Origin of the sequence: Streptomyces sp. L-9-10 (assembly GCF_004151105.1) — a bacterium.
GTDB lineage: Bacteria > Actinomycetota > Actinomycetes > Streptomycetales > Streptomycetaceae > Streptomyces.
In genome coordinates, this window is record NZ_PHRF01000095.1 from 114,474 (window position 1) to 228,231 (window position 113,758).

Genomic DNA, 113,758 nt, shown 5'->3' on the forward strand with positions numbered 1-113,758 from the left:
CCTCAAGTAAGCGGAGGAAAGAGACACCATGGACATCGTTCTGGATCCGCCCCACGGCGCGGGCCCCGTACGACTGGGCGCGAGCCTCGATGAGGCCGTCGCGGCGGTTTCCTCCTGGGGGCCGCACGATGTGGACGAGGACGAGGACGACTCCTCGAAGACCATCTACACGTCCTGCCAGGAGATCCCGGTCAACATCCTCCTGGAAGGCACCGGTGGTGACGTGGTCACCGCGATCGAGCTGTGGTGGCCGGGCGAAGGACGCCGGACCGATGTCCGTGTGCTCCTCGACGGCGACGATGTCTTCACGACCCCCGCGGAGGACCTTTTCCGCAGGGCGGTGGAGCGCGGCTGGACCGTCGACCGGACCGAGGCCGAATATCCGTTCATTCCGGGGGTCTCGCTCGGCTTCGGCCGTCAGACCTCTCAGGAGGTCCCGCGTACCGCGGACGGTCTTCCCGTCCACGTCACCTCGGTACTGGTCGGCGACGCGCGTTACTACGACAACCGCCTCAAGAACCGCGCCTGATCGGGCGCGTGCGGGCGCATAGGGTCTCTCCTCATGGGAACTCTCGTGCGTACGCGCCTGGTCGCGGGTGGTGCGGCGCTGCTGACCGTGGCGGCCGGGCTCGGGATCCGGGGTGCCGGAGGCGGGGACGGGGGCGGGGGCGTCGTCAAGTACGGCGGGGACGCGCTCTACACCGTGCTCGTGTACACGCTGGTCGTGCTGGTCGCTCCGCGAGCGCGGCCCCTCGTCGCCGGGGGTGTCGCGCTCGGGTTCAGCTGGGCCGTCGAGCTGCTTCAGCTCACCGGTCTCCCGGCCGAGCTGGCCGCGCGGAGTGTGCTCGCGCGGCTCGTGCTCGGTTCGACCTTCAACGCCCCTGACCTGCTGTGGTACGCGGTCGGTGCGCTGGTCGCGGGGCTCGGGCACGCCGGGGTGGCACGGTGGCGGCGGGGCGCGGGATCCCCGCGGGGCGTTCCGGGGACGCGGGGCGCTCCGGGTACACAGGGCGTTCCGGATGTTCGGCGCGGCGTAGCTGGCGGTCGATCGCCCGGTCCTTGAGGTGCCAGATCAGCGGCGGCAGACCCAGCAGAACAAACAGGGCGATAAGGGCGAGAACTGTCAGGAAAGTGTCCATGCCCCCACTGTCGCCGGTTCCCGGCACGGAAAGCAGTGGCAGGACTGTCATCAACCATCGAATTACTGCCACACTGGATCCATGCTGACCAATGTGGCCGCCGTCCTGCTGGACGGAGTACATCCCTTCGAGCTCGGCGTCCTCTGCGAGGTGTTCGGCCTCGACCGGAGCGACGAGGGCCTCCCCGTGCACGATTTCGCGGTGGTGTCGGCCGAGGGGCCCGAGCTGCGGACCCACGCGGGGTTCACGATCGGCTCGCTGCACGGACTGGACCGGCTCGAAGAGGCCGATCTGATCGCCGTACCGGCCGGTGACTCGTACATCGGCCGCGCGTACCCGCCCGAGCTGCTCGCCGCGCTGCGCCGCGCCGTGGACCGGGGCTCGCGGGTGCTGAGCGTGTGTTCCGGGGTCTTCGTGCTCGGCGCCGCCGGACTGCTGGACGGGCGCCGGTGCGCCGGGCACTGGCGGCACGCGGCGGAGCTGGCCCGCACCTATCCGCGCGCCGTCGTCGAGCCGGATGTGCTGTACGTGGACGAGGGGCCGGTGATCACCTCGGCCGGCACCGCCGCCGGGATCGACGCCTGCCTCCATCTCGTACGGAAGGAGCACGGCCCCGAGGTCGCCAACGCGATCGCGCGCCGCATGGTCGTACCGCCGCACCGCGACGGCGGCCAGGCCCAGTTCATCGAGCGCCCACTGCCCCGCAGCCGCTGTGACACGGTCGGTGACGTCCTCGGCTGGATGGAGCGGCATCTGGACCGCGAGATGACCGTCGAGCAGCTGGCCGAGCGCGCCCATATGTCGCCGCGCACGTTCGCCCGCCGCTTCCAGCAGGAGACGGGGACCACCCCGTACCGCTGGCTGCTGCGCCAACGGGTGCTGCTGGCACAGGAGTTGCTGGAGGCGACGGACGAGACGGTGGACAGCGTCGCCGGCCGGGCCGGGTTCGGGACCGCGGCGGGGCTGCGCCATCACTTCCTGCGGACGCTCGGGACGACCCCGAACACATACCGCCGTACGTTCCGGGGCCCCTCGCACGCCGCGTGAGGCCCCGGTCCCGTGCCGTACGTACCGCCGTACCGTACGCACGGACGTCTTCGGCGGACATCTTCGGATGGTGTACGGACGACCTCAGATGCCGCAGCTCGGCGCCGACCAGAAGCGGCTCGGCCGGTGGTCGACATGGGTGTGGTCGTTGTGGTCCGGGTAGCCGGGGCCGAGGATCCCGTTGAAGCCGTGGTTACGGGCCGTCTGCGCCAGCGTGCAGAGCGAGTGCGGTCCCGCGCCGAGGTCGGCGGAGTCCCCGTAGAGATGGCGGCTGCCCGCCGCGCCGCCGACCGCGGCGTTGCACGCCTGTGAGCGGAAGCCGCTGGTGACCCGGAGGGGCTGGTCGCCCAGCGCGTGGCGCAGCGCCTCCAGCTTCCACATCGTGCGCAGGGCGTTGGACTTGGCGGTGGCCGCGTCCACCGCGCCGCCCGCCCATGTGCTGTTGCAGGTGTTCAGCTCGGCGTAGCTGAAGTGGACCGGGGTGCAGTCGTCGTCCTGGAGCGCGTAGAGCTTGCTGAAGGTCGCGGGGCCCGCGACCCCGTCGGCCGCCAGCCCGTACGCGGACTGGAAGCGCTTCACCGCGGCGGTGGTCGCCGGTCCGTACGCGCCGTCGATGGCGAGCACGGCGCCGGTCCCCGGATAGCCGGCCACCCGGATCTGGAGCTGGGTGACATCGGCGCCCGAGGCGCCCTGGGAGAGGGTGCGGGACCACGTGTAGCAGCCGTCGGCGTGTGCCGTACCGGCCGTGGCGAGCGCTCCCGCCCAGGCGAAGGACATGGCCATGACAAGACTGAGGAACAGTCGGGCGGTGCGTCTGAGCATCGGATCTCCTTGTACCGGGGCCGAGTTGTACGCAGAGATTGGCGTACGGGTCGACGCGCGTCAACCGGTCCCCCACAAGGCGGAACAGAACTGGAAGAGCCCCGATCCGGATGTAGAGATTCCGCGAACGAACCAACCGGGATCACGGCCCAGCGGGTGTACGTGTCGAGCTCGCCGTATCCCCCCTGCTGGCGGCTCGTGATCGAGGAGGTCCGCACCCCCATGAGGCTGCCCCGCATACGTCGCGCGAACCGCACGGAACCCCCGCCCGACAGCGACGACACCCCGGCCGGCCACCGGAAGCGGCGCCGTCGGCTTGTCGACTTCCCCCGGAGCGGCCGGCGCGGCCCGCGGCGCTGGGTGCCCTCCTGGAAGCTCGTCTCCTGTCTGTTCCTGCTCCCCGCCGGCGCGCTCACCGGACTGTTCGTCGCCGTCTACCTGAACGTCGAGATCCCGGACGAACACGACTCCGCGCGCCGGCAGGCCACCGTCTACTACTGGGCGGACGGCAGCCGGATGGTGAGTGTGGGCGATGTGAACCGGCAGGACATCACGCTCGCGCAGGTGCCGAAGTCCGTCCGGAACGCCGTCATCGCGGCGGAGAACGCGGACTTCTACACCGACCCGGGCGTCTCGGTGACGGGCATCGCCCGCGCCGCCGTGAACATCGTCACGGGCGGGGAGACCCAGGGCGGTTCCACGATCACCCAGCAGTATGTGAAGAACACCTATCTGAGCCAGGACCAGACCCTCACGCGCAAGGTCAAGGAGCTGTTCCTCTCCCTGAAGGTCAGCAACCGGAAGCCCAAGTCCGAGATCCTCCAGGGCTATCTGAACACCTCGTGGTTCGGCCGCGACTCGTACGGCGTCCAGGCCGCCTCGTACGCGTACTACGGCGTCCCCGCCAAGGATCTGAACCCCGGTCAGGCCGCGCTGCTCGCCACGCTCCTCAAGGGCGCGGACAGTTTCGACCCCGCCCTCAGCCCCGCGAACCACAAGCGGGCCGTGGACCGGTGGAGCTGGATCCTGGACCGTCAGGTCGAGACCGGCTCGATGAGCGCCGCGGAACGCGCGAAGTACACCTCGTTCCCCGAGCCGAAGCCGCCCGTCAAGCCGACCAGCCAGGCCGGACAGATCGGCTATCTCGTCGACCTCACCAACAAGTACATCAAGAGCCGCTCGGGGATCACCGACAAGGACCTCGCCGGTGGCGGCTACCGCGTCCACACCACCTTCGAGAAGGACAAGGTGCGCGCGCTGGCCATGGCCGTCGAGAAGGTACGCGCGGACCGCCTGGACCCGAAGAAGCGCGCGGCCGACCGGCATGTGCAGGTCGGCGCGGCCTCCATACGGCCCAAGGACGGGGCGATCGTCGCGGTGTACGGCGGCTCCGACGCCATCGAGCACTTCAGCAACAACGCGGACACCTCGGGCGTGCCCGCGGGCTCGGCGTTCAAGCCCTTCGTGTACGCCGCCGCGATGGAGGACTCCTTCTCCCGGAAGCGGCAGGCCGCGCGGGCCGCCGACCGCGAGAAGAGGCGGCCCCTGCCCACGGAGACGTCAGCGCCGATGACATTCGTGGACCTCACCCAGCCGTTGGTGGACTCGGACAACACCCCGTTCGTGCAGACCGGCAAGGCCATCGGGCTGAAGACGGTCAAGGAGCTGGCGGTCGCGTCGGGGCTGCGCGAGGAGAGCATGGCGAAGCTGGAGCCGACGTTCTCGATCGGCACCTCGACCCCCAGCGCCGTCCGGCTGGCCAGCGCCTATACGACCTTCCTCAACGAGGGCCGGGCGACCGAGCCGTACTCGGTGACCAGGATCGAGCGCGACGGCGTCGCGGTCGACGGCTTCGAGAAGCCCGTGGCACGGCGCGCGATGGAGCAGCACGTGGCCGCCACCGTCGGCGTGGCGCTCCAGCAGGTGGGCTGGAACGCCCTCGGTTCGCCGAAGGACCGGAAGATCTATCTCCCGGTCCTGGCCGGCAAGACCGGTCCCAACGACCGCATGAAATCAGCCTGGTTCATCGGTGCCACCCAGGAACTGAGCACCTCGGTCACGATGTTCCGTACGAAGCCGGATGTCCCGAACCTGCTTCCCATGCAGGGCGTGGGCGGCCCCGACTCCGAGCGGGGCAGCGCGTTCCCGCCGCTGATCTGGAGCGAGTACCACCACGCGGTGGTACCCCCGCCGTCGCTCTCGGAGTCGGCGCTCTCGAAGTCGCCGCCCTCGGAGCCGGCGTCCCCTCAGGGGTTGGGAACGGTCTCGTAGCGCGGGGTGTTCTCCGCCATCTGCCGGAGCGCGTCCTTGCGGTCGCGCTTCGACAGACGGTCGATGTACAGATACCCGTAGAGGTGGTCCGTCTCGTGCTGGAGGCAGCGGGCGAAGTAGCCCGTGCCGCGCACCTTGACGGGGTTGCCCTGAGCGTCCTGGCCGCGCACCACCGCGTAGTCGGGGCGCGGGAGCGCCGCGTACGCCGTCGGTACGGAGAGGCAGCCCTCGTTGGAGTCGTCGAGATGGCGCTCGGCGGGCGGCAGTTCCTCCAGCACCGGGTTGCAGATGGCGCCGACGTGCCGTACGCCGTCGTCGTCCGGGCAGTCGTAGACGAAGACCTTCAGGTCCACACCGATCTGGTTGGCGGCCAGGCCCACGCCCTCGGCGGTGTGCTGGCTGGCGAACATGTCGTCGATCAGCGCGGCGAGCTCGTCACCGAACTCCGTGACGTCCCGGCACTCCTTGTGGAGCACCGGATTCCCGACGACGGTGATCGGGCGGGACGTGCCGCGTTCGCGGTGCGCCAGCTCGCGCGCCTCGGCGTCCTCCGTGTCCACGACGAACCCGTCCCCCGGCTCCGCCACCGAGGTCCCACTGTCGATCCGCTGGTCCGTCTCCTGCTGCGCCATGTCCGCAGTACGCCTTCCTCGGTACCCGATGCTGCCTGCACGATCCGTGCGATGTGCCCATACAGCCTAAGGGCAGCTCTCGGGGAGTCCCAGCATGTTCCCGGCACCGGCAGACCTCCCGGCCGTCAGCAGACCTCTTCGAGATCGCGCCACTCGCGGGTGTCCGGGCTGTCGGCGACCCAGCCGTCCAGCAGGCCCCGTACCAGCGCGGCCGGGGCCGCGATCCCGCACTCGCGCTCGGGGGCCCACAGCTCGCCGGCCGTGCGGTGGCCCAGCGGTCCCGGATGGCCCGGCTCGCTGTGGTCGTGCGGGTCGAGATGCTCGCCGTCGCCCTCGGCGCTCGGCATCGTGGACTCCGAGCAGGCCCGGCAGAGGAGCCGTACGGACGACGACCAGTCCTCGGCGGCGAATCCGGCGTCGGCGGCCAGCCGCTCCAGGGCGTCCCTGTCCTCCTCGGTCGCCGCTTCCAGCAGCACCACCCACGTGGGCACGGGCGAGGGGGCCCACAGCTCGATCTCGTCGAAGACCGGATAGGCACGGGTGGCGCCGTCGGGGCTCGACGCCGTCGTGCGCTCACCGTTCGGTACGCCGTCGTGCAGGACGACCTCGCCCCAGCGCCTGCCCGACGACGGCAGCGGGATCGAGAGCACTTCTATTCTGGCCGGGTCGAGACGGCGGCCCCAGACGACCTCGGCCTCGCCCTCCGGCGAGAGCCTGACGGCCGCGCTGCCCAGTTCCATGCCCTCGGGCTCGCCGTTCGCCTCGACGGTGTGCGGATTGCCCGGCACCCGCAGTCCGTACGCCTGCCAGGCACGGCGGGCCAGCGGCCAGTCCTGGAGGGCGGTGGCGGCGATCCCGACGTTCCACCAGTCCGGCGCGCCGGTCTCCTTGTCCAGCAGGGCCACGGCGCGCAGCCCGGCGGCCCGCGCCTGCTCCCAGTCGTGCCGGAACTTGTGCAGCAGCGCCAGATTGAACCAGGACTCGGAGAGCCAGGGCTCCAGATCCGCCGCGCGCGTCAGCAGCGCTCCCGCGTCCTCGTACCGGCCGTCACCGATCAGCGTGAACGCGCGGTCGGTGGCCTGCCGCCACGAGGCGGAGGGCCGATGCCGTACCTTCCCGAAGATCCTCACGATTCCCGCCTGCCGGTCGTTCGGGTCAGTGCCCCCGGACACCACAACTTGCTCTTCTTCGCATCCAACCATGCTCGGTCGGACGCCCGCTCATTACCCATGGGTTACCCCGTCGGACCGGGGTCCCGGCCGCCCCCGGGAGAGCACCCGCGCCAGGGATTCCACCACCTCGGGCTGGTAGTCGTACGCCGTCCCGAGCCGGAGCCGCTCCAGCGCGCCGAGCGGTCCGCTCGCAGTGGCACATTCCCCGGCCAGATCGTCGTACGCATTGACGGCCCGGACGATCCGGGCGGACATCGGCTGCTCCCGGTACGGGTCCGCCTGCCGCTCCACCACCACCGCGACGGCGGCGGGCACCCCGGTCTGGCGGACCACCGCGCCGCCGAGCAGGGCGATCCGCCGCTGTTCCGCGACGGGCAGCAGGGCGGTGGCGCCGTCGGGCACCGGATCGACGAGGGACAGCTGGCCGATGTCGTGCATCAGGGCGGCGTACTCCAGAACGGTCAGTTCGGGGCCGGAGAGCCCCAGCTCGCGGCCGACGGCCAGGCTCAGTTCCGCGACCCTGCGGGCATGGCCCTGGGGGGTGTACCCGGCGATCTCGGTGGCGCGGGCGAGGGAGGCGATCGTCTGCCGGTAGGTCGTGCGCACGGCCGCGTACCGCCGCATGGACAGCTGGGTCAGCAGCAGCGGCACACAGAACACCGGCAGCGCCCACAGTCCGGCGACGGCGACCCCGAGCGCGATCACCGCTCCGGTGGCACAGACGGCGGAGCCGATGTGCAGCAGCGCGCGCAACTCGTCGCGGAGCAGGGGCCCGAAGGGATGGCGGGTGCGGGCCCACACGACGAGCGCGGCCAGTACGGCGTCGCAGAGCGCGGTGAGCCCCAGCAGCAGGAGCAGGAGTATCGCGTAGCCGGGACCGACGCCGAACCGTTCCCGCAGTTCAGCCGAGTCGTAGAGCGGCTGGAAGCAGAAGGCGGCGAAGCCGACGGTGAGAACGCGTCTCACGATGTGGTCGAGCGCGGGCCCGCGCCCCCGGGCGACATGCGGTACGGCCCCGGCGAGCGCGGCGGTGAGGACGACGGTAACGGTCTGGAGCACACCGTGGCCGACCGGCTGTCCGGCGTTCTCGCCGAGCAGCGCGTACGCGAGGGCCCCGGCGGCGGAGATCGGCGCGGGCTCCCGCTCGCCGGGCAGCGCGCCCCAGCGCGCCAGTTCACCGACGGCGATGAGTACGCCGAAGGCCAGCGCGATACGGGGGTCGGCGAGGCCGTGCCAGAGCGTGGAGACGAGCCCGGCGGCGGTCAGCAGCGCCGCCGCGCCGTACACCACGACGACGGTGCGGGAGACGGGGCGGCGTCCGGCGGCCGGCGCCCCGACCGCGGCCGAGGTCATCTTCCGCCGCTCCCGCCGCTCAGGCCGGTCCCACCGCTCCGGCCGGTCCCACCGCTCCGGCCGGTCCTGGCGGTACGGCCGGTCCCGGCGGTACGGCCGCCAGGTGGGCCGGCGGGTGGGCCGGCAGGTGGGCCGGCGGCGGGCGTCCGGCCAACGCCGCTGGTCCGGGCAGGAGGGACGTTTCCGCGCCCGGCCGTGGCAGGGACCGGAAGGGCGGTCGGGACAGGGGGCGGGACCTCGTCCGCCGTGACCGTCGTCTGCCAGCCGTGCCGGTCCAAGGCCCGTGCCAGCGCCCGCACCATCCGCGGATCGAACTGCGTCCCCGCGCACCGCTCCAGCTCCGCCAGCGCGGTGGATACCGGCCGCCCCCGCCGGTAGGAACGGGTGGAGGTCATCGCGTCGAAGGCGTCGGCCACGGCCACCACCCGGGCGAACTCGGGGATCCGCGTCCCGGCGAGTCCGTACGGATAGCCGGTGCCGTCGAGCCGTTCGTGGTGGTGCAGGATCGCGGACCGCGCCTCGCCCAGGAATCCGATGCCGCGCACCATCTCGTGCCCGTACTCGGGGTGCAGTTCGATCACCCTGCGCTCCTCCGGTGTCAGCGGGCCGTCCTTGCGCAGCACCCGGGTCGGGACCCCGAGCTTGCCGACATCGTGCAGGATCCCGGCGAACCGGAGTACTTCGATCCGTTCCTGCTCCATGCCCAGCTCATGGGCGATCAGCACCGAGGCGTGCCCCACCCGCTCGCTGTGTCCGCGGGTGTACCGGTCCTTGATGTCCACGGCCTGCACGAGTGCCCGGATGGTGGCCTGGTGGGCGGCGCGCTCGCGGTGGTACTGGGCGAAGACCCAGCAGGAGATGTACATCGGCAGCAGCACGAAGAGCGCGGAGAGCGGCCCGAAGGGACTGCGCCACAGGACGGCCATCATCAGCCCGGCGAGCCCGTGCGCGCCGAGCGGGGCGAGCGAGCGCGGCAGCAGCCCGCGCCAGGCGGTGCGCAGCGGCAGCCGCTCGGCGGTGACCAGGATGCCGCCGTCCAGCGCGGAGAGCACCAGACAGAAGGCGAGGGCCGCGGCTCCGGCGGGCAGCAGCACGTACGGGAAGTCGGGCGTCGTCAGCCCGTACCCCCCGCCGCCGAGCGCGACGGGACCGCCGAAGAACACCTGCGCCCACGCCGCCGCCCAGGTCGCGACGGTGAGCTGGGCCGCGCGCCAGATCCGCCGCGGGCTCCTCGGGCGCCGCTCGATCCGGCCGAGCAGCGCGCCCGGCACGGCGACCAGCGCGGCGGCGGCGGGCGGGAGCAGGAGGGCGGCGGCGAGCAGCACGGGAAAGAACGTCCCGGCGACGACCGGTGCGGAACCGTTCACCGAATGTCCCGGACGGCGGCAGCGGGCGGGCAGCTCACAGAAGGCGTACACCGCCGCCAGCAGCGCCATCGCCCTCCAGGGCATGTCCGGGCGCAGCGCGGGACGGACACAGAGGGCCGCGCAGAGCGCGATACCCAGGATGTAGACGCGCGCCGCCACCGGAATGGCCCTCACGGCGTATTCCCCTCTTCTCGGCCCGGCCCAAACAGAGGGTCAGGTTAGCGAGTTGGGGGGCGATCATCCGGTGTTTACCGCCGATTAGCACCTTCGGGTGACAGCAGTGCTATACACGGACAAACGGTGGGTACGCGCGCGCGAGAGTCCTGCGCGGGGTGCGCGAAGGCACGCGGGCTGCGCGGGGCGGGGAACGCGCGCGGGATGGACGCGAACACGCGTGAAGGCGCACCGCGCCGTGCGCGATACGCCCTCTCGTCGGTCCGCCTGTTCTATTCCTTGGCGACGCCCGGAAGATCCGCTCCGGCCGTCGACACATCGTGCTCGGGCACGGCCTGGCCCGACCTGATCAGATCGATCCGCCCCATCACCTTGGAGCGCAGATCGGCCGGTACGTCGTCCTGCCCGCAGCACCGCTTGACCAGCTTCTTCACAGCCTGCTCAAGGCCGTACTTCTCCAGGCACGGGGAGCACTCCTCGAAGTGCACCTCGAACTTGGTGCAGTCGCTGTCGGGCATCTCGCGGTCGAGGAACTCGTAGAGATGATCGAGGACCTCGGCGCAATCCGTCTCATGCGGCTCTCCGCAGCTCATGAGTCCGAACCTTTCCGATCGTCCAACGACTCTCCGACACCCGCCGGGACGAGCCCACGGTCACGGGCGTAGTCCTCCAGCATGCCGCGCAGCTGGCGGCGGCCCCGGTGCAGTCGTGACATGACCGTACCGATGGGGGTTCCCATGATGTCCGCGATCTCCTTGTACGCAAAGCCCTCTACGTCCGCGAGATACACGGCGATGCGGAACTCCTCGGGAATCGCCTGGAGCGCGGCCTTCACGTCGGAGTCCGGGAGATGGTCGAGCGCCTGCGACTCCGCGGAGCGCAGACCGGTCGACATGTGCGACTCCGCGCGCGCCAGCTGCCAGTCCTCGATCTCCTCGGCGGCACTGCGCTGGGGCTCGCGCTGCTTCTTCCGGTACGAGTTGATGAATGTGTTCGTGAGGATGCGGTACATCCACGCCTTGAGGTTGGTTCCCTCACGGAACTGGTGGAAGGAGCCGTACGCCTTGGCATAGGTCTCCTGCACCAGGTCCTCGGCATCGGCCGGATTGCGTGTCATACGCAGGGCGGCCGAGTACATCTGGTCCAGGTAGCCGAGAGCGTCCCTCTCGAAGCGGGCATTGCGCTCGGCGGTGGTCTCTTCGATGTGGCCGTCGTCGGTCGCTCCGTCGGTCCCAGTGACCGGACCCACCTCCTCCAACGATGTGGCGGGACCGAATGCGGACCCACTCGAATCGGAGAATAGTCGACCTTGATGTGCCGGGGCCTGCCGGTCCGCCCCACCGGCCGCCCGAACGGAAGCGGTCTTCGCCGCGGAAAGCACCGTCCACTCCAGGTCAGTGGCGTCTGAGCGGCGCGGGCAGATGGTCGAACCCATACGACGGACTCCCTTTCGTGCTCTGTCTACCGATGCCCTTGACAACAGCGACCTCGCGCCGGGCATTCCCCAGAGGTTTCAACGGGCCGCGGCCGGGACAGCGAGCCAGGCGGCGACGCCCTCGGTGAGGATGTCCAGGGCCTCGTCCTGGGAGAGGGGCGCCCTCTTGGGCACGGCGAACCCATGGTCGCCGTACGGCACCTCCAGCAGCTCGTACACGCTCCCCGGGGCGCCCCCCGGCAGTTCGGCGTACTCGTCGGGCCTGCCGAAGGGGTCGTTCCCGCCCTGTACGACCAGGGTGGGCACGCCCGCTTCCAGCAGCTCGGCGGCGCGGGACTTCTCCGGCCTGCCCGGCGGGTGCAGCGGGAAGCTCAGGGCCAGTACGGCGTGTGCGCCCAGCTCGCGCGCCGTGCGGCAGGCCACGCGCGCCCCGGCGCTGCGCCCGCCCGCGACGACCGGCAGGCCCGGCTTCTCCAGCGCGGGCCAGAGCGCGCGCCAGCCGGTGTCGAGGGTCTTCGGCGCGGGCGCCGGCTTCTTGCCGGCCACCCGCCAGGGCTGCTCCACCAGGGCGACGGTGATCCCGAGCGGGGGCAGCGCGGCGGCCAGGGCCCGGAGATCGCGCGCCTCGATCCCGCCGCCCGCGCCATGTCCGAGGGCGAGGACGCGGCGGGGCCGCTTCGCGGGATGCCAGGTGATGCGGGCGTCCCCGGCGGGGGTCTCGACGGTCTGCTGGTCCGGCTCGGCTGCCGTGTCGCTTGTCACACAGACATCCTCCGTCACACGGCCGCCCTGGCGCGCGGAGGCGGGCGCGACTGCCGCCTCGGAGGCGGTCACGCCACCGGGTCGTCACGCCGGAAGCCGGGAGTCAGAAGTCAGAAGAGCGTGCTCTCCTCCGGCGCGGGCAGCTCCTCCAGCAGCTCGGGACCGTTGTTGCGGACGTTGCTGACGGCCGTCGTGACCGGGTACGCCCGCATCAGCCCGGCCGGCGGCGGGGCGAGCAGCCCCCGCAGCTCCTCGGGGTCCGTACGGGCCGGGTCGAGCCAGGCGTCCCAGCGGTCCGGCGTCAGCATCAGCGGCATCCGGGGATGGATCTCAGCCAGCGATCCGGGGCCCTCGGCCGGGGCCACCGCCAGCGGGGTCGCCTCCGCCTCGGTGGTGATCACCGAGCAGGTCACCCACCAGGCCGACGGATGGTCGTCCGGCAGCGTGCGGTCCCGCCAGAACTCGTACAGTCCGGCCATCGCCATGACCGAGCCGTCGGCCGGGGTGACGAAGTACGGCTGCTTGCGGGGCCGCTTCTTCCTGCCCTGCTCCTCCAGCTGCCGCTCGTCGGATCCGGTGACCCACTCGTAGTAGCCGTCGGCCGGGATGATGCAGCGCCGCGAGACGAAGGGCCGCCGGAACGACGGCTTCTCGTGGACGGTCTCGGCACGCGCGTTGATCATCCGTGCCCCGCCCTCGGGCGTCTTGGCCCAGGACGGGACGAGCCCCCACTTGAGTTTCCGCAGCTGGCGGACAGGACCGGGGTCCGCCGCCTCCTTCACGGGGCGTTCCAGAACCGCGTAGACCTCTTTGGTCGGAGCCACGTTCCAGTCGGGGGCGAGGGTCTCCTCGGGCTCCCACTTCTCGATGCCGAAGACTCCCTGAAGGTCCTCGGGCCGACGGCTCGCCGCGTACCTGCCGCACATCCTCAACCGCTCCTCTGGCCTGCGATGGCGCCAGGTTACGCCGAACAGGTGGGGCTTCGCGGGCGCCTCGGCGGACCCGTGGCCCCGGGGACGACTCACCACTTTCCGGCTCACGGGTTTCCGGCTCACAGCTTTCCGGCGGAACCGGTGTGAGGCACGGCGGCGTTTTCCTCCGTAGGACACCTCGGTGCCACACTGCCACGACACCACCGCACCGCACCGCCCCGCCCCACGCACGACCCACGCACGACGCCACCGAGCTGAGGAGCCGCCCGAGCAATGGCCAGCATCGACTCCGCCTCCATCGGCGATCTGTGGGATCGCGTCTTCGGTACCCAACCCGCCCCGGAGCAGTGGCTGGTGGTCGTGACGGCGGTCGTCGCGCTCGCCGCCGTCGTACCGCGTCCGCTCTGGCGGCTCTCCCGCAACGCGATAACCATCGCGCACGAGGGCGGCCACGGGCTGATAGCCCTGGTCACCGGACGCCGGCTCGACGGCATCCGGCTGCACTCGGACACCTCGGGCCTGACCGTCAGCCGGGGCAGGCCGACCGGCCCCGGCATGATCCTCACCGCGGCCGCGGGCTACACCGCCCCGCCGCTGCTCGGTCTCGGCGGCGCCTGGCTGCTCTCCGCGCACCACATCACGCTGCTGCTGTGGCTGGCGACGGCTCTTCTGCTCGCGATGCTGGTGATGATCCGCAACGCGTACGGCGCGCTCACTGTGATCGTCACCGGGGCGGCCTTCCTGCTCATCTCCTGGCTGACCGAACCGGACGTCCAGGCGGCGTTCGCGTACGCCGCGGTCTGGTTTCTGCTCCTCGGGGGCGTACGCCCCGCCTTCGAGCTCCAGTCGAAGCGCCGGCACGGCGGCGCCGGGGACTCCGACGCGGACCAGCTGGCCCGGCTGACGCACACCGCGCCCGCGATGTGGCTGTTCCTCTTCCACGCCGTCTCGCTCTGTTCCCTGATCGGCGGCGGGCGCTGGCTGTTGGGCCTGTGAGACCGACAATTCGGCCTCTCATCCTCCAGCCCTCTTATCACCCTCTGATTACGCCCTGGTTTCTCCGTATTTGATCAGGATCGAGGTCCCTCAAGAACCACTAAAGTATTGGCCATGACCGAAAGCTCCGTGCAGCCCGCCCTCTGGCCCGCCCCCTACGCAAACGGGGCCGTCGAAGCGACGGTCACCGTGCCCGGATCCAAATCGGTCACCAACCGCGGTCTGGTCCTCGCCGCGCTGGCCGCCGAGCCCGGCTGGCTGCGCCGCCCGCTGCGCTCCCGCGACACCCTCCTGATGGCCGACGCGCTGCGGGCCATGGGCGTCGGCATCGAGGAGACCGTGTCGTCGTCCAGTTCCGCCGCCGCTGCCGTGCCGGGTCCGAGCGGCGAGGCGTGGCGGGTGATCCCCTCGGGGCTGCACGGCCCGGCCACCGTCGACGTCGGCAACGCCGGTACGGTGATGCGCTTCCTGCCGCCCGTCGCGACGCTCGCCGACGGCGCCGTCCGCTTCGACGGCGACCCCCGCTCGTACCAGCGTCCGCTGCACAGCGTCATCAACGCCCTGCGCGCGCTGGGCGCCCGTATCGACGACGACGGACGCGGCTCGCTCCCGCTGACCGTGCACGGCGGCGGCGCCCTGGAGGGCGGCGCGGTGGAGATCGACGCCTCCGCGTCCTCCCAGTTCGTCTCGGCGCTGCTGCTCTCGGGCGCGGGCTTCAACCAGGGCGTGGAGGTACGGCACGTGGGCTCCGTACTGCCCTCGCTGCCGCACATCAGGATGACGGTCGACATGCTGCGCGGGGTCGGCGCCCAGGTCGACGAGCCCGAGACCGGTGGTGAGCCGAATGTCTGGCGGGTCTCGGCGGGCGCGCTGCTCGGCCGCGATCTGACCGTGGAGCCCGATCTCTCCAACGCCCAGCCGTTCCTGGCCGCCGCGCTGGTCACCGGTGGCCGGGTGACCGTCCCCGACTGGCCCGAGCGGACCACCCAGCCGGGTGACGCGCTGCGCGAGATCTTCACCGGGATGGGCGGTTCCTGCGAGTTCGCCGAGACGGCCGAGGGCACCAGCCTCACCTTCACGGGCACCGGCCGGATCCATGGAGTCGATCTCGATCTGAGCGAGGTCGGGGAGCTGACCCCCGGCATCGCGGCGGTCGCCGCGCTCGCCGACTCGCCCTCCACCCTGCGGGGCGTGGCGCATCTGCGGCTCCACGAGACGGACCGGCTGGCCGCGCTCACCAAGGAGATCAACGAACTGGGCGGGGACGTCACGGAGACCGCGGACGGACTGCACATCCGCCCGCGCCCGCTGCACGGCGGGGTGTTCCACACGTACGACGACCACCGCATGGCCACGGCGGGTTCGATCATCGGCCTCGCCGTCCGGGGCGTGGAGATCGAGAACGTCGCGACGACCGCCAAGACCCTGCCGGACTTCCCTCGGATGTGGACGGACATGCTCGCGGGAGCGGGAGCCTGACGCGATGCGCCGCTACGGCAAGAACCCCGACGAGGACGACATCCGCCACCGCCCCAACCCCAAGGGCAACCGGCCGCGTACGAACATCCGGCCCAAGCACGAGGACGCGTCGGAGGGCATGGTCCTGACCGTCGACCGGGGCCGGCTGACCTGTCTCGTCGAGGACCGTGTCGTCCTGGCGATGAAGGCGCGCGAACTGGGCCGCAAGGCCGCCGTGGTGGGCGACCAGGTCTTCCTGGTGGGCGATCTGTCGGGCAGGAAGGACACGCTGGCGCGCATCGTACGGATCGAGAAGCGCCGCTCGGTGCTCCGGCGGACGGCGGACGACGACGATCCGTACGAGCGGGTGGTCGTCGCCAACGCCGACCAGCTGGCCGTGGTCACCGCGCTCGCCGACCCCGAGCCGCGCCCCCGGCTGATCGACCGCTGTCTGGTCGCGGCGTACGACGGAGGACTCGAACCGCTGCTCGTGCTGACGAAGTCCGATCTGGCGTCACCGGACGAACTCCTGGAGACCTACCGGGCCCTGGGCATCCGTCATGTCGTCACCCGACGCGACGAACTGGCCAGCGGCCACGCGGCGGACCTCGTACGCGAATATCTCGACGGCCGGGTCACCGCCTTCGTGGGCCACTCGGGTGTCGGCAAGACGACGCTGGTCAACGCGCTGGTCCCGGACGACCGTCACCGGATCACCGGAGACGTCAACGCGGTCACCGGACGCGGCCGGCACACCACCACCTCGGCGCTGGCGCTGCCGCTGGCGAAGGGGGACGGCTGGGTGATCGACACCCCCGGCATCCGGTCCTTCGGACTCCACCATGTCGATCCGTCCCGGGTCATCCTCGCCTTCCCCGATCTGGTGCCGGGGACGGAGGGCTGCCCGCGCGCGTGCAGCCACGACGAACCGGAGTGCGCGCTGGACGCCTGGGTGGCCGAGGGGCACGCCGATCCGGCCCGGCTCTACTCGCTCCGCCGTCTTCTCGCCACGCGGGAGCGGCGCGAAGGTGACTGACTCGCACACGTTTGCCGCCCGCCGGCCCCGGTAAGGGGCATAATCACGCCAGACACCAGGCGGTACCGGGCGGTCACCGACGCGGGGAGGCTCTTACACCATGGCGTGGCTGCTGGTTGTGGTCGCCGGGATTCTGGAAACCGGCTTTGCCGTCTGCCTGAAGCTCTCCCACGGGTTCACCAGGCTCTGGCCGACCATCGCGTTCGCGGCCTTCGCGCTCGGAAGCTTCGGTCTGCTGACGCTCTCGCTGAAGAAGCTCGACGTCGGGCCCGCGTACGCGGTGTGGACGGGCATCGGCGCGGCGGGCACCGCGATCTACGGAATGGTCTTCCTCGGCGATGTGGTGTCCGTACTGAAGCTTGTCTCGATCTCACTGGTGGTCATCGGGGTCATCGGGCTCCAGCTCTCGGGCTCGGCGCACTGAGCGGTGCGCGCGGGGGGACGCGGAGCGGTGCGGTGACGGCCGTGCGGACCAGCGGGCCCACGGACTCGGCGCCGGGCGCGATGAGATGGGCGAGCGCGAGGCGGACGGCCAGCTCACAGCGGTAGAGCAACTCGTCGCGGTCGTACGTGCGTTGCCCGTGATCACGCTGATCTGGATCGCGTCGGCCCTGATCATGGCGGCCCTGATCATGGCGGCCCGGATCTCGCTGTCCCGGCTCGCGCTGGTCCTGGCGCAGCGCCGCCGCCGATCTGTCCCGTACCAGCGCCACCAGATCCGCGGTCCCCGGCGGCCCGGCGTCCGCGCGGCGCTGCGCCGGAACGGCGGACGTGGCGGTGGTCTCGCGCACGGCCGGCGGAGCGGGGAACCACTCCCCCCAGCAGCCGGTGAGCAGCGCGCGCAGCAGCGGTCTGGCGCGCGCCTCGCCGACCGTCCACTCGGCGACGGCCACCAGCCGGTCCGCGGCGGCGGCCCGCTCGCCCAACAGCCGCTCCACACCGCGCAGATAGCGATCGGTCTCCCGCCGCATCAGCGCGCGGGCGAGACCGTCCTTGCCGCCGAACTCGTTGTAGAGGGTCTGCCGGGACACCCCGGCGCCCGACGCCACATCGACCATTCTGATCGCGGACCAGGGCCGCTCGGCGAGCGCCGCGAGAGCGGAGCGGAGCAGGGCTTCACGCGCTGTAGGCATCGTCGCCTCCGGGGCCGTGCGGCTCTGTGCACAGAGTTGACGGGCCCTCGCTCACTGTCAAGGCTGCCCGCGGGCCTTCTCGCCGACCGGGCCCCGTGGCCGGGCGTCCCGCACGATGGATACTGTGACGACCATGCCCGATTACCACGATGACCTGCGTCTCGCCCATGTGCTCGCGGACGCCGCCGACGCCGCGACGATGGACCGGTTCAAGGCTCTGGACCTCAAGGTCGAGACCAAACCGGACATGACTCCGGTGAGTGAGGCCGACAAGGCGGCCGAGGAGCTGATCCGTGGCAATCTCCAGCGGGCGAGGCCGCGTGACGCGATCCTGGGCGAGGAGTACGGCGTCGAGGGCACGGGCCCGCGCCGCTGGGTCATCGACCCCATCGACGGCACCAAGAACTATGTCCGCGGGGTGCCCGTCTGGGCCACGCTGATCTCCCTGATGGTGGCCGCGGAGGGCGGATACGAACCGGTCGTCGGCGTGGTGTCCGCGCCCGCGCTCGCCCGGCGGTGGTGGGCGGCGAAGGGCGGCGGCGCGTATACGGGCCGGAGCCTCTCGTCCGCGACGCGGCTCCGGGTCTCGGACGTCTCCCGCGTCCAGGACGCGTCGTTCGCGTACTCGTCACTGACCGGCTGGGAGGAGCAGGGGCGGCTGGACGGCTTCCTCGACCTGACCCGGGCGTGCTGGCGCACCCGCGGCTATGGCGACTTCTGGCCGTACATGATGGTCGCCGAGGGCTCGGTGGACATCTGCGCGGAGCCGGAACTGTCCCTCTGGGACATGGCGGCGCCGGCGATCGTCGTCCAGGAGGCGGGCGGCCACTTCACCGGCCTCGACGGCAGCCCCGGCCCCCACAGCGGCAACGCGGCGGCGTCGAACGGCATCCTCCACGAAGAACTCCTGGGCTATCTCAACCAGCGCTATTGATTTTTTCGCGCGCCCCGGGTTCCGCGTCGGGCGCCCCCTTGTTCACTCCGCGCAACAGTGTCACTCTAAGAGTTCCCCCACTTGTGAACTTGTGAATCGTTTCTCCAGGGTCTTCCCGATCCGCTCGGCCCCCAAGGGACCTGGGAAAACGGTTCACCGAGGAGGTGACTCCATCCATGCTCGTCCGTGACGCCATGAGTTCGGTGGTCCTGACCATCGGGCCCACGCATACGCTTCGCCAGGCGGCCCGGCTGATGTCGGCACGCCGCGTCGGCGCCGCAGTCGTCCTCGATCCCGACCACTGCGGCATCGGCATCCTCACCGAGCGCGACATCCTCAACTCGCTCGGTGCGGGCGAGAGCCCCGATTCCGAGACCGCCTGCACCCACACCACCACGTCCGTCGTCTTCGCCTCGCCCGCCTGGACGCTGGAGGAAGCGGCCGCCGCCATGTCCAGCGGCGGGTTCCGCCACCTGATCGTGCTCGATGAGCACGAACCGGTCGGCATCGTCTCCGTACGCGACATCATCCGCTGCTGGGCTCCGGCCCGGCGGGACGCGGCGGTACTGGCCGGGGCCTGAGGTCCCGGGACGGCGTCAGGGGCCGGATCCCGCAGGACCCGGCCCCTGACGTCTCGGCGCGAGAGGCTGTCAGCCGCGAAGGGCCTGGACCGCGGCCTCCAGTCGCTTGCCGAAGTCACCGTCCGCCTGGCGGAAGTTGTTCACCGCGCGCTCGGCGATGTCGTCGCGCGAGACCTGGGAGATGAACCCGGCGAGGTTGTCGATCAGCCGGCCCTTCTCGTCCTCGGACATCAGCCGGTACAGGTTGCCCGCCTGCACGAAGTCAGTGTCCTCGGCGTGGCTCGGGGCCTCGTGGTTGCCGGTGCCGCCGGCGACCGGGACGGACTGCCACAGCGGCTTGTCCGTCTGGAAGGAGCCGCCGAAGCTGTTCGGCTCGTAGTTCTTGGCGCCCTTGTGACGGCCGTCGTACAGGAAGCCGTCACGGCTGTTCGTCCGCGCCTCGGTGGCGTGCGGGCGGTTCACCGGCAGGTGGTCGGCGTTGATGCCGACGCGGTAGCGGTGGGCGTCGCCGTACGCGAACAGACGGCCCTGGAGCATCTTGTCCGGGGAGGGACCGATGCCCGGCACGAAGTGGGCCGGCGAGAAGATGGACTGCTCGACCTCCGCGAAGATGTTCTCCGGGTTGCGGTTGAGCTCCAGCTTGCCGATCTCGATCGGCGGGTAGTCCTCGTGCGGCCAGACCTTGGTCAGGTCGAACGGGTTGAAGCGGTACGCGGCCGCCTCGGCGGCCGGCATGACCTGGATCTGCACCGTCCAGGACGGGAAGTCACCGCGCTCGATGGCCTCGCGCAGGTCGCGCTGGTGGCTGTCCGGATCCTGGCCCGCGAGCACCGCGGCCTCTTCCGAGGTGAGGTTCTTGATGCCCTGGTCGGTCTTGAAGTGGTACTTGACCCAGAAGACCTCGCCGGCCTCGTTGTTCCACTGGTACGTGTGCGAGCCGTACCCGTTCATGTGACGGAGCGTGGCCGGGATACCGCGGTCACCGAACAGCCAGGTCACCTGGTGGGTGGACTCGGGCGACAGACCCCAGAAGTCCCAGACGTTGTCCGCCTCCTGCGAGCCGGTGTACGGGTCGCGCTTCTGGGTGTGGATGAAGTCGGGGAACTTGATGGCGTCCTTGATGAAGAACACCGGGGTGTTGTTGCCGACGAGGTCGTAATTGCCCTCTTCGGTGTAGAACTTGAGCGCGAAGCCGCGCGGGTCGCGCACCGCGTCCGCCGAGCCCAGGTTGCCGGCGACGGTGGAGAAGCGCAGGAACGTCTCCGTCTGCTTGCCGACCTCGGAGAGGAACTTCGCCCGCGTCCACTGCGAGACGTCGCGGGTCAGCGTGAACGTGCCGTACGCGCCGGCGCCGCGCGCGTGCACGATGCGCTCCGGGATGCGCTCACGGTTGAAGTGCGCGAGCTTCTCCAGCAGAGCCTGGTCCTGGACCAGAACGGGACCACCGACGCCCGCGGTCTCGCTGTTCTGGTTGTCGGCGACCGGAGCCCCGGCCTCCGTGGTGAGCGGTCCCTGCGTCACGTGCGCCTCCTGCGTCATTACTGCGTGATCCTGTCCCTTGGCGGGTGCCGGTTCCGATCCTACGATGGACTTTGTCTAAGTCAAGCAGCTATCCAAAGTCACACACGTTCGGGACCTGGGTCCCTTCACTGTTAGGCTGGTCCCATGAGTGACCTGTTGGAACGACTTCGCGAACGCGGCTGGCGCATGACGGCCCAGCGGCGCGTGGTGGCCGAGGTCCTCGACGGGGACCATGTGCATCTGACCGCCGACGAGGTGCACGCGCGCGCCGTCGCCAGACTTCCGGAGATCTCCCGGGCCACCGTCTACAACACCTTGGGCGAGATGGTGACGCTCGGTGAAGTGATCGAGGTGTCCACGGACCGCCGGGCCAAGCGGTACGACCCGAACGCGCACCGGCCGCACCACCACCTGGTCTGCGCGCACTGCGGCGCCATACGCGATGTCCATCCGTCGGGCGATCCGCTGGCCGATCTGCCGGACGGGGAGCGCTTCGGGTTCACGATCTCGGGTGTCGAAGTGACGTACCGGGGCACCTGCCCGAACTGCGCGTCCGCGTAACCCCCAAACGCCTCTCATTACGTCGTCGCTTCACGAAGGGCCCGGCAGCTCACCGCCGCCGGGCCCTTCGTCGTATCGCTCGCCGTCGTACCATTCGCCGCGGCCGAGCCGGAGGCGCGAACGCCGGAGGCCCGGATCTCTTTCGAGATCCGGGCCTCCGGTTTCAGTAGCGGGGACAGGATTTGAACCTGCGACCTCTGGGTTATGAGCCCAGCGAGCTACCGAGCTGCTCCACCCCGCGGCGATGAACGCAACATTACGTCACGCCACCGACCAGAGCAAATCCCTTACCGCGCGCCCCGCATCCTCACGCGGTGAGTTCTTGGTGGAGCGCCTCGCGCAGCCGGGCCGCGCGCTCCGCGACCTCGGCGGGGCCCAGTTCGACGGCGCGCGCGCACCACCGCTGGCCCTCGGTCAGCTCGCCCCGGCGCGCGGCGAGCAGCGCCAGGCGCAGGGCGGCCCGGCCGTGCCCGGCCTGCGCGGCCCTGGTCCACCACAGCGCCGCCTCCCGCTCGCCGCCCTCGCGGGCGAGCAGCAGCCCGAGGTTGAAGGCGCCGTTGCGGCTGCCCGCCTCCGCCGCCTCCCGGTACCAGCGGGCCGCGTCGGCGATGTCCCCGCGGCCGGCGGCGAGCATGCCGACCCGCACCTGGGCGCGCCGGTGGCCCTGCTCGGCCGCGCGCTCGTACCACTGCTCGCACTCGGTCTTCACGCCGTGCGGCTCACCGAGCGCGGGCGCCGCGGGCGGCGGGCGGCGCGAGTCGAGGACCGTGGCCAGCCGGAAGGCCGCCTCGGCGCTGCCGCCGCCGGCGGCGCAGCGCAGATGGCGCTCGGCCGACCGCTCGTCGCCGTCCCTGAGGCAGGCGATACCGACCTGGAGAGCCGCTTCCGTATGACCGGCCGCCGCCGCGCGCTCGTACCAGCGCAGGGCCGCGCCGTCCTCGTCGCGTCCCGCGTGGAGGATGCCGAGGTTGAACGCGGCGTCCACGCTGCCCGCCTCGGCGGCCTTGGAGAACCAGGGCTCGGCGCCGGTCGGGTCGTCGGCCTGGAGCAGCAGGACGGCAAGGGCGTTGGCGGCCTCGCGATGGCCCGCGTAGGCGGCGCGGCGGTACCACTGCTCGGCCTGGACAGTACGGTCCTGGGCGGCGCAGAGCAGCCCCAGGTTGTATGCCCCGTTGACATCGCCCGCGTCCATGGCGGCGCGGTACCAGCGCTCGGCGGTCTGCTGTTCGCCGCGCGCGGCGTGCAGCGCGCCGAGGGCGTTGGCCGCGTTCCCGTCGCCCTCCTGCGCGGCGCGCAGCCACCAGATGGCGGCGCTCTCCTCGTCGCCCGCGTCGCGCAGCAGAAAGCCGAGGGCGCAGGCGGCCCGCGCCTCGCCGTCCTTGGCGGAGGTCAGATACCAGCGGCCGGCCTCTTTCAGCTCGCCCCGCTTCTCCAGGATCGCGCCGAGGTACAGCGCGGCCCGGCGGTGGCCGCGGGCGGCGGCCTGCCGGTACCACTGCGCGGCCTCGGTGATGAGTGACGGCCCGTCGACAGCTCCCCCCGCGGTGCCGGTGGCTCCCGGGCCGGTGCCGGTGTCCTCGCGCGGGCCCGCGCCGGTGCCCGGACGGCGTCGGCCGCCCGAGGTCGGGGGGCCGGTACCGCTGCGGTAGACCGCGTCGGCGCCCGGGGGCACCGCCTCGCCCGCCCGTACCTCCAGGGCGCGGGCGAGACGGTACGCAGCCTCGCGGTGCCCCTGCTCGGCGGCGGCGCGCAGCCAGCGCTCGGCCCCGACGTCGCTGCGGTGCTCCAGCAGATCGGCGAGGGCGTACGCGCCCAGCGCGTGGCCCTGCTCGGCGGACTGGCGCAGCCAGTACTCGGCGGCGGGCTCGTCGCCCAGCTCGCGGTAGTGCCGTCCCAGCGCGTGGGCGGCGGCGGCGGATCCTGCGACGGCGGCGACCCGCCACCAGCCGGCCGCCTCGTCGACATAGCCCCGCTGGTGGAGCAGGACGCCCAGGTTGTTGGCGGCGGCGCGTTCGCCCTCGGCGGTCGCGGCACGCAGATAGGGCTCGGCGGCGTCGAGATCACCGCGGCGCAGCAGCATGGCGCCGAGGACGCTCATCGACGCGGTGTCGCCCGCGTCGGCGGCGCGCCGGTGGCGCTGCTCGGTCTCGGCGTCGACAGCGGACTCGGCGGATCCCGCCGCGCCGCTCTCGGCCCGGACGTCATCCTCTACGTATCGCTGCACATACCGCCCTGTCTCCAACAGAGTTGTCCTATCCCCCATATTTTCCATCGTCGCACCACTGACCACCCGCGTACAGCCGGTATACGGCGGCCGGTGGTCACTTCAGCGTTTTGTCGACATGCCCACAGAGAGACAAGTCAAACACGCTCACGGTCAACTCGCGGGACCTGAGACACAGTTGGCACTCGTGGCGCGGCGCGCATGGCGAGGGCCCGGATCCTTGTAAGGATCCGGGCCCTCGACTTCGCGTAGCGGGGACAGGATTTGAACCTGCGACCTCTGGGTTATGAGCCCAGCGAGCTACCGAGCTGCTCCACCCCGCGTCGTTGTGTCCCAACCGTACCACGGGGTGGAGTGCCTTCCGCTCAGCCGCTGTTGTCACCGCCGGTGCCGCTGTCTCCGCCGTTTCCGCTGGTCGAGCCGGATCCGGCGTCGGCGTCGGCGGCCCGCTGCAGGGCGTCCTGGAGCGCCTCCTGGGCCTTGCCGTACGCCGTCCAGTCCTGCTTCGCCAGCGCCGCCTCACCGTCCTCGTACGCCTTCTGGGCGTCCGCGATGGCCTGTTGCAGCGCCTTGTCGCCGGTGGCCGGCGGCTTGGTGGGCTCGCCCGGTGGCGGCGGGGTCGTGGGCGGCGGTGAACTCTCCGCCCCGAACACCGCGTTGAGCGCCTCGGGGAGGCTGTCCTTGAAGACGGGCTTGCCGCCGTAGGAGACCGCCACCTTCTTCAGCAGCGGATAGTTCGCGCTGCCACCGCGCGCGTACACCGGCTCGATGTACAGGAAGCCTCCGTCGAGCGGGACCGTCAGGAGGTTGCCGTACTCGATGTCCGAGTCGGTGCCTCTCAGGTTCCTGACGAACTCGGCGACCTCCGGCACACCGTTCAGCTCACTCTGTACCTGCTGCGGGCCCTGCACGGTGGACGTCACTCTCAGGACTCTGATCTTGCCGAAGTCCGAACTGGTCGCATCGGCGTCCACCGCCATGAACGCCCCCAGGTTGGGACGTCCGTTGGGCGTGAAGGTGGTGGTCAGCGAGAACTTCTGCTGGTCCTCGCCGGGCATCTTCAGGCTCAGGTAGTACGGCGGGACGGAGTTGCTGTCCTTGTTGGTCGGATCGTCCGGCACCTGCCACGCGTCACTGCCGCTGTAGAACTGCGCGGGGTCCGTGACGTGGTAGCGGGTGAGCAGCTCGCGCTGCACCTTGAACATGTCCTGCGGGTAGCGCAGATGGGACAGCAGGTCGGGCTTGATGTCGGCCTTCGGCTGCACCGTGCCGGGGAAGGCCTTCATCCAGGTCTTGAGCACCGGGTCCTTGGTGTCCCACTCGTACAGCTTGACCGTGCCGTCGTAGGCGTCGACGGTGGCCTTCACCGAGTTCCGGATGTAGTTGACCTGGTTCTGCTGCGCGACCACCGCGCGCTGGCTGTCGGTCAGCGAGTCGGCCGTGGTGTCGCCGAGCGTCGTACGGGACGCGTACGGATAGCCGTTCGTCGTGGTGTACGCGTCGACGATCCACTGGATACGGCCGCCGACCACGGCGGGATAGGCGTCCCCGTCGATGGTCAGCCAGGGCGCGACGGCCTCGACGCGCTCCTTGGGCGTGCGGTTGTAGAGAATCCGCGAGCCGTCGCCGATGGCGCCGGAGTAGAGCATCTGGGGCTCGCTGAAGGCCACGGCGTACGCCGCGCGGTTCAGCGGGTTGGAGAGATCGACTCCGCTCTTGCCCTTGTAGCTCGTCGTCCGCTCGCCGTTCTTCTCGTAGTCCAGCTCCTTCTGGGGGCCGCCCACGATCGAGTACTGCTCGGTCTTCTCGCCGTAGTAGACGCGCTGCTCGTATGTGCCGAGCTGGCCGGTCGTCGGCAGGCCGGACTCGGTGAAGTCCGGGGCGCCGATGGTGCCGTCGTTCTCGTCCGTCACCGTGTTCGTGCCCTTGGACGCGATCACGCCGTACCCATGGGTGTACGTGAAGTGATCGTTGATCCAGTTGCGCTTGGGGATACCGGTGATGTTCAGCTCGCGCAGACCGACGACCGTGTCCTGCGGCTTTCCGTCGGGGCCGGTGTACCGGTCGACGTCCAGCGTGGCGGGGAACTGGTAGTACTTACGCTCCTGCTGGAGCTGCTGGAACGCGGGCGAGACCACATTGGGGTCGACCAGCCGGTAACTGGCGGCGGTGTCGGCCGCCTTGCGCTGCTCGGCCTTCTTGTCCGGGTCGCCCTTGCCGCCGTAGTCCTGCACATCGGCGCTGTCGATGCCGTACGCCTGACGCGTGGCGTCGATGTTCTTCTTGATGTACGGCGATTCCTTGGCCTGCTCGTTCGGCTGGACCTGGAACTTCTGCACGATCGCCGGGTAGAGGCCGCCGATGAGGATCGCCGACAGCACCATCAGACCGAAACCGATCACCGGCAGCTGCCACGTACGGCGCCAGAGCGTCGCGAAGAACAGCAGGGCGCAGATGACGGCGATGCAGAAGAGGATCGTCTTCGCCGGAAGGTAGGCGTTGGCGTCGACGAACCGCAGGCCCGTCCAGTTGCCCGCCGCCTTGAAGTCGCTGGACTTCACGGCGAGCCCGTACCGGTCGAGCCAGTACGCCACGGCCTTCAGCGAGACGAAGACACCGAGCAGCACCGACAGATGGCCGGTGGCGGCGGCGGTGGCCCGCGCGCCGGGGCTGGTGATCCGCAGCCCGCCGTACAGGTAGTGGGTCAGCGCGGCGGCGATCAGCGACAGCACCGTGGCCGCGAAGCCGAAGGCCAGCATGAAGCGGTACCAGGGAAGATCGAACGCGTAGAACGACACGTCCATCTTGAACTGGGGATCCTTCTGGCCGAAGGCCACCCCGTTCACCCACATCAGCCACGTACGCCACTGTCCCGCGGCGGAGGCCCCGGAGATCAGCCCGACGAGCGCGGTGATCGCGAGGAGCACCCACTTCTTGTACGGGGCGATCCCCATCCGGTACCGGTCGAGGTTCTGCTGCTCCATCGACATCGCGCTGAGCGGCGGCCGCAGCCGGTGCGCCAGCCAGATGTTGAGGCCGACGGCGCCGGCCATCAGCAGCCCGAAGACCGCGAACAGGCCGATCTTGGTCCAGAGCGTGGTGGTGAACACCGAGGAGTACTTCACCGAGCGGTACCAGAGCCAGTCGGTCCAGAACCCGGCGAACATGACGAAGAGCATGGCCAGTACGGCCAGCACGCCCAAGGTCATGAGCAGGGTCCGGACCCGCCGAGAGGGCCGGCCCACTCTCATCCGTGGCCCGGCTGGGCCTCCGCCGCGGTCCGGCATCTGGAAAGCCAACGTGCGCACCTCTAAGTTCGCGGTCGTGTGATTCAGCGTGTGAAAAGCGGGCCCCGCGATCGTAGAGCCCACTCATGCAACTTACTGAGGCTTTACCTAGTTCCCGTACCCGGGTCCGAAGGAGGCAGGATGTTGGCCATGTCCAACGTCTCTCCCTCAGGTACACCCATGGCCGCGAGCCCGCTGACCCGCGCGGTGCTCGAAATCGACGAGTACGCCTCCGGGCTCGGCTGGGACCAGCCGGCCAGGCTCTTCGCGCTCGTCGACACCGCGCGGCTGCGCACCGACGAACCGGAGCTCGCGGCTCAGCTGGGTCTCGACGACGCCGGGTCCGTCGCGCCCCTCACCCCTGTCGAGCAGGACGAGATCCCGTCCGGCACCCCGCTGGACGAGTTCCTCGGCACCATCGCGTGGCCCGGGGCGGTGGCGGGCTGCGCGATGACGGTCGAGCGGCTGATGCTGCCGCCGTCCGCGGAGGCGTCCGTACCGGAGGGCCTCGACGAGGCGGGACTCGCCTCGTGGGTCTCCGCCCACCCGGAGCGCCAGGAGGTACGGATGACCGTCGCCGTGCTGCGTGACGGCGCCAGGGAATCGGCGCTGCGGCTGCGCGAGAAGGACTCTCCGAACGAGGTCCTCACCGGCTCGGGGCTGGTCCCGGGGCTGGCCGAGGCCCTCGCCGCCACGTTCGAGTCGTAACCGATTCGAGTCGTAACCGACTCCTTATCCGGGCGCTCGGTCCAGGCGCTCGATCCGGGCTCTCGTCCCCAGGGGCACGGCCGGTCAGCTCGCCGAACAGCTCGGCAGGCCGGCCGTGTCCCCGGCGCGGATCTTGTCCAGGGACTTCGTGGCGTCCGCGATGGTCTTCACCCTGATCAGCGTCAGGCCGCTGGGGATGTCGGAGACCGCCGCCGCGCAGTTCTGGTCCGGTGTGAGGAAGTACTCGGCGCCCGCGGCGCGCGCGCCGACGAGCTTCATCTCGATGCCACCGATCGGGCCGACCGCGCCCTTGTCGTCGATCGTGCCCGTACCGGCGACGAACTTGCCGCCCGTCAGTGGGCCGGGGGTGAGCTTGTCGACGAGGCCGAGGGAGAACATCAGCCCGGCGCTCGGTCCGCCCACGTCGGCCAGCTTGATGTCCATCGTGAACGGGAACGTGTGGGCGGTCCCGGCCTGGATGCCGACGATCGCCCGGCCGCCGTCAGGGGACTTCGCCGTGGTGATCGTGACCTTCTCGCCGCCCTCGGGCTCCTTGCGCGCCTTCTCGGCCGCCTTCGCCTCGTCGGCGGGGACGATGGTGAAGGAGACGTCCTCGCCCGGCTGGTGCTTGGTGACGAGCTTCGCGACGTCCTGCGGCTCGTTGACCGCCGTACCGTCCACGGCCTTGATCACATCACCGGCGTGCAGTGTGCCCTCGGAGGGGCTGCCCTTGACCACGGAGGAGACGATGATCCGCGACGACACCGGGATGTTCAGCTCACGCAACGCGGCGACCTTGGCGCTCTCCTGGGACTGGCTGAACTCTTCGGCGTTCTCCTGTGTGGACTGCTCTTCCGTCTTGCCGTCCGGGTACAGGGTGTCGTGCGGCACCACCACGTTGTCGTGGGCCAGCCAGCCGTAGACCGCTTCGACGATGTTCATGTTGTAATCCGCGCCGGTGACCCTGACCGTCGTCATATTGAGATGACCCGAGGTCGGATACGTCTTGCGGCCGGAGATCTGGAGTACGGGCTCACCGCCCGCGTCGCCGAGTGTGTTCACCGTCGGCCCGGGGCTCATCTCCGAATACGGGACTTTGATCAGCACGCCTGCGCAGAGCAGCGCGATGAGGACGAGGGTGGAGGCGAGCATCGTCGCGGTGCGGCGTGGCATGGAACGACAGTACGGGAAGGGTCTGTCAGTGCACCCCTGGGGCCGGTCCGTCCGGGGCGGGGCCCTGGGGCCGGTCCGTACGGGGCGGCGGGCGGCGGGGCCGCGCGACGACGACGTACGGACCGCGACGACGTCAGACAGCGTCGGACCCGGCGGAAACCGAGCCGGAGGGTGCCTTCTCCATCGCGTCACGGAACCGGGCGTAGCCGTTGAGCTCGGCTATGTCCCCGATCGTGCGGTCCCTGGAGACCCAGCTTCCCCATATACCCGCGCCTATGGCGGCGAAGAGTGGAATCAAGAGCCAGACAAGTGCGGCCATTTCGTTCTCCCGACCTCAAGTGAGCGTCTGTGACTGACCGATCAGCAGATAACCATCTGCTGATTCAACGCTGCTGGTCGGGGTGCGGTTACGCAAATCGGGCCCTAGGGGTACTGACCGGGTTTCAGACGACACCGGTCGAGCAAAGCGCGCGTGCGGTCCTGCCTCAGGCGCCGACCCATTCCTCCGTGCCGTCCGAGAATTTCTGGTGCTTCCAGATCGGGACCTCGTGTTTCAGGTCGTCGATCAGCTTCCGGCAGGCCTCGAACGCCTCCCCCCGGTGCTGGCAGGAGACCGCCACGACGACCGCCAGATCTCCGACCGCCAGATCACCCACACGGTGGACAGCGGCCAGCGCGCGCACGGGATAGTCGGCGACGACCTTCTCGGCGACGCGTCGCAGCTCCGCCTCGGCCGTGGGATGACTGGAATAGCCGAGGCTGTCCACGTCGGCGCCGCCGTCGTGGTCGCGGACCGTGCCGACGAAGAGCGCGGTGCCGCCGGCCGCGTCGTCGCCGACCGCGCGGAAGACCTCGTCGACGGTCAGCGGGGTGTCGCGTATCGCCAGCAGCCGGATCGGGTGCCGCGCCGCCTGCTCGCCCGGGTGGGAATGCGTGCTCGCCATGAACCCATCGTGCCGTACGGCACCGACATCGTGGAACGGGCGGCGCGGAACGGGCGGCGCGGAACAGTGCTAGAGCCTGCGCCGCGCCTTGCGGGCCCGCCGTACCAGCGCGGCCGTACCGAGCAGCGCGACCGTCGCGCCCGCCGCGCCCGCCGCGGTGGCGTCCTTGCGGCCGAGCCGGCGGCCCGCCACCGTGTGGCGGCCCTCCACCTCCTCCAGGAGCGCGGCGAGGACCTCCTCGTTGGTCCAGCGGGGTCGCCAGCCCGCGTCGTGCAGCCTGCTGACGCTGACCACCCAGGGATGCATGGTGTAGGCGAGGTCGCCGGCGGGCGAGGGGGTCAGGCCGATCCTGTGCAGCCGGGCCGCGGCTCCCAGGGCGACCGCCGACGGCAGTTCCATCCGGCGGATACCGCTGAGTTCCTCGACCTCCTCCTGCTCCAGCCAGCCGTCGCAGCCGACCGCGAACTCGCCGTCGGCCTTCTCCAGCGCGGCGTACTCCAGCGCGCTGACCAGATCGTCGACGTGGCAGAACTGCCAGGTGGGACGGGATCCCGCGACGACGAGCAGCCGCGGCGACTCGAAGTAGCGGGTGAGGGCGGTGTCCGTACCGCCGACCAGGACGGCGGGGCGTACGACCGTCACGTTGAGGCCGGGGTGCGCGCGGGGCGCGCGGCGGCCGAGACGCTCGATCTCCAGCAGATCGCCGACGCCGGTCGCCTCGGCGGTCGCGCGCAGCTCCGCGTCCTCGGAGAGCGGGATGTCGTTGTCGGGCAGCGCGCCGTAGACCATGGCCGAGGTGCAGAGCACGACCCGGTGCACCCCCGCTGCGGCGGCCGCCGTGAGCACGGTCTGCGTGCCGCGCACGTTGTACGCCGTACGGGCGGTCGCGTCGGTCTCCAGGTCGAGATCGAGCGCCAGATGTACCACCACGTCCGCCCCGCGCAACTTCTCCGCGATGGCCGGGTCACGGACGTCGAGGACGTGCCACTGCGCCTCGGAGACCTCGCCTCTGCGCTCGTCGATGGCGATGACCTGCTTGATCTCGTCCGACGCGGCCAGGCGGCGGGTGAGCAGGTCACCCACCCCGGAGGCGGCGCCCGTGACCGCGACCACGGGGCCTCGGGACGGGGGCGTGGTTGAGCGGTTTCGCGCTGCGCGAACCTGCGGATCTGGGGAACTCACCGGGCGTCTCCAGCGGTTGTCTTCAATACGTACGTGAATGACGCGTACGTACCAGGTGATGTCCATCCTGCCGCAGGCCCTGGTCCGGCGGAGCACCGAGCCCGGAAGCCGCCCGGGTGTCGAAATGGTATGGGGCTCTCGGAGGCGGGAGACACAGCAGGTCGAGGGCAGGGTCCGGGGCAGTGCGGCCGGGCGCGGCCCGCGGCCCGCCGAGCCAGCCTCACTCGCCCGCTGCCGCTTAGGCTGGGTGGTGTAGCCGGGCAGCCGCCGCCGGCAGCAAGCCGGTGGCCCTACGAGCCGAGGAACCCCGTGAGTGACACCCCATTCGGATTCGGCCTTCCGCCGGAGGAGCCGGAGGACGGCGACGGCAAGAAGAAGGACCCCGCCGGAGGTGGTCAGGGTGCCGGTGGCGGTCCCGTGAACCCCTTCGCGGGGTTCGGTCTGCCGGGCGGCGCGGGCGGTGCGGACAATCCGTTCGCCGCGATGTTCGGCTCGCTCAACCCCAACGACCTGGGCGCGGCCTTCCAGCAGCTCGGCCAGATGCTGAGCTACGAGGGCGGTCCCGTGAACTGGGACATGGCCAAGCAGATCGCCCGCCAGACGGTCGCCCAGGGCACGCCGGACGGCACGAAGGACGCGAGCGTCGGGCCCTCCGAGCGTGCCGCGGTCGAGGAGGCCGTACGGCTCGCCGACATCTGGCTGGACGGCGTGACGTCCCTGCCCTCCGGATCGAACACGGCGGTGGCGTGGAGCCGCGCCGAGTGGGTCGAGGCGACGCTGCCCGCGTGGCAGCAGCTCGTCGATCCGGTGGCGGAGCGGGTCGGTACGGCCATGGGCGAGGTGCTGCCCGAGGAGATGCAGTCCGTGGCGGGTCCGCTGATCGGCATGATGCGCTCCATGGGCGGCGCCATGTTCGGACAGCAGATCGGACAGGCAGTGGGCGTGCTGGCGGGAGAAGTGGTCGGTTCCACCGACATCGGGCTCCCGCTCGGCCCCGCGAACAGGGCCGCGCTGCTGCCGCTGAACATCGCGGCGTTCAGCAAGGACCTCGGGGTCCCCAAGGACGAGATCCGGCTGTACCTGGCCCTGCGCGAGGCCGCCCATCAGCGGCTCTTCGCCCACGTGCCCTGGCTGCGTTCGCACATGTTCGGCGCGGTCGAGGGCTATGCCCGCGGGATCAAGGTGGACACGACCAAGCTGGAGGACGTGGTCGGCCAGTTCGACCCGACCCATCCCGAGGAACTTCAGGAAGCGCTCCAGCAGGGCATGTTCCAGCCCGAGGACACGCCCGAGCAGAAGGCCGCGCTGGCCCGTCTCGAAACGGCGCTCGCGCTGGTCGAGGGCTGGGTGGACGCGGTGGTGCACGAGGCCGCTAAGTCCAGGCTCACGGGCGCCGACGCGCTGCGCGAGACGCTGCGCAGGCGGCGCGCCTCCGGTGGTCCGGCGGAGCAGACCTTCGCCACCCTCATCGGTCTCCAGCTGCGCCCGCGCCGGCTGCGGGACGCCTCGCGGCTGTGGGCCTCGCTCACGGACGCGCGGGGCGTCGACGGCCGCGACCGTCTGTGGGAGCACCCGGACATGCTGCCGACGGCCTCCGACCTCGATGACCCGGACGGCTTCGTCCACCACGAGCAGCTGGACTTCTCCGAGCTGGACAAGATGCTCGGCGAGGCGGCGGACGGCAAGCCGAACCTCCGCAAGGACGACGGTGACAAGGCCGGGCCGGACGAGGACAAGGGCGACAGCGACAAGGGTGACGGCGACAGGTGAGCCTGCACGACGACGCGGTCCTCGTACTGAAGGGTTACGAGGACCAGCCGGAGCTGGGCGGGCTCTATCTGGACCATCTGGCCGCTCATCCCGACGCGATGTGGAAGTCCTGCGGGGCCGGGCATCTGACGGCCAGCGCGCTGGTGATCGATCCGGAGCGCGGCCGGGTGCTGCTGACCCTGCACAAGAAGCTCGGCATGTGGCTCCAGATGGGCGGCCACTGCGAACCGGGTGACACCTCGCTGGAGCGGGCGGCGCTGCGGGAGGCCACGGAGGAGTCCGGGATCGAGGGGCTGACGCTGCTGGCGGGCGGCCCCGTACAGCTGGACCGGCACGCGATCCCGGCCCCGTGCCACTGGCATCTCGATGTCCAGTACGCGGCGCTGGCGCCTTCCGGTGCGGTCGAGGCGATCAGCGAGGAGTCGCTGGACCTGCGGTGGTTCTCCTACGAGGAGGCCGCGACGGTGGCCGACGGCTCGGTCGTACGACTGGTGGAGCGCAGCCGCGCCGCGCTGCGCCGACGAGAGCGGGACGCCGACTGAGAAGGGGCGGCCACCTGCGGGCCGCCCTCTTCCGCCGGTCCGGGGCCAGGACGCGACCAATCCGGTCCCGTCCTGGCCCCGGGCCCGCTGTCACCCGCGTCGGCAGGTCAACGGGTCAACGGCTCCAGACATTGTTCTGGTTCTGGCCGTGGGCGCCCTGCTGGCCGACCCCGAACTGAGCCCCGAGCCCCTGCCCGATCGCCGCGTGCTGCGGCGGCATGACCTCGCTGGGCTGGACCAGCGCGTAGCCCTGGCCGAGGAAGCTCAGCTCCCAGCCCTCGCCGGTGTTGCCGCGCCGCCGCAGGACTCCCGAGGAGTGCGTCTGCGCCTGCATCTGCACCCGCAGCCCGGAGGACCAGGCGACGACCGCGTCGGCGTCCGCGTTCACGTACTTCTCGGGCGTGACCCGCATCATCAGCGGCTGGCCCGAGGTCATCAGCGCGACCTTGCCCCGGCCGGAGATGTTCAGCTGGTACTTGCCGGAGCCGGAGATCCCGTACTGGCTGTCCACCGCGATGACTTCGGTGTGCAGCGTGGAGTCGAGCGCCAGCACATAGGCGCTGTCCACCGTCATCCCGTCGTGGTCGACGTCCACCACATGGATGTACTGGGCGAGATTGGCCAGATAGACCGTGCCCTGCCCGGAGCAGCGCATCAGTTCCAGCCCCTCACCGGTGCGCGCGCGGGACCGGCGCTGGCTCTGCGACTGGTACTCCCCGTCGAAGTCGATCAGCCCCTGGTAGGCGACCATCGCGCCCTTGCGGGCGAGGACGTCGTCCTGGCCGGTGAGCGCGACCCGCAGCAGCTGCGGGTTCTGTACCGCGTAGCGGTCCTGGGACTGCTGCTCGGTGTAGGCGAAAAGCGGACTCTGCATGGTGTGTTCTCCCCCCTCAGCCCTGGACCCGGAGGCGGTCTGTGCTGTCCTCGCTGGGCTGTACGACCACGATTCCCGAGCCGGAGAAGGCCATCTGGTAGGCCTCCCCGCTGCCGCGCCCGATCAGCGCCGATGCCTTGAAGCTGCGCTTGCCCTTCACCTTCAGGGCCGGTGACCATGCGACCAGGGCGTCCGGGTCCACATAGGTCTCGTCCTCGCCACGGCCGCAGTCGACGACGATCGGGGTGCCGCGCGAGGTCAGGGCGACCCAGCCCGTCCCGGAGATCTGTACGTTCCACAGCCCCTGGCCGGCGAACTTGGCCAGCCCCTTCACGCGCTCGACGCCCCACTTGAGGTGCGCGTCGAAGGCGAGCAGATTGGTGCCGTTGACCGAGAGCGCGTCGTTGTCGAGGTTGATGACGACGACATCCGCGCCGTAGTCGGCGAGATAGAGCAGACCGTCACCCACGCACTTCATGAGGGGCGTGCCCTCGCCGGTCGCCCACTGGGAGGCGATCTGGCGGATGGCGGGCGAGTTCGGCTCGTACTGGATGAAGCCTTCATAGGCGACCATCGAGCCGGTGCGTGCGAACAGGTCCTGGCCCGAGGCCATCGCGACCTTGAGCATGGCGCGGCCGTGGTTCTCCATCCGGGCCGCGACGGGGGTGGGGGCATAGCCCGCGAGCTGCTGGTTCATTGTCCGGGCTCCCTCAGACCTCGTACGGCTGGACGACGATGAAGTTGCCGGGCGCTCCCCGGAACTGGAGGTTCACGGTCTCCCCGCTGTGGCCGGGATACGCGTTGCGGCGCAGCCTGACCTGGCTGGAGATGATCACCTGGGACGCGGCCGACCAGGCGACGACGGCGTTGCAGTCGGCGAAGGTGGTGGGCGTGACGGGCAGGACCACCGGGGTGCCATGGGTCTTCACGACCACGGTGCCCGTGCCCTGGAACAGCATGGTGAACAGCGCGCCGCCGGGAATGCCGTGGCCCTCGATACGGCGGACCTCGTACTGGAGGCTCTCGTCGAAGGCGAGGACGTTCTCGGCGGAGACGCAGATGCCGTCGCCCTGGAGCTCGACGGGATGCAGATGCGCGCCCTCTTCGGCGAGGAAGACCTGTCCCTTGCCGGTGCAGCGCATCAACTGCATCTCCTGGCCGGTGGCGTTGCCGACGATACGGCCGGCGAAACCGGCGCCCTTGTAGCCGAAGTCGACCTTGCCCTGGTACATCACCATGCTGCCCTGGCGGGCGAGGACAGGACTGCCTCCCTCACCGAGATCGACGCGCATCAGCTGGCCGTTCTGCGGGGTCCAGCGCTGGCCCGTGGGCAGTTCCCTGTACGGCTGGAGGGCCGCCTGGAGACCGGCGCCACCGGGTGGCACGCCCTGCGGGACGCCTTGCGGGACGCCTTGCGGGACGCCCTGGGGCGGTCCCGGCGGCTGCTGACCGTAGGGCGCGGGAGCGGCCTGGCCAAAGGGCGCCGGGGCCGGCTGGCCATACGGGGCGGGCGCAGGTGCGGGCTGACCGTACGGGGCAGGCGCGGAAGCGGGCTGGCCGTACGGGGCCGGCGCGGGCGCGGGCGGAGGGACCGTACCGCCCGGCGGGTTCACCGGCGCCACGATGGTCGGCGCCGTATGCACGGGCTGCGGCGCCGGGGCGGGCGCGGGCGCCGGAGCGGGCGGTCCTGCCGGTGCGCCGAAGGCGGGAGGCGGGGTGCTCTGCGCGGGCGGGGCGAAGGCGGGCGGCGCGCCGCCGATGACCGGCTCGGGCGCGGCCGGTTCCTCCTCGGCGACCTCCCCGCCGAAGTTCTTCAGCAGCGCGTCGAGACCGCCGTCGAAGCCCTGGCCGACGGCGGCGAACCGCCATACGTCCTTGAGATAGAAGTCGCCGAGCATCACGGCGCGCTCGGTGGTGAACTCCGAGCCGGTGAAGGCGTATCGGACGACTTCCTCACCGCCCGCGACGATACGGATGTACCCCGGGCCGACCTGGGACATCTGTCCGGCACCGTCGAGGGCGGCGGTGAACGAGAGCTTGTGGATATTCACCGGAATGCGGTCCAGGGTCACCCGGAACGACTCTGTGTCGCCCGCCTGCGCGCCCAGCAACTGAAGGGATTCTTCCGGGGACTTCGGCTGATTGAAGAAGATGAAGTAACGGTCGTCCGAAAGCTGCTCATTGGCGTCGAGGCCGAAGCAGCTGATGTCGAAGCTCAGCCCGGGGCCGGCGATCTGCACACCTACGTACAGATCCGTCCCCGCCGTGAGATCACTGATCTTGGCCTTGTGGCCGCGCTGGAATTCCCTGGCCATACGTAACGACCGTCCCCCATCCGGAAGGTGATTGCGTCGCGTCAGGCTAACGGCTGAGGGCGACAATCGGCCAAGCCGGTACACACTCGGTACAGGATCGCCGAATGGGACGGAAGTCCCGGCGGCCTCCGGCCGTCATTCCCCGCGCGCGACGGGCAGATAGGGCAGCCGCTCCGCCGCGACCACGCCTTCGAGATACCCCCTGGCCCGCTCGGTACGGGGGTAGGTCTCCAGCAGACGCCAGAAACGCGGGCCGTGTCCCGGCACGAGCAGATGCGCCAGCTCGTGGACGAGTACGTAGTCGACGACGTACTCCGGCATGCCCTGCAGCCGGTGCGACAGCCGGATGCTGCCCTCGGCGGGGGTGCAGGAACCCCAGCGGGTGTTCTGGTTGGTGACCCATCGGACCGACGCGGGCCTGGCACGTCCGCCGAAGTACTGGTCCGACAGCCGCTCGGCCCGCTCCGTCAGCTCGCTGTCGCCGAGGACGCGCTTGCTCTCCTGCGCGGCGAGCTTGTCGAGCATCACCGACACCCAGCGCCGCTCCTCCGCCTCCGACATCCGGGCGGGGATGAGCACGATGGTCCGGTCGCCCTCCCGGTAGGCCGAGACCGTTCTGCTGCGGCGGGTGCTCCTGCGGACCTCGACAGCGCTGGTCCCCGGGGCGCGGAGCGGGCGACCCGGCGCGCGCCGCTCGTCACTTCCGGCGCTGTTCGATGGGGTCTCCCCCGCGAGGCGAGGGGAGGGATCGGCGGACACCCCATGACGTTACCCGCTGTGTGTGGAGGAAGTCCCGCCTCCGCGAGCGTTCTCCCTTGATCCACTTCCGGCACGGCGGGATTTGAACGACTAATGCCGGCCGCTGTGGATAACTTTCCGCGCCGTCGGGCGGCGTCTTGCATTCTGAGAACACGAAATCCGGGGGTCCGGGACATTCCGGAGTGATCACAGCCGGAGTGATCACGCTGCAGAGCACGAGAGAAGACCGGGGCAGGACCGAGGGAAGCAAGACCGAGGGAAGACGAACGGGGAGGCCGATATGCATCCGACGGTGAAGCCCGCGCTGCGTCGCGCGTGGCGGGAGCGGCAGACCGTGCAGTTCGGGATCACCCCCGCGCACGCGGTGCTGGTGGGACCGGTCGATACGGCCACGGGCAGCTTTCTGGAGCTGCTGGACGGGACACGCGGGCTGCCGCTGCTGCGGGAGGAGGCCCGCGCGATGGGACTGCCGGACGGCCTGGCCGATTCGCTGGTGAAACGGCTGACGAGGGCGGGGCTGATCGACGATGCGGACGCGGGCGGCGGCGCGGCCGACGCGCTGCGGAAGCGGACAGCGGTGCTGGACCGGATGCGGCCCGATCTGGCATCGCTCTCCGTCATCCATCCGGAGCCGGGGGCGGGTGCGCGACGGCTGGCGGCGCGCCGCACGATGCGGGTCCAGGTCCGCGGCGCCGGGCGCGTGGGGGCGGCCGTCGCGGCGCTGCTCGCGGCCTCCGGGATCGGGCGGGTCGATGTGCTGGACGGCGGGTGCGCCCAGGCGTGGGATGTGTCACCCGGCGGGCTGCCCCCGGGGTCGGTGGGTGAGCGCAGGGACACGGCGGCCCGGCAGTTGGTACGGAAGTCCGCGCCCGGACGCGCGCCGCGGGCGGCGGAGTTCGCGGAGTCGGGCGGCGAGGGCGAGCCGGGGCTCTCGCTGGTGATCGTCGCTCCGCGGGACGGGCTCGCGGCCTACGCCCCCGATCCGGCGCCGGCCGAGCCCTGGATCTCCACCGGAACTCCCCATCTCTACGCGGGAGTGATCGAGGCCACGGGTGTGGTCGGACCGCTGGTGCTGCCGGGCGGCACGGCCTGTGCGGGCTGTGTCGCCGGGGAGCGGGCGGACCGCGATCCTGGATGGCCGAGGATGCTGGCCCAGTGGCGCTCCGGGCGCGGCGCCGGCGCCGGCGCCGTTCCCGCCTGTGATCTGGGGCTGGCCACCGCGGTGGCGGGTCTCGCGGCAGCCCATGCCCTGTCGTTCCTGGACGGGGAGCTGCCGGCCAGTACGGGTGCGCGGTGGGAGGCGTCGCTGCCGCTGCTCGACTGGCGGTCGGAGCGGATCGCGCCGCATCCGGAGTGCCCCTGCGGGGCGGCGGGCCGAAGAGAGGAAGAGCACATGGCCGGGACGGGGGCGTCGCACGACACAATGGCGGGGTAACCGCCGTACGCGGCATGGCTGTCTGGGATTAGGAGGGGCTCAATGTCTGATCTTCCCCGGAAGGCGGTCACCCGTACCGCGAAACTGGCCACGCTGCCGCTGGGCTTCGCGGGCCGGGCCACCTGGGGGCTCGGCAAACGGATCGGCGGGAAGTCCGCGGAGATCGTCGCGCGGGAGCTGCAGCAGCGCACGGCCGACCAGCTCTTCAAGGTGCTCGGGGAGCTGAAGGGCGGAGCGATGAAGTTCGGGCAGGCGCTGTCCGTCTTCGAGTCCGCGCTGCCGGAGGAGATCGCGGGGCCCTACCGGGCGGCGCTCACCAAGCTCCAGGAAGCGGCGCCGCCCATGCCCACCCGTACGGTGCACGCGGTGCTGGCGGAGCGGCTGGGCGAGGAGTGGCGTGAGCTGTTCCTGGAGTTCGAGGACAAGCCGTCGGCCGCCGCCTCGATCGGACAGGTGCACCGGGCGGTGTGGCACGACGGACGCGAGGTCGCGGTCAAGGTGCAGTACCCCGGGGCGGGTGAAGCGCTGCTGTCGGATCTGACGCAGCTGAGCCGGTTCGCCAGGCTGCTGGGGCCGCTCGTCCCCGGGATGGACATCAAGCCGTTGATCACCGAGTTGCGCGACCGGGTGTCCGAGGAGCTGGACTACGCCCTGGAGGCCGAGGCGCAGCGGGAGCACGCCGCGGAGTTCGCGGACGATCCGGATGTGGTGGTGCCCGATGTGGTGCACCAGGGCGATCAGGTGCTGGTCACGGAGTGGATCGACGGGACACCGCTGGCGGAGGTGATCTCCGACGGCACGCCCGGGGAGCGCGACCGGGCGGGGCAGTTGCTGGCGCGGTTCCTCTTCTCGGGCCCCGCGCGTACGGGCCTGCTGCACGCGGATCCGCATCCGGGGAACTTCCGGCTGCTGCCCGCGGCGGACGCCGGAGAGGAGGACGACGGCTCGGGCGGTGAACTGCGGCTCGGGGTACTGGACTTCGGCACAGTGGACCGGCTTCCCGGCGGACTGCCCGACACGATCGGTGAGGCGCTGCGGATGGCGCTGGAGGGCGACGCCCAGGGGGTGTACGACCTGCTGCGGGGCGAGGGATTCGTCAAGGAGTCCATCGATCTCGACCCGGACGGGGTACTGGAGTACCTGCTGCCGATCATCGAGCCCGCGGTGGTCGAGGAGTTCACCTTCACCCGCGGCTGGATGCGCACGCAGGCGGCGCGGATCGCCGACCCGCGGTCGCCCGCCAACCAGTTGGGCAAGCAGCTGAATCTGCCGCCGTCGTATCTGCTGATCCACCGCGTGACGCTGAGCACCATCGGCGTGCTCTGCCAGCTGGGCGCGACGGTACGGCTCCGGGGCGAGCTGGAAGCCTGGCTGCCCGGGTTCCTGCCGGAGCCGGAGGACGGGGAAGAGGTGCTGTCACCACCGGTCGGCGTCGAGCCTGCCCTCGATCGCTCTGATGTGGACGCGTGAGCGGTCGGACGTGTGAGCGGTCGCCGCGGAAGGAGCGGCGGCCGTCGTGCCCGGCGGTGGCCCCGCCCGGTTCCGGGTGGAGAACAACGCACCGCGGGGGCCGGTCCGTCGGGACCGGCCCCCGCGCAGTGACAGCTACTGGCGCTGGCTGAAGGTGTTGCCTACTGCATGACGGCCATGGCGAGCGCGCGGCGAGCGCGCATCGATACGCGCTCGGCGCGGCGCTGCATCCGCCGAGCGGCGACCAGGCGCACGGCCCGGCGTTCCGCGTCGGCTTCCCGCATGCGCTCGTTCATATGCGCGCGTGCCAGGGCTTCTGGAATGAGTTGCATCTCACGGGTCCTGTTCTGACGCGAGTCGTTCGCGCCCATGGTGGTGACGACTGGGGTGGCGGAGCCGCATGGCTCGCTCGGGGAAGAGGTCATCGGAGCCTGCTTCTGGGGATCGTGCGTGAGGGGGCGGTCGATGGTTCCGGTGACGTTCATGCCGAGACCGGGTTCTTGCGCGGACGGCCACGAGGCCGCTTGCGGGCAACCACGACGCCCTGGACGAAGAGCTCCCCACCCCAGACACCCCACGGCTCGCGCCGCTCCTTGGCGCCGGCGAGGCAGGCCTCGATCAGCGGGCAGGTGCGGCAGAGCGCCTTGGCGTACTCGACATCGGCCGGGGACTCGGCGAAGAAGACCTCCGGGTCGTAGGCACGGCAGGGAACGGGTACGCCGAGGTTCTCGATGGCGTCGTCGAGCGCGGTGAGCGCGGTGAGCGGGGTGAGCGGGGTCAAGGCGGAGTCCTCCGTGGGGACGGGCGGGGCGATCGATTCGGAAGGCGGTACGGACGGGGCGTGCGCTTCGAGTTGCACGGGAGTCGTTCCTCGTCTGGTCGGTCCGGCCTGTTGGCCGGGTGTCGGCTGGTACCGGGTGTTGCGTGTCCCGAGGCCCCTTCGCTCTGTCTCTCCCGTTCGGGACAAACAGAAGGGCCGCGGATCCCGGGTGGGGTTCCGCGGCCCTGAAGGCGCCGGCCTGATGGTGGATCAGGCTGGATCACTCCAGGGTTCGAGCCCACGGAAGGCCCACATCGTGTGGTGCTGCGTCTGCTTCTTCGTTTCGGCACCGGTCGCCGCAAAGGCATAGGCCTTGGCCTCTGCCGCTGCTACTCCTGCTTCCAGTGCCTCGATCGGTCGCTCATTGCGCTCCAGGACATTGCCGACGCGCTCCCGGACGGGAAGAGCCGACAGACCTGCGGGACGAACGGCGGAGGCGCCGGACAGACCACTGGCGATGAGTTCCGAACGGGAGAAGCCGAGCGGGCAGACGGAGACGACCGAGGGATCGGTCATTTTGGCGGTGCTGATGAAGCTTGCGTTGATGCTGATCACTGGAATCGCCTCCTCTCGGCGTCTCAAGGACCGGCCCGAAGGCCCGTCACACGTATGCGGACAAGTAGAGCACGGTAACAGGGCTTCGGAGAAGCCGTTGTTTCCGTGGTTAAGAACCTATGGGGATTCCTGGGGCGGGCGCAAACTATTTTTGGGTCGAGTTTGCCTCAGCTGTCCCGATCGGCTTCCGCGCACTCTTCACCTGCGCAGATGGCCAGTACATCGGCTCCGAACCGGTCCAGCTTGCGGCTGCCGACACCCGCGATCCCGGCCAGTTCACCCGAGCTCCCGGGCACGGCCTCGGCGATGGCCATCAGTGTCTTGTCGGTGAACACGCAGTAGGCGGGCTGGCTCAGCCGTTGTGCCTGGTCGGCGCGCCAGTCGCGCAGCCGCTCGTAGAGCGCCTCGTCCATGTCCGAGGGGCAGTCCTCGCAGCGCATCAGCTTCATCTCGCCGGCGTCCGTCAGCGTCTTGCCGCACACCCGGCACAGCACCGGTCCGCGCCGCTTGCGCCGGGCTACGCCCGCACGCTCCACGGGACCGCCCGCCTCCGCTCCCGCGCCCCTGGCACCGGGGGCCACGGAGCCCGGACGAAGCCCGTTGAGGAAGCGGGTGGGCCGCCGGGAGGCCCGGCCGCCGGGAGAGCGGGAGAGGGCCCAGGAGAGGGAGAGATGCGACCGCGCCCGGGTGACACCGACATAGAGGAGCCTGCGCTCCTCCTCGATCTGCTCGTCGGTCTTGGCGTAGGTGATCGGCATCATGCCCTCGGTCAGACCGACCAGGAACACGGCGTCCCACTCCAGGCCCTTCGCCGCGTGCAGCGAGGCGAGCGTGACGCCCTGCACGGTCGGCGCGTGCTGCGCGGCGGCGCGCTCGTCCAGCTCGGCCACCAGATCGGCGAGCGTCGCCGACGGCTTGGCCCGTACGAAGTCCTCGGCGAGCCGGACGAGGGCGGCCAGCGACTCCCAGCGGTCACGGACGGCGCCCGAGCCCGCCGGGGGTTCGGTGGTCCAGCCCTTCGTGGAGAGCACCGCCCGCACCTGCGACGGCAGCTCGACCACATCGTCGAGCAGGGAGTCATTGCCCCCGAAGCGGGCCGCGCCACGCAGCGCGGCGCCCGCTTCGCGTACTTCCTGGCGCTCGAAGAACCGCTCGGCGCCGCGCAGCTGATAGGGCACGCCCGCGTCGGCGAGGGCCTGTTCGTAGACCTCCGACTGGGCGTTGATCCGGTACAGCACGGCGATCTCGCCGGCCGGCACGCCAGCGGCGATCAGATCGCGGATGCGGCGGGCGGTGCCCTCGGCCTCGGCGGGTTCGTCCGCGTACTCCGTGCGGACCGGCTCGGGGCCCGGCTCGCGCTGCGAGATCAGTTCGAGACGGTGCTCGGCGGCCCGGCCGCGCGCCTGGTTGAGCAGACCGTTGGCGAGATGGACCACCTGCGGGGTGGAGCGGTAGTCACGGACGAGCTTCACGACGGTGGCGCCCGGATGCCGGGTGCGGAAGTTCAGCAGATGGTCGGGGGTGGCGCCGGTGAAGGAGTAGATGGTCTGACTGGCGTCACCGACCACGCAGAGGCTCTTCCGGTCCCCCAGCCACAGATCGAGCAAGCGCTGCTGGAGCGGGCTGACGTCCTGGTACTCGTCCACCACGAAGTGCTGGTACTGACGGCGGATCTGGTCGGCGATGTCGTGACGGTCCTGGAGAATGCCGACGGTGAGCAGCAGGACATCCTCGAAGTCGATCACCGAGCGGTCGCGCTTCAGCTGCTCGTACATCCCGTAGATCTGGCCGATCTCCGCCGCGTCGCGCGGGGCTTCGCGGGAGGACTTGGCCACGGCGGCCGGATAGTCGGCCGGCACGGTCTGGGTGACCTTCGCCCACTCGATCTCGGCGGTGACATCGCGCAGTTCATTGCGGTCGAGCCGGATCCGGCAGCGGGCCGAGGACTCGGCGACCAGCTGCACCTTGCGGTCGAGCAGCCGGGGCAGCTCGCCGCCGACCGCTTTGGGCCAGAAGAACTGGAGCTGGCGCAGCGCGGCCGAGTGGAACGTACGCGCCTGCACACCGCCCGCGCCGAGCTGGCGCAGCCGGCCCCGCATCTCGCCCGCCGCGCGGTTGGTGAACGTGACGGCCAGCACGCTGCCGGGCTGGAGGATGCCCGCGCGCACGCCGTACGCGATCCGGTGGGTGATCGCGCGCGTCTTGCCCGTGCCGGCCCCGGCCAGCACGCACACCGGACCGTGCAGGGCCGTCGCCACCTCGCGCTGCTCGGGGTCGAGCCCGTCGAGCACCGCGTCGGCGTCGCGCGGCGGGGTCACGATCTGGCCGGCGTCGGATTCCCGCGGGAACAGTGGGGAGTGCGTTGCTGCTGTCACCCCGCCATGCTGCCAGGTCTCCCGGGACGGGTGCGGCGGCTGTCCACAGGGGTGCCGCACCGGTCGTACCGATCCGTTCGTAGGACCGGGCCTGTGGACGGCCGTGCGCCCTGCGGAACGGTCGGGGAGTCGGGGAGCCGGGAGTCGGGAAGCCGGGGAATGGTGGCCGGGTTACGCGCGTTCGAGAGAATGCGGGCGACGCAATCAGCGAGATGTCCGAGATATCGAGACAGAGGAGCCGAGAGACATGCCGGGCACTGTGACGATGTACAGCACCACGTGGTGCGGATACTGCCGTCGGCTCAAGGGCCAGATGGACCGCGAGGGCATCGCGTACACCGAGATCAACATCGAGCAGGACCCGGAGTCGGCGGCCTTCGTCGAGAAGGCGAACGGCGGCAACCAGACGGTCCCGACGGTTCAGGTGCTTCCCTCGGGCGGAGGCTCTGAGGTCGTGATGACCAACCCAAGCCTTGCCCAGGTGAAGCAGGCTCTCGGCGTCTGATGTCGGACGAGTGAGAAGAGTTCGGTCCCCAGGGGCTTGGCCTGGGGACCGAACTCCATTCCGCGCCGCCGGCCGCGGTCACGCGCTCCGAGGGCCTGCCGCCACGGGGGGCTGTTCGCCCGTCCGCTCCGGGTCGTACCCGGTGAAGGGCCGGTCGAAGAGCCAGTTGTAGAGCATCTCCCGGCAGATTTCCGGCTGGAACGCCGGTACCTGATGTCCGGAGTCGGGGATGGCGACCTGCGTCAGGTTCCCGACATTGCGGACGAATCCCTTCGGGTCTCCCTGCGCCTGGGTCCAGATCAGCCGGGGGGCGCCGCGCCACTCCGCTTGCTCGCCCCTCTGCTTCATCAGGTCGTCCAGGATCTCCTCGGTGCTGCGGTACCCGCAGGCGGTGTCGAAGTTCCCGGTGTAGAGCAGGGTTTTGTAGTTCTTCTCGATGAGCTGGGCGTACAGCCCCGAGGCATCCGCCATGTTGTCGTCCACCAGCTTTTCGGTCACCTTCCCCTTGTCGTCCGCGGTCTGCCAGGTGGCGCTCGCGGGAAGGCGCAGGGACGCTTTCACGGCCGGGCTGTTGAGATAGGCGCTCAGCGCTCCCATGGGCAGATCGTCCCAGCGCCGTACGTCGTAGACGTCGAAGTTCCCGCCGTACGCCACGGTCCTGTCCACCAGGGCGTTGCCGAGCCGGTTGGCCTCCTTCATGTCCCCTCCGGCGAGGACCTTCCGGAATTCGGTGTAGGACACCTCCAGTGATTCCTTCTGGTCCATACCGACGAACCCGGTCGTGTAGGCGTAGTCGATCAGGACCCGCAGCGACAGCTCGGGCTTGATCCAGCCGTTGCCTACGGCGACGCCCTTCAGGTTGAGGTGCGGTGCGTCCGTGTCGGCGCTGTTCTGTTTGTCGATCTCCAGGGCGATCGCCGGGACGTACTTTCCGGCGTAGCTCTCACCGCAGACATATAGCGGGCACTTGACGTACTCCGGGTGCAGGCGGAAGAACTCCTGGAGCCCCTGCCAGAACATGTGGCTGAGGGTGTCTTCGTCCTGAACGTACTCCTCCGGCTTGTCGGAGTAGCTGTATCCGGTGCCGATGGGCTGGTCCCAGTAGACGACGTGCGCCTCCTGGTTCCAGGTGGTGGAGGTCACCGACACCGTCCCGGCGGCGTCGTCGGCGATGGACAGCGGCCCGTTCTCCAGGAACAGCCCCAGCAGCGAGGAGGCGCCGGGCCCGCCGTTGAGCCAGATCACCAGGGGCGTCTTTGCGATCAGGTCCTGCTGCTGCTCCGCCGGGACATGGGGGCTGCAGGTCTGGCTCTCGAAGAACCAGTAGAAGAGGTGGTTCTTCTTCTGCTGCTTGTGATCAATGCTGTCGACGTCCGCGTACCCGGCGTAGGAACGCACCTTCTTGGTGCCGTTCTCGATGAAGAATTCGATGCGCCGGGTATTGGAGATGTTGGCCGGAATCGAGTCAATGGGGTCTGGGGGCATGGTTCACCATCCGTTCGGGAGCGGGAGCGGGAGCGGATCAGGGCGCCAGGGGACGGCGTCGGCGGGACTGGGTGTGATAGGAGCCGGTGAACAGTCCGTTCGTGCGTTCCACCTGCTCCAAGGTGCCGATACGCTGCCCCTGGAGCATTTGCAGTGCCGGGAACCGATTCTCTTCGAACAGCAGGATGTTCAGCGACCCGCCGTACTTGAAGTTCCCGATCCTCTCGCCCTTTTTCACCGTGACCGGACCATTGAGATTCCTGAACTTGTTCAGGTAGTTCACCGATGCGATCGAGTTGAGGCCGACGGTCACCATCCCGACGTAGCCCTCGACCGGATCACTTTCCGTGCTCTCCGGATACTGCGTCTTGATGATCACGTATCCCCGGCGGAAGTGATCGAACATCTCGTAGTCGTAGCCGTAGCCGACGTCCCCCTTGTCGAGCAGTTCGGGGAAGTCCCGCATCCCGTAGTAGGAGCCGGCGATGTCATCACGGGCCTCGACCAGTTCGCCCCCCACCGGGGCGTGGTACCAGTGGTAGCTGTCGGGCATGAGGATGCACGACACCGCTGTACCGTCGAGGAACGATCGGGCGTACCGGGACCCGGCGAGCAGCTGCTTGACGTTCATGGTCACGGACTTGACCGGGATGGGCGTGTCCTCTTTCAGGTCATCGACGATCATGTTGATGACGCAGTCGGCCGGGGCGACCACCACCGAGTTGTCGTCCTCCGCCGCGATCGGCCGCTTGCCGTCGGCGATTTCCCGGACGAAGAACTCATTGAAGGTCGACCAGGGGCCGGGCTTGTAGTCCTTCATCTTGTCACCCAGGTCCTGGGTCCAGGATTTGATGAGGTTCTTGTTCCGCTGGCTGTCCGGCTCGTCCATCTGCATGCCTTGCAGGTGCGTGAAGTCGGAAAGCATCTTGTGCCCGGGTCCGCAGGTCACGAAGACCATGCCGTAGGAGTTCTCGTAGTTGATCCAGCTGAACTTCTCGATGTAGTTCAGCCCCGTATGGACCCCCGGCAGCCACTCGTACCACTCCGCGAAGAAGTCGCACAGGAACGCGATGTCCTTGCCCTCCAGTCACACCGCAGATCCAGCGGAGTGCCGTCCGGATACGGCACCACATTCGCGGTCGCCGCGTCGTACATGGTCTTGAAGCCTTCGAAGTCTTCCGCGTACCACCGCTTGATTTTCTCGATGAACTCGGGGAGGTCCTTCGAAAACGTGTCGTTGCCGTCGGTCCGTGCCACTTTTCTTTCTCCTTCAGGAACGGGGGCATTGAATCCGCTTCCGGACACAGAGAAGTGAGGTCCGGGGCACGCGGATGTCCCGGAGGCCATTCGGTCACCGAACAGATCCGAGCCTAAGCGGAACGTGATCTTCGAAATGCCGCTGAAGGGGGCGCGATTGAGGTGAAACCGGGAGCGTGGAGGCGCGCATGAGCCGACGGATCGTTTCCTTCAAGGGGTGTTGGTATGGGGTGTTGGGCCGCGCAGGTGGTGTCCGCGCGTTCGCTCCCGATCCCGTGCCCTCGCGTGCGGGCGGGCTGTTAGACAAGGTCCGCCGCCCGGCCCTGGGCGGCGGTACGGGCGGATACGTGGAGGTTGTCGGATGGGTGTGTCACGGCGTGCGGTGCTGCTTGCCGGTGCGGGAACGGCTGCCGCGACAGCTGCCGTTACGGCGGCGGGTACGGCCCTGGCGGCGGGCGGTTCCGTCGCGGATGCCGTCGTCGGAGCGGGGCGTTCCGCGCGGGCGGAGGACATCGGCCGGGACGACGACCTGTCGGACCGCTATCCCGACGAGCGCGGCTGGGTCAACGACCGCATCCGGAGGATCAGAGCACTCCCGTACGAGCCGACGCCGATGCTGGAGATGGAACTGCCGAGGCATCTGCGCGGATCGCGGCTGCTGGTGAAGAACGAGTCGGTGCATCCCTCGGGCAGTCACAAGCACCGGCTGGCCGAGGCGCTGTTCCTCAACGCCCTGGCCAACGGGTGGCTGGTGAGCGACAGCCCGGTCGTGGAGGCGTCCAGCGGATCGACGGCCATCTCCGAAGCATGGTTCAGCAGGCTGCTCGGCATCAAGTTCGTCGCCGTCGTGCCCTCAGGGACCACGACGGAGAAGAAGCAGGCGATCCTCGACCTTGGCGGCGAGATCGTCGAGGCGACCGGCGCGACCATCTCCGAGCGGGCCCAGGAGGAAGCGCGCGTCCGCCACGGCCATTTCATGGACCAGTTCACCTACGCCGAGCGCGCTTACGACTGGCGCGGCGACCACGGGATGGCCAGCGAGATCCTCGGCGAGTCGGACCCCGACTGGTTCGTCATGGGCGCCGGGACCGGTGGGACGGCCGCCTCGCTGGCCCGCTACGCGCGGTACACCGGCCACCGGGTGCGGGTGTGTGTCACCGACCCCGAGAACTCCGCGTTCTTCCCCGGCTGGCGGGACAACGACCGTACGGCGACGGCGAAGGGCTCCCGTATCGAGGGGATCGGCCGGCCCAAGGTCGAGCCTTCCTTCCTCTTCCCCCTGGTCAACCGCATGATCCGGGTCCCGGACGCCGTCTCGATCGCCACCATGCGGGTGGCCGAGGAGCGGCTCGGCATCGCCCCCGGGGGCTCCACCGGCACCGGACTGTACGGCGCCCTGAAGGTCCTGCGCGGACTGCACCGGCGCCGTGAGAGGGGCACCGTCGTCACGGTGCTCTGCGACTCCGGCGAGCGCTACCTCGACACCTACTACAGCGACGAATGGCTCGACCAGCAGGGAATCGACTTCCGGCCCTGGGTGGACACCGTCGAGCGCTTCTTCGAGACCGGCCGCTGGACGCCGCCCAGGTCCTGGCGGAAGCCCCCCACTCCGCGTGGCCTCATGTGGAACATGTGACGGGCTGAGGCGCGCGCCCATGGCGGCGACGCCGTCGGGGCCGGCAGGGACGAGTGCGATGCCGGTCCCGCCGGCCTCGGTGCTCAGGGCTCCGACGGGTGCTCGGGGCTACAGCGGGTGCTCAGGGCTCCGGCGGGTGCTCCGGGGCTCCGGCAGGTGCTCGGGAGGCGGCCGCTCAGGGACGGGGCAGCGGCTTCGGCAGAGGCTTGCCGTACCAGAGCTCCACCAGGCGCGCGGCGATCGAGATGCCCGCCGGGGGAAGGATCTCGCCCGTCTCGATCGCCGTCCGCAGGTCCTCCCGGGAGAACCAGCGCGCCTCCTCGATCTCCTCGCCGTCCACCGTGATCTCGGACGACGTGGCACGGGCCATGAAGCCCAGCATCAGGCTCGACGGGAACGGCCACGGCTGGCTGGCGATGTACTCGACCTCGCCGACGGTGACGCCCGCCTCCTCGAAGACCTCGCGGGCCACGGACGTCTCGATCGACTCGCCGGGCTCCACGAAGCCGGCCAGCGTGGAGAAGCGGCCCTCGGGCCAGTGGACCTGGCGGCCCAGCAGCGCGCGGTCCTCCTCGTCGGTGACGAGCATGATCACCGCGGGGTCGGTACGCGGGTAGTGCTCGGCGCCACAGGCCTGGCAGCGGCGGATATGGCCGGCCGCCGCGATCACGGTGCGCTCGCCGCAGCGGGAGCAGAAGCGGTGCAGCCGCTGCCAGTTCTCCAGCGCCACGGCGTGCACCATCAGGCCCGCGTCGCGCGCGGAGAGCAGCATCCCGGCCTCGCGCAGCCCCGCGGGCCGCGCCGACTGGTCCATGCGTCCCGGGAACGAGTCCTTCTGGAGCGCGAAATAGCGGACGCCGTCCGCGTCCGTACCGAGGAAGTAGCGGTGGGTCTCGGTGAGGGGCGCCTCGAAGGCCGGGGTCATGACCAGTTCGGTACGCCCGTCAGGGGTGTCGTCGATCAGCACCTGGCCGCCCGACACCACGAAGACGCGGGTCGTCGGATGGCTCCAGGCTGCCGCCAGCCATGCCTCGTCGAGACGGTGGTGCGCCGCGCGGTCGATACCGCTGGGGGCGGTGAGGCCGATGGGTCGGTGTGCGATGGCGTCACCGTTGATGGTGCTCACAGGTACTTCCAACTCCCCCGGATGGATTGGGTTTCTGGTCAGCGGAGTATGTGGCGGGACCGACGGGACCGGGCGGGGCGCTCAACGCGCGGGTCCTGTCCCGGGCCCGGGGGCGGCAAGCTCGGGCCCGGGGCCGGCGAGCTCGCTCCAGAGGTGGGCGGTCGTCTCCACACCTTTGAGGAGCAGGTCGAGCTCGACCTTCTCGTTCGGCGCGTGCCAGCCGTCAGACGGTACGGAGATCCCCAGGAACAGCACCGGGGCACCGAGCACGTCCTGGAGGTCGGCGGCCGGTCCCGAGCCGCCCTCCCTGGTGAAGCGGATCTTCTGCCCGAAGGCGCGGCCCATGGCCCGTACGACCGACTGGAGCGCGGGATGGTCCAGCGGGGTCAGACAGGGGCGCGTGGCCGCGCCGAAGCTGATCCTGTGCCGGATGCCGGCCGGGATCCTGGCCTCGGCCCAGTCGCGTACGGACCGCTCGATACGGTCCGGGTCCTGGCCCGCGACCAGCCGGAACGAGAGTTTCAGCTGGGCGGAGGACGGGATGATCGTCTTGCCGCCCGGCCCCTGGTAGCCCCCGCCGATGCCGTTGACCTCGGCGGTCGGGCGGGCCCAGACCCGCTCCAGCGTGGAGAAGCCCGCCTCGCCGAGGGTGCCGTGCGACATCGCCGTACGCAGCCACTCCTCCTCGTCGAAAGGCAGCTCCGCGATCAGGGCGCGCTCGGCCTCGGTGAGTTCGGCCACACCGTCGTAGAAGCCGGGGACCGTGACGCGCTCGTGCTCGTCGTGCAGGGCCGCGACGAGCCGGGCGGCGACGGTGGCCGGGTTCGGGACCGCTCCGCCGAAGGAACCGGAGTGGATGTCCTGGTCGGGGCCGTACAGCTCGATCTCGCAGTCGGCGAGCCCGCGCATGCCGGTGCAGACGGTGGGGGTGTCCGCCGACCACATGCCCGTGTCCGAGACGATCACGACATCGGCGGCGAGGCGGCCGGCCCGCTCCTCGGCCAGCGCGCGGAAGTGCGGGGAGCCCGATTCCTCCTCGCCCTCGACGAGGAGCTTGAGGTGGACGGCGGGTGTGGTGCGGCCGGTGGCGGCGAGATGCGCCCGTACGCCCAGTGTGTGGAAGAACACCTGCCCCTTGTCGTCGGCGGCGCCGCGCGCGTACATACGGCCGTCCCGTACGACCGGCTCGAAGGGGTCGGTGTGCCAGCCGTCCCCGGAGGCGGCGGGCTGGACGTCGTGGTGGCCGTAGACCAGCACGGTCGGGGCGTCCGGGTCCTCGGAGGGCCACTCCGCGAAGACGGCGGGGGCGCCCGGGGTGTCCCAGATCTCGGTGACCGGAAACCCGGTCTCCTTGAGCTTCGCGGCGAGCCAGTCGGCACTGCGCCGCACGTCAGCGTCGTGGTCGGGGTCGGCGGACACGGAGGGGATGCGCAGCCAGTCGGCGAGGTCGGCGAGGAAGGCGGCGCGGTGGGTCTGGATGTACGTACGGACGACGCTGTCCGGGGTGTCGCTCATGATGTCGAGCCTAACGGGCTCAGACTGCCCTCCCGTCTGCCGGTTGTGAGGATCGCTCGTCCGTGGGTGTGTCCCGGGTCTCGTGCGTGCGCCCCGGGTCGGGCCCGTCCATGCCGCTTGAGACCTCTGCCCCGGTTTCGGCTTCGGCTTCGGTGAGGAGCCGCTCCAGCTCCGGGCGGCCGGGGAGACGGCCGGGACGGACGACCTCCCCGGTCCGCACATACAGGAACGTCGCCATGACCGCGGTCGGCGGGAGGCCGTGCCGCTCGGCCCAGGCCAGCCGGTAGACGGCGAGCTGGAGGGGGTCCGCCGTCCCCGCACGGCCGGTCTTCCAGTCGACGATCTCGTACGTGAAGGTCTCCGCGCCGGTCGCGGGGTCGGTGTGGACATGGCGGTAGACGGCGTCGATACGGCCCCTGATCACCCGGCCCGCGAGGGTGAACTGGAACGGTTCCTCCACGCGGTACGGCGTGCGCCGGGCGTACGGCGTGAGCTCGAACGCCTCCTTGAGCGCGGCCAGATCACGTTCGTCCACGATCTCCGGCTCGTCGTCCTCGCCGCCGGGCAGCTCGTCGGGGCCGAGCATCGGGAGCGGCAGTTCCTCGAACCGCGACTCCACCCAGGCGTGGAACCGCGTGCCCCTGCGGGCGGCGGGCCGTGGCGGACGCGGCATGGGCCGGGCCAGTTCCTGGGCGAAGCCGTCGGGGTCGGCGGCGAGCCGCAGCAGCTGGGAGGCGGAGAGCGACGGCGGTACGGGGACGTCGCGGACGGTGGCGCGGGCACGGCTCAGCTCACCGGCGAGGGCGTCGAGATCGCGGTCCCAGGAGGCGAGGGTGCGGCTCTCTTCCGGGGTGAGGCGCGGGTGGCCGGAACGGGTCTGCCCGGCCTGCCGGGGACCGGGAACTGCGGCCGTGGAGCGGGCACCGGAGGCGCCGGGAGCGTCGGCAGCGGGGGCGGGAACAGAGGCGGGGGCGGGGGCGGTCGTCCAGGCGTCCCAGTCGGACAGATCGGCATCGGACAGGTCGGCATCGAGTAGACCGGCATCGGACAGCTCCCCGTCGGGCAGTTCCCCGCCCGACGGGTCGGCATCGCCCGACAGTTCGGCGTCGGTGTCGGCATCGGCGTCGAAGGGGTCCTCGTCCTGCGACTCGCCGTCGAACGGTTCGGCATGATCCGGAACATATAGCTCCGGTTCGTCCGGCTCCGGTTCGTATGCGTACAGCTCCGCGTCGGCCGGCTCATCGCGCTCGGCCGCCCCCACCGCCTCCGCCGACTCGGCCCGCCCGCCCCCGTCGCTCCCCAGCTCCTCCAGATACGACAGCACCGTGTCCGCCGCCGCGCGCCTGCGGGTCAGCGACGGTCCGTCCAGCGGCAGCGGCCAGGCGTGGGAGACGCCCTCCGTCCGCAGGGCCGGGTTGTCCTCCGACTCCTCCGGTTCGTCCGCCCATGCCTCGATCTCGCCGAAGCCCTCCACGCAGTGGTCGTAAAGGGCGTGCAGGAAATCGGACGGTCCCCTCGGCCGCTTCTGCGTGGGCCCCCACCAGTGGCCCGAGCCGAGCAGCAGCGAGCGCGGGCGGGTGAACGTGACATAGCCGAGGCGCAGTTCCTCGGTGTGCTGGTGCGCCTTCATGGCCTCTTTGAAGGACTTGAGGCCCTTCGCGTCCCAGGACATGATCTCCGGCAGGGTCGGCGCGTCCCCGCGCAGCGCGTGCGGGAGGACCTTCGGCTGGGACGTCCAGGACTCGCGCGCCTTGCCGTTGGGGAACTGTCCGGCGACCAGCCCCGGCACGGCGACGACATCCCACTCCAGCCCCTTGGACTTGTGGGCGGTGAGGACCTTCACCGTGTTCTCGCCGCCGGGCAGCGCGTTGTCCAGGCCCTTCTCGTACTGCGCGGCCGTACGCAGGAACGCCAGGAAGGCCAGCAGCCCGGCCTCGCCGTCGAGCGCCGCGAACGACGCGGCGATGTCGAGGAAGTTGCCCAGCGTCTCGCGGCGGCGGGCGGCCAGTGCGTGCGGGGAGGCGGAGAGCTCGACTTCCAGTCCGGTCGTGGCCAGGACGCGGTGCAGGACGTCCATCAGGGGGTCCGCGAGCGACCGGCGCAGCTCGCGCAGCTCTGTGGCGAGCCGGGCGAACCGGACCCGGGCGGCGGGGGAGAAGGGCAGTCCGTCCTCCGGCGCGCCCGCCTGTTCCAGGAAGGTGTCCAGGGCGTCGGCGAGCGAGATCACCTCCGCGGGGTCGGTGCCCTCGACCGCCGCGGCCAGCCGCGCGTCGGGGTCGTCGTCCCCGTCGGCGCCCGTACCCCGGTGGACCAGCAGCCGGGCCCGGCGGCCGAGCAGCGCCAGATCGCGCGGTCCGATGCGCCAGCGCGGTCCGGTGAGCAGCCGTACGAGGGAGGCGTTGGCGCCGGGGTCCTGAAGGACCTCGCACATCGCCACCAGGTCGGCCACCTCGGGGAGATGGAGCAGCCCCGAGAGTCCGACGACCTCGACGGGCACATCGCGGGCCACCAGGGCGCCCTGGATCTCCGGGAAGTCCCCGGCCGTTCGGCACAGCACGGCGATCTCGGCGGGTTCCTTGCCCGTGCGCACCAGATGGGCGATCGAGTCCGCGAGCCAGTCGATCTCCTCCGCGTGCGTACGCAGCAGCGCGCAGCGCACCCCGCCGTCGCGCTCGGCGCCGGGCGCGGGGCGCAGCGCCTCCACGCCCTCGTGCATCGCGCGCAGCGGTCGCGCCAGGCCGTTGGCGAGGTCCAGCAGACGGCCGCCGCTGCGGCGGTTCTCACTGAGGGAGAAGCGGGCGGCCGGGCGGCCGTCGGCGTACGGGAAGTGGGCCGGGAAGTCGTCCAGGTTGGCGACTGAGGCGCCGCGCCAGCCGTAGATCGCCTGGCAGGGGTCACCGACGGCGGTGACCGCGTGTCCCGTGCCGCCGCCGAAGAGCCCGGAGAGCAGGAGCCGCTGCGCGACCGACGTGTCCTGGTACTCGTCGAGCAGGACGACCCGGAACTCGTCCCGGAGCAGGGCCCCGACCTCGGGTCTGGTGGTGGCGAGCTGGGCGGACAGGGCGATCTGGTCGCCGAAGTCGAGGAGATCGCGGGCGCTCTTGGCGGCGCGGTAGCGCCCGACCAGTTCGAGGAGTTCGCCACGGGCGACAGCGGTCTCCGGGACGTTGCGCAGCTCGGCGTTGCTGAGCCGCGCGCCCTCCAGGGTGCGCAGCAGGTCGGTGTCGTACGCGCCGAGCCGCGCGGGCCCGACCAGGTGCTCGGCCAGCTCGGCGTCGAGCGCGAGCAGATCGCTGACCAGCGCGGGAAGTGTCTTGGTCAGCGCCGGATACGGTCCCGGCGCGTCCCGCAGCACTCGGGCGGCGAGCTGGAAGCGGGTGGCGTCCGCGAGCAGCCGGGCGGTCGGCTCCAGACCGATGCGCAGACCGTGGTCGGTGAGCAGCCGCCCCGCGAAGGCGTGGTACGTGGAGATGCTGGGCTCGCCGGGAGGGTTCTCGGGGTCGATGGCGTCGGGGTCGGTGACTCCGGCCCGTACGAGCGCCGTGCGCACTCGCTCGGCCAGCTCGCCCGCCGCCTTGTTGGTGAACGTCAGCCCCAGGACCTGTTCGGGGGCGACCTGTCCGCTGCCCACCAGCCACACCACCCGGGCGGCCATCACCGTCGTCTTGCCGGAACCGGCTCCGGCCACGATGACCTGCGGGGCGGGCGGCGCCGTAATGCAGGCCGTCTGCTCCGGGGTGAAGGGAATCCCGAGAAGCTCCTTGAGCTGCTCGGGATCGGTGAGATGTACGGACACCTCAGGGAGGCTATCCGGCACCACTGACAGCGGGGTGGGGTGGCCTCGCGGGCGCGGCCTCAGATGACGCGGCCGACCCTTATGACGAGGACGCCGATGGTCTCACTGTCCACCTCGTAGAGCACACGCCAGTCACCGACCGGCAGACGTCAGCGCCTGGGCGTCTTCTGCTTCCAGTTGGGCCATGAACTCGTCATGCGTAATCCTCGGCCCGGTGGGCTCGGCCTTGCGCGCCTCAAGTTCCGCGATATCGACTTCGTCGCGGATGCGACGCGGCTCTTCCAGTTCCTCTACCGACACCAGAGCAGCCGCAGGCCGGCCGTATTCGCTGATCACGATCTCCGCGTGGCCGTACCGCACTCGGGCGACGAGTCGCCCGAGCTGATTGCGGGCTTCGACAAGGGGAGATGTCTCCATGCGAAAACCGTACAGACCAGCAGGTGAGCCCAACCTCAGAACGGGCAGACCTCAGAGATATTCGCCCATACGAGTTAGCTTGTCGCCTTATCCTCAATGCACGACCTGCTGCCCCTCCGGTTGCGCGCTGCACGACGCGCGGAACGCGCAGTGGCCGCAGTGCTGGCCGGTCGTGGGGGTGAAGCGTTCGTCGAGTACGCGGCCCGCCGCCGTGGTCAGGAGCTCACCGACCCACTCCCCTCCCAGCGGCTCCTGGGCCTGGACCTTGGGGAGATCCTCGCCGCCCTCCTTCTTGGGCGCGGCCTGGCGCAGCTGTACGAGTTCCGCGCCGCCCGGCTCCGGGCGGCGGCCGTCGAAGACCTCGTCCAGCGCGCCTTCGCGCACCGCCAGCTGGTAGACGGCGAGCTGGGGGTGGTGGGCGACCTCGTCCTTGGTCGGGGCCCGCTTTCCGGTCTTGAAGTCGACGACATAGGCGCGGCCTTCCGCGTCCTTCTCGACGCGGTCCATGGAGCCCCGGATACGTACCTCGTACGTGCCCGCTTCGAGGGTGACGTCGAATCCGTGCTCCGTGGCGGCGGGCGTACGGCCGCGGTCCATGACGTGCCAGCGCAGGAAGCGTTCGAGCGCGACCCTCGCCTGTGCCTTCTCCTGCTGGGACTTCCAGGGGGCGTCGAAGGCGAGCGCGTCCCATACGGAGTCCAGCCGCTCCATCAGGACGTCGAGATCGGCGGGGGTACGGCCGGAGGCCACCTCGTCGGCCAGGACATGGACGACGTTTCCGAACCCCTGGGCGGCCGTGGCGGGCGCGTCGGCCTTCACCTCGCGCCCCAGGAACCACTGGAGTGCGCAGGTGTTCGCCAGTTGGTCGAGGGCGCTGCCGGAGAGCGCGACGGGCTGGTCACGGTCGCGCAGCGGGACCGTGCTGTGCGTCGGCTCGTACAGACCCCACCAGCGGTGCGGATGCGCGGCCGGGACGAGCGCCTGGCCGTCCTCGTCGCTGAGCGCCGCGAGCCGGGCGAGCCGGCGGGCGGCGGCGTCACGGAGCGCCGGGGACGCCTCCGGGTCGACGGTGGTGGCGCGCAGTTCGGCGACGAGCGCGGCGACGGCGAGCGGGCGGCGGGGGCGGCCGGTGATGTCCCTGGGATCCACGCCGAGTTCGGTGAGGAAGCGCGAGGGCTGGTCGCCGTCGTCGGCAGGGGCCTTGACGGCGGTCACGACCAGCCGGTCGCGGGCGCGGGTCGCGGCCACGTAGAACAGCCTGCGCTCCTCCGTGAGAAGCGCGCCGGGGGACAACGGCTCGGCCAGTCCGTCGCGGCCGATCCTGTCCGCCTCCAGGAGGGAACCGCGCCGCCGCAGGTCGGGCCAGAGCCCCTCCTGCACCCCGGCGACGACGACAAGGCGCCATTCGAGCCCCTTCGAGCGGTGCGCCGTCATCAGCCGTACGGCGTCGGGGCGTACGGCCCTACGGCTGAGCGTGTCGGCGGCGATGTCCTGGGCGTCGAGCTCCTCCAGGAAGTTCAGCGCGCCCCTGCCGCCGGTGCGCTCCTCCGCGCGCGCGGCGGCGTCGAAGAGGGCGCATACGGCGTCGAGATCGCGGTCGGCGTTACGGCCGCCCGCGCCGCCGCGCAACGCGGAGCGTTCGAGCCTGCCCGGCCAAGGGGTGCCGTCCCACAGCTCCCAGAGGGCTTCCTCCGCGGTGCCGCCGCCTTCGAGCAGCTCACGCGCCTTGCGCAGCAGCGCGCCGAGCCGCTGTGCGCCTCGGGCGTACGCCGGGTCGTGCGCCACCAGCCGCTCGGGCTCGGCGAGCGCCCGCGCGAGCAGGGCATCCGACGCGGCGGGGAGCCGGTTGCCGCCGGCCCGCTCCTCGTCGCGCAGCGCCCGCCCGAGCCGGCGCAGATCGGCGGCGTCCATACCGCCGAGGGGGGAGGCGAGGAGATCGAGGGCGGTCTCGACGTCGAGCCAGGAGGTGACGGGAGCGGCGGGCTCGGCGGAGACGGGCTCGGCAGACGCGGCCTCGGTGGAGACGGGCTCGGCGGACGCAGGCTCGGTGGAGACGGGCCCGACAGAGGCAGGCTCGGCGGAGACGGGCTCGGCGGACGCAGGCTCGGTGGAGACGGGCTCGGCCCCGGCGGCCCGTGGGTCGGGCGCGGCCTCCTCCCGTACGTCCTCCCGCGACGGTCGGCGGATCGCCGCCTCCGCCACCGCGCGCAGCGCCGTCAGCAGCGGCGCCACCGCCGGTTCATGGCGAAGGGGAAGATCGTCGCCGTCGATCTCCAGAGGGACGCCCGCCGAGGTCAGGGCGCGCCTGATCGACGGGATCGTACGGCCGCCCGCGCGTACCAGCACCGCCATGTCCCGCCACGGAACGCCGTCCTCCAGATGCGCGCGGCGCAGGATGTCCGCGATGTTGTCCAGCTCTGTCGACGGCGTCGGGAACGTGTACGCCTCGACGGAACCGCCCGTACGCACCGCCGCCGGCTCGCGGTGCGTCCGTACCTTCTCGGCGGGCAGCCGGGGAAGCGGCATACGGCGGGTCAGCAGCCGGGTCGCCGTCAGCAGGTGATCACCGGAGCGCCGGGAGGTGGTGAGGACCTCCACCGGCGCCGGCCGTCCGTCCCGCCGGGGGAAGGCGTACGGGAAGTCGAGGATGCCGTTCACATCGGCGCCCCGGAAGGCGTAGATCGACTGGTCCGGATCGCCGAACGCGACCAGCGTGCGCCCCCGGCCCGCCAGCGCGCGCAACAGCCGGACCTGCGCCGGGTCGGTGTCCTGGTACTCGTCGACGAACACCGCGTCGTACCGCTCCATCAGCCGCGCCCCGACCTCCGGGCGCCCCGCGAGCAGCACCGCCCGGTGGACCAGCTCCGCGTAGTCGAGCACCCCCTGCATGTCCAGGTTGTCCAGATACTCGGCGAGGAAGGCCGCGGCCGCCGACCAGTCGGGACGGCCCGTGCGCCGCGCGAACGCGGCCAGCGCGTCGGGGCCGAGGCCCAGTTCCCGGCTGCGGGCGAGCACGGCCCGTACCTCGTCGGCGAAGCCGCGCGTGGTGAGGCACGCCCGCAGCTCGTCCGGCCACCGGACGCGTCCGCGCCCCGCCCGCTCCAGATCGAGCTGGCCCGCGAGGAGATCGCGTACGGCGACGTCCTGCTCGGGACCGGAGAGCAGCCGTAGAGGTTCGGTGAAGAGTTCGGCCTCCTGGTGGGCGCGGATCAGGGCGTAGCAGAAGGAGTGGAAGGTGGTCGCCTGCGGACCGCGTCTGCCGCCGAGCCGGACCGCCATCCGGTCGCGCAGTTCCACGGCGGCTTTGCGGCTGAAGGTCAGCACCAGGATCCGTTCGGGGTCGGCGCCCCGGCCGACCCGTGCGGCGACCGACTCCACGAGCGTGGTGGTCTTGCCCGTACCGGGACCGGCCAGCACAAGCAACGGTCCGGTCTCGTGGTCAACCACCCCGCGCTGCGCTGCGTCCAGCCAAGGAGGGTCCACCGGGACCGGCGGGGTACGCACCAGTCGGTACGCGCCCGTGGGCCGCTGCCGTACCCGACGGTGCGGGGTACGTCCGGTGGAAGAGGAGGAGCTCACGTGGTTCGCCGGTCCTGGAGAAGGTGCTGGTGGTGACGGTGCCGGAGGCGCTGACGGTGACCCGTGCCCCGGCCGGGGCACGGGTGGCGCGTGCCGGTGACGCTACGCCGCCGGGCGCCCGGGACGCATGCGCTCCGTTCCGCCCGCGGCGGCCGGCCCGGCGACGCGTTCCGCTCCGTCGTCCTCACGCGCGGCCGCGGGGGCGGCGCACCACCCCTCGCCCGCCCGAATGGCGGAAGCTGTCATATGTGAGCCCCCTCGCCCTCGTCCGCGCCGTCGGCGCCGTCCCATCGCGCCCGCTTCATATCCAGGCGCGGCATATGCCCTTCCGCGCTCCGCGCGGCCTCGCGCAGGGGCGTGCCCTCCTCGCGGTAGTGGTCCAGCGCCCTCAGCTCGTGTCCCGGCAGCAGCACTCCGTCGGACCTGACCACACGCCACCACGGCACGGCGTTGCCGTAGAGCGCCATCGCCCGGCCGACCTGGCGCGGTCCGCCCTCACCGAGCCATTCCGCGACATCGCCATAGGTCATGACCCGGCCGGGCGGGATCAGCTCGGCCACGTCCAGCACACGCTCCGCGTAATCGGGCAGCCGCGCCGTCTCGTCGGCCGTCCCGCCCGCCGCCCCGCCTTCGCTCCTCATCCCATCCATCCTGCCGCACCCCACCGACAGCCCCATCCGCCCCGGCGGTCCGGCCGCGGCCGCTCATCGGAGCGTGCACGCGCGGTCACCGTATGTACGTACGCACACAAAGAGACGCATCTCGCGCGCCCGAGGTCCCCGCAATGCACCCTGATGCCCCCGTCTGTCGGCGGCTCGTGCCACCATCATCCCGGCGGTGACTGGTGATACGAGATCAAGAAGAGACGGATTCGACAGAGGAGCGGGACGTGCGGCCTCCGGCGGCGACGCCCACCTCTGGCGCTGAGTCGCGCCCGGACGCGGACTACACCGGCACCACCCCGGGTACCGGCCCCGCCGGCGAGCCCGGTGGCGGCGACACGGGCGCCGGCCGCGCCGACCGTGTCTCCGGCGACGAGCCGCTGCTCTCGGCCCGTGTCCACCGCCCCTCCGATCTGCTGCGTCTGCTCATCGGCGTCCTCGCCATCGCGCTCGTCCTCGGGCTCTCCGCCTTCGCCCACGGCACGACCTCCGGTCTGGAACAGGACATCAGCAAGGGCACGGGCCAGGCCCCCGACCTGATGGTCAAGGTCGCCGGTCTGGTGTCGAGCATCGCCGTGCTGCTCGTCCCGGTCGCCTTCGCGATCGAACGGCTGATCAAACGCGACGGACTGCGGATCGCCGACGGGGTGCTCGCCGCCGTCCTGGCACACGGCGTCACCCTCGCCATCGACCTGTGGGTCGCCAGAGCCGCCCCGGAGTCGATCCAGGACGCGCTGACCCGCCCCCAGGCGGGCACCGGGCTCACCGACCCCGTCCATGGCTATCTGGCGCCCGTCATCGCGTATATGACGGCCGTCGGGATGGCACGCAGACCCCGGTGGCGGGTCGTGCTGTGGGTGGTGCTGCTGCTCGACGCCTTCGCGATGCTGGTCGCGGGCTACACCACACCGTTCTCGATCATCCTGACCGTACTGATCGGCTGGAGCGTGGCGTACGGCACGCTCTACACGGTCGGCTCGCCCAACGTACGTCCCACCGGGCAGACCCTGATGGCGGGTCTGCGCCATGTCGGCTTCCGTCCGGTCAGCGCGATGCGCGCCGAGGACGCCGCCGACTCCGCCGAGCAGGGCGACCGGGGCCGTCGCTATCTGGTCTCCCTGGAGGACGGCCCGCCGCTCGATGTCACCGTCGTCGACCGCGAACAGCAGGCCCAGGGCTTCTTCTACCGGGTCTGGCGCCAGCTGACGCTGCGCTCCATCACCACCCGCAGGTCCATCCCCTCCCTGCGCCAGGCGCTCGAACAGGAAGCGCTGCTCGCGTACGCGGCCATCGCCGCCGGGGCCAACGCCCCCAAGCTGATCGCCACCTCGGAGCTGGGCCCCGACGCCGTCATGCTCGTGTACGAGCACCTGGGCGGCCGGTCCCTGGACTCGCTGCCGGACGAGGAGATCACCGACGAGCTGGTACGGGGTGCCTGGCGGCAGGTCAAGGCGCTCCAGTCGCGCCGGATCGCGCACCGCAGGCTCACCGGCGACGCGCTGCTGGTGGACCGCTCCGGCAAGGTGATCCTCACCGAGCTGCGCGGCGGCGAGATCGCCGCGGGCGATCTGGTGCTGCGGATGGACACCGCCCAGCTGCTCACCACGATGGGTCTGCGGGTGGGCGCGGAGCGCTCGGTGGCCGCGGCGGTCGAGGTCCTCGGTCCCGACGCCATCGCCGACTGTCTGCCGCTGCTCCAGCCGATCGCGCTCAGCCGCTCCACGCGCGCGACGCTGCGCCGGCTCGCCCGCGAGCGGTCGCAGCGCGAGCGCGAGGCGGTACTCGAAGCGTCCGAGGCGAACAAACGCGCCAAGGTGGCGGAGGCCGCCGCCGTGGACGGTGACCGCAAGGCCGTACGAAGATCCCTGCGCGCGGAGAAGCAGGCGGAGAAGCGGGCCATAGACGAGGCTCTCGACGAGGCGCGCGAGGAGGATCTGCTCTCCCAGATGCGCAAGCAGGTGCTGCGGATCAGGCCGCAGGCGCCGGTCGAGCCGGTCCGGCTGGAGCGGATCAAGCCCCGTACGCTGCTCAGTTTCATCGCCGGGGCCGTCGCCGCGTACTTCCTGCTCACCACCATCACGCAGGTGGACTTCGGCTCGGTGATCAGCCAGGCGCACTGGGGCTGGGTGGCCGCGGCCGTGGCGTTCTCGGCGCTCAGCTATGTCGCGGCGGCGATGAGCCTGCTGGGCTTCGTACCGGAACGGGTGCCCTTCCGGCGTACGGTCGTCGCGCAGGTCGCCGGTTCCTTCGTCAAGATCGTCACGCCCGCCGCGGTCGGTGGTGTGGCGCTGAACACGCGCTTCCTCCAGCGCGCGGGGGTGCGCCCGGGGCTCGCCGTCGCCAGTGTCGGCGCGTCGCAGCTCTTCGGGCTCGGGGCGCACATCCTGCTGCTGCTGTCCTTCGGCTATCTCACCGGTACGGAGAAGTCGGCGTCGCTCACCCCGTCCAGGACGGTGATCGCGGGTCTGCTGACGGTCGCCGTGCTGGTGCTGGTCGTGACCGCGATCCCGTTCCTGCGGAAGTTCCTCGTCACGCGGCTGCGCTCGCTGTTCGCCGGGGTGGTGCCCCGCATGCTCGACGTACTCCAGCGGCCGATGAAGCTGCTCACCGGCATCGGCGGGATGCTGCTGCTGACGGGTGTGTTCGTGATGTGCCTGGACGCCTCGATCCGGGCGTTCGACAACGGCAACCAGCAGCTCAGCTACGCGAGCATCGCGGTGGTCTTCCTGGCGGGCAACGCGCTGGGCTCGGCCGCGCCGACGCCGGGCGGTGTGGGCGCGGTCGAGGGCGCGCTGACGCTGGGTCTGCTGGCGGTCGGACTGCCGAAGGAGGTCGCCGCGCCGGCCGTGCTGCTCTACCGCCTGCTCACACTGTGGCTGCCGGTGCTGCCCGGCTGGCTGAGCTTCAGTCACCTCACGCGCAAGGGAGCGCTCTAGACCGGGCCGGGCCGGGAACGACATCCCGCCGGGGCCACGCCGTCGGCCGCCCGGCCGGCCCGCCGCGCCACCCGCATGGACCGCGGCCCCGAGCGGCCCATGCCGCCGGGGCGCACGATGGGTCCATGTCACACTCCCCCGCCCCCGCCGCCTCCGTCCCGTCCGCCCCGGCCGCTCTCGCCGCGCGGCGCGCCCCGGCCCTGGCCGCCGTCACCGCCGCCGCCCTGCTGGCCGCCACGGGATGCTCGGGCACCAGCGGGACCTCCGCGCCGGGCAGCTCGCACGGCGGGAACACCCGGAGTACGGACAGACCCAAGGACCTGGCGACCCAGCGGCTGGTGTGGAAGGCGTGCAAGGCCCCGTCGGTCGCGGAGGGCGGCGGTACGGCACCCTCCCCGCTGCCCGGCGGCGCCCGGTGGGAGTGCTCCTTCATGAAGGCGCCCCTCGACTACGCCAAGCCGGACGGCGACACGATCGATCTGGCGCTGATCCGGGCCAAGGCCCGCGACACGAAGCAGCGCATCGGCTCGCTCATCTTCAACTTCGGCGGCCCCGGCGGCTCCGGCATCACCGGACTGCCGTCCTTCGCGCAGGACTACGAGAAGCTCCGCGCCCGCTACGACCTGGTCAGCTTCGACCCGCGCGGGGTCGGCGACAGCGACGGTGTGAAGTGCGAGAACGACAGACAGCTCGACGCGTACTTCGCCCAGGACTCCACCCCCGACACCCCGGCCGAGGTGAAGACCTTCACCAACGGGCTCGCCACCTTCGCCGCCGCCTGCGAGAAGCACTCCGGCAGCTCGCTCCCGTATGTCGGTACGACCAACGCCGCCCGCGACATGGAGCTGATGCGCAAGGTCCTCGGCGACAGCAAGCTCCACTACTTCGGCATCTCCTACGGCACCGAACTGGGCGGTGTCTACGCCCATCTCTATCCGAAGTCCGTCGGCCGGGCCGTCTTCGACGCCGTCGTCGACCCGACCCAGAACTCCGAACAGGGCTCGCTCGGCCAGGCGAAGGGCTTCCAGCTCGCCCTGGACAACTTCGCGAAGGACTGCATCGCGCGCGGCGACGCCTGCGTACTGCCCGGCTCCACGCCGAAGGAGATCGAGGGGTTCATCACCAAGCTGCTCGCACGGCTGGACAAGCGGCCGATCGCCGGTATCGGCGACCGCAAGCTGACACAGACCCAGGCCACCAACGGCATCGCCCAGGCGCTCTACTCGAAGGACTTCTGGCCGTATCTGGAGCAGGGTCTCGACGAGGCCGACGGCGGCAGCGGCGCCCTGCTGCTCGCGCTCTCCGACTCGATGAACGGCCGTGACCAGTACGGCAGATACAGCAACCTCCAGGCCGCCAACGTGGCCATCAACTGCGCCGACTCCAAGGAGCGCTACACGGTGGCGCAGACCGAGGCGAAGCTGCCCGAGTTCCGCAAGGCGTCTCCGGTCTTCGGGGAGTTCCTGGGCTGGGGGATGATGAGCTGCACCAAGTGGCCGGTGCCGGGGCAGTGGTCCACCCCCGACGTCAGCGCGAAGGGCTCGGCGCCGATCCTGATCGTCGGCAACACGGGTGACCCGGCGACCCCGTACGCGGGCGCGAGGGCGATGGCCGACGCGCTGGGCAAGGGCGTCGGCACGGAGATCACGTACCACGGGCAGGGACACGGCTCGTACGACAGCGGCAACCCCTGCGTCCAGGGGGCGGTGAACGGCTATCTGCTGGACGGAAAGGTGCCTGCCGCGGGTACGGTCTGCCGCTGACACGCCGACCGGCGGCCACGCCCCGACGGCCGTCCCCCCAACGGCCATTCCCCCCAGCCGGGCGCGAGCCGCCCTCGGTTGTCCTCGCACGCCGGACCGGATTGAATTGCGCCATGTCTCGCCGTACTCGGATATCCGCCCTGCTCACGGTGTCACTCCTCCTGACCGTCACCGGGTGCGGGAGCGGTACGGAGGACCCCCCGCCCGACGCCAAGGCGGCCGCTCCTTCCTCGGCCCCGGCGTCCGCCCCGGCCGCCGGCTTCGCGCCGGATTCCGCCCCCGTGCCCGCGCTGCCCGCCTCCCTCACCGGACAACGGCTCGACTGGAAACGCTGCGAGGCACCGCGCGCCGCGCGCGGCAGCGCGGCGAAGGCTCCCGGTTCCGGCTGGAAGTGCGCCACGATGCGAGCGCCGCTCGACTACACCGCGCCCTCCGGCGACACGATCGGGATCGCCCTGATCCGCTCCGAGGCCCAGGACAGGGCCAGCCGGATCGGCTCGCTCCTCTTCAACTTCGGCGGCCCCGGCGGCTCGGGCGTGGCCGCGCTCCCCGCCGCCGCCGACTCGTTCACCACGCTCGGGACCCGGTACGACCTGGTCGGCTTCGACCCGCGCGGGGTGGCGGAGAGCGCGGGTGTGGTGTGCCGGAACGACCGGCAGACGGAGAAGTCCCTCCGTATCGACGCGACCCCTGACACCCCGGCCGAGGAGAGGTCCTTCCTCGCGGACTCCGCGGCGTTCGGCGCGGACTGCGCGCGCCGCTCCGGACCGCTGCTGCCCCATGTCGGCACCACCAGCGCGGCCCGGGACATGGATCTGATGCGCCAGGTGCTCGGCGACGACACGCTCAACTATCTGGGTTTCTCGTACGGCACCGAACTGGGCGGTGTCTACGCCCACTTGTTCCCGGCGAAGGTCGGACGGTTCACCCTGGACGCGGTCGTCGACCCGACGGCGGACTATGTGGGGCACTCCCGCAACCAGGCGGTCGGCTTCCAGCGCGCCCTGGAGAACTACTACAAGAGCCGGGGAGTCAGCGCGCAGGTGGGCACCGCGCGCGTGGTGCGGCTGCTCGACCGGCTCGACCGCGAACCCCTGCCGACCGGTACGGGACGCAGGCTCACCGAGAGCCTCGCGCTCACCGGCATCATCAGCCCGCTGTACAGCGAGAGCAGCTGGCCCTCTCTGACCGACGCGCTGGACGCGGCCGAGGGCGGTGACGGAAGCGGGCTGCTGCGGCTGGCCGACGCGTACAACGACCGCGACGCACAGGGCCGTTACGGCACGGCGCAGCACGCGCAGCGCGCCATCTCCTGCGCGGACACGAAGGGACGCGTCACCGCGGCGGAGGTCACGTCCCGGCTGCTGTCGGACTTCCGGAGGGTGTCGCCGGTGTTCGGCCCGTATCTGGCCTGGGATCTGGCCGGCTGGTGTGCCGACTGGCCGGTGGCCGGGGAGCACGACACTCCGGAGGTGTCGGCGCCGGGCGCGGCACCGATCCTGGTGGTCGGCGGCAAGGGCGATCCGGCGACACCGTACGAGGGTGCGCAGCGGATGGTGGAGGAGCTGGGCAAGGGGGTCGGGGTCCTGCTCACCTTCGAGGGCGAAGGCCATGGGGCCTACATCACGGGCAATCGCTGTATCACCGGCGCGGTGGACGAGTACTTCCTGCACGGCACGGTCCCGGCCGCCGGGACCAGCTGCTCGTAGCGGGACCCGGGACCGGCCGCTCGTTCCGGGACCGCACCACGTACGACGAAGGGGCCGACGTATGTACGTCGGCCCCTTCACTCGTATCGCTGTTCCGGTCGGTGCGCCGGGTCTCAGTAGACCGGCTTCTCCGGCTCGATCTGGTTGACCCAGCCGATGACTCCGCCGCCGACGTGCACCGCGTCCGAGAAGCCCGCGGACTTCAGCACCGCGAGGACTTCCGCACTGCGGACACCCGTCTTGCAGTGCAGGACGATCTTCTTGTCCTGCGGCAGGGTCTCCAGGGCGCTGCCCATGAGAAACTCGTTCTTCGGGATCAGCTTGGCGCCGGGGATCGAGACGATCTCGTACTCGTTCGGCTCGCGCACGTCGATGATCTCGATGTTCTCCTTCTCGTCGATCCACTCCTTGAGCTGCTTGGGAGTGATCGTCGAGCCGGCCGCCGCCTCCTGGGCCTCCTCGGACACGACGCCGCAGAAGGCCTCGTAGTCGATCAGCTCGGTGACGGTGGGGTTCTCGCCGCAAACCGCGCAGTCGGGGTCCTTGCGGACCTTGACCTGGCGGTACTGCATCTCCAGGGCGTCGTAGATCATCAGCCGGCCGACCAGCGGCTCGCCGATGCCCGTGAGCACCTTGATCGCTTCGGTGACCTGGATGGAGCCGATGGACGCGCAGAGCACGCCCAGCACGCCGCCCTCGGCGCAGGAGGGAACCATGCCGGGGGGCGGCGGCTCCGGGTAGAGGCAGCGGTAGCAGGGGCCGTGCTCGGACCAGAACACGCTGGCCTGGCCGTCGAAGCGGTAGATCGAACCCCAGACGTACGGCTTGTTCAGCAGCACGCAGGCGTCGTTGACCAGATAGCGGGTGGCGAAGTTGTCCGTGCCGTCCACGATCAGGTCGTACTGCGAGAAGATGTCCATCACGTTCTCGGCCTCAAGCCGCTCTTCGTGAAGGATCACGTTCACATAGGGATTGATTCCGAGGACGGAGTCACGCGCGGACGCGGCCTTGGACCGGCCGATGTCGGCCTGGCTGTGGATGATCTGACGCTGCAGGTTCGACTCGTCGACCTCGTCGAACTCCACGATGCCGAGCGTGCCGACACCGGCCGCGGCCAGGTACATCAGAGCCGGGGAGCCGAGTCCACCGGCCCCCACACACAGCACCTTCGCGTTCTTCAGCCGCTTCTGCCCGTCCATCCCGACGTCCGGGATGATCAGGTGACGGGAGTACCTGCGGACCTCGTCGACGGTGAGCTCGGCAGCGGGCTCGACCAGGGGTGGCAGCGACACAGGGACCTCAACAAGGGGGTTGGTCGGTCAATCAGTACGGTTGTTCTGCCTGTAACACTGCCACGGCCCTTCTCATTCCGAGACACCTGGTCCGACTCGCGAGACGATTTCGTCCCAGAAGCCGGGCAGTGTCTCGAATGACCCGTTACGTGATCCACCGCCTGCCCCGTTGCGCGTGCTCGGGCCGACACCATCACCCGTGTCCGCGCGGTCGGTGCGGTCGGTGCCGTCCGCCCGGTCCGTGCGGTCGGTGAAGAAGATCGTGCCGGCGCCCTGCCAGCGCGCGATCCGTATCGCCTCCTCCAGATGACCGCGCGGCACCCCGTGGACGAGATGGGCAAAGCGCTCCGGCGGATGGTCGGCCGTCCACGCCGCCGCCTGCGACCAGCGGTAGTCCGCCCACCGGCCGCGGAAGGTCACCAACTGGTCGGCGAACTCCGCGTATCCGGGATACGGATGGACCCCCTGGCCCAGTACGACGAACCCGCCGTCGAGCACCGCTCCGAGGTCCGCCGTCGTCCGGCGTATCGCCGGCAGGTCGGCGCGGCCCGCCGGGCACCGGTCGAGAAAGTAGCCGTCGACGCGGTACCAGTCGAGAAACCGCCGGGCGTCGGAGACCAGTTCCCCGGCGGGGTGGGTCCCGTACGCCAGGTCGAGATGGCCGAGCACCCTGGACCCCGCGTTGGTGAGCCGGCCCGCCGCCGCCAGACAGTGCGGGTCGGGCCGGTCGCCGGGGCCGTCCGCGACATTGAGGACGGCCCAGTGCAGCGGCGTTCCCGGGCGGGTCAGTTCGGCCCACTCGACCGGCGCGAGCAGCGGGTGCGCGTATCCGGGAACGCCGATGCCGAGCCGGCCCTCCTCGGTGGCGGAGAGCCGGGCGCCGGGTCTGGTCAGATACGGCACGCCGCCTCCATCCAGATATCGGCGAGTGACTCCTCCAGATTGATCCGGGGCCGCCAGCCGAGCCGGTCGCGTGCGGTCCGTACATCGGCCTGCTGCCAGCTGCCGCAGCCGTCGGGGTACGGGAACGGGCCCGCGCCCAGCTGTTCCGGCGCGGTCTCGCCCCGGGGGGCGCCGACGGTGGCGTGGCCGGCCCGCATCGGCCCGGGGGGCAGGTCCAGTTCGTGCAGGGCGCCCGCGTACCCCGCGACCCTCGCCAGTACGGCGGCGGCGTCCCGCAGCCTGACCGCGCGTCCGGTGCCGATGTTGACGACGCCCTGGGCGGCGGAGAGCGAGGCGGCGTGCACGGCGCGCGCCACGTCGCGTACGTCGACGAAGTCGCGCTGCACCCCGAGGCCGCCGAGCTTCAGCTCACCGTCGCCCGACTGCATGGCGCGGCGCATCGCCTCGGCGAGCCGGCCGAGCGGGGAGCCCGCGGGGGTGCCGGGACCCACGGGCGAGAACACCCGGAGCACGATCGCGTCGAGCCCGGACCCCAGCACCAGCTCGGACGCGGCGAGCTTGCTCACGCCGTACGGGCCGCCGGGGCGCGGTACGGCGTCCTCGGCGGTGGACGAACCGTGCTGGGACGGGCCGTACTCGGAGGCGCAGCCGAGCTGGACGAGCCGGGCGCCGCAGCGGCTGCGGCGCAGGGCCTCGCAGACCGTGGCGACGGCGACCGTGTTGTGCCGGGTCAGCTCGCGCGCGCCGCCCCGGGTGGCTCCGGCGCAGTTGATGATGACCCCGGGATGGACTGCGTCCAGGAAGCGGGTGAGCGCTCCCGGGCTGCCGCCCGCGAGATCGAACCGTACGTCGGCGTCGTCGCCCCGGCCGAGCGCGGTGAGGTGGACGGCGGGGTCGGCGAGCAGCCGGTCGGCCACGAAGCGGCCGAGGAAACCGTTGGCACCGAGCAGCAGGACCCTCATCGCGCGGCTCCTCTGTGCCGGCGGGCCGGTGCGGGGGCCGCCGCTGCGGCCCGTGGTGCGGATTGCGGAGTCATCTCTGGGTTCTCCTTCACGAGGTGGTGCTGAGGGCTCAAGGGGTGCGCCGGCGCCCGCGAGGGGGCGACGGCGGCGGGGGCGAGGGGTCCGGGCGCGGCGGCTCTGCGGACGAGGGCGGGGACGGCGGGGGCGTCACGGCCGGGCAGGAGGCCCGCCGGTACGGACGCGCGGGACAGGGCTTCCGGGGCGCGGGCGGTGGTGCGCCCGGTGGCGGCTCCGATGACGGCGGCCCCGGGGAATCCGTGGGCGAGTCCGCGCCGGGCCTGTACGGGGAAGAGGTGGGCGCACCGGGCGGCGGGAAGTACGGCGAGGGCCGGTGCGGCGAGCAGCGCGCGCAGCGGTCCCCGGCGCGGGCACGCGACGAGCGCGCCGGCGAGCGCGGGGGTCCCTGCCAGGCCTATCGCCCGTGGGGCGCCTCGCTCGGCCATCGCGCTCCCCCGCTCCGGCGTACGCCCCCAAGGAGCCGGGATGGTCACCGATGGCGTGCGCGTCGACCGCCTCGTCCGGGACGGGCAGGGTGGCCGACCGCCCGTGGAAGGCGCCGGGCGGGGCGCGCGCCGGCACATCGCGCGCGCCCCCCGGTCCGTGCGCCCGCGACGTGCCAGCGGTCGTGGGGCAGGGCGCCCGCAGCCGCACGCCGTACGCCGCGACCAGCGGCGATCCGCCGAAGAAGCGTTTGGCCAGCAGTCCGGGCAGCGCGTCCGGGCCTCCGGGTGCGGCACGGCGGAGATCAGGCACGGCAGGGCGGAGATCAGGCACGGCCACGGTGTGCACACTCCGGCGTGCGCCGGGGGTACGGCAGACGGCTTCCGAGTACGGGACGGCCGGCGGCCCGCCGCGGCCGGCTCCGTGCAGCGCGCCGCGAACCGGCGCCGGTCACACCAACGTCCGGACTCACCTGTCGCATACGGACAGCCACCGTACGTAAGCGGTACGAGCCGCACGAGCACACCCCCGATCTCCCCTGTGAGCGGCCGCCGTTGATCCGGCGACTCGCAGCGGGACGACCGTAAGCGGATAAGCCGGTGGTGCGACGGACGGTTGTCCGTCGCACCACCGGAAGGGGTGAATACACGTAACTTTCCCGTACCGGTAGCGTTCTGTCGCGCTACGGAACAGACCGGCTACACGGCGTCAGACCGCGGCCACGCTCTCGGCGGGCACGGGGAGGGCCCTCGGGCCGCACGGCGGACCGCGGCGAGCACCGGATACGGACTCACCGGCCGAGCGGCTCCACCCCGCGTGCGATGACAACGCGGTGCGGGGCGGTCATGAGACGGGCATCTCAACCAGTGGGAAAGACCCAGGGGTTCGGCTTGCACGTGATCCCCTCGATGTCCAGCGACTTCGTCTGCTGCTGCATCACCGGAGCGAGCGACCCGGGCGTGCGGCAGCTCACATGATTGTGTCCGAGCCGGTGTCCCACCTCGTGGTTGATCAGCATCTGCCGGTAGCTGAACATCGCCTTGTCACCGAAGGTCTTCGCGCCCCGCGCCCAGCGGAAGGCGTTGATCATGACGCGGTCGGTCGACGCCGAGTCGCAGGACACATTGTCGATGGTCGTGTCCAGGCCGGACTTGGCGCACCAGACGCCGGTGGTCCCCGGACTCGCCAGCGTGATCACGAAGTCGGCCTCGCCGCTGGAGATCCGTTCGAAGGTCATGGCGCCGTTGTGGGCCCAGCTCCGGTCGTCGTTCAGGGTCTTCTGGACGGCGTCGGCGAAGAGCCCGCCGTCCAGCCCGAGCCCCTTCTCGACATCCACGCGGTAGCGGAACTTCTGCCCCTTGCCGGGCGCCTTGGCGAGACCGGGTACGGCGGTGAAGTCGCCCGAGGCCGTCAGCTTCGGATCGAGCGGGAACTGCCGTGTCATCAGCTGCGCGTAGGTGAGGGCCGGGGCGGCCGCCCCGGCCGCGGACCGCGAGGGGGTGGGCCGGCCCTCGGAGCGCGAGGTGTCATCGGCCTCGACGGCGCGCTCGGCGCCGTCGGCGGACCGCGCGTCGGCCCTCTTCGTCCCGCCGTCGGTGACCTGCCCGGCCACGACGACCGCGAGGACGGTGGTCACCGCCGCGGCGGCGATGCCGGTGAGCGCACGTCCCTTGCCGCCTCTGGCGGGCTCCGCCGGGTCCTGCTCGGTGTCCCCGCCGCCGGGGCCGTCGGCGCCGCCGTCCCGGTCACCGGTGGGGTGCGGGCCGGGCGCGCCGTCCTCCGAGACGGCGGTACGGGAGGACGGGGCACGGAAGGCGTCGAACGCGTCGTCGTCGAACGCCTCGATGAACTCGCGGCGCGGTCCCGGGATACGCGGAGCCGCGGGCGCCGGAGCGGCGGGCGCCGACGGCGTGGGCGCCGAAGTCCCGGGCGTACGGGCCTGCTTGGGCGGGGCCGCGCCGCGCCGCGCCGTGTCGGCGGACTCGGCGGACTCGGCGGGGTGACGCGTATCACCGTGGCGCCGCTCATCGCCCCAGCCGCCGCCGGCCTCACGCTGCTCGGGGTGGCCGCCGCGCACCTGCGGCACGCCGTGCGCGGGGGTGGCGTGCGCGGGTCCGCCGTGCTGCTGCTCCGGGCCCGCGTCCCGGCCCTCCGCGTCCCGGCCGTCCGCGGCGCGCCTGCGCCATCCCCTGCCGGATCCGGCCGGTGCCGGGTCGGGTTCCTCCGCCGCGACCGCGGCCGTGGACCGCGCGCCCTGGGGTACAGGGCCCTTGCGGCTGTGTCGTCCCACGCCCCGGATCAGCTCCTGTCGTAGTCATCGATGAGTTCCCGGCACGCCTGCGCGACCTGCCGGGGGTACTCCATCATGGCAACATGTCCGGCGTCGGGGAGGGTAAGCAGCCGCGAACCGCGGAAAGCGGCCGACGCCCTGCGGGCCATACGGCACGAAACGAGCAGATCCCGCCCGCCGTAGACGAGCAGCGTCGGCGCCAGCACCCGTTCGGCCTGCCGCCACAACCCGTGTTGACCACCCAGGGTGTACGCGTTGACGATACCGCGCGCCGAGTTGGCCATCGCGTCCCAGAAATACGGCAGTTGGAGCCGACGCTCCATCTCCCGCACGGCGTGGCGCAGATCCTCCTCGGGGACCGACGAGGGGTCGCCGTAGGTCAGCCCCATCGCGCCGCGGGTGCGCTGCTCCGGCGTCCAGTCCCGGGTGAGCCGGCCGAACAGCGAGGCGACACCGGGCAAGGCGAGGAGCGCGGTCGGCAACGCGGTGCGCTGCACCCGGATCTCCGGCAGCGCGGGCGAGATCAGCGTCAGGGTCCGCACCAGATCGGGCCGGGCCGCGGCGACGCGCGTGACGACGGCGCCGCCGAGGGAGTTGCCGAGGAGGTGCACGGGACCGCGCCTCTCCGCGTCCAACAGCCGGATCACCGCGCGGGCATGACCGGTGATGGAGTAATTGCCGTTGTCCGGCGGCGGCGAGTCCCCGAACCCGGGCAGATCGACGGCCTCGCCGTCGACGATGTCCTCCAGGAACGGCATCAGCGCCGACCAGTTCTGCGAGGAGCCGCCGAGCCCGTGCACATACAGCGCGGGCGGCGCGCCGGCCCGGGACGCGGGCCGCGCTCGTACGGTCAGCGTCAGCCCCGGCAGCGCGACGGAACGGAGCCGCTCCCCGTCCGCGACCCGTACGGGACTCACCTTCGGCGCCACGGCGGCGGCAATGGTTTCCGGCAGCTCGGTCGACGACATGCCGCAATGTTACGAGACGATCACGCCCCGGCCCGTGTGTTCGCGGTCACAAGCCGCATGGCGCCGCGCACCCCCTGCTTCCAGAGCAGGCGGGGGTCCGAGGACAGGGCCTAGGCTCTTAGGGAGAGCTCTGGGAGAGAGAGGGCACGCCATGGCGGTTGACCCCACGGATCCCGAAACCTTCGAGACGGACGGCGAGGACGGGACGGCCGAGCTGGACGAGGAGGTCCCCGAAGCCGACGCCGCGGAACAGCACACGGACGTACGGCCCGGGGGCGACGAACCCCTGACGCGTATCGACCCGGACAGGGCGGACGAAGCGGACGCGGCCGATCAGGCGCGGGCGGTCGGGACCGACGAGGATGACGACTACCGTCCGTGACCGGGCGGCCGGGCTCGTGGCGCGAAGGGCCTGGTACGCCCACCGGACGTGACCGGGCGCCAAAAAAACAGGTCCTCACCACGCACAGCCGGGTTACCCAAAAGTACGATGGCCAGGCGGCGCACAGCGCGCACGGAACGAATTTTTGGGAGGCGGCGTGACAGCCATAGAGCAGACAGAGGCGGCGCGCCCGCGGGGCACGCGCCTGCCGCGTCGCGCCCGACGCAATCAGCTGCTGGGCGCGGCGCAGGAAGTGTTCGTCGCACAGGGCTATCACGCGGCCGCGATGGACGACATCGCCGAGCGGGCCGGTGTCAGCAAGCCCGTCCTCTACCAGCACTTCCCCGGAAAGCTGGAGCTCTATCTCGCGCTGCTCGACCAGCACTGCGAGAGCCTGCTCCAGGCGGTCCGTACAGCGCTCGCGTCCACGACGGACAACAAGCTGCGCGTCGAGGCCACGATGGACGCGTACTTCGCCTATGTCGAGGACGAGGGCGGCGCGTTCCGCCTGGTCTTCGAGTCGGACCTGACGAACGAGCCCGCGGTGCGCGAGCGCGTCGACCGGGTCGCGCTCCAGTGCGCGGAGGCCATCTCCGACGTGATCGCCGAGGACACCGGGCTCTCCAAGGACGAGTCCATGCTGCTGGCCGTGGGGCTCGGCGGCGTCTCCCAGGTGGTGGCGCGCTACTGGCTCTCCAGCGAGTCCGCGATCCCCCGCGACCAGGCGGTCCAGCTCCTCACCTCGCTGGCCTGGCGCGGGATCGCCGGCTTCCCGCTGCACGGCAGTGAGCAGCACTGAACGACGGGTGTTCGCTGCGGGCGTTCCCCGCGGCGTCTTCCGGATGGTCGCTCCGGGCTAATGTGTGCTGCGTACCGCGCGGCTGGCCGCGCAACGCAGACCGTTCGGAGGGACATAGCCGTGGAGGTCAAGATCGGCGTGCAGCACACGCCCCGCGAGATCGTTCTGGAGAGCGGGCAGACCGCCCAGGAGGTCGAGCGCGCCGTCGCCGACGCGCTGGCCGGCAAGGCGCAGCTGCTCAGTCTCACGGACGACAAGGGGCGCAAGGTGCTCGTACCGGCCGAGCGGATCGCATACGTGGAGATCGGTGAGCCGGCCACACGACGCGTCGGATTCGGCGCTCTGTAGTCACGCGCACTCATGCACGGAATGGCCCGGCGGGACACCCCCGCCGGGCCATTCCGCTGTCCGTCCGCTGTCCGTTCCTCTGCCCCTCCCCCGCGCTGTTACCCGCGAGTTCCGCTATGCGCGTAGCCGCCCTCTCCCGGGGGTCTGTCGAGGGTTGCGTTCCGTGCACTCCGGGTAGTGACGTGCTGGGCCCAAGGCCCTGACCACATGTCACTCCCGGCGTCGTGAGGTGATCAGCAGTGATCTGGGAAGTTCTCGGATCGGTCCTGCTCGGACTCGGTCTTTCGTGGGCGGCGGCCAGTCGGCTCTCCCACCGGCTCCCGGCTCACCGGACGGTGTACACGGCCGGCCCGGTCGGCGCGCTCGTCGGCGCCTATGTGACGCATATGGCGCTGGGCGCGGGCCATGTTCTCGCCACGCTCGTCGGTGCGCTGCTGGTGGGAGCGGTGCTGCTGTCACTGCTGCTCCGCCCCACGCGCCGCGGACTGCGCCGGCCCCAGACCTCCACCCCCTGAGCTGTTCCCCGAAGGGGCCGCCGGTCAGGCGGCCGGCCCGGGGAATCAGGCAGCCCCGGGGGGAATCAGGCGGCCGGCCCGGGGGATCGAACAGCCGGTCCGAGGGGGATCAGGCGGCCAGCCCGAGGGCGGCCATCCGCTTGGTGTGCGCCTCGGTGATCCGGGAGAACATCCGGCCGACCTCCGCGAGGTCGAACCCGTCCGCCACCCCGCCCACGAGCATCGTGGACAGCGCGTCGCGCTCGGCCACGACCCGCTGTGCCTGCGAGAGCGCCTCGCCCATCAGCCGGCGCGCCCAGAGCGCCAGACGCCCGCCGACCCGCGGCTCCGCCTCGATCGCGGCGCGTACCTTCTCCACGGCGAAGTTGCCGTGTCCCGTGTCGTCCAGTACGGCGAGCACCAGCGCGCGGGTGTCGGTGTCCAGCCGCGCGGCCACCTCCCGGTAGAAGTCGCTGGCGATCGAGTCGCCCACGTACGCCTTGACGAGGCCCTCCAGCCAGTCAGATGGCGCGGTGAGGCGGTGGAAGTCGTCGAGCGCCTTCGCGAACGGCTCCATCGCACCGGTCGGCTCGGCGTCGATCGCCCGCAGCCGGTCGTTCAGCCGCTCGAAGTGGTGGAATTCGGCGGCGGCCATTTTCGCCAGGGCCGCCTTGTCGGCGAGGGTCGGCGCGAGCTTGGCGTCCTCGGCGAGCCGCTCGAAGGCCGCCAGCTCCCCATAGGCGAGCGCTCCCAGCAGATCCACGACCGCGGCGCGGTACTGCGGCTCGGCGGAGGCCGTGTCCCAGTCCTGGGCGGCGATCCCGGTGGGTTCCTCGGCTGCGGATGCGGGCGTGGTGGCGTTGTCGGGCGTCTCCATGTACCGCACAATAGCCCGCTCTTCGCGCCGCGTAAGGGCCTGGTCAGACACTGTGGTCACACCGTTCCGACGAATTCGCCCAACACACATGCGCGATTCCGGGGTACAGTGGTAATGGCGCCTGCCGAATATTCGGCGGGCGATCGCAGTGTTAGACAGTGTTTGAACGAGGGTAGTCCCTCGTGCAGGCCCCATGAGGATGCCCGGTCGGTGGCCCGATCGGCTCCGACCCGACCGCCCTCCGCGCGGATCGTACGCACAGCAGCGTACGGCCGCAGATGAGGGGCCCCCTCAGCGGTTCGAGCGCTCGAGCGACGGCAGTGGTCCCGCGCCATCCGGCCAATCCACGGCCGGCCGAGTACCCAGGTGCGGTACGACCCCCAGCGTTCGCCTCGCGCCGCGTCTCACAGAAGAGGCAGCACCCTGACTACGACTTTCCGAGACCTCGGAATCCTCCCCGAGACAGCCGAAGCGCTAGAAGCCGTCGGCATCCTGTCTCCGTTCCCCATCCAAGAGATGACGCTCCCCGTCGCGCTTTCCGGCAAGGACGTCATCGGACAGGCCAAGACCGGCACGGGCAAGACGCTCGGCTTCGGTCTGCCGCTCCTGGAGCGCGTCACGGTCCCCGCGGACGTCGAGTCCGGCCGGGCCGTGCCCGAGAAGCTCACCAACGCCCCGCAGGCGCTCGTCGTCGTCCCCACCCGCGAGCTGTGCACGCAGGTCACCAACGACCTGCTGACGGCCGGCAAGGTGCGGAACGTCCGGGTCCTGGCGATCTACGGCGGCCGGGCCTACGAGCCGCAGGTCGAGGCCCTCAAGAAGGGCGTCGATGTGATTGTCGGCACCCCGGGCCGGCTGCTCGACCTGGCGGGCCAGAAGAAGCTCGATCTCTCCCATGTGCGCGCGCTCGTCCTGGACGAGGCCGACGAGATGCTCGACCTGGGCTTCCTGCCCGACGTCGAGAAGATCATCCAGCTGCTGCCGCCCAAGCGGCAGACGATGCTGTTCTCCGCGACGATGCCGGGCGCGGTCATCGGCCTCGCCCGCCGTTACATGTCGCAGCCCACGCACATCAGCGCCACCTCGCCGGACGACGCGGGCGCGACCGTCGCCAACACGACGCAGCGCGTCTACCGCGCCCACTCCATGGACAAGCCGGAGATGGTCGCCCGCATCCTCCAGTCCGAGGGCCGCGGCCTGGCGATGATCTTCTGCCGTACGAAGCGCACGGCCGCCGACATCGCGGACCAGCTCGCCCAGCGCGGCTTCGCCTCCGGCGCGGTCCACGGCGACCTGGGCCAGGGCGCCCGCGAGCAGGCGCTGCGCGCCTTCCGCAACGGCAAGGTCGACGTCCTCGTCTGCACCGATGTCGCCGCGCGCGGTATCGACGTCGAGGGCGTGACGCACGTCATCAACTACCAGTCGCCGGAGGAGGAGAAGACCTACCTCCACCGCATCGGCCGCACGGGCCGGGCGGGCGCGTCCGGTACCGCCGTCACGCTCGTCGACTGGGACGACATCCCGCGCTGGCAGCTGATCAACAAGGCGCTGGACCTCGGCTTCCCGGACCCGCCGGAGACGTACTCCACGTCCCCGCACCTGTTCGAGGAGCTGAACATCCCCGCCGGGACCAAGGGTGTCCTGCCGCGCGCGGAGCGTACGCGCGCCGGTCTGTCGGCCGAGCAGGTCGAGGACCTCGGCGAGACGGGCGGCCGCGGCCGTAAGTCCGCCGCCCCCGCGGCAGCGGCGGCGGTACGGGAAGAGCGTCCGGCCCGTACGCGCACCCCGCGCCAGCGCCGCCGTACCCGCGGCGGAACCCCGCTGGAGGCGACCGCGACGGTGGCGGCGCCGCTGCCCCCGAGCGCCGAGCCGCAGTTCCAGACCGCGGAGCCGCAGTTCCAGACGGCCGTGCCGATGGACGTGCCCGCGAGCGTGGAACGGCCCGCCGAGGCGCGTACTCCGCGCCGTCGCCGGCGTACCCGCGCCGGAGCCGGGTCCGGGGCCGGGTCCGGGACACCGGCCGTGGAGACCACGACGGATCCGGTCGCTTCCGAGCCGGTCGCCGCGGAGTCCGTCGCCGCGGAGTCCGTCGCCGCGGAGTCCGTCGTCGCGGAGCCGGTCCTTCCCGAGCCGGAGGCGGAGCCCGCGGCCAAGCCGCGCCGCCGCCGTACCCGGGCCGCGAAGCCCGCTGCCGACACGGCCGCGCCGGTGGAGGCCGCCGCGGTGACGGAGCCGGTCGACGCCCCCGAGGCGCCGGTCGCCGAGACCAAGCCGCGCCGCCGTACCCGCGTCGCCAAGCCCGTGGCCGAGGCCGCGGAGCCGGTGGCGGCGGAGCCGGCGGACGGGACGGCCGAGGCGCCCGTCGCGGCGACCAAGCCCCGTCGCCGTACCCGCGTCGCCAAGCCGGCCGCCGAGGCCGTCGAGGCCGCCGCGACCGCGGAGGCACCCGAAGCGGAGGCGGAGGCGCTGCCCAAGCCGCGCCGCCGCCGTACGCGCACGACAGCGGCGAAGACCGAGAGCTGACGTACGCGCGCACCACAGCCGGATGGCCCGACGCCCCCAGAGGGGGGTGCCGGGCCATCGGCTTTCCGAGGCGCGGTTAGCCTCTTCGCATGAGTCGGCCGCCCACGTTCGTCCCGCCCTCCTGCGCCCGCGCCCGTACGCTCGCGACCCGCCGCGGGCCCTTCGCCACGCTCGACGCGCGGCCGGCCGGGGAGCCGCGCGGCACCGCGCTGATGCTCCCCGGGTTCACCGGGAGCAAGGAGGACTTCATCGCGCTGCTGGAGCCCCTCACGGAGGCCGGCTACCGGGTCGTCTGCGTGGACGGCCGCGGCCAGTACGAGACGGCGGGCCCGGAGACCGAGGAGGGCTACGCGCAGAGCGAGCTGGCCGCCGACGTACTGGCGCAGACGGAGGAGCTCGGCTCCCCCGTGCATCTGGTCGGGCACTCGCTCGGCGGTCTGATCGCCCGTGCCGCCGTGCTGCTCGACCCCGGCCCGTTCGTCACGCTGACGCTGCTGTCCTCCGGGCCCGCGCGGGTCACCCACGTCCAGCGGGAGCGGGCCGAGCTGCTCAGCGGGGCGCTCAGGGCCATGACGATGGGGCAGGTCTGGGAGATCATGCGCTCGATGGATCCGCCCGAGGAGACCGCCATCGACGGGGAGGATCTGCGCAGGCGCTGGCTCCTCACCCAGCCGGCCCAGCTGATCGCCACCGGCCGACAGCTGAGCGTGGAGCCGGACCGGGTGGACGAGCTGGCCGCCGTACGGCCGCTCCCGAAGCACGTGATGTCCGGCGAACGGGACGACACGTGGCCGGTGCCGCTGCTGGACGAGATGGCCGTGCGCCTCGGCGCCCGCCGGACGGTCATCGAGGGCGCCCAGCACTCGCCCAACACCGACCGGCCGCTGGAGACCGCCGCCGCGCTCAGGGACTTCTGGGACACCCACGGCTGACACGGCCTGACACCGCTCACCTCGGCACCCACGGCCGACCGCCAGGGTGGAGGCCGGGGTGGAGAGGCCGGACCGGGCCGTCAGTACTGCGACTGCAAGTGGTGCCAGAAACCGTCCCGCAGCGACCGCCGCAGTATCGCGTGGCCCCGTAGCGACCGCTGGAGCAGCTTCTCCGCCTCGATCAGCAGGTCCTGGTCCACCGGGCCCGGCAGATACGGGTGGCCCGGCAGCAGCTCGGCCATGGCTTCCCGGCCGCGCTCCGCCAGCCAGGTCGCGGCGATCTGCGCGCCGATGAACCGCACCTGGTCGCGGGAGGGCGGCGGCTCACCCTCGTGCTCGTACGTGGTGACCGGGCGGCGGGTGACATACGGCTTGCAGAAGTCCAGGTCGAAGGTGCGCTGGCTGTCGACCTCCCACAGCAGCGGCTCGGCCTGATTGCGGCCCTCGCCCGCCTCGATGCCCCAGAGGTGCACGCGCGCGCCGTACCCCTGGGCCGCCTCGACGGCCGACACGAGGTCCTCGTCGCCGCCGACCAGCGCCGCGTCACTGATGGCGCGGTGCCGGGCGAGCGATTCGAGATCCGTACGGATCAGGGAATCGACGCCCTTCTGCTGGTTGTTGGCGTTCAGGTTGCCGAGCCTGACCTTGACGTCGGGCAGTTCGGCGATGGACTGCTGCTCCGAGGTGTGGATCCGGCGTCTCGCGCCGTCGTACCAGTACACGCGGAGCAGCCGGCTGTCCGCGAAGATGATCCGGGCCTTGTCGATGAAGGCCTCGATGAGCCCCTCGGCGTCCAGATCGAAGGCACGCCGGTCTTCAGTGCCCGCCACCAGCAATCCGGCCGCAGCATAGACGTAACCGGCGTCGACGAAGATGGCATGTGTGGACGGGGTCTTGGCGACTTCGGCGAGCATGCGCTGGAGCAGCTCGTTGGTGCGCTCCAGACGGGCGCCGATGTCGGCGATCTCCGGGTTGATCTCTGCCTCGCTCATACACCGTTCATTCTCTGCGGACGCGACTGTACCCGCCAGAAGTTAGTCATCCGAAAATTTTCCTTAGCGTAGGGAATGTTTGCAGTGGGCAAGCCGTTGCATCTGGATGTAACTGCCGACGGCTCAGTCCGTCACCCCATAGTTCTCCAGCAGGAGGATCAGACGAAGGGAGAAGCCTTGCGCTTCGAAATCATGCGACTCGACGATGTTGACGGCTCCGCTGTCGACAGCACCGTTGTGGACGCCGCCTCCGTCAACCGGATCGTGCAGCAGGCCGCCGCGATGGGCCAGCGCATCTATATCCGCCCGGCCGAAACCTCGGCCTCGTAACCCCGTATCCCTTCGCGACGCGTACGACAGCGACCGGCCGCGAACCGACGAAGCGCCCCTGTACGGATCACTCGTACGGGGGCGCTGCCCATGTCAGGCGCCCTGGATCACCTGGGTGACGCCATTGATGATCTGCTGAACGGCGATGGCCGAAAGCATCATCCCGGCCAGCCGGGTCACCAGCACCACTCCCCCGTCCTTGATCAGCCGGATGATCAGCAGCGAGTAGCGCATCGTCAGCCAGAGCACGACATGCATCGCGACGATCGCCGCCCAGACCGAGATCCGCGCCGAGGCGCCGTCGGCGTGCTGGACGGCGAGGATGACGGACACGATCGCGCCGGGTCCCGCGAGCAGCGGCATGCCCAGGGGGACGAGCGCGACATTGACGTCCTTCGTCTGCTTCGGCTCATCGGTCTTGCCGGTCAGCAGATCCAGCGCGATCAGCAGCAGGAGCAGCCCGCCGGCGATCATCAGCGCCGGTACGGAGACATGCAGATAGTCCAGGATCTGCTGGCCCAGCAGCCCGAAGACGGTGATCACCCCGAAGGCGACGGCCACCGCCTGCCAGGCCATGGCGCGCTGGACCTTGGCGGGCCTGCCGGAGGTGAGGGCGAGGAAGATCGGGGTGATCCCGGGAGGGTCCATGATCACGAAGAGCGTGAGAAAGAGGGAGCCGAAGACGGCGAAGTCGAACACAGTGAGGCCTTGCGGGACGTAGAGACGGGAGACGGGCGGGAGACACGGGAACGGACGCGCGCGGAGGCGCGACGAGGCGAGGGCGCGACCGCGCCATGAGGAAGCGGCACGAGGAAGCGCTGCGGAGAAGCGGTACGGAAAAGGGGAGGCGGTACGGATACGGCGCGGTACGGCCGGACTTACGCGCGTCCGCCCGCACCCGGTACCGGGAAGGCGCCGGAGGCCCGCCGGGTGATCTCGCCGTAGATCTCCGGGTCGGTGGTACAGCCGCCGAGTTCCACGGACTTGCGGCTGCCGTGGTAGTCGCTGGATCCGGTGGCCAGCAGGCCGAGTTCGGCGGCCAGTCCGCGCAGCCGCGCCCGGGTCGGTTCGTCGTGGTCCATGTGGTCGACCTCGATGCCGTCGAGACCGGCGGCGGCGAACCGGACGATGGCGGACTCGTGCACGACGCGGCCGCGCTTGGCTGCCAGCGGATGCGCGAACACGGTGACCCCTCCGGCGGCCTTGACCATGCGGATCGCCTCGAAGGGGTCGAGTTCGTGCTTCTCGGCGTACGCGCGTCCGCCGTCCGCGAGCCACTCCGTGGTGAAGGCGTCGGAGACGGTCTCGACGACGCCGAGTTCGACGAGGGCGGTGGCGATGTGCGGACGGCCGAGCGAGGCGTCGCCCGCGATGCGCGACACCTGTTCCCACGTGATGGGGACGCCCAGCTCCTGGAGCTTGCGGACCATCGTCCGCGCGCGCGGGACGCGGTCGTCCCGTACCAGCTCCCGCTCGGCCAGCAGCTCCGGCTCGTCCGGGTCGAAGAGGTACGCCAGCATGTGCAGGCTGATGCCGTCGAGCCGGCAGGAGAGTTCCGCGCCGGTGACGAGGGTGAGGTCCCGGTCGAGGGCCGGGAGCGCGGCGATCGCCTCGGCGTGGCCGCGGGTGGTGTCGTGGTCGGTCAGCGCGACGACGTCGAGCCCGGCGGCGGCCGCGTTGCGCACCAGCTCGGCGGGGGTGTCCGTACCGTCGGAGGCCGTGGAGTGAGTGTGCAGATCGATGCGCACGGCGCGTCACTCCGGAGGTTCGGCGCGGACAGGGGGACGGTCAAGGATAACGGCACGCGGGGACGGCCCAGGACGCGTCGGGCGCCCACGCGGGCCGGGACGGGCGGCGGGCAGGGAGGCGGCCCCTCAAGGCCCCTCAAGGCCCCTCAAGGCCCCTCGGAGACGGTCACAGAGGCTCACGGGCGGTCAGTGACTCAGGAGAGCAGCCGGGGCGACAGCGCTCCGCAGGGCAGCAGCTCCATCTCCGCGCCCACGTCCCGCAGATCGGTCAGCACCACCTCGTCGTAGAGCAGTAGCCCCGACTGTTCTGGCCAGACGATCGCCCACAGCCACAGCCCGAGCGCCTCGCCCGCGAAGACCGCGCGGTCCTCCGGGGCGTCCGCGACATGCCAGAGCGGGGTGGGCCGGCCGGCCGCGAGCACCTTGGTCTGCGGTGGCTTGTCGACGCAGATGGCGGGGCCCGGGTCCGGGCCGTCGATCCCCGCGTAGCGCGCGCCGAGTCCGACGCCCAGCTCCTCGGCGACGAGCAGCAGTTCCCCCATACCGCCGAGCGGCCCCGGTCCCGAGCAGGCGACGGCGGTGGCACGTCCCCCGCTGCGGTCGTCGCCCGCGTACGCCACGCCGGTGAAGAGCCAGCCGACCGGCAGCGGCCAGGGCATCCACACCGGCACCTGGGCGCGGTGCACCACGACACCGAGGGCCTCGACGCTGGGCGGTATCACGGGCTGCAGCGGATGCACCGTGCCATGTACATCACACTGCCAGGAGTCGGCGAAGAGGCCGGGCGCCCTGACTCGGCCACCGCACTTCGGGCAACTGGGTTCGCCCCTCATAGCGCCCCACGGTCCTCCCCGGCCGACGCCGCGTCAAGGACGATCACCCGTCCGGTCAGAGTCCGAGCACGGAGAGATAGATGTAACTTGCACTCATTAGCTTGCCTAACTTATTGTGTGCATATTGCATCGATCCAGCGGGAGAGTGGAGGGCACGCCTCATGCGCGGAGAGGATCCGTTCGACGAGGGAGACGAGGGAGCGGGCGGTCTGCTGCGTCAGCCGAAGGCCGTCTGGGCCACGGCGGGCGCGTCCGTCGTGGCCTTCATGGGGATCGGTCTGGTGGACCCGATCCTGCCGTCCATCGCCAAGGGTCTGGAGGCGACCCCGAGCCAGGTCTCGCTGCTCTTCACCTCGTACTTCCTGATCACCGCGGTCGCCATGCTCCTCACGGGCTGGGTCTCCAGCCGCATCGGGGGCAGGAAGACCCTGCTCGCCGGTCTGGCGCTCGTCGTGGTCTTCGCCGCCCTGTCGGGTACGTCGTCGTCGGTGACCGAACTGGTCGGCTTCCGGGCCGGCTGGGGGCTCGGCAACGCGCTCTTCGTCTCGACCGCGCTCGCCGTGATCGTCGGCGCGGCGGCCGGGGGCAGCGCGGCGGCGATCCTGCTGTACGAGTCGGCGCTCGGCCTCGGCATGGCCTGCGGACCGCTGCTCGGCGCGCTGCTCGGCGATGCCAGCTGGCGCTATCCGTTCTTCGGCACCGCGGCCCTGATGGCCATCGGCTTCGTCTGCATCACGGCGTTCCTCAAGGAACAGCCCAGGCCCGCGCGCAGGACGTCGCTGCTCGATCCGGTCAGGGCCCTGGGGCACGGCGGGCTCGCGTCCGCGGCGGCCTCGGCGTTCTTCTACAACTACGCGTTCTTCACCGTGCTGGCCTTCACGCCGTTCGTACTGAACATGACCCCGTACGCGTCGGGGGCCGTCTTCTTCGCCTGGGGGCTGCTGCTCGCGGTCTTCTCGGTACTGGTGGCGCCCCGGCTCCAGCGGCGCTTCGGCTCGCTCCAGGTGCTGGGCGGCTCACTCGTGCTGCTCGCCGTCGATCTGCTGGTGCTCGGATACGGGAACCACACCGCGGCCGTCGTCGGCACGATCGTCTCCGGCGCCTTCATCGGCCTGAACAACACCGTCTTCACCGAACTGGCGCTGGGTGTCTCCGACGCGCCCCGGCCGGTGGCGAGCGCGGGCTACAACTTCGTCCGCTGGTTCGCCGCGGCGGCGGCGCCCTTCCTCGCACCGAAGATCGAGGAGTGGAGCAACGTCCACATCCCGTTCGTGGTCGCCGCGCTCGCGGCCGTCGTGGGAGCGGTCATCGTGGGCGTACGGCGCGGCGCGCTGAGCCGGGAGGCCGAGGAGCTGCGGCCCGCGCACGCCACGGAGGACGGCGTCACGGTCTTCGCCGACTGAAGCCGCTGACCGGCTGACCGGCTGACTGGCCGACTGGCTGACGCGGCGGGGAAACGCCGAGTGTGTCCGCGCTCACTTCCCGGTCCCGCCCGGTCCCGGTACCGCCCGGTCCGCAGTACCGCTCAGACCCAGTACCGCTCAGACCCAGTACCGCTCAGTCCTCAGTCCAGGGGCACGGAGGCGCGCAGCGGGTCGCGCAGATCCGTGCCCCGCGCGAGCCAGCGCTCCTCAAGCTCCCGCGCGCCCCTGACCCGCTTCCACGCCGCCTCATTGGGCGTCATCGGCAGCAGCGGCAGAAACCGCACCGGCTCCAGCGGCGCGTCCAGCTCAAGATCCGCCACCAGCCCGCCCGGCTCACCGACCAGTACGGAGCTGAAGGGCGCCCCCGGCCACAGCGGCTCACCGAGGTCGAGCGAGCTGCCCGGGGCCACGACCACGCCCTCGACCTGTGGGGACGCGGCCAGCACGGCCAGCGGGCGGAGGACCTGATCGGTATCGGCGAGCCCGGCGCGCACCGACAGGACGAGTTCGGCGCGCGGTCCCTTCACGGGGTCGGCGAGCAGCGCCGACGGGTCCGCCATCGGCTGCGCCGACATCCCGAGCGTGGCGTAGCGCACCACACCGGAGCCGCCCTGGGAGTCCACGAAGCGCAGCACCTCGAAGCGGTCCGTCCCGAGAAACGTCACCGCAGCGCGCGCGTCCGGCTCGCCCAGCGCCGTGCGGAGCCGGGCCTCGACCCGATCAAGAATTTCTCCCATCCGGCGAGCATAGATCCCGTAAGGATTGGGCAAGGGTCAGAGTTGGCCCTCAGTGTGCTGATAGTCTTGGCCGCTGGTAGGGACAGCACGCAGAAGCGTTGCCCTCTTGTCCCGACGACGTCATCCCCTACGGGGGACCGGCCGGAGGAGGTGGGGCTGCGGTGGATCGAAGTCACCCGGCCAGTACCAACCGCTCTTCCGTACGGACCTCGTGTCCGGTGATCTGACGCCCCGTCCCCCGGGCCCACGGCATATCGCACGACGGAAGAGCACGTCTCTCAGTACCTGAGCAGTGCCTGAGCAGTATCTGACTCTCTGCCTGTCTGTAGCGAACGCCGTCACCGCGACCCTCCGGTGCCGCCCGCTTTGCGGACGTACGCATTCACGTCCCCATTCCGGGCTGTGCCACGCCTCGCCGACGGCCTCTCCGTGAAGGAGCCCGCCATGTCGATGATCCGTGACCTGCGCGCAGCGGTCCGTCCGTCCCTGCGCAAGACCAAGCCCGTGTACGGCAAGTACGACACGTACGACGCCACCCGTGACCCCTCCGCGTCGAGCGCGGTCGTCGACTGCGCGGTCTACCGCGACGGCCGGCGGGTCACCGAGAACCCCTGCGTCACCCCGCACGAGGCGATGCTGCGGGTGCGCGAGGGCGGCGGCTTCGCCTGGATCGGCCTGCACGAGCCGACGGAGGAGGAATTCGCCGGTATCGCGGCCGAGTTCGGGCTGCACCCACTGGCGGTGGAGGACGCCGTGCACGCGCACCAGCGGCCCAAGCTGGAGCGGTACGACGACACCCTGTTCACCGTCTTCAAGACCATCCACTACGTGGAGCACACCCAGCTGACCGCGACCAGCGAGGTGGTCGACACCGGCGAGGTCATGTGCTTCACCGGCCGGGACTTCGTGATCACCGTCCGGCACGGCGGCAAGGGCTCGCTGCGTGCGCTGCGCCACCGGCTGGAGAGCGACGCCGAGCTGCTCACCAAAGGGCCCTCCGCCGTACTGCACTCCATCGCGGACCATGTCGTCGACGGGTACGTCGCGGTGGCGGCGGCCGTGCAGGACGACATCGACGAGGTCGAGATCGATGTGTTCTCGGCACCGGAGAAAGGCAGCTCGCGCGGCGCGGACGCCGGGCGTATCTACCAGCTCAAGCGCGAGGTGCTGGAGTTCAAGAGGGCCGTCTCCCCGCTGCTGCGGCCGATGCAGCTGCTGAGCGAGCGGCCGATGCGGCTGGTCGACCCGGACATCCAGAAGTACTTCCGCGATGTCGCCGACCATCTGGCCCGGGTGCACGAGCAGGTCATCGGCTTCGACGAGCTGCTGAACTCGATCCTCCAGGCGAATCTGGCGCAGGCGACGGTCGCGCAGAACGAGGACATGCGCAAGATCACGTCCTGGGCGGCGATCATCGCCGTACCGACGGCCGTGTGCGGGATCTACGGCATGAACTTCGAGCACATGCCGGAGCTGGGATGGAAGTACGGCTATCCCATGGTGCTCGCCGCGATCGCCACCATCTGTCTGACGATCCACCGCACCCTGAAGCGGAACGGCTGGCTCTGAGGGCCGGTCCGGCCCGCCGAGTACGTCCTGTCCGGCCGCCGTCCCGGCGGCTGGATAGGCTGCGGGCATGACAGAAGCAGACCTCGGGCCCGACCTCGGACAGGTCCTCGTCGAAGAGGCCACGAAGAAGTCCGGCCTCATCTGGGTGCGCGGCTCGGGTCCCGACCGCGCGCTGTGGCACGTATGGCACGAGGGCGCGGCGCTGCTGGTCGGGGACGGCCCCGGGGAGCAGCCGCTGCCGGGGCTCGCGGACGGCTCGGTGGCCGAGGTGACCGTACGGAGCAAGGACAAGGGCGGCCGGCTCGTCGCCTGGACGGCGGCCGTCGTGGAGCTGGCACCGCACTCGGAGGGCTGGGAGACGGCCGTCGCCGAGCTCAAGGGCAAGCGGCTGAACGCGCCCGACGCCGAGGTGATGACGGACCGTTGGGCGCGTGAGTGCCGGGTGCTGCGGCTGACACCCCAGGACGCGATCACCGACCTGCCGGACTCCTCGCTGGCGGCGGCGCCGCTGCCGACCGACGCGACGACCCGTCAGCCCCTGCCGGCCTCGCTCGGACGGCTCCTGCTCAAGCGCGACAAGGGCAGGGGCAACGGCAAGGGCAAGCGGAGTTAGTCGCTGGTGGCCGGGAGCCGGCTGCCGTAGTCGACGGTCTCGCCCTTGGCCGGCGCCGCCAGTTCGAAGTCACGGCCCCAGTCGGCGAGCGAGAGCGTCCCCGCGCCGCCCGCGCGCACCAGTTGCAGCGGGTACGGTGCGCCCTCCAGCGAGACGTCCAGCGTCCCGCCGTCGCCCTCACCGCCGTTGATCTTGATGGTCTTCACGCCGCCGATCCGGTCGCGGTCGCCCTTGTTCAGCTTGCCGTGCAGCGTCAGTATCCCGGCGAGCAGCACCTTCATGTCCGTGAAGCCGCTGAGCTGTTCGTACGAGGGGTCGTCCTCCGGGACCTTCACATACTTGTCCTGGAGCTTGTCCGCGGCCTCGGCGTCCGAAGCGCTGGGCTTGGCGCTCTCCTTGCCGCCGTCGCCGTCGCCGCCCTCATCGTCCGCGTGGTTCCAGAAACCGGCGTCGGCCTTCAGGAAGAGCGCGTCCTCGATGCGCAGCAGCTGGAAGGTGCTGTTCTTCGACGTGACGGTTCCTGTCCCGCCGTTCGCCTTGAGCCGCATGTTGAGCTTGTAGGTCTCTCCCTGCGTGACCAGCGTGCCGGCGAGCCTGACCGCGCCCGCGGCGTTCGCCGCGGTCTGCGCCTTTCTCTCGATCTCGGTGGCGGAGAGCTTGCCGACCCCGTTCGTACCCTCGTCCGGATCCTCACCGCATGCCGTGAGAACCGCGGCCAGCCCCACGCAGAACGCGACGGGGAGAGCGACCCTGCGGGCACGGCCGGACGACAGGAGAACGGTCACAGACGCACTGCCTCTCAAACGCAGCTGGGGATGGCAGACCGCAGCGTACCCGGGCCGGAGGTACCTCTCGACAGAGACCGCACAGACATCGCAGGAAGGCTGTACGGACGGATCCGTCAGGGCGTACCGCAGCGGTACGGGCTAGCCTGAACCCGTTATCCCGCTGGATAGAAGGACAACCGCGGACGAAGGAGGCGCTGGGAAATGGCGGCAGGCGCCCCCCGGATCTTTGTCTCGCATCTCGCCGGTGTGGCCGTCTTCGATCCCGTCGGCGACCAGGTGGGCCGGGTCCGCGATCTCGTGGCGATGCTGCGGGTCGGCGGCCGTCCGCCGCGGCTGCTCGGACTGGTCGTCGAGGTGCTCAGCCGGCGCCGGATCTTTCTGCCCATGACCCGGGTGACCGGTGTGGACTCCGGCCAGGTGATCACCACGGGCGTGCTCAACGTACGCCGCTTCGAGCAGCGGCCCACCGAGCGCCTCGTCCTCGGCGAGCTGCTCGACCGCCGGGTGCGGCTCGTGGAGAGCGGCGAGGAGGTGACGGTCCTCGATGTCGCCGTCCGTCAGCTGCCGGCCCGCCGTGACTGGGAGATCGACAAGGTCTTCGTACGGCGCGGCAGGAAGGGCGGCGCCCTGCGGCGGCGCGGGGAGACCCTGACCGTCGACTGGTCCGCGATCACCGGCTTCTCGCTGGAGGAGGAGGGGCAGGGCGCGGAGAGCCTTGTCGCCACCTTCGAGACCCTGCGTCCGGTCGATCTCGCCAATGTGCTGCACCATCTGACCCCGAAGCGGCGGGGCGAGGTGGCCGTCGCCCTCGATGACGACCGGCTCGCGGATGTCATGGAGGAGCTGCCCGAGGACGACCAGGTGGAGATCCTCGGCAAGCTCAAGGAGGAGCGCGCGGCCGATGTCCTGGAGGCCATGGACCCGGACGACGCGGCCGACCTCCTCTCCGAGCTGCCCGAGAACGACAAGGAGCGGCTGCTCACGCTGATGCGGCCGGACGACGCCGCCGATGTGCGGCGGCTGATGGCGTACGAGGAGCGCACGGCGGGCGGTCTGATGACGACCGACCCGATCGTGCTGCGGCCCGACGCGACGGTGGCGGAGGCGCTGGCCCGGGTACGGCTCCCGGACCTCTCCCCCGCGCTCGCGGCGCAGGTCTATGTCTGCCGGCCGCCGGACGAGACGCCGACGGGCAAGTACCTGGGCACGGTGCACTTCCAGCGGCTGCTGCGGGATCCGCCGTACACGCTGGTCAGCTCGATCGTCGACAGCGATCTGCCGCCGCTCGCGCCCGACACCCCGCTGCCCGCGATCACCAGCCATCTCGCGGCGTACAACATGGTGTCGGCGCCGGTGGTGGACGAGGGCGGGTCGCTGCTCGGCGCCGTGACCGTCGACGACGTGCTGGACCACCTGCTGCCCGACGACTGGCGGGAGACCGGCTACCACGGCATGGAAGAGGCGGCCCGTGGTGAGTGAGCGCCCCGACAGGGAGCCCGGCCGGGAGCGCGCGAGGACCAGCTCGGGGGCCGGGTCGACCGCGCTGATGCGGGGTGGCCGGGTCAGGCTCGATCAGCCCGCCCCGCCGCGGCGCCGGCTGCTGCCCGAGTACGATCCCGAGGCTTTCGGGGTGCTCTCGGAGCGAATCGCCCGTTTTCTGGGGACGGGGCGCTTCATCGTCTGGATGACGCTGATCATCATCGTCTGGCTCGTCTGGAACGTCACCGCCCCGCGTGAACTGCGCTTCGACCCGTACCCGTTCATCTTTCTGACGCTGATGCTCTCCCTCCAGGCGTCGTACGCGGCGCCGCTGATCCTGCTGGCACAGAACCGCCAGGACGACCGGGACCGCGTCACACAGGAGCAGGAGCGCAAGCAGAACGAGCGCTCGATCGCCGACACCGAATACCTGACGCGCGAGATCGCGGCGCTGCGGATCGGCCTCGGCGAGGTCGCCACACGCGACTGGATCCGGTCGGAGCTCCAGGATCTGATGCGGGACATGACGGAGCAGCACGCGCCGCCCCGGCCGGAACCCGGGCGTGAGGAACCCGACCGCTGACGGGCTTTCCCGAGCCGGTGCGGACCGCCGTACCATCTCGGTATGGCTACCGACACGTACGGAACCGCCGTCCCTGCGGAAGAAGCGGTGCGCGAAGCGCTGGCGACGGTGAACGACCCCGAGATCCACCGGCCGATCACCGACCTCGGCATGGTCAAATCGGTGGATATCGGTCCGGACGGAGCGGTGGCCGTCACGGTCTATCTGACGGTGTCCGGCTGCCCGATGCGCGACACGATCACCCGGAACGTGACCGACGCGGTCGCCCGGGTCGCGGGTGTCACGCGGGTGGACGTCACGCTGGACGTGATGGGCGACGAGCAGCGGCGCGAGCTGGCGGCCTCGCTGCGCGGCGGCACCGCCGAGCGCGAGGTGCCCTTCGCCCAGCCGGGCTCCCTGACCCGGGTGTACGCGGTGGCGTCGGGCAAGGGCGGGGTCGGCAAGTCCTCGGTGACGGTCAACCTGGCCGCCGCGATGGCGGCCGACGGGCTGAAGGTCGGTGTGGTCGACGCGGACATCTACGGGCACAGCGTGCCGCGGATGCTCGGCGCGGACGGCAGGCCCACACAGGTCGAGAACATGATCATGCCGCCGTCGGCGAACGGCGTGAAGGTGATCTCCATCGGGATGTTCACCCCGGGCAACGCGCCGGTCGTCTGGCGCGGTCCGATGCTCCACCGCGCGCTCCAGCAGTTCCTCGCCGACGTCTACTGGGGCGATCTGGACGTACTGCTGCTCGACCTGCCGCCGGGGACCGGCGATATCGCGATCTCGGTGGCGCAGCTCGTGCCGAACGCCGAGATCCTGGTGGTCACCACCCCGCAGCAGGCCGCGGCCGAGGTCGCCGAGCGGGCCGGCTCCATCGCCGTACAGACCCATCAGAAGATCGTCGGCGTGGTCGAGAACATGTCGGGTCTGCCCTGTCCGCACTGCGACGAGATGATCGACGTCTTCGGCACCGGCGGCGGCAAGCTGGTCGCCGAGGGGCTGACGAAGACGACGGGCGCCGAGGTGCCGGTGCTGGGCGCGATCCCGATCGACGTACGGCTGCGGGAGGGCGGCGACGAGGGCAAGCCCATCGTGCTCTCCGACCCCGACTCACCGGCCTCCACCGCGCTGCGCGGGATCGCGAGCAAGCTGGGCGGCCGGCAGCGCGGTCTGTCGGGCATGTCGCTGGGGATCACCCCGCGCAACAAGTTCTGAGACGGGGCCAGGATCGACAGCTCGACAGCGTCAACGGGTAAGGGGCGGCCGCCCATTGCGGTCGCCCCTTGCCCGTTGCCCCTTGGCTGTCGCCCCTAGGACGCGTACGTCCTGATGTCCTCGATCACCGAGAAGCCGAGGCCGTAGGCGCTCATCCCGCGCCCGTACGCCCCCAGGTGCACCCCGCGGCGCGTCGAGCCGGCCAGCACCCAGCCGAACTCGGACTCGCGGTAGTGGAACGGCGTCGGCTCCGCGTCGACGGGCAGCGAGAGCGTCGTCCAGTCGGGCCCGTCGAGATCGTCGGCCAGCTCGAACGCGGCCTCCGTCTGCTGCTCCAGCCAGTTGTCACGCAGCGAGTGGTCCAGCTGCGGAGGCCAGGTGAACGCCAGCAGCGCCGAACCGGCCAGCCAGGCCGCCGAGGAGGCCGTGGTGGCGTCCAGGTGCCCGGTACCGTCACCGGTGCGCCGTTCGGGGCTCGTGGCCACCGTCACGACCACCGCGAAGCGTTCCCTGTCGGCGGCCGGAGCCTCCGGTCTTATCGACGGCTCTTCACCATGGCCCGTGGCGCCGTGCCGTACCGTTCCGTCGGCCGTCGCGCCGACCTGCATGAGCCAGCGCGGCCCGGTGAAGGCGTCATCCAGTCCGTACCAGGGAAAAGGCGCCCGCAGATAGCCCTCGACCGAACGCAGGGCGGCTGCCCCGCCTCCGGCCCTGGCTGAGCTGGCCGCGTCCCGCGTACCCGCCCGACTCGTCGTCTCCATCTGCCGGCGCCTCCTCGATCGTGAGCGTACGGAGCGGCCCGCCCCCGACGGGCGCCCCACTACCGAACACTTGGAGGATAGCCACCAGGTCCCGACCCGATGGGATTGATCGTACTCAGGTGGCGTCTGCGTCGAAGGGCGGACGTTCGGGCCGAGTGGCCTTTTCCGGCTTCTTGAGCAGGTCGGGAATGGTGGAAGCGCCGGTCGCGGACGACCCGATCGCAGCGGAGCCATTCGGGGAGACCGGCGTCGCGGAGGTGTCCGTCTCGGACGCGCTCTCGTGACCGTTCACCGCGTCCGCGACCTCGTTCATCTCCTTGCGGAGGTCGAAGCTGCTGCGGATCTCCTTCAGCCCCAGATCGTCGTTGTCCATCAGCTGCTTGCGGACGAACGTCTTGGGGTTGAGGTCCTCGAACTCGAAGTCCTTGAACTCGGGACCCAGCTCGGAGCGGATGTCCTCCTTGGCGCTCTCGGAGAACGCGCGGACCTTCCGTATGAAGCCGGAGACGTCCTGGATGACCTTGGGCAGCTTCTCGGGACCGAAGACGATCACGGCGAGAACCGCGATCGCGATCACCTCAAGGGCGCCAATGTCATTGAACACGTGCTGCTCCTCGGGGTGGGTCGAAGGTCGGGCGAGGTCCGGGCCGCTCCACGGTACCTGCCGGAACTGTCCGGGCGGTACCTTCCGGTGGCCGTCAGGTGCCGTCTGCGGAGCCGAGAGTCAACTTCATGGTCCGCTCTTTACCTCCGCGGTCCAGTGTCAGCTCCAGCTGGTCGCCGGGGCGGTGGGCGCGGATCTTGACGATCAGCTCCTCACCGCTGTGCACCCGCTGGCCGTTCACCTCCGTGATGACGTCCCCCGCCTTGATGCCGGCCTTGGCGCCGGGGCCGCCCGCGGTCACCCCGGGCCCGCCGTCGGCACCCTTGTCGCCGACCTTGGCGCCGTCGCCCGCGTACTCCATGTCGAGGCTGACGCCGATCACCGGGTGCGTGGCCTTCCCGGTGTTGATCAGTTCCTCGGCGACGCGCTTGCCCTGGTTGATCGGTATCGCGAAGCCGAGGCCGATCGAGCCCGACTGGCCGCCGGTGAGGCCGGTGCCGCTGTCCGCGGCGCGGATCGCGCTGTTGATGCCGATGACCCGGGCGCGGGTGTCCACCAGCGGGCCGCCGGAGTTGCCGGGGTTGATCGGGGCGTCCGTCTGCAACGCGTCGACATAGCTGACGTCGCTGCCGTCGCCCTTCTCGCCCCCCGCGGTGATGGGGCGCTGCTTGGCGCTGATGATCCCGGAGGTCACCGTGTTGGACAGATCGAAGGGGGCGCCGATGGCCACCACCGGATCGCCGACCTGGACGCTGTCGGAGTTGCCCAGCGGCAGCGGCTTGAGCCCGGAGACGCCGGTGACCTTGACGACGGCCAGGTCGTAGCCGCTGTCCTTGCCGACGAGCTTCGCCCTGGCGGTCTGGCCGTCGCTGAACGTGACGGATATCTCGCCGGAGGAGGAGGCCGGCTGGACGACGTGGTTGTTCGTCAGGATGTGGCCCTGCCGGTCGAGGACGAAGCCCGTGCCGGTGCCCTGCTCATCGCTGCCGCTGACATGCAGGGTGACGACGCTGGGCAGCGCCCTGGCGGCGATGCCCGCGACGCTGTCGGGCGCGCGCCCGCCCGCTTCCGCGTCGGCCTGCGGGAGTTCGACGCTGGTGAAGCCGCCGTTGCGTTCGATGTACGCGCCGACCGCGCCGCCGAGGACACAGGCGGCGAGGACCAGCGCCCCGGCGGCGACGAGCCCGGCCCGCCGCAGGCCGCGCCGCTTGGGCGGCTCGCCGTACTGGGTCAGGGGCTGGGGCCCCGGCGCGTTCCAGGGGTCGTACCGGTGCCACTGCGAGGACTCGGGCCCGCCGGGCGCCTGGGCGTGTGCCTGGGGCGGGGGCGGGGGCGGAGGCTGGGACCCCGGGACCGGCTGGTGGGGCGGCTGGGGGTGGTGCGGCTGCGCGTGCGGCTGCTGCGGGATCTGGACCTGCGGCGGCGCCGCGTGCGCGGGCGGCGGCAGTGGCGTGCCGTGCGCGGGCGTGGGGCGCTGTACGGGCGGAGCGAGCGCCCAGGGGCCGGGCTCGCCGTAGGGCGGAGTGCTGTAGGCGTCGGGCTCGTGCAGCGGCCGCGGACGCCCCTGAGGCGCCTGAGCCGCGTCGACGGGTACGGGAGCCGGAGCCACGTCGGGGGGCACGGGAACGGCGTCGGCGGGCACGGGGGGCGCGTCGACAGGTGCCGGAGCCGCGTCGACGGGTACGGGAGCCGGGCCGGCGGGGACCGGGGCCGGGTCAGCCGCCGCTGACGGCCCGTCAGCGGCGGGCGGCGACTGCGCCGTCACCTCGTCGCTCCGGGCCGGCGGCACCCCGGACCCCTGCGGTACCGCGCCCTCGGCCGAGGGACGGCTCCACCACTTCACCGTGGGTCCGGTCGGCTTCCCGTCGTCCATGCTCTCCCCGCAACTGCCGTTCCGCGCCCCGATGGGCACCCTGCCAAGGATTCAACCAGGTTTACGGTTTTCCGCGCAGGGGGCCGCCGGGCGGACGGGACTTTCGCGACACGCTCTAGCGCCGGGCGGAAAGCGGCGTGCCGGGCAGCGTCGGGGCGGCCAGCCGGGTCGGGTTGGGCGTGGCCGTGGGGCCGACCCCCGACGCCTCGTCGATCTGGAGGGCCGAGCCCGTGGGCCGGATCAGCAGCGCCGGGGACGGACTCACCAGGGCGCCCGGCGCGAACGGGCGCTCCGAGAGCGTCTGCGCCTGGAACATGCCGGGAGGGGCCGCAGGGGCCGGGCGGTCGGCGGACCGTGACAGCGCTCCGCTGCCGCCGCCCTGACGCCGGGAGGACTCACCGCCGACGGCCGACGGGCCCGCGGTGCCGGGGGCCCGCAGGGGAGTCACGTTGTTGCCCGCGCCACCCCGGGGCAGGGCGTCCGCGGCCGTACCGAGCGGCATCGTCCCGCCGAGGGCCATCGCGGCGAACGACACCGCGCTGGCGGCGGCGAAGGCGAACCGCTTGCCGCGCCACGGCGACCGTTCGGCCTCCTGGCGTCCCACCTCATGGATCCGGAAGCCGGAGCCGCCGGGCAGTACGGCTGCATGGGCGCCCGCCGGGACATAACCGAAGCCGTCGGTGCGGACGCCGAAAACGCCCTCACCAAAGCGCCCCCCGTCGAAGAGCCCTTTTCCGTTGTCGTCGTCACCGCCCCCGGATCCGGGAAGGCCGCCCGGCAGCCCCTGCAGTCTGGCGAGCAGACCGGCGGAGGGCGGCGGCGGAGCGGACTGGGCGAACACACTCTTGAGCCGGCGCTGGGCGTCGGCCTCCGCCTTGCACTTGGCACAGGTGGCGAGATGGGCCAGCACGCGCTCGCGCGCGTCATGGTCCAGCTCCCCGTCAACCAAGGCGGCGAGTCTGTCCCCCAGATGCTGCTCGGCGGGGGTGGGGCTCGTGCCACTCACGCCGCTCCGCCCTCCCCGGCCACGCTCACGAAGGCGCGCTGCTCGGCCCTTGCCTCGGGGGAACGGTGCTGGAGAGCCTTGCGCAGATGCGAGCGGCCGCGGTGGATCCGGCTGCGCACGGTGCCGAGCTTGACTCCGAGCGTGGCCGCGATCTCCTCGTACGAGAGCCCCTCGATGTCGCAGAGCACCACCGCCGCGCGGAATTCGGGCGCGAGGGTGTCCAGCGCCTGCTGGACGTCCGCGTCGAAGTGCGTGTCGTGGAAGACCTGCTGCGGCGACGGCTCACGGCTGGGCAGCCGCTCCGCCGCGTCGTCACCGAGCGCGTCGAACCGGATCCGCTGCTTGCGGCGGACCATGTCGAGGAAGAGGTTGGTGGTGATGCGGTGCAGCCAGCCCTCGAACGTGCCGGGGGTGTAGGTCGACAGCGAGCGGAAGACTCTGACGAAGACTTCCTGCGTCAGGTCCTCGGCGTCGTGCTGGTTGCCCGTGAGGCGGTAGGCGAGGCGGTAGACACGTCCGCTGTGCGTGCTGACGATCTCCTCCCAGCTGGGAGGCGTCCACGCCTGCGATTCCGCATCCGATGCGAAGGTCGCCGTAACTGCGGAGTCGGTGGAGCGAGAACGGTCAGCGGTGTTGGTCACGGATTTCGGCTTGCCGGCCGACCTGAGAAAGCGCGTCAGCACTCCTCCCCGATCCACAGGCTCAGCCGCACCTCCCCTATCGGCTCTGGTGGTGTCCAGTGGAGCCCCTACCATAGCCACTCCGCCCGTTAGCTCCGGATAAGAATCTTTACGTCAAATTAGGCCCGGTCGCAGCTCTTGATCCGGGTGTTCCCCGCTTCTTCTTAACGTCCGGTCCCATCTGCGGGTTCCCGGGCGCAGCGGATACAGTCACCGTTGCGCCGCCAACGGGGACAAGGAGAGGGTCATTACCGCCAACCGGCAGACGAGCTGGGCGTTCGCCGACGCCTTTGTCGCCGAGGACGAAGCACTGCGCTGGGCCCGTGACCGGGCCCGGGAGACAGGGCTCCGCTCGGTGTCACCAGGCACCGGCGCCGCGCTGCGTCTGCTCGCTGCCACCCTGGACGCGAAGGCGGTCGCCGAGATCGGCACCGGTACCGGCGTCTCGGGTACGTATCTGCTCCAGGGCATGCGGCCGGACGGCGTCCTGACCACGGTCGACACCGAGCCCGAGCGCCAGCAGTTCGCCCGGCAGGCCTTCCGGGCCGCGGGCTTCGCGGGGAACCGCGCGCGGTTCATCCCCGGCGGTGCCCTGGACGTTCTGCCCCGGCTCGCGGACGGCGGTTACGACCTCGTCTTCTGTGACGGCGACCGGCTGGAGTGTCTCGACTATCTCGCTGAATCGTTGCGGCTGCTGCGCCCCGGTGGCCTGGTCTGTTTCGAAGGCGTCTTCGCGGGCGGCCGGACGGTGGACTCGGCGGCCCAGCCCGCGGAGGTGCTGCGGCTGCGGGAGCTGCTGCGGACCGTACGGGAGAGCCAGGAGCTCCAGTCGACGCTGCTGCCGGTGGGCGACGGGCTGCTCTGCGCGATGCGACGCGGCTGACGTCCCGGAACGCGACTGACGTCCCCGAACGCGGCTGACGTCCCCCCAACGCGGCTGAACTACCGGAACGCGGTGAAGTCCCGGAAACAGAGCTCTGCCCCGGCACGGACCTGTCCGTACCGGGGCAGAGTTCTGTCTGTCCAGAGGTGACCGAACACCCCGGAGACTGTGAGCGCTCCGCTCAGCCGACGACCTTCTTCAGCGCGTCGCCGAGCGCATCCGCCTCGTCCGGAGTCAGCTCGACGACAAGCCGACCGCCGCCTTCGAGCGGAACGCGCATGACGATGCCCCGCCCCTCCTTGGTCACCTCGAGCGGGCCGTCGCCCGTTCGCGGCTTCATGGCCGCCATGCTCGTTCCCCTTCCTGAAACCAGCTCATCGCAGCCGGCGGCCCCATGACAGGCGCTGTGTCACCGGCATCGAACACATTGCTTCCAGCCCATTATCCCGCATGGCGGGACCCGATGACCAACATCGGACGGCATCGCTTGCGCAACGCGCTCTCGCAAAACCCCTCAATTCGGCGATCCGCCTGCGATACTTCGCCGCCCCGCGCTCCATGGGGGCCCGACTTTCTTAGACGCAGGTCACATGCCCGGCGCCGACGATCTCCGCCATGCTGGGGCCGGACAGGACCGCCCGAGCCGCGAAGGGGACCGATCATGGCCGACACCGTGCTGTACGAGGTGCACGACGGACTCGCAACGATCACGATCAACCGGCCTGAGGCCATGAACGCGATGAACATCGCCGCCAAGGTCGCGCTCCGGGACGCGCTGGTGGCGTCCGCCGCCGACCCGGCCGTACGGGGAGTGCTGCTGACCGCCTCGGGCGACCGGGCGTTCTGCGTCGGACAGGACCTCAAGGAGCACACCGCGCTGCTCGAAGCGGACCGGGCGGCGGGCACCGGCGACACGATGAGTACCGTGCGCGAGCACTACAACCCGATCCTGCGGGCGATCACCGAGATGCCCAAGCCGGTGGTGGCCGGTGTCAACGGGGTCGCGGCGGGCGCGGGCCTCGGGTTCGTCCTGGCGGCGGACTACCGGGTGGTGGCGGACACGGCCGCGTTCAACACATCCTTCGCGGGGGTCGCGCTGACCGCGGACTCCGGGGTCTCCTGGACGCTGCCGCGGCTGGTGGGCCGGAGCCGGGCGACGGATCTGCTGCTCTTCCCGCGGTCGGTGCCGGCCCGCGAGGCGCAGGAGTGGGGCCTGGTGAACCGGCTGGTGCCCGCCGCCGACCTGGCGGCCGAGTCCGCCGCCGTGGCCCGCGCCCTGGCCTCGGGTCCGACGCTCGCGTACGCGGCGATCAAGGAGTCCCTGGCGTACGGAGCGGGGCACTCGCTGGCCGAGACGCTGGAGCGGGAGGACGCACTCCAGTCGCGGGCGGGCGCGTCGGAGGACCACGCCATCGCGGTGCGCGCGTTCCTGGCGAAGGAGAAGCCGCGGTACGTCGGACGCTAGTCGTCGGGCGCTAGTCGTCGGGCACTAGTCGTCGGGCGTCGGTAGTCAGTAGTCGCGGGCGTCGGTGGTCGCGGGCGTCGGTGCTCGTGCCCGGCTGGTGACAGGGCCCGGCCCGTCAGCCCCGCGCCGCACCCGCGCCCGCGACGCTGTCCCGTACGAAGCAGTCCGCCAGATGATCGTTCACCAGACCGCACGCCTGCATCAGGGCGTAGGCGGTCGTGGGGCCGACGAAGCGGATGCCGGCCTTCTTGAGGGCCTTGGCGAGCGCCGTGGACTCGTCGGTGACCGCCGGGACGTCGGCGTTCGTACGAGGAGCCGGGCGCTTCGCCGCGTCCGGTGCGAACGACCAGATCAGCGTGTCCAGCTCACCCTCGGACCAGTCGGCGAGGACCCGCGCGTTGGCCAGCGTGGCATCGACCTTGGCGCGGTTGCGGATGATGCCGGGGTCGGCGAGCAGCCGCTCCCTGTCCGCGTCGGTGAACTCCGCCACCGACGCGATCTTGAACGAGCCGAAGGCGTCGCGGAAGGTCTCGCGCCTGCGCAGGATCGTGATCCAGGACAGCCCGGACTGGAACGCCTCCAGACTCAGCCGCTCGAAGAGGGCGTCGTCGCCGTGGACCGGGCGGCCCCACTCGGAATCGTGGTACGCGACGTAGTCCTCGGCCGACAGGCCCCAGGGGCAACGCGGCTTCCCGTCGGGACCCGTCACCACCGAGCCGTCGGTCACCGGCCGGTCTCCTCTCCGGGCTTGCCGAAGAGGTCTCCGGGGCTGTCGAAAAGATCTCCGGGCTTCTTGAAGAGGTCGGGCGAGGAGACGGCGGTGGCCTGGACCCCGGCGAGCGCCGACTCCAGCTCCGCGATCCGCGCGTCCCGCTCCGCCAGCTCCGCGCCGAGCCGGCCGAGCACCTCGTCCACCTCCGCCATCCGGTAGCCGCGCACCCCGACCGGCAGCCGCAGCGCCTCGACGTCGGCACGGCCGACCGGGCGGGTCAGCGGCAGGGGGTCCACCAGCCGTTCCGGAGCGGCCTCCGGCAGGATCTCGCGGTCGCCGCCGCCGACGACCGCGAGCGTGACCGCGGCGACGACCACGACCATCGCGATGAGCAAGAACAAGAACACGAGCTTCTCCCGGGGCAGGAAAACGTCCGGTGCCGATCGTGCCATGCCCCGCTGACAGCCGGGGCCGTCCGCTCCGGGACAGCGGGAGGCCCTAAGGTCGCAGGCGGACGAACACGAGGAGGAATCAGGGGATGCGCAGCGGGACTCTGCGGCTGGGACGTCGGGAATTCGACGCGCGCGAGCCGGTGATCATGGCGATCGTCAACCGGACCCCGGACTCCTTCTACGACCAGGGCGCGACCTTCCGCGATCAGCCCGCCCTCGACCGGGTGGAGCGTGCGGTGTCCGAAGGGGCCGCCATCATCGACATCGGCGGGGTGAAGGCCGGACCCGGCGAGGAGGTCACGGCCGAGGAGGAGGCCCGCCGTACGGTCGGCTTCGTCGCCGAGGTGCGCCGCCGTCATCCGGACGTGGTCATCAGCGTCGACACCTGGCGGCACGACGTCGGCGAGGCGGTCTGCGAGGCGGGCGCGGATCTGCTCAATGACGCGTGGGGCGGGGTGGACCCCCGGCTGGCCGAGGTCGCCGCGCGGTACGACGTGGGTCTGGTCTGTACGCACGCGGGCGGGGCGGAGCCCAGGACCCGGCCGCACCGGATCGCGTACGACGACGTGATGGCGGACATCCTGCGGGTGACGCTCGGGCTGGCCGAGCGCGCCCTGGAGCTGGGCGTCCGCCGGGACCGGATCATGATCGACCCCGGCCATGACTTCGGCAAGAACACCCGGCACTCCCTCGAAGCGACCCGCAGGCTGGGCGAGATGGCGGAGACGGGCTGGCCGGTGCTGGTCTCGCTCTCCAACAAGGACTTCGTCGGCGAGACGCTCGACAAGCCGGTCAAGGAGCGGCTGACCGGCACCCTGGCGACGACCGCCGTCTCGGCGTGGCTCGGGGCCCGGGTCTACCGCGTCCATGAGGTCGCGGAGACGAAGCAGGTCCTGGACATGGTGGCGGCCATCGCGGGCCACCGTCCCCCCGCGGTGGCGCGCCGGGGTCTGGCCTGACCCGTCCGTCCTGAGGCCTGACCCGTCCGTCCTGAAGCCCGGCCCGGTCCGTCCAGAGGCCCGTCCCGGCCCGTCCGTCCCGGTGATGACCGGAGGTTCCCGCGTAGCCCTACGGACGGACTCCAGAACCCATAAGCCGTTGGATTCGCCGCGCCCTCCCCCCGCCGTAGCTTCGTGATCAGGGCAGCACATGATCAGGAGGCCGCGGGAACATGTACGGCAAGGCGTTCGCACCCGAATACCAGGGCGAGTTGAAGTCGGCGCTGGGGGTGAATTCCTCGTACGAGGAGGTACTGGCCACGGCGGGCGCGCTGCTGCGTACGGCCGCCACCCCACTGGAGGAGGCGCGCGCCTCGCTCGCCGTGGCCGAGGCCAGCCGGCGGCTCGGCAGGGTGACGGAGGCGGGCGGGGCCTGGCGGGAGAGCTATCGCAGCGCGCGGCGGGCGGGTGAACCGGCCGCCATGGCGTGGGCCCTGTGGAGCGGCGGCACCCTGGCCAGGCAGTGCGGCACGCTCCCGCTGGCGCGCCGGCTGCTGGCCCACGCGTCGGATCTCGCGGCCGGCAGCGGCGACCGGATCGCGCGCGGCTACTGTCTGGCGGGCCTCGCCGAGACCGGCCGTATCCAGGGCGACTACGAGGCCGTGGCCGGTCTGCACGAGGAGCTTCTCGCGGAGGCCAGGGCCCACGGCGAGGCCCGGCACATCGTCTGGGCCCTGTCCGGCATCGCGCAGATGCACCGCAACACCGGTGAGCTGGACACGGCCCTGGAGATGTTCGAGGAGTCGGTACGGATAGCCGCCGACGCGGACGACGCCCGGGGCCGTGCCTGGTCCCTGCGCGGTGTCGCGGACATCCTCTCCGCCCAGGGCCACACCGAACGGGCCCTGACGCTGCTGTCCGAGGCGGAGGCGATCTGCCGCCGTATGGATCTGGCGAGCGCCCTGGCCTACAACCACAAGATGCGCGGCAATGTCCTCTACCGGGCGGCCCGGTACGCGAGCGCGCGGCGGATGTACGCGCGGGCGCTGGCGGAGTTCCGGGCGATCGACGAACGGCGGGGCGCGGTGCTGTCCCGGCTGGGCCTGGTCAAGTCCCGGCACTTCCTGGGCAGGACCCGGGCACTGACGCTGCGTGACCTCGACGGTCTGGAGCGCGAGGTGGCGCGGATCGGGCTGCTGCACGCCGGAAAGATGGTCAGTGCTTTCCGGTCGCAGCTGTCGGCGGTCCCCCAGGTCAGTTGCGCGTCTCCTTCGTGACGAGCGCGACCGCCTCGTCCACGTCGTCCGTGACGTGGAAGAGCAGCAGATCCTTCTCGGACGCCTTGCCCTGGGCCACGACGGTGTCCCGCAGCCAGTCGACGAGACCGCCCCAGTACGCCGTACCGAACAGGACGATCGGGAAGCGGGTGACCTTGCGCGTCTGGACCAGCGTGAGCGCCTCGAACAGTTCGTCCAGCGTGCCGAGACCGCCCGGCAGGACCACGAAGCCCTGCGCGTACTTGACGAACATCGTCTTGCGGACGAAGAAGTAGCGGAAGTTGACGCCGATGTCGACATGGGGGTTGAGCCCCTGCTCGAAGGGCAGCTCGATGCCGAGTCCGACGGAGACGCCCTGGGCCTCGCGGGCGCCCCTGTTCGCCGCCTCCATGGCGCCGGGCCCGCCGCCGGTGATCACCGCGAATCCGGCGTCGACCAGCGCGCCGCCGATCCGGATGCCCGCCTCGTACTCGGCGGAGCCCGCCGGGGTGCGTGCGGAGCCGAAGACGCTGATGGCACTGGGCAGTTCGGCGAGGGCGCCGAAGCCCTCGACGAACTCCGACTGGATGCGCATCACCCGCCAGGGATCGGTGTGCACCCATTCCGAGTCGCCCTCGGTGTCCAGCAGCCGCTGATCGGTCGTGCCCGCCTGCACCTGCTCCCGGCGGCGGATCACCGGTCCGAGCCGCTGTTCCTCCGGCTTCCGCTCTCCGTCAGGCATGCCCATGAGCTGCTCCCTCCGCTGCTGTGCGCGTGTTCTGGGCAAGGGTAGGTCCACGCACGTGACAAACGACGAAATTCCGGCAGTCGATCAGGCCCTCACTCCGTGAGGGATCCGCCGGGACCGGGTGGTGCGCCGCCCTGACCGGGTGCCCGCCCGGCCCCGGTGCCCGTCAGCCGGTGAGCCAGTCGCGGAGACGGTTCTCACAGTGGGTGATCCGCTCGACCGCCACCCGCTCGTCGCGCTTGTGGGCGAGCAGCGGATTCCCGGGGCCGTAATTGACCGCGGGCACCCCGAGCGCGCCGAAGCGCGACACATCCGTCCAGCCGAACTTGGGCCGTGCCGTGCCGCCGACGGCGGCCATGAACGCGGCGGCGGCGGGGTGCGAGAGACCCGGCAGGGCCGCCCCCGAGTGGTCGTCCACGGTGAACTCCGTCACCCCGCAGTCCGCGAAGACCTCGTGGACGTGGGCGAGTGCCTCCTCCTCGCCGCGGTCGGGTGCGTAGCGGTAGTTCACGACGACCGTGCACGCGTCCGGGATGACGTTGTTGGCGACGCCCGCCTCGATCCGTACGGCGTTGAGGCCCTCGCGGTACTCCAGTCCGTCGATGACCGGCCGGCGCGGCTCGTACGCGGCGAGCCGGGCCAGGATCGGCGCGGCGGCGTGAATGGCGTTGGACCCCATCCAGCCGCGCGCGGAGTGTGCCCGCTCGCCCGTCGTATGGAGGAAGACCCGGAGCGTGCCCTGGCAGCCGCCCTCCACCTCGCCGTCGGAGGGCTCCAGCAGGACCGCGAAGTCACCCTCCAGCCAGTCCGGATGGGCCTCGGCCACATGCCCGAGACCGTTCAGGTGTGCGGCGACCTCTTCGTTGTCGTAGAAGACGAAGGTGAGGTCGCGGTTGGGCTCGGGGACGGTCGCCGCGATCCGCAGCTGGACGGCGACACCCGACTTCATGTCGCTCGTACCGCATCCCCACAGCACTCCGTCGTCGTCCAGCCGGGAGGGTACGTTGCCGGCGACCGGGACGGTGTCGATATGTCCCGCGAGGACGATCCGCTCGCCGCGCCCCAGCCGCGTCCTGGCCACCACGTTGTTGCCGTAGCGGTCGACGGTGAGATGCGGCAGCGCCCGCAGCGCCTCCTCGATCGCGTCGGCGAGCGGCTTCTCCTCGCCGCTGACCGACGGGAAGTCGACCAGGCGTGCGGTGAGCGCCGGGCCGTCGAGAGTGAGGTCGAGCACGTTCTCAGACATGGTTTCGACCCTACCCGGGAGCGCCGGAAGGACCGTCCCCGCGCCGACGGCCGGGACCCTGGCGTCGGCGCGGTCCGTCATCGGCCTCTCCAGTACGGTGGCCTCGTGTCCGAGACCGCCTCTCCCCTCCGTCGCGGCCGTCGCCCCCGTATCGGGGCCGCCCTCGTCGTGCTGCTGGCCCTGGCCGCGTACGTGGTGGTCCAGTACGTGAGTGGTGGCGGCGGCCCCCCGCGCTGTCTCGTGCGCGCCTCGGACGCGTCGGGCGGCGACAGCCCCACGTACGAGATGACCCCGGAGCAGGCCGAGAACGCCGCGACGATCTCGGCGGTGGGCACCACGCGGGGTCTGCCCGAGCGCGCCGTCACGATCGCGCTGGCCACCGCCCTCCAGGAGTCGGCGCTGCGCAATCTGAACCACGGCGACCGCGACTCGCTCGGTCTGTTCCAGCAGCGCCCCTCGACGGGCTGGGGCACCGAGGCGCAGATCCAGGACCCGGTCTACTCGGCGGGCGAGTTCTACGACCATCTCGTCAAGGTCCCGGGCTACTCGCGGCTGCCGCTGACCGAGGCGGCCCAGCGCGTCCAGCGCAGCGGCTTCCCGCAGGCGTACGCGAAGCACGAGCCGGATGCCACGCTGCTGGCCGCGGCCCTCACCGGCCGCTCCGCCGCCACGCTGACCTGTACGGCGCCGACCGGCACCGAGCCCGGGGACCCGGCGAAGGTACGGGCCGCGCTGGTACGGGACTTCGGGGCCGAGGTGCTGCCCGGCGCCGACGCCGGCGCCGCGGGCCGGGCGGGAGCCTCGGGCACGGCCGCGGAGGTGTCCGTACCGGTACCGGCCACGACCGGGGGTTCGGCGAACGACGGCTCCTCGTCGCTGCGCGGCTGGGAGCTGGCGCACTGGGCCGTGGCGCAGTCCACCGCCCTGCGGATCGACGAGGTGCGCTACGCGGGCCGGGTGTGGAGCGCGAAGAACACGCGCACGGCGAACAAGGGCTGGCAGCGGGCCCGCGCCTCGGAGCGGACAAGCGCGGATACAGGTCTGGCGGAAGTTCGAATTCGCACTGCGCAGTAGTACGGCGGCGTCACCCGGACGGGCGAGTCCGCGCCGTCCCTCATCGCATTTCTTCCGATGAGGGTGCCGCGCACCTCCGACAACCTCGCTTCCGTTGGAAAAACCCTTGGGAACAAGGGGAAGTAACGGTTCAGCAGGCGCGCCGCCACACCCGTCACCACGGGACCGTTTGTCCGTTTTTATCCGTAGCTGATAATGCGACGGATTGCCAACTCTTTACCCTGGCCCGCCGCAACCTCCGCCGCCCTTCGAGGGGTTGTCACTACGTCCGATCGACGGACAAGCACTGTTTCTCTCCCTTCAAAGGAGCATCATGTCCCTCTCCCTGACCCGTCGGATCGCCCGTGCCGCCCTGCTCGTCGCCGCGGGCGCGGCCCCGGTGATCGGTGCGGCCGGAGCGGCGAACGCGGCCGCCCTCCCGCAGACCACCGACCTGGGTGCGGTGAGCGCGCTGGACGGCGCCGCCCTGGGTGACACCGTCGACAACGGTGCCCGGACGACGACCGGTGTGGTGGGCGACGCGGGCAGCAAGGCCGTCAAGAAGGGCGTCCCGGCCGCGGGCAAGGCCGTCGGCCAGGTCGGCAAGACGGCGGCGCCCGCCGCGCAGAAGACGGCCGGGACCGCCGCGGGCAGCGCCGGGCAGCTCCTGGGCGACACCGCCACGTCCGCCGCCTCCGCCACCGAGGGCGCCTCGCCGGCCGGCGCGCTCGGTGGCGGCCTGCCGACCGGCAAGCTCCCGGTGTCGCTGCCGCTCGGCTGACACACGCCGCCGCGGGCGCACGCGCGTCACGACGCGCACGAGGGGGCCGGGAAGCACTCGCTTCCCGGCCCCCTCGTAGGTCATCCGCGTGCGGCACGGGCCACGGGCCACCTCGGCCCAGCGCTTCAGCCCAGCCGCTTGACCGCCGCCTCGACGCGCTCGTCGGTGGCCGTCAGCGCCACCCGTACGTGCCGCTCCCCCGCCGGACCGTAGAAGTCGCCGGGCGCGACCAGAATGCCCAGCTCCGCGAGGTGCGCCACGGTGTCCCAGCACGGCTCGTCCCGCGTCGACCACAGATAGAGGCTCGCCTCGCTGTGGTCGATACGGAAGCCGTGCGCCTCCAGCGCGGCGCGCAGCGCGGCGCGGCGGGCCGCGTACCGCTCCCGCTGTTCCCGTACGTGCGTGTCGTCGCCGAGCGCCGCGACCGTCGCCGCCTGTACCGGCGCGGGGGTCATCATCCCACCGTGCTTGCGGATCTTCAGCAGCTCGCCGAGAACGGCCTCGTCGCCCGCCAGGAAGGCCGCGCGGTAGCCGGCCAGGTTGGAGCGCTTGGAGAGCGAGTGGACGGCGACGATCCCGTCGTACGAACCACCGCAGACGTCCGGGTGCAGCACCGATACGGGCTCGGCCTCCCAGCCCAGCTCCAGGTAGCACTCGTCGCTGAACAGCAGCACGCCGTGCTCGCGCGCCCAGGCGACGATCCGGGTCAGCTCGTCCGGCGCCAGGACGGCTCCGGTCGGGTTCGACGGCGAGTTGAGCCAGAGGAGCTTCAGCCCGGCGGGGTCGAGGTGTGTCGGGTCGTCGTACGGAACGGGCTCGGCGCCGCAGAGCCGCGCGCCCACCTCGTACGTCGGGTACGCGAGCCGCGGGAAGGCGACGCGGTCGCCCGCGCCGAGGCCGAGCTGCGTCGGCAGCCAGGCGACCAGTTCCTTGGAGCCGACCACCGGCAGCACGTGCGCGTGCGTCACGCCGCGCGCCCCGAGCCGCCGCTCCACCCATCCGGTCAGCGCGTCCCGCAGCGCGGCCGTCCCCCACACCGTCGGATACCCGGGCGAGTCGGCGGCCTCGACCAGGGCTCGCTGGATCAGCGCGGGGACGGGGTCGACGGGGGTCCCGACGGACAGGTCCACGATCCCGTCCGGGTGGGCCGCGGCCGTGGCCTTGTAGGGCTCCAGCTTGTCCCAGGGAAAGACGGGCAGACGCGAAGAGACTGCGGACACGTGCTCACTCTTTCTCGTACGGATTGCTCTCTCGTACGGATGCTCTCGTACGGTGCCCGTTCCCCCGGGCGGACTCGCGGGCGGAAACACCGCGGTCCCGTACGGCGGCGGGCCGTACGGGACCAGGGGGCGCGCTGTCAGCCGTTCTGGGGCGGCAGCGCGGCGATGAAGGGATGGTCCCGCTCGATCAGACCGAGCTTGGAAGCGCCACCGGGCGAACCGAGCTCGTCGAAGAACTCGACGTTCGCCTTGTAGTAGTCCTTCCACTCCTCCGGGGTGTCGTCCTCGTAGAAGATGGCCTCGACCGGGCAGACCGGCTCACAGGCTCCGCAGTCGACGCATTCGTCCGGGTGGATGTACAAGGACCGGGAGCCCTCGTAGATGCAGTCGACCGGGCACTCCTCGATGCACGCCTTGTCCTTGACGTCGACACAAGGCTGCGCGATGACGTAGGTCACGCTGTCGTTCCTCCTCGATAGGGCGCGGCGGGCCGATCTGCGGCTCCGTCCACAGGCGCGCGGGAGCGCGGCGTCGTCGATGCCCGCATCTAGTATCTCCGTTCTTGGGCGCGATCCGAACAGGAGGGGCGTACAGAGCTGTGGAATTCACTGCGGGCGGACGGCTTGAGGTCCGTCTGACACGGGCTGACGTGGGCAAACGTGTATCAGTCAGACAGTTGACCGGCAGCGGGGCCGGTGGCGAGAAGTTCACGGACACGGTGGGCGTTCTCACATCCTGGGACGGAGATGTGCTGCTGATCACACGCCGCACCGGTGAGAGCGTCCGTGTCCCCGAGGCCGCCCTGGTCGCGGGCAAGGTGGTGCCCGCGGCACCGGCCAGGCGGCGGGGGCCCTCGGCGTCCTTCGAGGAGCTGGCCGGGGTCTGCGCCCGGTCCTGGCAGCCGGTGGAGAGCGAGCCGCTGGGAGAGTGGCGGCTCAGAGCGGCCTCCGGCTTCACGCGGCGGGCCAATTCCGTGCTGCCCCTGGGGGATCCCGGGGTGGCGCTGGACGAGGCGCTGACGCGCGTACGGCGCTGGTACGGGGAGCGGGGACTGCCCCCGTACGTACAGACCGCGACCGGCGCGGAGGGCACCCAGGAGCGGCTGTGCGCGGAGCTGGAGCGGCGCGGCTGGCGGTCGGAGGTGACGGCGGAGGTGCGGATCGCCGCGCTCGCGCCGCTCGGGGACCGGGACGCCGAGGTCTCCCGGGTCGTGCTCAGCCGTGGCGTCGACGAGACATGGCTCCGGCGTTACCAGCGGTCCGGTGTGCCCGGACCACATGTGCTCCGCGTACTGAACAGCGGGCCTTCGGTGTGGTTCGCCACCGTATCCGGGGAGCCCGGGGAGCCCCGCGGCGACGGAGAGCCCGGCGAGAACGGGGAGCCCGGTGTACCGGCGGCGATCGGCCGGTGTGTGGTGGACGGACGCTGGGCGGGGTTCATGGCGGTGGAGGTCGACCCCGCCCGCCGCCGCCAGGGCCTGGCCACCGCCGTGATGACCGCGCTCGCCCGGCGTGCCCTGGAGGAGGGCGCGTCCGCCGCCTGGCTCCAGGTCGAGTCGGACAACGACGGCGCGCGGGCGCTGTACGACGCGATGGGCTTCACCGTCCACCACCGCTACCACCACTTCCGATCGTTCTGAGCGGGTACGAGGCCGATATGCGACCGGAACCCCCAGAACCGGAACCCCCGGAAACCGACGACATCCGCCGGCGGTTCGCCGAGGAGGCCCGCACGGACCGTCCCGACCTGGCCACGCTCTGCCTGCTGGTGGGCGCGGAAGCCGATCCCGCCCTGGGCGAGGCCGGTATCGACGCGGCCCAGGCCGAGCTGGACCGGCTGGCCGGGCTGCTGCCCTTCGGCGTCCTCGGCGCACGCGCCTGGGCCGTCGCGCTGGCGGAGCTGCTGGCCGAGCGGTGCGGTTTCGAGGGCTCCCCCGCGGAGTACCAGCGGCTGGACGCCTCGCTGCTGCCCGTGGTGCTGCGGCGCAGGCGCGGGCTCCCCATCCTGCTCTCCGTCGTCTGGATCGAGGTCGCGCGACGCGCGGGGGCGCCGGTGTACGGGGTGGCCCTGCCCGGCCATTTCGTGGTCGGCTTCGGCGCCCCGGAGGAGCGAGTCCTCGCCGATCCCTTCGGCGGCGGCCGGCTGCTGACGGGCGCCGACGCGGAGTTGCTGGTGACCGGCACGACGGGCGAGGCACTGGAACCGGCCATGCTCGCACCCGCCGACCCGCTCGATGTCGTCCTGCGCGTACTGAACAACATCCGCGCGTGGGCCGCGACCCGCCCGGAGCGCACCGATGTGTCGCTATGGGCGGTCGAGTTGTCCCTGCTGCTGCCCTCGCACCCGGCCAGACTGCGGTACGACCGCGCCCAACTGCTCGTACAGCGCGGGGAGTTCCGGCGGGGAGCGGCGGAGATGGACGAGTACGCCCGGGTGGTGGACGCGGTGGAGCCGTCGACGGCGGAGGCGATCCGGCGCAAGGCGCGGGCGGCACGGGCGATGCTGAACTGACGGCACGCGCCGATCCCGTACGTCCTGCCCGTCCCGTACGTACCACCCGACCCGTACGCACCGCCTGTCCCGGGGGATGCGATGCGTCATCCCCCGGGGACGGGAGGGCCGTCAGCTGGGGTTCAGATTGATTTCCTGGGTGCGCTCGGCAGGGGTTTTGCCGCGCAGCGCCGTCTGCATGGCCTGCGCCACGTCGGCGGAGGAGACGGGGTACTGCTTGCCGTCGCCCTTCGTGATCGTGATGCCGTCGAAGACGCCTTCCAGCAGCTGGTCGATGGCGGCCCTGTCGTAGACCTCGATGAGCTTTCCGTCGACGGCCTTCATGGAGAGGATCTTGGGCAGCGACTTGGCCGGGCCGAACTGGATCTGCTTGCCGCCCGCCTTGATGGTGACCAGGTCGGACATCGCGGGCTTGGCGAACTCGTTCATCGCCCGGTCCAGCTCCGCCTGACCGACCGTCGGCTCGCGGGTGGCGACGGGCAGTTCCACGTTGTTGATCTTGCCCGTCTGGACCTGGGCGCGGTAGGCGTCCCGGGTCGAGATGATCGAGTGGTTGACGTCCAGCGCCTTGCCGGCCTTGCCGGGTACGGCGACGGCTTTGCCCGGCTCAAACTTGATCGTTCCCTCGCTCGCCGAACCCGAGACGCCCGCCAGATCGGTGAGCGCGGCGGTCAGCTTCTCGTCGTCGACGGGGATCACCGGCTGGGCGACCCGGGCGCCGCCGAAGAGCGAGCCGATCACCGACACCGGGTTGTAGTCGCTGCCGGCCGCGGCACGGACGGTGGCCTGGGTGTCCAGGCTGAGTCCGGCCTTGTCCGGGGCGAGTTCCTCGGTCTTGCCGCCGATGCTGAGCCGCAGCGGCGCGGAGGCCCGCTCGCCGAGGGCGGCCTCCAGCTTGTTGACCGCCTCGTCGCGGGTGCCGCCGCCGATGTCGACGCCGAGGACCGTGGTGCCCTTCGGCACATCGGAGTAGTTCATCAGAAGGCCGGCGCCGTAGACGCCGCCCGCGGCCACGACGACCAGGACAGCGAGGGACGTGAGCTTGGAGCGGCCCTTCTTCTTCTTGGCGGGCGGGGCCGCCGGGGCGGCCGTACGCTCCGGGGCCGGGGCCGTGCCCGCCGGCGGTGCTCCCTGCGGGGAGCCGACGGGACCGGGGAAGTCGGGGGCCGAGAAGTCGTGGTCCTGGCCGAGCGGGCCGGGGCCGTCGGGCCCGGGGGGCGGACCGCCCTGCGGACCCGAGCCGGGGAAGGGCGAGCGGTGCTCCGGCGGTACCACGGGGATCCCGCTGGTGAGCGTGTCCCCGGAGACATGGCCGCCGGATCCGGGCCCGGGCGCGGGCTGCTGCGGTGTCAGTACGGCGGTGTCGTCGGACATCCGCGGCGGACCGACGTGGCCGGCCCCCGGCGGGATGCCGGGCGACGACGGCGGCGTGCTCAGGGACGACGGCGGAGTACCGAGCGACGCGCCGCCGGTGACAGGACCGCTGGTCGGACCGCTGGGCCCGCCTCCGGGAGGCCGGATACCGAGCGCAGGCGTGGTGGGACCGCTGGACGCGAAGTCCGTACCGGTACCGCCCGACGTGAAGTCCGTACCGGAGCCGTCGGACGCGAAGCCGTTCGAGCCGGAGCCCTGGAAGCCGGATCCCTGGGGACCGCCGCTCTGGGGACCGCCGCTCTGGGGCCCGGCGCCGGACGCGAGGTCGCTGAGCGCGCTGCGCGGACCGCCGCCGTTCTGCGACTGCCCACCGCCCGGGTAGTACGGCGACTCCGGGGAGCCGCCCTCGGCCGGCCGCTGAGCGGTGGCGCCCGAGGCCGCGGCGCCCGCGCCGAGACCGGCGCTCATCCCCGCGGCCGTACCGGTGCCCGACGTCGCCGACTTGCGTGGCGCGAACCAGTCGCTCGTGGATCTGTCCTCGGCCCGCGGCTCCTCCGCCGCCTCGGCCTGTCCGGCCGGTGCCGCGTCGGCGGCGTCCTGGGACGCGTCGGGCCTGGGGATCCCGGCCGTGCGCTCGCCGACCGGGACACCCCGGCCGTCGGTGCTGTCCTCGCCCATGGGCGTACGCATCACGACAGGCGGGATCGGCCGCGAGCCCGGGATGTTGATCCTGATGCGCGTGGTCAGCGTGGTTTCGGTTCTGGGCTCGTCCGGCTGCGGGACGGCCGCGGTTTCCGTCTCCTCCGGAGCGTCCTGCTGGGGGTGCAGCGACGGATACTGGCGGGATCCGTACGGCGGTGTCCCCGAGGGGTACGCGGCTCCGCCGCGCCCCTGGGGCCCGGAGGACGAACTGTCAGTTTCACGACTCAAAGCAGGTTCTCCCGGTTGGCTCCGCCGCCCGTTCTTACTGGTACGAAACTGTTCAGGTTCCCCATGCCGGAGGCGGGGGGAAGGCCCGGAGCGCGCACCACCATACTGGCCTCGGCCGACAGGTACCCGACGACCATGCGAAGCGATGCTCCGCCGACCGTACGGACGTGGTCAATTCAGCAGCAGCCGGGCGCGTCACTTCTCAAGTCGGCCGGACTTCGGGCCCGGTTGCGGCAACCGCGTCATCGTGGCACACATCACAGCCACCAACATGCCGCCCAGGAGGAAGACGAGCGGCCCGATGCCCGCGGCGAAGACCGCGTCGCCCTCCGGGCGGCCCAGACTCAGGAAGATGGCCGCGATCAGCCAGCCGGCCGCGGGTGCGCCCACGCCCAGTTGGGTGCCGGTGAGATACAGCCCGCCGAAGAAGAGCCCGGCCGTGGCGAGCAGGCCGAGCAGCAGTCCGCCGGGGACCCAGCCGCCCTGGACGAGCGAGCCCGCCGTGCCGACGAGCGCACCGAGGACGAAGAGCGCGGCATACGCGGCGATACGTCCGGGTCTGGGGCGACTCGCGAACATCCCGCCGGACTGCCCCTGCCCGCTCATTCGTTCGCCCCGTTCACGAGGTTCGCTTCGTTCACGTGGTTCGCTTCGTTCACGCCGCTCGCCTCGTTCACGTCATTCGTCTCGTTCGCGCCGTTCGCACCGTTCGCTCCACCACTCCGGACGACTCCCGCGAAGAGGTCGTTCTCACGTTCCCCGGCGGGCGCCCCGGACGCGCCATGCGCCAACTGGTAGTACTCGGCCGTGAAGATGGGCTGCCCCAGATCGTTGGAGAGTGCGAAGAAGGGCCCGTCCACGGCGATTTGGGTGGCATGGGCGCGCATCGCCGCCGCCTTGCGCTCCCGGTACGGCGCGCCGTCGATCGCGGCGGTGATCTCCGCGTCGTCGATCACTCCCGGAATGTCCTCGATCGCGGCCACACCGGGGAAGTCGGCCCCGGCCGCCCGCAGCCGGGCGAAACCCCCTTCGGCGACCGAGCGCGGTACGCGGTTCCAGTAGATCTTGTCGATGGCGTGCGGGGCGCCGAGGCCGGGCCGGAAGCCGGGCTCGGCGGCCAGGGCCGCGCCGCGCATGGCGACCCGGTGGGCCTGGATGTGGTCGGGGTGGCCGTAACCGCCGTTCGGGTCGTACGTCACCAGTACCTGCGGACGCACCTCCCGGATCACCTCGACGAGGTACGCGGCGGCGTCGTCGACGGGCGTGTGCCAGAAGGCGCCTTCGCGGTCGTTCTGCTCCAGGCCCATCATCCCGGAGTCCCGGAATCTGCCGGGGCCGCCGAGGAAGCGGTGGTCGGTGACGCCCAGTTCCCTCATGGCCGCGGCGAGTTCGCCGATGCGATGGGCGCCGAGGCGGTCCTCGCGGTCGGCCGCCAGATGGGCGAGCTCGGGCGGGATGACCTCTCCCTCCTCGCCAAGAGTGCAGGTCACCAGCGTGACCAGGGCGCCCTCGGCCGCGTACGTGGCCATGGTGGCGCCATTGTTGATCGA

104 protein-coding genes and 2 tRNA genes (2 of these 106 only partly in view) are annotated in these 113,758 nt (G+C 71.2%); 43 read left to right on the forward strand and 63 right to left on the reverse strand.

Features of this window, described 5'->3' with window-relative positions; genetic code table 11:
• The 4 genes from CU044_RS21865 to CU044_RS21880 form a co-directional block, all read left to right on the forward strand.
• Positions 1 to 10, forward strand: the 3' portion of a protein-coding gene (locus tag CU044_RS21865) for an RHS repeat-associated core domain-containing protein (protein WP_129770413.1). The gene continues 4,706 nt to the left of window position 1, outside the view; the window shows 10 of its 4,716 coding nt (coding positions 4,707-4,716); its start codon lies off the left edge, out of view; the stop codon is at positions 8 to 10.
• Between the two features lie 18 nt (positions 11 to 28).
• A complete protein-coding gene (locus CU044_RS21870) occupies positions 29 to 529 on the forward strand; it encodes a hypothetical protein (RefSeq protein WP_129770414.1) in 501 nt (166 codons plus the stop codon).
• A 33-nt stretch (positions 530 to 562) separates the two neighbouring features.
• Positions 563 to 1,063, forward strand: coding sequence for a DUF2809 domain-containing protein (locus tag CU044_RS21875; RefSeq protein ID WP_129770415.1), 501 nt, complete (start codon positions 563 to 565; stop codon positions 1,061 to 1,063).
• A 157-nt stretch (positions 1,064 to 1,220) separates the two neighbouring features.
• Positions 1,221 to 2,186: a helix-turn-helix domain-containing protein gene (locus CU044_RS21880; RefSeq protein WP_129770416.1), complete on the forward strand. Its 966-nt coding sequence runs from the start codon at positions 1,221 to 1,223 to the stop codon at positions 2,184 to 2,186.
• 84 nt (positions 2,187 to 2,270) lie between these two features.
• Here the strand turns inward: CU044_RS21880 and CU044_RS21885 are convergent, their stop codons facing one another.
• Positions 2,271 to 3,008 (reverse strand): D-Ala-D-Ala carboxypeptidase family metallohydrolase, encoded by a 738-nt coding sequence (locus tag CU044_RS21885; protein WP_129770417.1) that lies wholly within the window; start codon positions 3,006 to 3,008, stop codon positions 2,271 to 2,273.
• 222 nt (positions 3,009 to 3,230) lie between these two features.
• Here CU044_RS21885 and CU044_RS21890 point away from each other — a divergent pair, with 222 nt between their 5' ends.
• Complete coding sequence (locus CU044_RS21890) at positions 3,231 to 5,279, forward strand: transglycosylase domain-containing protein (protein ID WP_129770418.1); 2,049 nt, start codon at positions 3,231 to 3,233, stop codon at positions 5,277 to 5,279.
• Here the strand turns inward: CU044_RS21890 and def are convergent.
• From def to CU044_RS21930, 8 genes are all read right to left on the reverse strand, one after another.
• Positions 5,255 to 5,911: a peptide deformylase gene (gene def, locus CU044_RS21895; protein WP_129770419.1), complete on the reverse strand. Its 657-nt coding sequence runs from the start codon at positions 5,909 to 5,911 to the stop codon at positions 5,255 to 5,257. The genes CU044_RS21890 and def overlap by 25 nt on opposite strands.
• A 125-nt stretch (positions 5,912 to 6,036) precedes the next feature.
• Entirely contained in the window at positions 6,037 to 7,041 is a 1,005-nt protein-coding gene (locus CU044_RS21900; protein ID WP_129770420.1) for a hypothetical protein, read from the reverse strand.
• Between the two features lie 93 nt (positions 7,042 to 7,134).
• The gene (locus CU044_RS21905) at positions 7,135 to 8,436 is read right to left on the reverse strand and encodes a metal-dependent phosphohydrolase (protein WP_129770421.1); all 1,302 of its coding nucleotides are present in this window, start codon (positions 8,434 to 8,436) and stop codon (positions 7,135 to 7,137) included.
• Positions 8,433 to 9,977 carry an HD-GYP domain-containing protein gene (locus CU044_RS21910; RefSeq protein ID WP_129770422.1) on the reverse strand — a complete coding sequence of 515 codons (1,545 nt, stop codon included), beginning with the start codon at positions 9,975 to 9,977 and terminating at the stop codon, positions 8,433 to 8,435. The genes CU044_RS21905 and CU044_RS21910 overlap by 4 nt, the downstream gene beginning before the upstream one ends.
• Positions 9,978 to 10,249: 272 nt before the next feature.
• Positions 10,250 to 10,570, reverse strand: a complete 321-nt coding sequence (gene rsrA / locus CU044_RS21915; RefSeq protein ID WP_129770423.1) for a mycothiol system anti-sigma-R factor — start codon at positions 10,568 to 10,570, stop codon at positions 10,250 to 10,252.
• On the reverse strand, positions 10,567 to 11,226 hold the full coding sequence (locus CU044_RS21920; RefSeq protein WP_193564036.1) for a sigma-70 family RNA polymerase sigma factor: 660 nt from the start codon (positions 11,224 to 11,226) through the stop codon (positions 10,567 to 10,569). Before CU044_RS21920 ends, rsrA begins: the two co-directional genes overlap by 4 nt.
• A 264-nt stretch (positions 11,227 to 11,490) precedes the next feature.
• A complete protein-coding gene (locus tag CU044_RS21925) occupies positions 11,491 to 12,174 on the reverse strand; it encodes an alpha/beta family hydrolase (protein WP_129770425.1) in 684 nt (227 codons plus the stop codon).
• Positions 12,175 to 12,284: 110 nt separating this feature from the next.
• Positions 12,285 to 13,100: an SOS response-associated peptidase gene (locus CU044_RS21930; protein ID WP_129770426.1), complete on the reverse strand. Its 816-nt coding sequence runs from the start codon at positions 13,098 to 13,100 to the stop codon at positions 12,285 to 12,287.
• 288 nt (positions 13,101 to 13,388) lie between these two features.
• On the opposite strand from CU044_RS21930, the gene CU044_RS21935 reads away from it, so the two are divergent.
• The 4 genes from CU044_RS21935 to CU044_RS21950 all read left to right on the forward strand — a co-directional run bounded on the left by CU044_RS21935 (position 13,389) and on the right by CU044_RS21950 (position 17,020).
• Positions 13,389 to 14,102: a M50 family metallopeptidase gene (locus tag CU044_RS21935; RefSeq protein WP_129770892.1), complete on the forward strand. Its 714-nt coding sequence runs from the start codon at positions 13,389 to 13,391 to the stop codon at positions 14,100 to 14,102.
• Between the two features lie 114 nt (positions 14,103 to 14,216).
• A complete protein-coding gene (gene aroA / locus CU044_RS21940; protein ID WP_129770427.1) occupies positions 14,217 to 15,581 on the forward strand; it encodes a 3-phosphoshikimate 1-carboxyvinyltransferase in 1,365 nt (454 codons plus the stop codon).
• Positions 15,582 to 15,585: 4 nt separating this feature from the next.
• Positions 15,586 to 16,596, forward strand: a complete 1,011-nt coding sequence (gene rsgA / locus CU044_RS21945) for a ribosome small subunit-dependent GTPase A (RefSeq protein WP_129770428.1) — start codon at positions 15,586 to 15,588, stop codon at positions 16,594 to 16,596.
• 100 nt (positions 16,597 to 16,696) lie between these two features.
• Positions 16,697 to 17,020, forward strand: coding sequence for a multidrug efflux SMR transporter (locus CU044_RS21950; protein ID WP_129770429.1), 324 nt, complete (start codon positions 16,697 to 16,699; stop codon positions 17,018 to 17,020).
• Here CU044_RS21950 and CU044_RS21955 read toward each other — a convergent pair.
• Positions 16,986 to 17,729, reverse strand: coding sequence for a TetR family transcriptional regulator (locus tag CU044_RS21955; protein ID WP_129770430.1), 744 nt, complete (start codon positions 17,727 to 17,729; stop codon positions 16,986 to 16,988). The genes CU044_RS21950 and CU044_RS21955 overlap by 35 nt on opposite strands.
• Positions 17,730 to 17,862: 133 nt before the next feature.
• On the opposite strand from CU044_RS21955, the gene hisN reads away from it, so the two are divergent.
• Positions 17,863 to 18,663, forward strand: a complete 801-nt coding sequence (gene hisN, locus CU044_RS21960; protein ID WP_129770431.1) for a histidinol-phosphatase — start codon at positions 17,863 to 17,865, stop codon at positions 18,661 to 18,663.
• A gap of 176 nt (positions 18,664 to 18,839) precedes the next feature.
• Positions 18,840 to 19,244 (forward strand): CBS domain-containing protein, encoded by a 405-nt coding sequence (locus CU044_RS21965; protein WP_129770432.1) that lies wholly within the window; start codon positions 18,840 to 18,842, stop codon positions 19,242 to 19,244.
• A 69-nt stretch (positions 19,245 to 19,313) separates the two neighbouring features.
• On the opposite strand, the gene CU044_RS21970 is transcribed toward CU044_RS21965, so the two are convergent.
• Positions 19,314 to 20,765 carry a catalase gene (locus CU044_RS21970; protein WP_193564037.1) on the reverse strand — a complete coding sequence of 484 codons (1,452 nt, stop codon included), beginning with the start codon at positions 20,763 to 20,765 and terminating at the stop codon, positions 19,314 to 19,316.
• Positions 20,766 to 20,909: 144 nt separating this feature from the next.
• Here CU044_RS21970 and CU044_RS21975 point away from each other — a divergent pair, with 144 nt between their 5' ends.
• The gene (locus CU044_RS21975; protein ID WP_129770434.1) at positions 20,910 to 21,326 is read left to right on the forward strand and encodes a Fur family transcriptional regulator; all 417 of its coding nucleotides are present in this window, start codon (positions 20,910 to 20,912) and stop codon (positions 21,324 to 21,326) included.
• A gap of 167 nt (positions 21,327 to 21,493) precedes the next feature.
• Here the strand turns inward: CU044_RS21975 and CU044_RS21980 are convergent.
• The 4 genes from CU044_RS21980 to CU044_RS21995 all read right to left on the reverse strand — a co-directional run bounded on the left by CU044_RS21980 (position 21,494) and on the right by CU044_RS21995 (position 26,837).
• Positions 21,494 to 21,567: transfer RNA gene (locus CU044_RS21980), tRNA-Met, on the reverse strand.
• A 66-nt stretch (positions 21,568 to 21,633) separates the two neighbouring features.
• Positions 21,634 to 23,598, reverse strand: coding sequence for a tetratricopeptide repeat protein (locus CU044_RS21985; RefSeq protein WP_129770435.1), 1,965 nt, complete (start codon positions 23,596 to 23,598; stop codon positions 21,634 to 21,636).
• A 201-nt stretch (positions 23,599 to 23,799) separates the two neighbouring features.
• Positions 23,800 to 23,873 (reverse strand) — tRNA-Met (locus tag CU044_RS21990).
• Between the two features lie 42 nt (positions 23,874 to 23,915).
• Positions 23,916 to 26,837, reverse strand: a complete 2,922-nt coding sequence (locus tag CU044_RS21995; RefSeq protein ID WP_193564055.1) for a UPF0182 family protein — start codon at positions 26,835 to 26,837, stop codon at positions 23,916 to 23,918.
• A gap of 141 nt (positions 26,838 to 26,978) precedes the next feature.
• Here CU044_RS21995 and CU044_RS22000 point away from each other — a divergent pair, with 141 nt between their 5' ends.
• Positions 26,979 to 27,545, forward strand: coding sequence for a PPA1309 family protein (locus tag CU044_RS22000; RefSeq protein ID WP_240045765.1), 567 nt, complete (start codon positions 26,979 to 26,981; stop codon positions 27,543 to 27,545).
• Positions 27,546 to 27,629: 84 nt separating this feature from the next.
• On the opposite strand, the gene CU044_RS22005 is transcribed toward CU044_RS22000, so the two are convergent.
• The 4 genes from CU044_RS22005 to CU044_RS22020 form a co-directional block, all read right to left on the reverse strand.
• Positions 27,630 to 28,718 carry a PDZ domain-containing protein gene (locus CU044_RS22005; protein ID WP_129770438.1) on the reverse strand — a complete coding sequence of 363 codons (1,089 nt, stop codon included), beginning with the start codon at positions 28,716 to 28,718 and terminating at the stop codon, positions 27,630 to 27,632.
• Positions 28,719 to 28,851: 133 nt separating this feature from the next.
• A complete protein-coding gene (locus CU044_RS22010; RefSeq protein ID WP_129770439.1) occupies positions 28,852 to 29,037 on the reverse strand; it encodes a hypothetical protein in 186 nt (61 codons plus the stop codon).
• Between the two features lie 166 nt (positions 29,038 to 29,203).
• The gene (locus CU044_RS22015; protein WP_129770440.1) at positions 29,204 to 29,662 is read right to left on the reverse strand and encodes a molybdenum cofactor biosynthesis protein MoaE; all 459 of its coding nucleotides are present in this window, start codon (positions 29,660 to 29,662) and stop codon (positions 29,204 to 29,206) included.
• Between the two features lie 69 nt (positions 29,663 to 29,731).
• The gene (locus CU044_RS22020; RefSeq protein ID WP_129770441.1) at positions 29,732 to 30,844 is read right to left on the reverse strand and encodes an SDR family oxidoreductase; all 1,113 of its coding nucleotides are present in this window, start codon (positions 30,842 to 30,844) and stop codon (positions 29,732 to 29,734) included.
• 309 nt (positions 30,845 to 31,153) lie between these two features.
• On the opposite strand from CU044_RS22020, the gene CU044_RS22025 reads away from it, so the two are divergent.
• Both CU044_RS22025 and CU044_RS22030 read left to right on the forward strand, forming a co-directional pair.
• The gene (locus CU044_RS22025; protein ID WP_129770442.1) at positions 31,154 to 32,614 is read left to right on the forward strand and encodes a zinc-dependent metalloprotease; all 1,461 of its coding nucleotides are present in this window, start codon (positions 31,154 to 31,156) and stop codon (positions 32,612 to 32,614) included.
• Complete coding sequence (locus CU044_RS22030) at positions 32,611 to 33,156, forward strand: NUDIX hydrolase (protein WP_129770443.1); 546 nt, start codon at positions 32,611 to 32,613, stop codon at positions 33,154 to 33,156. The genes CU044_RS22025 and CU044_RS22030 overlap by 4 nt, the downstream gene beginning before the upstream one ends.
• A gap of 115 nt (positions 33,157 to 33,271) precedes the next feature.
• On the opposite strand, the gene CU044_RS22035 is transcribed toward CU044_RS22030, so the two are convergent.
• From CU044_RS22035 to CU044_RS22050, 4 genes are all read right to left on the reverse strand, one after another.
• Positions 33,272 to 34,030, reverse strand: a complete 759-nt coding sequence (locus CU044_RS22035) for an AIM24 family protein (RefSeq protein ID WP_129770444.1) — start codon at positions 34,028 to 34,030, stop codon at positions 33,272 to 33,274.
• Between the two features lie 16 nt (positions 34,031 to 34,046).
• A complete protein-coding gene (locus tag CU044_RS22040) occupies positions 34,047 to 34,727 on the reverse strand; it encodes an AIM24 family protein (protein WP_129770445.1) in 681 nt (226 codons plus the stop codon).
• Between the two features lie 13 nt (positions 34,728 to 34,740).
• Positions 34,741 to 36,345, reverse strand: coding sequence for a TerD family protein (locus tag CU044_RS22045; protein WP_129770446.1), 1,605 nt, complete (start codon positions 36,343 to 36,345; stop codon positions 34,741 to 34,743).
• A gap of 135 nt (positions 36,346 to 36,480) precedes the next feature.
• Positions 36,481 to 37,104 carry a M48 family metallopeptidase gene (locus tag CU044_RS22050; protein WP_129770447.1) on the reverse strand — a complete coding sequence of 208 codons (624 nt, stop codon included), beginning with the start codon at positions 37,102 to 37,104 and terminating at the stop codon, positions 36,481 to 36,483.
• Positions 37,105 to 37,384: 280 nt separating this feature from the next.
• Between CU044_RS22050 and CU044_RS22055 the strand changes: the two genes are divergently transcribed.
• Both CU044_RS22055 and CU044_RS22060 read left to right on the forward strand, forming a co-directional pair.
• Entirely contained in the window at positions 37,385 to 38,539 is a 1,155-nt protein-coding gene (locus CU044_RS22055; RefSeq protein WP_129770448.1) for a TOMM precursor leader peptide-binding protein, read from the forward strand.
• 42 nt (positions 38,540 to 38,581) lie between these two features.
• Positions 38,582 to 40,009 (forward strand): AarF/ABC1/UbiB kinase family protein, encoded by a 1,428-nt coding sequence (locus CU044_RS22060; RefSeq protein ID WP_193564038.1) that lies wholly within the window; start codon positions 38,582 to 38,584, stop codon positions 40,007 to 40,009.
• Positions 40,010 to 40,170: 161 nt separating this feature from the next.
• On the opposite strand, the gene CU044_RS22065 is transcribed toward CU044_RS22060, so the two are convergent.
• From CU044_RS22065 to CU044_RS22080, 4 genes are all read right to left on the reverse strand, one after another.
• Positions 40,171 to 40,494: a hypothetical protein gene (locus CU044_RS22065; protein WP_129770449.1), complete on the reverse strand. Its 324-nt coding sequence runs from the start codon at positions 40,492 to 40,494 to the stop codon at positions 40,171 to 40,173.
• Positions 40,491 to 40,868 carry a WhiB family transcriptional regulator gene (locus tag CU044_RS22070; protein ID WP_129770450.1) on the reverse strand — a complete coding sequence of 126 codons (378 nt, stop codon included), beginning with the start codon at positions 40,866 to 40,868 and terminating at the stop codon, positions 40,491 to 40,493. The genes CU044_RS22065 and CU044_RS22070 overlap by 4 nt, the downstream gene beginning before the upstream one ends.
• 171 nt (positions 40,869 to 41,039) lie before the next feature.
• Positions 41,040 to 41,384, reverse strand: a complete 345-nt coding sequence (locus CU044_RS22075) for a hypothetical protein (protein WP_129770451.1) — start codon at positions 41,382 to 41,384, stop codon at positions 41,040 to 41,042.
• 167 nt (positions 41,385 to 41,551) lie between these two features.
• A complete protein-coding gene (locus CU044_RS22080) occupies positions 41,552 to 43,819 on the reverse strand; it encodes an ATP-dependent DNA helicase UvrD2 (RefSeq protein ID WP_129770452.1) in 2,268 nt (755 codons plus the stop codon).
• A 187-nt stretch (positions 43,820 to 44,006) separates the two neighbouring features.
• On the opposite strand from CU044_RS22080, the gene CU044_RS22085 reads away from it, so the two are divergent.
• Positions 44,007 to 44,264, forward strand: a complete 258-nt coding sequence (locus tag CU044_RS22085; RefSeq protein WP_129770453.1) for a mycoredoxin — start codon at positions 44,007 to 44,009, stop codon at positions 44,262 to 44,264.
• 78 nt (positions 44,265 to 44,342) lie between these two features.
• Here CU044_RS22085 and CU044_RS22090 read toward each other — a convergent pair whose 3' ends face one another.
• Positions 44,343 to 45,749 carry a hypothetical protein gene (locus CU044_RS22090; RefSeq protein WP_129770454.1) on the reverse strand — a complete coding sequence of 469 codons (1,407 nt, stop codon included), beginning with the start codon at positions 45,747 to 45,749 and terminating at the stop codon, positions 44,343 to 44,345.
• A 37-nt stretch (positions 45,750 to 45,786) separates the two neighbouring features.
• Positions 45,787 to 46,674, reverse strand: coding sequence for a phosphatidylserine decarboxylase (locus tag CU044_RS22095; protein WP_240045766.1), 888 nt, complete (start codon positions 46,672 to 46,674; stop codon positions 45,787 to 45,789).
• 693 nt (positions 46,675 to 47,367) lie between these two features.
• Between CU044_RS22095 and CU044_RS22100 the strand changes: the two genes are divergently transcribed.
• Complete coding sequence (locus tag CU044_RS22100) at positions 47,368 to 48,642, forward strand: PLP-dependent cysteine synthase family protein (RefSeq protein ID WP_129770455.1); 1,275 nt, start codon at positions 47,368 to 47,370, stop codon at positions 48,640 to 48,642.
• Between the two features lie 175 nt (positions 48,643 to 48,817).
• Here the strand turns inward: CU044_RS22100 and nudC are convergent, their stop codons facing one another.
• From nudC to CU044_RS22130, 6 genes are all read right to left on the reverse strand, one after another.
• Positions 48,818 to 49,768: an NAD(+) diphosphatase gene (gene nudC / locus CU044_RS22105; RefSeq protein WP_165371953.1), complete on the reverse strand. Its 951-nt coding sequence runs from the start codon at positions 49,766 to 49,768 to the stop codon at positions 48,818 to 48,820.
• An 81-nt stretch (positions 49,769 to 49,849) separates the two neighbouring features.
• Positions 49,850 to 51,283 (reverse strand): dipeptidase, encoded by a 1,434-nt coding sequence (locus tag CU044_RS22110; RefSeq protein WP_129770456.1) that lies wholly within the window; start codon positions 51,281 to 51,283, stop codon positions 49,850 to 49,852.
• 19 nt (positions 51,284 to 51,302) lie between these two features.
• Positions 51,303 to 55,079: an ATP-dependent DNA helicase gene (locus CU044_RS22115; RefSeq protein ID WP_129770457.1), complete on the reverse strand. Its 3,777-nt coding sequence runs from the start codon at positions 55,077 to 55,079 to the stop codon at positions 51,303 to 51,305.
• 132 nt (positions 55,080 to 55,211) lie between these two features.
• Complete coding sequence (locus CU044_RS22120; RefSeq protein WP_129770458.1) at positions 55,212 to 55,496, reverse strand: type II toxin-antitoxin system Phd/YefM family antitoxin; 285 nt, start codon at positions 55,494 to 55,496, stop codon at positions 55,212 to 55,214.
• A gap of 93 nt (positions 55,497 to 55,589) precedes the next feature.
• Positions 55,590 to 59,075, reverse strand: a complete 3,486-nt coding sequence (locus tag CU044_RS22125; protein WP_129770459.1) for an ATP-dependent DNA helicase — start codon at positions 59,073 to 59,075, stop codon at positions 55,590 to 55,592.
• A 242-nt stretch (positions 59,076 to 59,317) separates the two neighbouring features.
• Positions 59,318 to 59,716, reverse strand: coding sequence for an MGMT family protein (locus CU044_RS22130; RefSeq protein WP_240045767.1), 399 nt, complete (start codon positions 59,714 to 59,716; stop codon positions 59,318 to 59,320).
• Positions 59,717 to 59,964: 248 nt separating this feature from the next.
• Between CU044_RS22130 and CU044_RS22135 the strand changes: the two genes are divergently transcribed.
• From CU044_RS22135 to CU044_RS22145, 3 genes are all read left to right on the forward strand, one after another.
• Positions 59,965 to 62,673: a lysylphosphatidylglycerol synthase domain-containing protein gene (locus tag CU044_RS22135; RefSeq protein ID WP_129770461.1), complete on the forward strand. Its 2,709-nt coding sequence runs from the start codon at positions 59,965 to 59,967 to the stop codon at positions 62,671 to 62,673.
• Positions 62,674 to 62,798: 125 nt separating this feature from the next.
• On the forward strand, positions 62,799 to 64,436 hold the full coding sequence (locus CU044_RS22140) for an alpha/beta hydrolase (protein WP_129770462.1): 1,638 nt from the start codon (positions 62,799 to 62,801) through the stop codon (positions 64,434 to 64,436).
• A 113-nt stretch (positions 64,437 to 64,549) separates the two neighbouring features.
• Positions 64,550 to 66,145: an alpha/beta hydrolase gene (locus tag CU044_RS22145; RefSeq protein WP_129770463.1), complete on the forward strand. Its 1,596-nt coding sequence runs from the start codon at positions 64,550 to 64,552 to the stop codon at positions 66,143 to 66,145.
• A gap of 113 nt (positions 66,146 to 66,258) precedes the next feature.
• Here the strand turns inward: CU044_RS22145 and moeZ are convergent, their stop codons facing one another.
• The 6 genes from moeZ to CU044_RS22175 form a co-directional block, all read right to left on the reverse strand.
• A complete protein-coding gene (gene moeZ, locus CU044_RS22150) occupies positions 66,259 to 67,437 on the reverse strand; it encodes an adenylyltransferase/sulfurtransferase MoeZ (RefSeq protein WP_129770464.1) in 1,179 nt (392 codons plus the stop codon).
• A 72-nt stretch (positions 67,438 to 67,509) separates the two neighbouring features.
• The gene (locus tag CU044_RS22155) at positions 67,510 to 68,340 is read right to left on the reverse strand and encodes a spherulation-specific family 4 protein (protein ID WP_129770465.1); all 831 of its coding nucleotides are present in this window, start codon (positions 68,338 to 68,340) and stop codon (positions 67,510 to 67,512) included.
• On the reverse strand, positions 68,328 to 69,302 hold the full coding sequence (locus CU044_RS22160) for an NAD-dependent epimerase/dehydratase family protein (RefSeq protein WP_129770466.1): 975 nt from the start codon (positions 69,300 to 69,302) through the stop codon (positions 68,328 to 68,330). Before CU044_RS22160 ends, CU044_RS22155 begins: the two co-directional genes overlap by 13 nt.
• A complete protein-coding gene (locus CU044_RS40070) occupies positions 69,299 to 69,805 on the reverse strand; it encodes a hypothetical protein (RefSeq protein ID WP_165371954.1) in 507 nt (168 codons plus the stop codon). The genes CU044_RS22160 and CU044_RS40070 overlap by 4 nt, the downstream gene beginning before the upstream one ends.
• Before the next feature lie 857 nt (positions 69,806 to 70,662).
• The gene (locus tag CU044_RS22170) at positions 70,663 to 72,093 is read right to left on the reverse strand and encodes a DUF3152 domain-containing protein (RefSeq protein WP_129770468.1); all 1,431 of its coding nucleotides are present in this window, start codon (positions 72,091 to 72,093) and stop codon (positions 70,663 to 70,665) included.
• A gap of 8 nt (positions 72,094 to 72,101) precedes the next feature.
• Positions 72,102 to 73,061, reverse strand: coding sequence for an alpha/beta hydrolase (locus tag CU044_RS22175; RefSeq protein ID WP_129770469.1), 960 nt, complete (start codon positions 73,059 to 73,061; stop codon positions 72,102 to 72,104).
• A 151-nt stretch (positions 73,062 to 73,212) separates the two neighbouring features.
• Here CU044_RS22175 and CU044_RS22180 point away from each other — a divergent pair, with 151 nt between their 5' ends.
• The 4 genes from CU044_RS22180 (at position 73,213) to CU044_RS22195 (ending at position 75,105) form a co-directional block, all read left to right on the forward strand.
• Positions 73,213 to 73,443 (forward strand): hypothetical protein, encoded by a 231-nt coding sequence (locus CU044_RS22180; protein WP_129770470.1) that lies wholly within the window; start codon positions 73,213 to 73,215, stop codon positions 73,441 to 73,443.
• 157 nt (positions 73,444 to 73,600) lie between these two features.
• Positions 73,601 to 74,242, forward strand: a complete 642-nt coding sequence (locus CU044_RS22185; RefSeq protein WP_129770471.1) for a TetR/AcrR family transcriptional regulator — start codon at positions 73,601 to 73,603, stop codon at positions 74,240 to 74,242.
• Between the two features lie 120 nt (positions 74,243 to 74,362).
• On the forward strand, positions 74,363 to 74,590 hold the full coding sequence (locus CU044_RS22190) for a DUF3107 domain-containing protein (protein ID WP_030352887.1): 228 nt from the start codon (positions 74,363 to 74,365) through the stop codon (positions 74,588 to 74,590).
• Between the two features lie 239 nt (positions 74,591 to 74,829).
• On the forward strand, positions 74,830 to 75,105 hold the full coding sequence (locus tag CU044_RS22195) for a hypothetical protein (RefSeq protein ID WP_129770472.1): 276 nt from the start codon (positions 74,830 to 74,832) through the stop codon (positions 75,103 to 75,105).
• A 109-nt stretch (positions 75,106 to 75,214) separates the two neighbouring features.
• Here CU044_RS22195 and CU044_RS22200 read toward each other — a convergent pair whose 3' ends face one another.
• Positions 75,215 to 75,961, reverse strand: coding sequence for a ferritin-like fold-containing protein (locus CU044_RS22200; protein ID WP_030352889.1), 747 nt, complete (start codon positions 75,959 to 75,961; stop codon positions 75,215 to 75,217).
• 516 nt (positions 75,962 to 76,477) lie between these two features.
• On the opposite strand from CU044_RS22200, the gene CU044_RS22205 reads away from it, so the two are divergent.
• On the forward strand, positions 76,478 to 78,484 hold the full coding sequence (locus tag CU044_RS22205) for a DEAD/DEAH box helicase (RefSeq protein WP_345790145.1): 2,007 nt from the start codon (positions 76,478 to 76,480) through the stop codon (positions 78,482 to 78,484).
• An 89-nt stretch (positions 78,485 to 78,573) separates the two neighbouring features.
• Positions 78,574 to 79,416, forward strand: a complete 843-nt coding sequence (locus CU044_RS22210; protein WP_129770474.1) for an alpha/beta hydrolase — start codon at positions 78,574 to 78,576, stop codon at positions 79,414 to 79,416.
• A gap of 80 nt (positions 79,417 to 79,496) precedes the next feature.
• On the opposite strand, the gene CU044_RS22215 is transcribed toward CU044_RS22210, so the two are convergent.
• On the reverse strand, positions 79,497 to 80,408 hold the full coding sequence (locus CU044_RS22215) for an NYN domain-containing protein (RefSeq protein WP_129770475.1): 912 nt from the start codon (positions 80,406 to 80,408) through the stop codon (positions 79,497 to 79,499).
• Positions 80,409 to 80,492: 84 nt separating this feature from the next.
• Here CU044_RS22215 and CU044_RS22220 point away from each other — a divergent pair, with 84 nt between their 5' ends.
• Complete coding sequence (locus CU044_RS22220) at positions 80,493 to 80,738, forward strand: hypothetical protein (RefSeq protein WP_129770476.1); 246 nt, start codon at positions 80,493 to 80,495, stop codon at positions 80,736 to 80,738.
• Between the two features lie 93 nt (positions 80,739 to 80,831).
• Here the strand turns inward: CU044_RS22220 and CU044_RS22225 are convergent, their stop codons facing one another.
• From CU044_RS22225 to CU044_RS22235, 3 genes are all read right to left on the reverse strand, one after another.
• A complete protein-coding gene (locus CU044_RS22225) occupies positions 80,832 to 81,437 on the reverse strand; it encodes a MarC family protein (RefSeq protein WP_129770477.1) in 606 nt (201 codons plus the stop codon).
• A gap of 179 nt (positions 81,438 to 81,616) precedes the next feature.
• Positions 81,617 to 82,486 (reverse strand): PHP domain-containing protein, encoded by an 870-nt coding sequence (locus CU044_RS22230; protein ID WP_129770478.1) that lies wholly within the window; start codon positions 82,484 to 82,486, stop codon positions 81,617 to 81,619.
• Positions 82,487 to 82,680: 194 nt separating this feature from the next.
• Positions 82,681 to 83,319: a DUF6758 family protein gene (locus tag CU044_RS22235; protein WP_129770479.1), complete on the reverse strand. Its 639-nt coding sequence runs from the start codon at positions 83,317 to 83,319 to the stop codon at positions 82,681 to 82,683.
• Between the two features lie 161 nt (positions 83,320 to 83,480).
• Between CU044_RS22235 and CU044_RS22240 the strand changes: the two genes are divergently transcribed.
• Positions 83,481 to 84,722: an MFS transporter gene (locus CU044_RS22240; RefSeq protein ID WP_129770480.1), complete on the forward strand. Its 1,242-nt coding sequence runs from the start codon at positions 83,481 to 83,483 to the stop codon at positions 84,720 to 84,722.
• A gap of 161 nt (positions 84,723 to 84,883) precedes the next feature.
• Here CU044_RS22240 and CU044_RS22245 read toward each other — a convergent pair whose 3' ends face one another.
• Entirely contained in the window at positions 84,884 to 85,480 is a 597-nt protein-coding gene (locus CU044_RS22245) for a suppressor of fused domain protein (RefSeq protein WP_129770481.1), read from the reverse strand.
• A gap of 444 nt (positions 85,481 to 85,924) precedes the next feature.
• Between CU044_RS22245 and CU044_RS22255 the strand changes: the two genes are divergently transcribed.
• Positions 85,925 to 87,049: a magnesium and cobalt transport protein CorA gene (locus tag CU044_RS22255; protein ID WP_129770482.1), complete on the forward strand. Its 1,125-nt coding sequence runs from the start codon at positions 85,925 to 85,927 to the stop codon at positions 87,047 to 87,049.
• Between the two features lie 67 nt (positions 87,050 to 87,116).
• Positions 87,117 to 87,662, forward strand: a complete 546-nt coding sequence (locus CU044_RS22260) for a hypothetical protein (protein ID WP_129770483.1) — start codon at positions 87,117 to 87,119, stop codon at positions 87,660 to 87,662.
• On the opposite strand, the gene CU044_RS22265 is transcribed toward CU044_RS22260, so the two are convergent.
• Complete coding sequence (locus CU044_RS22265; RefSeq protein ID WP_129770484.1) at positions 87,659 to 88,447, reverse strand: hypothetical protein; 789 nt, start codon at positions 88,445 to 88,447, stop codon at positions 87,659 to 87,661. The two genes, CU044_RS22260 and CU044_RS22265, sit on opposite strands and share 4 nt — an antisense overlap.
• A 204-nt stretch (positions 88,448 to 88,651) precedes the next feature.
• On the opposite strand from CU044_RS22265, the gene CU044_RS22270 reads away from it, so the two are divergent.
• From CU044_RS22270 to CU044_RS22280, 3 genes are all read left to right on the forward strand, one after another.
• Entirely contained in the window at positions 88,652 to 89,929 is a 1,278-nt protein-coding gene (locus CU044_RS22270) for a CBS domain-containing protein (protein WP_129770485.1), read from the forward strand.
• A gap of 67 nt (positions 89,930 to 89,996) precedes the next feature.
• Entirely contained in the window at positions 89,997 to 90,512 is a 516-nt protein-coding gene (locus tag CU044_RS22275) for a DUF1003 domain-containing protein (RefSeq protein ID WP_165371963.1), read from the forward strand.
• A 42-nt stretch (positions 90,513 to 90,554) separates the two neighbouring features.
• A complete protein-coding gene (locus CU044_RS22280) occupies positions 90,555 to 91,715 on the forward strand; it encodes an Mrp/NBP35 family ATP-binding protein (protein ID WP_240045768.1) in 1,161 nt (386 codons plus the stop codon).
• Positions 91,716 to 91,810: 95 nt separating this feature from the next.
• Here the strand turns inward: CU044_RS22280 and CU044_RS22285 are convergent, their stop codons facing one another.
• The 5 genes from CU044_RS22285 to sigE all read right to left on the reverse strand — a co-directional run bounded on the left by CU044_RS22285 (position 91,811) and on the right by sigE (position 96,714).
• Positions 91,811 to 92,476: a hypothetical protein gene (locus tag CU044_RS22285; RefSeq protein ID WP_193564039.1), complete on the reverse strand. Its 666-nt coding sequence runs from the start codon at positions 92,474 to 92,476 to the stop codon at positions 91,811 to 91,813.
• A gap of 115 nt (positions 92,477 to 92,591) precedes the next feature.
• The gene (locus tag CU044_RS22290) at positions 92,592 to 93,080 is read right to left on the reverse strand and encodes a sec-independent translocase (protein ID WP_129770487.1); all 489 of its coding nucleotides are present in this window, start codon (positions 93,078 to 93,080) and stop codon (positions 92,592 to 92,594) included.
• A gap of 94 nt (positions 93,081 to 93,174) precedes the next feature.
• The gene (locus tag CU044_RS22295; protein WP_129770488.1) at positions 93,175 to 94,953 is read right to left on the reverse strand and encodes a trypsin-like peptidase domain-containing protein; all 1,779 of its coding nucleotides are present in this window, start codon (positions 94,951 to 94,953) and stop codon (positions 93,175 to 93,177) included.
• A 115-nt stretch (positions 94,954 to 95,068) separates the two neighbouring features.
• The gene (locus tag CU044_RS22300) at positions 95,069 to 95,959 is read right to left on the reverse strand and encodes a zf-HC2 domain-containing protein (RefSeq protein ID WP_129770489.1); all 891 of its coding nucleotides are present in this window, start codon (positions 95,957 to 95,959) and stop codon (positions 95,069 to 95,071) included.
• Entirely contained in the window at positions 95,956 to 96,714 is a 759-nt protein-coding gene (gene sigE, locus CU044_RS22305) for an RNA polymerase sigma factor SigE (RefSeq protein ID WP_193564040.1), read from the reverse strand. The genes CU044_RS22300 and sigE overlap by 4 nt, the downstream gene beginning before the upstream one ends.
• A 106-nt stretch (positions 96,715 to 96,820) precedes the next feature.
• On the opposite strand from sigE, the gene CU044_RS22310 reads away from it, so the two are divergent.
• Complete coding sequence (locus CU044_RS22310; RefSeq protein ID WP_129770490.1) at positions 96,821 to 97,522, forward strand: O-methyltransferase; 702 nt, start codon at positions 96,821 to 96,823, stop codon at positions 97,520 to 97,522.
• 181 nt (positions 97,523 to 97,703) lie between these two features.
• On the opposite strand, the gene CU044_RS22315 is transcribed toward CU044_RS22310, so the two are convergent.
• Entirely contained in the window at positions 97,704 to 97,871 is a 168-nt protein-coding gene (locus tag CU044_RS22315) for a DUF3117 domain-containing protein (protein ID WP_003966491.1), read from the reverse strand.
• 312 nt (positions 97,872 to 98,183) lie between these two features.
• On the opposite strand from CU044_RS22315, the gene CU044_RS22320 reads away from it, so the two are divergent.
• Positions 98,184 to 98,987 carry an enoyl-CoA hydratase-related protein gene (locus CU044_RS22320; protein WP_129770491.1) on the forward strand — a complete coding sequence of 268 codons (804 nt, stop codon included), beginning with the start codon at positions 98,184 to 98,186 and terminating at the stop codon, positions 98,985 to 98,987.
• A gap of 115 nt (positions 98,988 to 99,102) precedes the next feature.
• On the opposite strand, the gene CU044_RS22325 is transcribed toward CU044_RS22320, so the two are convergent.
• Both CU044_RS22325 and CU044_RS22330 read right to left on the reverse strand, forming a co-directional pair.
• Complete coding sequence (locus CU044_RS22325; protein ID WP_129770492.1) at positions 99,103 to 99,714, reverse strand: DNA-3-methyladenine glycosylase I; 612 nt, start codon at positions 99,712 to 99,714, stop codon at positions 99,103 to 99,105.
• Complete coding sequence (locus CU044_RS22330) at positions 99,711 to 100,151, reverse strand: DivIVA domain-containing protein (RefSeq protein ID WP_193564041.1); 441 nt, start codon at positions 100,149 to 100,151, stop codon at positions 99,711 to 99,713. Before CU044_RS22330 ends, CU044_RS22325 begins: the two co-directional genes overlap by 4 nt.
• A gap of 86 nt (positions 100,152 to 100,237) precedes the next feature.
• Between CU044_RS22330 and folP the strand changes: the two genes are divergently transcribed.
• Together folP and CU044_RS22340 are read left to right on the forward strand one after the other, a co-directional pair.
• Positions 100,238 to 101,110, forward strand: a complete 873-nt coding sequence (folP, locus tag CU044_RS22335; RefSeq protein ID WP_129770494.1) for a dihydropteroate synthase — start codon at positions 100,238 to 100,240, stop codon at positions 101,108 to 101,110.
• Positions 101,111 to 101,322: 212 nt separating this feature from the next.
• Positions 101,323 to 102,366, forward strand: coding sequence for a tetratricopeptide repeat protein (locus CU044_RS22340; protein ID WP_129770495.1), 1,044 nt, complete (start codon positions 101,323 to 101,325; stop codon positions 102,364 to 102,366).
• Here CU044_RS22340 and CU044_RS22345 read toward each other — a convergent pair.
• Both CU044_RS22345 and dapE read right to left on the reverse strand, forming a co-directional pair.
• The gene (locus CU044_RS22345) at positions 102,344 to 103,093 is read right to left on the reverse strand and encodes a TIGR00730 family Rossman fold protein (protein ID WP_129770496.1); all 750 of its coding nucleotides are present in this window, start codon (positions 103,091 to 103,093) and stop codon (positions 102,344 to 102,346) included. The two genes, CU044_RS22340 and CU044_RS22345, sit on opposite strands and share 23 nt — an antisense overlap.
• Before the next feature lie 166 nt (positions 103,094 to 103,259).
• Positions 103,260 to 104,339, reverse strand: a complete 1,080-nt coding sequence (gene dapE, locus CU044_RS22350; RefSeq protein WP_129770497.1) for a succinyl-diaminopimelate desuccinylase — start codon at positions 104,337 to 104,339, stop codon at positions 103,260 to 103,262.
• 105 nt (positions 104,340 to 104,444) lie between these two features.
• Here dapE and CU044_RS22355 point away from each other — a divergent pair, with 105 nt between their 5' ends.
• Both CU044_RS22355 and CU044_RS22360 read left to right on the forward strand, forming a co-directional pair.
• A complete protein-coding gene (locus tag CU044_RS22355) occupies positions 104,445 to 105,413 on the forward strand; it encodes a hypothetical protein (protein ID WP_129770498.1) in 969 nt (322 codons plus the stop codon).
• 313 nt (positions 105,414 to 105,726) lie between these two features.
• Entirely contained in the window at positions 105,727 to 106,173 is a 447-nt protein-coding gene (locus CU044_RS22360) for an ATP-binding protein (RefSeq protein WP_129770499.1), read from the forward strand.
• 125 nt (positions 106,174 to 106,298) lie between these two features.
• Here CU044_RS22360 and CU044_RS22365 read toward each other — a convergent pair whose 3' ends face one another.
• Entirely contained in the window at positions 106,299 to 107,393 is a 1,095-nt protein-coding gene (locus tag CU044_RS22365) for a bifunctional succinyldiaminopimelate transaminase/glutamate-prephenate aminotransferase (RefSeq protein WP_129770500.1), read from the reverse strand.
• A 137-nt stretch (positions 107,394 to 107,530) separates the two neighbouring features.
• On the reverse strand, positions 107,531 to 107,851 hold the full coding sequence (fdxA, locus tag CU044_RS22370; RefSeq protein WP_003985062.1) for a ferredoxin: 321 nt from the start codon (positions 107,849 to 107,851) through the stop codon (positions 107,531 to 107,533).
• 140 nt (positions 107,852 to 107,991) lie between these two features.
• Between fdxA and CU044_RS22375 the strand changes: the two genes are divergently transcribed.
• Positions 107,992 to 109,032 (forward strand): GNAT family N-acetyltransferase, encoded by a 1,041-nt coding sequence (locus CU044_RS22375; RefSeq protein ID WP_129770501.1) that lies wholly within the window; start codon positions 107,992 to 107,994, stop codon positions 109,030 to 109,032.
• 17 nt (positions 109,033 to 109,049) lie between these two features.
• Positions 109,050 to 109,904 (forward strand): transglutaminase-like domain-containing protein, encoded by an 855-nt coding sequence (locus tag CU044_RS22380; RefSeq protein ID WP_129770502.1) that lies wholly within the window; start codon positions 109,050 to 109,052, stop codon positions 109,902 to 109,904.
• 111 nt (positions 109,905 to 110,015) lie between these two features.
• On the opposite strand, the gene CU044_RS22385 is transcribed toward CU044_RS22380, so the two are convergent.
• The 3 genes from CU044_RS22385 to mshB form a co-directional block, all read right to left on the reverse strand.
• Positions 110,016 to 112,208 carry a hypothetical protein gene (locus CU044_RS22385; protein ID WP_193564042.1) on the reverse strand — a complete coding sequence of 731 codons (2,193 nt, stop codon included), beginning with the start codon at positions 112,206 to 112,208 and terminating at the stop codon, positions 110,016 to 110,018.
• Between the two features lie 195 nt (positions 112,209 to 112,403).
• Positions 112,404 to 112,814: a DUF6113 family protein gene (locus CU044_RS22395; RefSeq protein WP_129770503.1), complete on the reverse strand. Its 411-nt coding sequence runs from the start codon at positions 112,812 to 112,814 to the stop codon at positions 112,404 to 112,406.
• Positions 112,811 to 113,758, reverse strand: the 3' portion of a protein-coding gene (gene mshB / locus CU044_RS22400) for an N-acetyl-1-D-myo-inositol-2-amino-2-deoxy-alpha-D-glucopyranoside deacetylase (protein ID WP_129770504.1). Its footprint extends 57 nt past the window's final position; the window shows 948 of its 1,005 coding nt (coding positions 58-1,005); its start codon lies off the right edge, out of view; it ends in the stop codon at positions 112,811 to 112,813. Before mshB ends, CU044_RS22395 begins: the two co-directional genes overlap by 4 nt.

Coding starts and splice junctions, on each gene's coding strand:
- CU044_RS22275 (WP_165371963.1), top strand. CDS start 89,997: ATGCGGGGTGGCCGGGTCAGGCTCGATCAGCCCGCCCCGCCGCGGCGC.
- CU044_RS21890 (WP_129770418.1), top strand. CDS start 3,231: ATGAGGCTGCCCCGCATACGTCGCGCGAACCGCACGGAACCCCCGCCC.
- CU044_RS21975 (WP_129770434.1), top strand. CDS start 20,910: ATGAGTGACCTGTTGGAACGACTTCGCGAACGCGGCTGGCGCATGACG.
- CU044_RS22145 (WP_129770463.1), top strand. CDS start 64,550: ATGTCTCGCCGTACTCGGATATCCGCCCTGCTCACGGTGTCACTCCTC.
- CU044_RS22085 (WP_129770453.1), top strand. CDS start 44,007: ATGCCGGGCACTGTGACGATGTACAGCACCACGTGGTGCGGATACTGC.
- def (WP_129770419.1), bottom strand. CDS start 5,911: ATGGCGCAGCAGGAGACGGACCAGCGGATCGACAGTGGGACCTCGGTG.
- CU044_RS22000 (WP_240045765.1), top strand. CDS start 26,979: ATGTTGGCCATGTCCAACGTCTCTCCCTCAGGTACACCCATGGCCGCG.
- CU044_RS22330 (WP_193564041.1), bottom strand. CDS start 100,151: ATGGCACGATCGGCACCGGACGTTTTCCTGCCCCGGGAGAAGCTCGTG.
- CU044_RS22035 (WP_129770444.1), bottom strand. CDS start 34,030: ATGCAGAGTCCGCTTTTCGCCTACACCGAGCAGCAGTCCCAGGACCGC.
- rsgA (WP_129770428.1), top strand. CDS start 15,586: ATGCGCCGCTACGGCAAGAACCCCGACGAGGACGACATCCGCCACCGC.
- CU044_RS22255 (WP_129770482.1), top strand. CDS start 85,925: ATGTCGATGATCCGTGACCTGCGCGCAGCGGTCCGTCCGTCCCTGCGC.
- CU044_RS22345 (WP_129770496.1), bottom strand. CDS start 103,093: ATGGGCATGCCTGACGGAGAGCGGAAGCCGGAGGAACAGCGGCTCGGA.
- CU044_RS22140 (WP_129770462.1), top strand. CDS start 62,799: ATGTCACACTCCCCCGCCCCCGCCGCCTCCGTCCCGTCCGCCCCGGCC.
- hisN (WP_129770431.1), top strand. CDS start 17,863: ATGCCCGATTACCACGATGACCTGCGTCTCGCCCATGTGCTCGCGGAC.
- CU044_RS22210 (WP_129770474.1), top strand. CDS start 78,574: ATGAGTCGGCCGCCCACGTTCGTCCCGCCCTCCTGCGCCCGCGCCCGT.
- sigE (WP_193564040.1), bottom strand. CDS start 96,714: ATGGTAGGGGCTCCACTGGACACCACCAGAGCCGATAGGGGAGGTGCG.
- CU044_RS21995 (WP_193564055.1), bottom strand. CDS start 26,837: ATGCCGGACCGCGGCGGAGGCCCAGCCGGGCCACGGATGAGAGTGGGC.
- CU044_RS21870 (WP_129770414.1), top strand. CDS start 29: ATGGACATCGTTCTGGATCCGCCCCACGGCGCGGGCCCCGTACGACTG.
- CU044_RS22245 (WP_129770481.1), bottom strand. CDS start 85,480: ATGGGAGAAATTCTTGATCGGGTCGAGGCCCGGCTCCGCACGGCGCTG.
- CU044_RS22380 (WP_129770502.1), top strand. CDS start 109,050: ATGCGACCGGAACCCCCAGAACCGGAACCCCCGGAAACCGACGACATC.
- CU044_RS22260 (WP_129770483.1), top strand. CDS start 87,117: ATGACAGAAGCAGACCTCGGGCCCGACCTCGGACAGGTCCTCGTCGAA.
- CU044_RS21985 (WP_129770435.1), bottom strand. CDS start 23,598: ATGGAAAATATGGGGGATAGGACAACTCTGTTGGAGACAGGGCGGTAT.
- CU044_RS21880 (WP_129770416.1), top strand. CDS start 1,221: ATGCTGACCAATGTGGCCGCCGTCCTGCTGGACGGAGTACATCCCTTC.
- CU044_RS22200 (WP_030352889.1), bottom strand. CDS start 75,961: ATGGAGACGCCCGACAACGCCACCACGCCCGCATCCGCAGCCGAGGAA.
- CU044_RS22240 (WP_129770480.1), top strand. CDS start 83,481: ATGCGCGGAGAGGATCCGTTCGACGAGGGAGACGAGGGAGCGGGCGGT.
- CU044_RS22040 (WP_129770445.1), bottom strand. CDS start 34,727: ATGAACCAGCAGCTCGCGGGCTATGCCCCCACCCCCGTCGCGGCCCGG.
- CU044_RS22270 (WP_129770485.1), top strand. CDS start 88,652: ATGGCGGCAGGCGCCCCCCGGATCTTTGTCTCGCATCTCGCCGGTGTG.
- CU044_RS22295 (WP_129770488.1), bottom strand. CDS start 94,953: ATGGACGACGGGAAGCCGACCGGACCCACGGTGAAGTGGTGGAGCCGT.
- CU044_RS22215 (WP_129770475.1), bottom strand. CDS start 80,408: ATGAGCGAGGCAGAGATCAACCCGGAGATCGCCGACATCGGCGCCCGT.
- CU044_RS22045 (WP_129770446.1), bottom strand. CDS start 36,345: ATGGCCAGGGAATTCCAGCGCGGCCACAAGGCCAAGATCAGTGATCTC.
- CU044_RS22120 (WP_129770458.1), bottom strand. CDS start 55,496: ATGGAGACATCTCCCCTTGTCGAAGCCCGCAATCAGCTCGGGCGACTC.
- CU044_RS21955 (WP_129770430.1), bottom strand. CDS start 17,729: ATGCCTACAGCGCGTGAAGCCCTGCTCCGCTCCGCTCTCGCGGCGCTC.
- CU044_RS22005 (WP_129770438.1), bottom strand. CDS start 28,718: ATGCCACGCCGCACCGCGACGATGCTCGCCTCCACCCTCGTCCTCATC.
- CU044_RS22110 (WP_129770456.1), bottom strand. CDS start 51,283: ATGAGCGACACCCCGGACAGCGTCGTCCGTACGTACATCCAGACCCAC.
- folP (WP_129770494.1), top strand. CDS start 100,238: ATGCGCAGCGGGACTCTGCGGCTGGGACGTCGGGAATTCGACGCGCGC.
- CU044_RS22205 (WP_345790145.1), top strand. CDS start 76,478: ATGACGCTCCCCGTCGCGCTTTCCGGCAAGGACGTCATCGGACAGGCC.
- CU044_RS22055 (WP_129770448.1), top strand. CDS start 37,385: ATGCATCCGACGGTGAAGCCCGCGCTGCGTCGCGCGTGGCGGGAGCGG.
- CU044_RS22280 (WP_240045768.1), top strand. CDS start 90,555: ATGGCTACCGACACGTACGGAACCGCCGTCCCTGCGGAAGAAGCGGTG.
- CU044_RS22360 (WP_129770499.1), top strand. CDS start 105,727: ATGTCCCTCTCCCTGACCCGTCGGATCGCCCGTGCCGCCCTGCTCGTC.
- rsrA (WP_129770423.1), bottom strand. CDS start 10,570: ATGAGCTGCGGAGAGCCGCATGAGACGGATTGCGCCGAGGTCCTCGAT.
- CU044_RS22010 (WP_129770439.1), bottom strand. CDS start 29,037: ATGGCCGCACTTGTCTGGCTCTTGATTCCACTCTTCGCCGCCATAGGC.
- CU044_RS21885 (WP_129770417.1), bottom strand. CDS start 3,008: ATGCTCAGACGCACCGCCCGACTGTTCCTCAGTCTTGTCATGGCCATG.
- CU044_RS22100 (WP_129770455.1), top strand. CDS start 47,368: ATGGGTGTGTCACGGCGTGCGGTGCTGCTTGCCGGTGCGGGAACGGCT.
- CU044_RS22180 (WP_129770470.1), top strand. CDS start 73,213: ATGGCGGTTGACCCCACGGATCCCGAAACCTTCGAGACGGACGGCGAG.
- CU044_RS22090 (WP_129770454.1), bottom strand. CDS start 45,749: ATGCCCCCAGACCCCATTGACTCGATTCCGGCCAACATCTCCAATACC.
- CU044_RS21905 (WP_129770421.1), bottom strand. CDS start 8,436: ATGACCTCGGCCGCGGTCGGGGCGCCGGCCGCCGGACGCCGCCCCGTC.
- CU044_RS22320 (WP_129770491.1), top strand. CDS start 98,184: ATGGCCGACACCGTGCTGTACGAGGTGCACGACGGACTCGCAACGATC.
- CU044_RS22395 (WP_129770503.1), bottom strand. CDS start 112,814: ATGAGCGGGCAGGGGCAGTCCGGCGGGATGTTCGCGAGTCGCCCCAGA.
- CU044_RS21930 (WP_129770426.1), bottom strand. CDS start 13,100: ATGTGCGGCAGGTACGCGGCGAGCCGTCGGCCCGAGGACCTTCAGGGA.
- CU044_RS22235 (WP_129770479.1), bottom strand. CDS start 83,319: ATGAGGGGCGAACCCAGTTGCCCGAAGTGCGGTGGCCGAGTCAGGGCG.
- CU044_RS22340 (WP_129770495.1), top strand. CDS start 101,323: ATGTACGGCAAGGCGTTCGCACCCGAATACCAGGGCGAGTTGAAGTCG.
- dapE (WP_129770497.1), bottom strand. CDS start 104,339: ATGTCTGAGAACGTGCTCGACCTCACTCTCGACGGCCCGGCGCTCACC.
- CU044_RS22175 (WP_129770469.1), bottom strand. CDS start 73,061: ATGTCGTCGACCGAGCTGCCGGAAACCATTGCCGCCGCCGTGGCGCCG.
- aroA (WP_129770427.1), top strand. CDS start 14,217: ATGACCGAAAGCTCCGTGCAGCCCGCCCTCTGGCCCGCCCCCTACGCA.
- CU044_RS22285 (WP_193564039.1), bottom strand. CDS start 92,476: ATGGAGACGACGAGTCGGGCGGGTACGCGGGACGCGGCCAGCTCAGCC.
- CU044_RS21875 (WP_129770415.1), top strand. CDS start 563: ATGGGAACTCTCGTGCGTACGCGCCTGGTCGCGGGTGGTGCGGCGCTG.
- CU044_RS21950 (WP_129770429.1), top strand. CDS start 16,697: ATGGCGTGGCTGCTGGTTGTGGTCGCCGGGATTCTGGAAACCGGCTTT.
- CU044_RS22130 (WP_240045767.1), bottom strand. CDS start 59,716: ATGAGGAGCGAAGGCGGGGCGGCGGGCGGGACGGCCGACGAGACGGCG.
- CU044_RS40070 (WP_165371954.1), bottom strand. CDS start 69,805: ATGGCCGAGCGAGGCGCCCCACGGGCGATAGGCCTGGCAGGGACCCCC.
- CU044_RS22060 (WP_193564038.1), top strand. CDS start 38,582: ATGTCTGATCTTCCCCGGAAGGCGGTCACCCGTACCGCGAAACTGGCC.
- CU044_RS21965 (WP_129770432.1), top strand. CDS start 18,840: ATGCTCGTCCGTGACGCCATGAGTTCGGTGGTCCTGACCATCGGGCCC.
- CU044_RS22160 (WP_129770466.1), bottom strand. CDS start 69,302: ATGAGGGTCCTGCTGCTCGGTGCCAACGGTTTCCTCGGCCGCTTCGTG.
- CU044_RS22015 (WP_129770440.1), bottom strand. CDS start 29,662: ATGGCGAGCACGCATTCCCACCCGGGCGAGCAGGCGGCGCGGCACCCG.
- CU044_RS22315 (WP_003966491.1), bottom strand. CDS start 97,871: ATGGCGGCCATGAAGCCGCGAACGGGCGACGGCCCGCTCGAGGTGACC.
- CU044_RS22095 (WP_240045766.1), bottom strand. CDS start 46,674: ATGCTTTCCGACTTCACGCACCTGCAAGGCATGCAGATGGACGAGCCG.
- CU044_RS22065 (WP_129770449.1), bottom strand. CDS start 40,494: ATGAACGTCACCGGAACCATCGACCGCCCCCTCACGCACGATCCCCAG.